64 protein-coding genes, 3 tRNA genes, 1 other RNA gene and 3 pseudogenes (1 of these 71 only partly in view) are annotated in these 82010 nt (G+C 37.8%); 43 read left to right on the plus strand and 28 right to left on the minus strand.

Annotated elements, in window-relative coordinates:
* The 13 genes from murD to ligA form a co-directional block, all read left to right on the plus strand.
* On the plus strand, nt 1-794 hold the 3' portion of the coding sequence (gene murD, locus ACFIKO_RS03665; protein WP_375619641.1) for a UDP-N-acetylmuramoyl-L-alanine--D-glutamate ligase. Its footprint begins 601 nt before the window's first position; 794 of the gene's 1395 nt are visible here — the last part of the coding sequence; its start codon lies off the left edge, out of view; its stop codon occupies nt 792-794.
* Nucleotides 795-938: 144 nt separating this feature from the next.
* Nucleotides 939-2093: an FtsW/RodA/SpoVE family cell cycle protein gene (locus ACFIKO_RS03670; protein WP_375619640.1), complete on the plus strand. Its 1155-nt coding sequence runs from the start codon at nt 939-941 to the stop codon at nt 2091-2093.
* Nucleotides 2086-3222, plus strand: coding sequence for an undecaprenyldiphospho-muramoylpentapeptide beta-N-acetylglucosaminyltransferase (gene murG / locus ACFIKO_RS03675; RefSeq protein ID WP_375673306.1), 1137 nt, complete (start codon nt 2086-2088; stop codon nt 3220-3222). The genes ACFIKO_RS03670 and murG overlap by 8 nt, the downstream gene beginning before the upstream one ends.
* Nucleotides 3206-4633 (plus strand): UDP-N-acetylmuramate--L-alanine ligase, encoded by a 1428-nt coding sequence (murC, locus tag ACFIKO_RS03680; protein ID WP_375619638.1) that lies wholly within the window; start codon nt 3206-3208, stop codon nt 4631-4633. Before murG ends, murC begins: the two co-directional genes overlap by 17 nt.
* Nucleotides 4611-5588: a UDP-N-acetylmuramate dehydrogenase gene (gene murB / locus ACFIKO_RS03685; RefSeq protein WP_375619637.1), complete on the plus strand. Its 978-nt coding sequence runs from the start codon at nt 4611-4613 to the stop codon at nt 5586-5588. Before murC ends, murB begins: the two co-directional genes overlap by 23 nt.
* A 238-nt stretch (nt 5589-5826) precedes the next feature.
* Entirely contained in the window at nt 5827-6747 is a 921-nt protein-coding gene (locus ACFIKO_RS03690; RefSeq protein ID WP_375619636.1) for a D-alanine--D-alanine ligase, read from the plus strand.
* Nucleotides 6735-7646 carry a cell division protein FtsQ/DivIB gene (locus ACFIKO_RS03695; protein ID WP_375619635.1) on the plus strand — a complete coding sequence of 304 codons (912 nt, stop codon included), beginning with the start codon at nt 6735-6737 and terminating at the stop codon, nt 7644-7646. Before ACFIKO_RS03690 ends, ACFIKO_RS03695 begins: the two co-directional genes overlap by 13 nt.
* On the plus strand, nt 7643-8944 hold the full coding sequence (ftsA, locus tag ACFIKO_RS03700) for a cell division protein FtsA (RefSeq protein ID WP_375619634.1): 1302 nt from the start codon (nt 7643-7645) through the stop codon (nt 8942-8944). The genes ACFIKO_RS03695 and ftsA overlap by 4 nt, the downstream gene beginning before the upstream one ends.
* Before the next feature lie 63 nt (nt 8945-9007).
* Entirely contained in the window at nt 9008-10780 is a 1773-nt protein-coding gene (ftsZ, locus tag ACFIKO_RS03705) for a cell division protein FtsZ (protein WP_375619633.1), read from the plus strand.
* 213 nt (nt 10781-10993) lie between these two features.
* A complete protein-coding gene (gene lpxC, locus ACFIKO_RS03710; RefSeq protein WP_375619632.1) occupies nt 10994-11878 on the plus strand; it encodes a UDP-3-O-acyl-N-acetylglucosamine deacetylase in 885 nt (294 codons plus the stop codon).
* 158 nt (nt 11879-12036) lie between these two features.
* Entirely contained in the window at nt 12037-12930 is an 894-nt protein-coding gene (locus ACFIKO_RS03715; protein ID WP_375619631.1) for an outer membrane protein assembly factor BamD, read from the plus strand.
* Nucleotides 12931-12936: 6 nt separating this feature from the next.
* Entirely contained in the window at nt 12937-14598 is a 1662-nt protein-coding gene (recN, locus tag ACFIKO_RS03720; protein ID WP_375619630.1) for a DNA repair protein RecN, read from the plus strand.
* Nucleotides 14599-14707: 109 nt separating this feature from the next.
* Nucleotides 14708-16867 (plus strand): NAD-dependent DNA ligase LigA, encoded by a 2160-nt coding sequence (gene ligA / locus ACFIKO_RS03725; protein ID WP_375619629.1) that lies wholly within the window; start codon nt 14708-14710, stop codon nt 16865-16867.
* A gap of 603 nt (nt 16868-17470) precedes the next feature.
* Here the strand turns inward: ligA and ACFIKO_RS03730 are convergent.
* The 3 genes from ACFIKO_RS03730 to ACFIKO_RS03740 are packed head-to-tail and all read right to left on the minus strand — an operon-like array spanning nt 17471 to nt 20798.
* The gene (locus ACFIKO_RS03730) at nt 17471-19297 is read right to left on the minus strand and encodes an aminopeptidase P family protein (protein ID WP_375673311.1); all 1827 of its coding nucleotides are present in this window, start codon (nt 19295-19297) and stop codon (nt 17471-17473) included.
* Between the two features lie 22 nt (nt 19298-19319).
* Nucleotides 19320-20189, minus strand: coding sequence for a 50S ribosomal protein L11 methyltransferase (locus tag ACFIKO_RS03735; RefSeq protein ID WP_375673313.1), 870 nt, complete (start codon nt 20187-20189; stop codon nt 19320-19322).
* Between the two features lie 27 nt (nt 20190-20216).
* Nucleotides 20217-20798, minus strand: coding sequence for an SCO family protein (locus tag ACFIKO_RS03740; RefSeq protein ID WP_375673315.1), 582 nt, complete (start codon nt 20796-20798; stop codon nt 20217-20219).
* A 136-nt stretch (nt 20799-20934) separates the two neighbouring features.
* On the opposite strand from ACFIKO_RS03740, the gene ACFIKO_RS03745 reads away from it, so the two are divergent.
* Nucleotides 20935-21564 (plus strand): DapH/DapD/GlmU-related protein, encoded by a 630-nt coding sequence (locus ACFIKO_RS03745; RefSeq protein WP_375673317.1) that lies wholly within the window; start codon nt 20935-20937, stop codon nt 21562-21564.
* A gap of 56 nt (nt 21565-21620) precedes the next feature.
* Here the strand turns inward: ACFIKO_RS03745 and ACFIKO_RS03750 are convergent, their stop codons facing one another.
* From ACFIKO_RS03750 to ssrA, 5 genes are all read right to left on the minus strand, one after another.
* The gene (locus ACFIKO_RS03750; protein ID WP_375673319.1) at nt 21621-23960 is read right to left on the minus strand and encodes an ATP-dependent helicase; all 2340 of its coding nucleotides are present in this window, start codon (nt 23958-23960) and stop codon (nt 21621-21623) included.
* Nucleotides 23961-24080: 120 nt separating this feature from the next.
* Nucleotides 24081-24332 (minus strand): ribbon-helix-helix domain-containing protein, encoded by a 252-nt coding sequence (locus tag ACFIKO_RS03755; RefSeq protein ID WP_375673321.1) that lies wholly within the window; start codon nt 24330-24332, stop codon nt 24081-24083.
* A 10-nt stretch (nt 24333-24342) separates the two neighbouring features.
* The gene (locus ACFIKO_RS03760) at nt 24343-24525 is read right to left on the minus strand and encodes a DUF4169 family protein (RefSeq protein ID WP_375647248.1); all 183 of its coding nucleotides are present in this window, start codon (nt 24523-24525) and stop codon (nt 24343-24345) included.
* A gap of 8 nt (nt 24526-24533) precedes the next feature.
* The gene (locus tag ACFIKO_RS03765; protein ID WP_375673323.1) at nt 24534-25079 is read right to left on the minus strand and encodes an SspB family protein; all 546 of its coding nucleotides are present in this window, start codon (nt 25077-25079) and stop codon (nt 24534-24536) included.
* Nucleotides 25080-25259: 180 nt separating this feature from the next.
* Nucleotides 25260-25616: a transfer-messenger RNA gene (gene ssrA, locus ACFIKO_RS03770) on the minus strand.
* Nucleotides 25617-25713: 97 nt separating this feature from the next.
* On the opposite strand from ssrA, the gene ACFIKO_RS03775 reads away from it, so the two are divergent.
* A complete protein-coding gene (locus ACFIKO_RS03775) occupies nt 25714-26019 on the plus strand; it encodes a DUF2853 family protein (protein ID WP_375673325.1) in 306 nt (101 codons plus the stop codon).
* A 75-nt stretch (nt 26020-26094) separates the two neighbouring features.
* Here ACFIKO_RS03775 and ACFIKO_RS03780 read toward each other — a convergent pair whose 3' ends face one another.
* The 3 genes from ACFIKO_RS03780 to ACFIKO_RS03790 all read right to left on the minus strand — a co-directional run bounded on the left by ACFIKO_RS03780 (nt 26095) and on the right by ACFIKO_RS03790 (nt 31296).
* Complete coding sequence (locus tag ACFIKO_RS03780) at nt 26095-27396, minus strand: MFS family transporter (RefSeq protein ID WP_375673327.1); 1302 nt, start codon at nt 27394-27396, stop codon at nt 26095-26097.
* Nucleotides 27397-28072: 676 nt separating this feature from the next.
* A complete protein-coding gene (locus ACFIKO_RS03785; RefSeq protein WP_375619621.1) occupies nt 28073-29383 on the minus strand; it encodes an MFS family transporter in 1311 nt (436 codons plus the stop codon).
* A 605-nt stretch (nt 29384-29988) separates the two neighbouring features.
* Nucleotides 29989-31296, minus strand: coding sequence for an MFS family transporter (locus ACFIKO_RS03790; protein WP_375619620.1), 1308 nt, complete (start codon nt 31294-31296; stop codon nt 29989-29991).
* 194 nt (nt 31297-31490) lie between these two features.
* On the opposite strand from ACFIKO_RS03790, the gene ACFIKO_RS03795 reads away from it, so the two are divergent.
* The 7 genes from ACFIKO_RS03795 (at nt 31491) to ACFIKO_RS03825 (ending at nt 40547) form a co-directional block, all read left to right on the plus strand.
* Nucleotides 31491-32285 (plus strand): thymidylate synthase, encoded by a 795-nt coding sequence (locus ACFIKO_RS03795; protein WP_015856618.1) that lies wholly within the window; start codon nt 31491-31493, stop codon nt 32283-32285.
* Nucleotides 32282-32791 (plus strand): dihydrofolate reductase, encoded by a 510-nt coding sequence (locus ACFIKO_RS03800; RefSeq protein WP_375619619.1) that lies wholly within the window; start codon nt 32282-32284, stop codon nt 32789-32791. The genes ACFIKO_RS03795 and ACFIKO_RS03800 overlap by 4 nt, the downstream gene beginning before the upstream one ends.
* Before the next feature lie 112 nt (nt 32792-32903).
* Entirely contained in the window at nt 32904-34049 is a 1146-nt protein-coding gene (hflK, locus tag ACFIKO_RS03805) for an FtsH protease activity modulator HflK (protein ID WP_375673330.1), read from the plus strand.
* 2 nt (nt 34050-34051) lie between these two features.
* Complete coding sequence (gene hflC / locus ACFIKO_RS03810; RefSeq protein WP_375619617.1) at nt 34052-34987, plus strand: protease modulator HflC; 936 nt, start codon at nt 34052-34054, stop codon at nt 34985-34987.
* Nucleotides 34988-35136: 149 nt separating this feature from the next.
* Nucleotides 35137-36663, plus strand: coding sequence for a Do family serine endopeptidase (locus ACFIKO_RS03815; RefSeq protein WP_375673333.1), 1527 nt, complete (start codon nt 35137-35139; stop codon nt 36661-36663).
* Nucleotides 36664-37603: 940 nt separating this feature from the next.
* On the plus strand, nt 37604-38476 hold the full coding sequence (gene miaA, locus ACFIKO_RS03820) for a tRNA (adenosine(37)-N6)-dimethylallyltransferase MiaA (protein WP_375619615.1): 873 nt from the start codon (nt 37604-37606) through the stop codon (nt 38474-38476).
* Nucleotides 38477-38747: 271 nt separating this feature from the next.
* Nucleotides 38748-40547, plus strand: coding sequence for an acetolactate synthase 3 large subunit (locus tag ACFIKO_RS03825; protein WP_375619614.1), 1800 nt, complete (start codon nt 38748-38750; stop codon nt 40545-40547).
* A gap of 679 nt (nt 40548-41226) precedes the next feature.
* Here the strand turns inward: ACFIKO_RS03825 and ACFIKO_RS03830 are convergent.
* The 3 genes from ACFIKO_RS03830 to ACFIKO_RS03840 form a co-directional block, all read right to left on the minus strand.
* A complete protein-coding gene (locus ACFIKO_RS03830) occupies nt 41227-42054 on the minus strand; it encodes a TauD/TfdA family dioxygenase (protein ID WP_375673335.1) in 828 nt (275 codons plus the stop codon).
* Between the two features lie 203 nt (nt 42055-42257).
* Entirely contained in the window at nt 42258-43466 is a 1209-nt protein-coding gene (locus tag ACFIKO_RS03835; RefSeq protein ID WP_375619612.1) for an MFS transporter, read from the minus strand.
* Between the two features lie 231 nt (nt 43467-43697).
* Entirely contained in the window at nt 43698-44285 is a 588-nt protein-coding gene (locus ACFIKO_RS03840) for an NAD(P)-dependent oxidoreductase (RefSeq protein WP_375619611.1), read from the minus strand.
* Nucleotides 44286-44395: 110 nt separating this feature from the next.
* Between ACFIKO_RS03840 and ACFIKO_RS03845 the strand changes: the two are divergent.
* The 3 genes and pseudogenes from ACFIKO_RS03845 to ssb all read left to right on the plus strand — a co-directional run bounded on the left by ACFIKO_RS03845 (nt 44396) and on the right by ssb (nt 46192).
* Nucleotides 44396-44870: pseudogene (locus ACFIKO_RS03845) on the plus strand (hypothetical protein).
* Nucleotides 44871-45364: 494 nt separating this feature from the next.
* A complete protein-coding gene (locus ACFIKO_RS03850) occupies nt 45365-45583 on the plus strand; it encodes a hypothetical protein (RefSeq protein ID WP_375619610.1) in 219 nt (72 codons plus the stop codon).
* A 162-nt stretch (nt 45584-45745) separates the two neighbouring features.
* Complete coding sequence (ssb, locus tag ACFIKO_RS03855) at nt 45746-46192, plus strand: single-stranded DNA-binding protein (protein WP_375673338.1); 447 nt, start codon at nt 45746-45748, stop codon at nt 46190-46192.
* A gap of 87 nt (nt 46193-46279) precedes the next feature.
* Here ssb and ACFIKO_RS03860 read toward each other — a convergent pair.
* Nucleotides 46280-47399 (minus strand): annotated as a pseudogene (locus ACFIKO_RS03860) (helicase-related protein); the annotation flags it as partial.
* A 456-nt stretch (nt 47400-47855) separates the two neighbouring features.
* Between ACFIKO_RS03860 and ACFIKO_RS03865 the strand changes: the two are divergent.
* The 4 genes from ACFIKO_RS03865 to ACFIKO_RS03880 all read left to right on the plus strand — a co-directional run bounded on the left by ACFIKO_RS03865 (nt 47856) and on the right by ACFIKO_RS03880 (nt 53475).
* A complete protein-coding gene (locus ACFIKO_RS03865) occupies nt 47856-48464 on the plus strand; it encodes a fumarylacetoacetate hydrolase family protein (RefSeq protein ID WP_375673340.1) in 609 nt (202 codons plus the stop codon).
* 247 nt (nt 48465-48711) lie between these two features.
* Nucleotides 48712-49089, plus strand: a complete 378-nt coding sequence (locus ACFIKO_RS03870; protein ID WP_375673342.1) for a LysE family translocator — start codon at nt 48712-48714, stop codon at nt 49087-49089.
* Nucleotides 49090-49674: 585 nt separating this feature from the next.
* Nucleotides 49675-51075 (plus strand): amino acid permease, encoded by a 1401-nt coding sequence (locus ACFIKO_RS03875; protein ID WP_375619607.1) that lies wholly within the window; start codon nt 49675-49677, stop codon nt 51073-51075.
* Nucleotides 51076-52083: 1008 nt separating this feature from the next.
* Nucleotides 52084-53475 carry an amino acid permease gene (locus tag ACFIKO_RS03880; RefSeq protein WP_375673345.1) on the plus strand — a complete coding sequence of 464 codons (1392 nt, stop codon included), beginning with the start codon at nt 52084-52086 and terminating at the stop codon, nt 53473-53475.
* Between the two features lie 114 nt (nt 53476-53589).
* Here the strand turns inward: ACFIKO_RS03880 and ilvC are convergent, their stop codons facing one another.
* The 3 genes from ilvC to ACFIKO_RS03895 form a co-directional block, all read right to left on the minus strand.
* Nucleotides 53590-54609 carry a ketol-acid reductoisomerase gene (gene ilvC, locus ACFIKO_RS03885; RefSeq protein WP_375619605.1) on the minus strand — a complete coding sequence of 340 codons (1020 nt, stop codon included), beginning with the start codon at nt 54607-54609 and terminating at the stop codon, nt 53590-53592.
* A 1155-nt stretch (nt 54610-55764) separates the two neighbouring features.
* The gene (locus ACFIKO_RS03890) at nt 55765-56499 is read right to left on the minus strand and encodes a pyridoxine 5'-phosphate synthase (RefSeq protein WP_375619604.1); all 735 of its coding nucleotides are present in this window, start codon (nt 56497-56499) and stop codon (nt 55765-55767) included.
* 85 nt (nt 56500-56584) lie between these two features.
* On the minus strand, nt 56585-57706 hold the full coding sequence (locus ACFIKO_RS03895) for an ATP-dependent RecD-like DNA helicase (protein WP_375673347.1): 1122 nt from the start codon (nt 57704-57706) through the stop codon (nt 56585-56587).
* Between the two features lie 1042 nt (nt 57707-58748).
* On the opposite strand from ACFIKO_RS03895, the gene ACFIKO_RS03900 reads away from it, so the two are divergent.
* Nucleotides 58749-59000 (plus strand): hypothetical protein, encoded by a 252-nt coding sequence (locus ACFIKO_RS03900; protein ID WP_375619602.1) that lies wholly within the window; start codon nt 58749-58751, stop codon nt 58998-59000.
* Here ACFIKO_RS03900 and ACFIKO_RS03905 read toward each other — a convergent pair.
* The 4 genes and pseudogenes from ACFIKO_RS03905 to ACFIKO_RS03920 all read right to left on the minus strand — a co-directional run bounded on the left by ACFIKO_RS03905 (nt 58991) and on the right by ACFIKO_RS03920 (nt 60852).
* Nucleotides 58991-59339, minus strand: a pseudogene (locus ACFIKO_RS03905) (hypothetical protein). The gene ACFIKO_RS03900 and the pseudogene ACFIKO_RS03905 overlap by 10 nt on opposite strands.
* A 265-nt stretch (nt 59340-59604) precedes the next feature.
* Nucleotides 59605-59946 carry a hypothetical protein gene (locus ACFIKO_RS03910; protein WP_375619601.1) on the minus strand — a complete coding sequence of 114 codons (342 nt, stop codon included), beginning with the start codon at nt 59944-59946 and terminating at the stop codon, nt 59605-59607.
* A gap of 98 nt (nt 59947-60044) precedes the next feature.
* A complete protein-coding gene (locus ACFIKO_RS03915; RefSeq protein ID WP_375619600.1) occupies nt 60045-60323 on the minus strand; it encodes a hypothetical protein in 279 nt (92 codons plus the stop codon).
* Nucleotides 60324-60766: 443 nt separating this feature from the next.
* Nucleotides 60767-60852, minus strand: a tRNA-Leu gene (locus tag ACFIKO_RS03920).
* Between the two features lie 147 nt (nt 60853-60999).
* On the opposite strand from ACFIKO_RS03920, the gene ilvA reads away from it, so the two are divergent.
* The 3 genes from ilvA to ACFIKO_RS03935 all read left to right on the plus strand — a co-directional run bounded on the left by ilvA (nt 61000) and on the right by ACFIKO_RS03935 (nt 64517).
* A complete protein-coding gene (gene ilvA, locus ACFIKO_RS03925) occupies nt 61000-62277 on the plus strand; it encodes a threonine ammonia-lyase IlvA (RefSeq protein WP_375619599.1) in 1278 nt (425 codons plus the stop codon).
* Nucleotides 62278-62312: 35 nt separating this feature from the next.
* Entirely contained in the window at nt 62313-62843 is a 531-nt protein-coding gene (locus ACFIKO_RS03930; RefSeq protein WP_375619598.1) for a hypothetical protein, read from the plus strand.
* Between the two features lie 291 nt (nt 62844-63134).
* A complete protein-coding gene (locus ACFIKO_RS03935; RefSeq protein ID WP_375619597.1) occupies nt 63135-64517 on the plus strand; it encodes a DEAD/DEAH box helicase in 1383 nt (460 codons plus the stop codon).
* A gap of 1395 nt (nt 64518-65912) precedes the next feature.
* Here the strand turns inward: ACFIKO_RS03935 and ACFIKO_RS03940 are convergent.
* Nucleotides 65913-65987: transfer RNA gene (locus ACFIKO_RS03940), tRNA-Asn, on the minus strand.
* Nucleotides 65988-66172: 185 nt separating this feature from the next.
* Between ACFIKO_RS03940 and ACFIKO_RS03945 the strand changes: the two genes are divergently transcribed.
* The 6 genes from ACFIKO_RS03945 (at nt 66173) to ACFIKO_RS03970 (ending at nt 74116) form a co-directional block, all read left to right on the plus strand.
* A tRNA-Cys gene (locus tag ACFIKO_RS03945) sits at nt 66173-66246 on the plus strand.
* Nucleotides 66247-66466: 220 nt separating this feature from the next.
* Entirely contained in the window at nt 66467-67141 is a 675-nt protein-coding gene (locus tag ACFIKO_RS03950) for a protein-L-isoaspartate O-methyltransferase (protein WP_375619596.1), read from the plus strand.
* 33 nt (nt 67142-67174) lie between these two features.
* The gene (locus tag ACFIKO_RS03955; protein WP_375619595.1) at nt 67175-68500 is read left to right on the plus strand and encodes a TolC family outer membrane protein; all 1326 of its coding nucleotides are present in this window, start codon (nt 67175-67177) and stop codon (nt 68498-68500) included.
* 246 nt (nt 68501-68746) lie between these two features.
* Complete coding sequence (locus tag ACFIKO_RS03960; protein ID WP_375619594.1) at nt 68747-69313, plus strand: DUF2497 domain-containing protein; 567 nt, start codon at nt 68747-68749, stop codon at nt 69311-69313.
* A gap of 149 nt (nt 69314-69462) precedes the next feature.
* Complete coding sequence (locus tag ACFIKO_RS03965; protein WP_375619593.1) at nt 69463-72186, plus strand: valine--tRNA ligase; 2724 nt, start codon at nt 69463-69465, stop codon at nt 72184-72186.
* 1138 nt (nt 72187-73324) lie between these two features.
* A complete protein-coding gene (locus ACFIKO_RS03970) occupies nt 73325-74116 on the plus strand; it encodes a tetratricopeptide repeat protein (protein WP_375673352.1) in 792 nt (263 codons plus the stop codon).
* Between the two features lie 102 nt (nt 74117-74218).
* On the opposite strand, the gene ACFIKO_RS03975 is transcribed toward ACFIKO_RS03970, so the two are convergent.
* The 5 genes from ACFIKO_RS03975 to xth all read right to left on the minus strand — a co-directional run bounded on the left by ACFIKO_RS03975 (nt 74219) and on the right by xth (nt 78399).
* Nucleotides 74219-74965: an amino acid ABC transporter ATP-binding protein gene (locus ACFIKO_RS03975; protein WP_375673354.1), complete on the minus strand. Its 747-nt coding sequence runs from the start codon at nt 74963-74965 to the stop codon at nt 74219-74221.
* Nucleotides 74966-74976: 11 nt separating this feature from the next.
* Nucleotides 74977-75693 (minus strand): amino acid ABC transporter permease, encoded by a 717-nt coding sequence (locus ACFIKO_RS03980; protein ID WP_375673356.1) that lies wholly within the window; start codon nt 75691-75693, stop codon nt 74977-74979.
* Nucleotides 75694-75695: 2 nt separating this feature from the next.
* Nucleotides 75696-76448, minus strand: coding sequence for an amino acid ABC transporter permease (locus ACFIKO_RS03985; RefSeq protein WP_273788551.1), 753 nt, complete (start codon nt 76446-76448; stop codon nt 75696-75698).
* A 141-nt stretch (nt 76449-76589) separates the two neighbouring features.
* Entirely contained in the window at nt 76590-77495 is a 906-nt protein-coding gene (locus tag ACFIKO_RS03990; protein ID WP_375619590.1) for a transporter substrate-binding domain-containing protein, read from the minus strand.
* A 121-nt stretch (nt 77496-77616) separates the two neighbouring features.
* Nucleotides 77617-78399: an exodeoxyribonuclease III gene (gene xth, locus ACFIKO_RS03995; RefSeq protein WP_015856590.1), complete on the minus strand. Its 783-nt coding sequence runs from the start codon at nt 78397-78399 to the stop codon at nt 77617-77619.
* Between the two features lie 490 nt (nt 78400-78889).
* Between xth and rpsL the strand changes: the two genes are divergently transcribed.
* The 4 genes from rpsL to ACFIKO_RS04015 form a co-directional block, all read left to right on the plus strand.
* Nucleotides 78890-79261, plus strand: a complete 372-nt coding sequence (gene rpsL / locus ACFIKO_RS04000; protein WP_005773262.1) for a 30S ribosomal protein S12 — start codon at nt 78890-78892, stop codon at nt 79259-79261.
* 18 nt (nt 79262-79279) lie between these two features.
* On the plus strand, nt 79280-79750 hold the full coding sequence (gene rpsG / locus ACFIKO_RS04005) for a 30S ribosomal protein S7 (protein WP_015856589.1): 471 nt from the start codon (nt 79280-79282) through the stop codon (nt 79748-79750).
* Nucleotides 79751-79774: 24 nt separating this feature from the next.
* Complete coding sequence (gene fusA / locus ACFIKO_RS04010) at nt 79775-81859, plus strand: elongation factor G (RefSeq protein WP_015856588.1); 2085 nt, start codon at nt 79775-79777, stop codon at nt 81857-81859.
* 62 nt (nt 81860-81921) lie between these two features.
* A partial coding sequence (locus ACFIKO_RS04015; RefSeq protein ID WP_236860026.1) for a GTP-binding protein occupies nt 81922-82010 on the plus strand: 89 nt, incomplete at its 3' end.

An 82010-nucleotide genomic window follows, 5' to 3' on the forward strand; every position in this document is an offset into this window, starting at 1 on the left:
ATATTGATCGACATGGGAGTTTTGCCTGTTATGTGCAAACCAAAAGGCATCTGATTGCTCAGGCTTCTCATGCTTTTATTTCAGTTGATGATGCAGCTTGTAGGGTTTTATATCAACAGTTACTTCATGAAGGGAAGAAAATTGGGGCAATTTCCAAGGATCATTTTGTTGAAAATGGTTTTTATGCAGATGGGACTAAGCTCTTTTCTGTTTGTCAAGGACAGCGTCATATGCTTGCAGATTTGGCGTCTATGACTGCTTTGCGCGGACGTCATAATGCGCAAAATGCCCTTATGGCATTAGCAACGTTGCAGGCTTTAAAAATAACCGATTCCTCTATAAACAAGCATTTAGCAAGTTATAAAGGGCTGGATCATCGTATGCAGCAGGTGCGTAAAATGGGGGCGGTTTTGTTTATCAATGACAGCAAGGCGACTAATGCAGATGCAACAGCTCCTGCGCTTTCCACCTTTAATGATATTTTTTGGATTGTTGGGGGACAGGCAAAAAAGGGAGGAATAGAGTCTCTTAGAGAATTTTTTCCTAAAATTCGTAAAGCCTATTTGATTGGGAGCGCGGCGGAAGAATTTGCTCGCACTATTGGATCTGCTTTTCCCTTTTCTATGAGCTTAACTTTGAAAAATGCGGTGCGTGAAGCAGCTGTTGACGCAATGGGTTGTAAGGAAAAAGAGGTGACGGTTCTTTTGTCACCTGCTTGTGCAAGTTATGACCAATTTAAAAATTATGAAATGCGAGGCGAAGAATTTGTCTCTTTTGTGATGCAGTTACAATAAAAAAAGCATCAGTTATAAAAAAATATTTTTGCGTTAAGACTCCAGAATCTTTTGTTGTGTAATTTAGTTTTTAAAGTGTTTGTTAAATAGGCTGGGGAACCATATCACTTTGAGATAATTTATAAAATGGATAAGGTGGATACCATGGTTACGCGTGCAGATAGAGATCCAATTGCTAATTGGTGGTGGACGATTGATCGCTCTATCTTTGCAGCTTGTTTAATTTTAATGGGAATTGGCATTATGCTGTCTTTTGCTGCCAGCCCTATTATTGCAAAAAAAATCGGAATTGCTGATAGTTTTTATTTTGTTCGGTGGCATATCATTTTTAGCATTTCAGCATTTTTTACGATGGTTACCATTTCTTTTTTTTCGCTTTCTAATATTCGTCGTTTATGTGCTCTTTTGCTCGTAGTAACGCTTGCTCTTATGGTTGCAACCTTATTTTTTGGTCCAGAATTAAAGGGAGCTCGGAGGTGGATTCTACTATTTGGTTTTTCTGTACAGGCTTCAGAGTTTATGAAGCCAGCTTTTGTGGTTATGTCCGCTTGGCTTTTTTCAGAACAGATACGCAGGAGGGGAATTCTGGGTTATACGTTAGCGATTCTACTTTATGCCATTTGTTGTGTGCTTTTGGTTTTGCAGCCTGATATTGGACAAACAGTTTTAATAAGTGCAACATGGGGGGGGCTGTTTTTTATTGCTGGTGTACCTCTTACCATTATTTTTCTCTTTCTCATTTTAGGCGTTGTAGGAATTATTTTAGCTTATCTTTTTCTGCATCATGTGCGTGAGCGTATCAATGGTTTTTTGACAGGTGAAGGGGATACTTTTCAAGTGGATGTAGGACGTGAGGCTATTTTGAATGGTGGTTGGTTTGGGCAAGGTCCTGGGGAGGGAACAGTAAAACGTATCATTCCTGATAGCCATACAGATTTCGTATTTTCCGTTGCTGCTGAAGAATATGGTATTATTCTTTGTTTGTTAATTATGATGCTTTTTGGCTTTATCGTTATGCGTTCATTGTATATAGCCATGAATACACGTGATTCCTTTATACGTCTTGGTATTACTGGCATAGCAATGATGATTGGCTTTCAATCAGCTATTAATATGGCCGTTAATCTTCACTTAATTCCTCCAAAAGGCATGACATTGCCTTTTATTTCTTATGGTGGTTCTTCAATGGTGGCGATTGCTTTTTCAATGGGCATTTTGCTCAGTTTAACACGTCGTTGGCCAGAAGCACGCCTTTCAGCTTTTTCTTCCTCTTCTGTCTTGGATACCCCTTATGAATGATAAAAAAGTTATTGTTTTAGTGGCTGGTGGTACAGGTGGACATCTTTTTCCTGCTGAAGCAGTTGCTGTTGAATTAAGGCGGCGTGGATATGATGTTCATTTAATAACAGATGAAAGAGCACGACCTTTTGTTCGGTGCTTTGATGAAGAGCATATTCATATCGTTTCATCGGCAACATTTATACGACGCCATCCTTTTGCTCTGATAAAGACGTTTTGGTCTTTGCTAAGGGGTATGGGGCAATCGTTGGCGTTGTTTTATAAATTACGTCCTGTTCTTGTTGGAGGATTTGGGGGGTATCCGAGCTTTCCTCCTCTTTTTATTGCGGCCTTAACGAGGCGTGTAACATTTATTCATGAACAAAATGCTGTTATGGGGCGTGCCAATCGGGTGTTGGCAATTTTTGTGCGTGCAATCGCTGGTGGTTTGTTGTCGCCAAATGGCGCTTATGCTCATAAAATACTTTTGACGGGGAATCCTGTCCGTGAGGCTGTGTTGAAGGCGGCTAAAATTCCTTATCATTCCTCAACTGGTGAAGAGCCATTTCATTTTTTAATTTTTGGAGGTAGCCAAGGGGCTTCTGCTTTTTCACATATTGTTCCAGAAGCTATTGCTTTATTCGATGATAAGAATCGTAAACGTTTACGAATTGTGCAGCAAGTCCGAGGTGAAGCAGAAGGGTTGATCAAAATCTATCGTGATATGGGTGTACAAGCAGAGGTAGCTCCTTTTTTTGATGATATGGCTGAACGTATGGCACATGCCCATTTTATTTTGTCGCGCGCTGGGGCTTCATCTGTTTGTGAGATAGCGGTGATTGGTAGACCTGCTTTGCTTGTTCCCTATCCCCATGCTTTAGATCATGATCAGGCCGCTAATGCAGCTTTGCTTGCTCGTGTAGGTGGTGCACAAATTGTATCAGAAAAAGATTTAAATGCACAAAAGCTTTCTTCTCTTTTAATGCACGCTTGTTGTGCGCCCCATTTATTAGAAAAACAAGCGCTTGCTGCAAAAAAAGTTGGGCAACCTCATGCAACCCTTTGCCTTGCTGATATGGCTGAATCCTTAATTGCAGGGCGATTGTTGTCAGATATAAAAGAGGAGCTTTTTAATGAAAATGCCACTTGATATAGGTGTTATCCATTTTATCGGAATCGGGGGGATCGGTATGAGTGGAATTGCGGAGGTTTTTTATAATCTTGGCTATAAAGTTCAAGGGTCAGATCAAGTTGAGAGTGCAAATGTTGAACGTTTGCGGAGAAAAGGAATTAATGTTTATATAGGTCATTGTGCTGAAAATTTAGGAAATGCAGAGGTTGTTGTTTTTTCTACTGCCGTTAAAAAAACAAATCCTGAGTATATTGCTGCAAAGGAAAGACATTTACCGCTTGTCAGACGTGCAGAAATGCTGGCGGAGCTGATGCGGTTTCGGCGTGCAATTGCGGTGGGTGGTACACATGGTAAAACAACGACCACATCAATGGTCGCAGCTCTTCTTGATGCTGGTCATTTTGATCCAGTGGTGATTAATGGCGGTATTATTAATGCTTATGGTACGAATTCTCGTACAGGAGATGGCGATTGGATGATTGTTGAAGCTGATGAAAGTGATGGTACATTTTTAAAGCTGCCTGCTGATATTGCTGTTATTACTAATATTGACGCTGAGCATTTAGATCATTATGGAAGTTTTGATGCTGTGCGTGAGGCTTTTCGGCAATTCGTAGAAAATGTTCCTTTTTATGGTTTTGCTGTTTTGTGCCTTGATCATCCAGAGGTTCAGTCATTGGCGGGCCGTATTGATGATCGGTGGGTGATCACTTATGGTGCAAATCCACAAGCGGATGTTCGTTTTCTTAATCTTTCGATGCATGGTCAAAAAACGCATTTTGATGTTCTTATTCGCTCACGCAAAACAGGAAGAAAGATTGAGTTGAAAAATTTGCTTTTACCCATGGCAGGACAGCATAATGTTGCTAATGCAACGGCGGCGATTGCTATTGCGCATGAACTAGGCATTTCAAATGAAGCTATAAAAAGGGGTTTAGCAGAATTTGGCGGAGTAAAACGGCGTTTTACGCGAACAGGAAGTTGGCGAGGTATTGAAATATTTGATGATTATGGACATCACCCTGTTGAAATAAAGGCTGTTTTGCGTGCAGCACGTGAGAGTGCAAAAGGGCGTGTTATTGCGATTGCACAACCCCATCGGTATTCACGTTTGTATCATTTATTTGATGATTTTTCTGCTTGTTTTAATGATGCAGATACAGTGTTGATTACGCCCGTTTATGCGGCTGGTGAAGAGCCTATTATTGGATTTGGTTCTCAAGAATTGGTAGAGCATATTAAAATGGCGGGTCATCGTGATGTGCGCTTGATACATAGTCTGGAAGATGTCGTGTCTCTTGTCTCAAAATTTGCTCAGGCAGAGGATTATGTTATTTTTCTTGGTGCTGGTAATATCACACAATGGGCTTGCGCGTTGCCTCATCAGTTAGCGGTATTGGATGGTCATGGTAAATTTTCAGCACATTGATGGTGAGGCGCTATTGGCGCAACTGCAACCGCTGTTGGGCGGCGTGAGAGGCAAGCTTACACCTAATGTTGAAATGCGTAAGGTAACGTGGTTTCGCACGGGCGGGTTGGCAGAGCTTTTTTATCAGCCTGTTGATGAAGAAGATTTGGCTCTCTTTCTTCAAAATTTGCCTGAATTTGTTCCTGTAACAATTGTCGGTATCGGTTCTAATCTTTTGGTGCGTGATGGGGGCGTTCCTGGTGTTGTGATTCGTCTTTCTCCAAAAAATTTTGGGCAAGTGCAGCAAGTTTCTCCAAAAGGCTTTTTAGTTGGTGCTGGTACGGCGGATAAACATTTAGCTGCTGCTGCTTTAAAGGCAGAAATTGCAGGTTTTCATTTTTATCATGGTATTCCTGGTGCTCTTGGAGGAGCTCTCAAAATGAACGCGGGTGCGAATGGTATTGAAACCGCAGCGCGTGTTGTTGAGGTCTATGCGCTGGATCGTAAAGGGCAACGTCATATCTTGAGTTTGAAAGATATGCATTATTCTTATCGCCATTGTGATATTCCTAAAGATTTTATTTTTACAGCTGCTTTATTGGAAGGAAAACTCGGTAATAAAGATGATATTCGTGCTGCTATGGATGAAGTTTCCCTCCACAGAGAAACAGTACAACCTATTCGTGAAAAGACAGGAGGATCAACTTTCAAAAATCCTGAGAATGGATCTGCGTGGCGCGTGATTGATGAAGCAGGGTGTCGTGGTTTACGGATTGGTGGCGCTCAAATGAGTGAAATGCACTGTAATTTTATGATTAATACAGGGAAAGCAACAGGATATGATCTTGAAGCATTGGGAGAAACAGTGCGTGCGCGTGTTTTTGCAAATTCAGCCCACCTTTTACAATGGGAAATAGAGCGTATTGGTCAATTTGAGCGTGGTCGAAGTGTTTCTCCTTTTGATCCATTTCATTGATTTATTGTTCACTAAAAAAGTGCAAATAAAAAATTGAGTCATTTCAAAGAGATAATAAAAAATTTCTATTAAGAATCAATAAATTAACAAAGAATCTCTTGCATCAGGCTTTTGAGTCTGATTCATTATGCAAAATGCTAGGTTATTGATTCGCAAGGATAAACCTTGTTTTTTCTGTATGTGGTGCTGATGTATTTTATATAGACTACATATAGTATGCGAAAGAGGGTGATTTATTATGAGAGATAAACATATAGCTGTGTTAATGGGAGGTTTTTCTTCTGAACGGTCTGTAAGTTTATCTTCAGGGGCGGCTTGTGCTGATGTTCTAGAGCTGCAGGGGTATCGCGTGAGCCGCGTGGATGTTGACGCGCATATTGCTTCTGTTCTTGAACAGTTACAGCCCGATATTGCCTTCAATGCATTGCATGGTCCATTTGGTGAAGATGGCCGGATCCAGGGGATTCTTGAATATTTAAAAATTCCTTACACCCATTCTGGTGTGATGGCATCCGCTTTGGCAATGGATAAGGGACGTGCAAAAATTATCGTTGCAAATGTTGGGGTTTGTGTTGCTCCTTCTCGTATCATGAGCCGCTTTGCTTTGGGACAAACGCATCCCATGGAGCCTCCTTATGTAATTAAACCTGTGTGTGAAGGATCAAGTTTTGGTGTTGTCCTTGTCCAGGAAAATGAAGCAGCACCGCCGCATAGTATTGGGGGAGCTGAGTGGGGGTATGCCGATGAGGTGATGATTGAAAAATATATTCCTGGTCGTGAATTGACTTGTGCTGTTTTGGGGAATGAAGTGCTGGATGTGTGTGAAATTCTTCCCGATAAACACTTTCCATTCTACGATTATGACTCGAAATATAAAATGGGTGGTTCTCTTCACATTTGTCCTGCACAACTTTCACTAAATATTTACCAAAGTGTGCAAAGAATGTCTTTAGCAGCCCATCAGGCGATAGGGTGTCGAGGTGTTAGCCGTTCTGATTTTCGTTTTGATGAGAAAACGGGAGAATTGGTTTGGCTTGAAATTAATACGCAACCCGGTATGACATCGACGTCTCTTCTTCCTGATATTGCAAAAGCGAGCGGCCGTACTTACGGCGATATTGTTCAATGGATGGTGGAGGACGCATCATGTATGCGTTGAATGTTAATAAAACAAATGTTCCGATGGAGGTGCTTTCAGTGCCGGCTTTGCCACGTCTTTATCGTCGTTTCCTCCGGTTTATGTTTGAGTTTGTTTTTGTCAATATTCATATTCCACGCCATTTCGGTTCTTTTGCGGTGGTATGGTTTTTCTTTGTTACGGCTTTTTATGGACTTTCATCAAGTGGTCAGATGGCTGTGATCGTAAACACGATCATATTAGATAGTAGTTTTGTGGTCACTCATGTCGATATAAGCGGCAATAAGCGTTTGACAAAGCAGGATATTTTTAAAATTTTAAAACTTGATGTTGCGCCTTCTATATTCACTTTTGATGTTGAAAGAGCACGTTCTCTTTTGGAAAAACAGGCTTGGGTGCAATCGGCTAATGTTCAGAAAATTTATCCTAATAGAATGCGCATTTCCATCGTGGAGCGTGAACCCTATGCTATTTGGCAACATGATAGCATAGTGGATATTGTTGATAATACAGGTCGTGTCATTGTGCCCTTTAAAGGGGAAATTGTTCGGGATTTACCTCTTGTGGTTGGGCAGGGTGCACAAAATGCTGCTAAAGTGTTTATTCAAGCGCTGTCAGTCTATCCGGAAGTATATGATCGTATTCGTGCTTTTGTGCGGGTAGGTGATCGACGTTGGGATCTTGTTTTGGATAATGGAATGCGCGTTATGTTGCCTGAAAATGGTGCCCTTGAAAGGCTTTCTTCTCTTGTTTCGTCCGGTACAATGCAAGATCTTTTATCTCGCGATATTCTCAGTGTTGATTTACGTCTTGCTGATCGAATTACTGTTTCTTTATCAGATGAAACGTTGGAGCGTTATCATGCTACTGTAGAAGAAGAAGAACGTATTTTAAAGGCACGAAAGGCAGGAAACCCATGATGTTGCTTAGATCACATCATCTGGGAGGGCGTAAAACACGTTTTTTAACGGTTCTTGATGTCGGTTCAAGTAAGATTGTTTGTCTTATTGCCTGTTTGCGTCCTTTGAAGCATGCGCACTATTTACATGGTCGTACACATTCTACGGAAATTCTAGGCTTTGGAGTGCAGCGTTCACGCGGTATTAAATCTGGTGTTGTCATGGATATGTTTGCAGCAGAACAATCAATAAGGTTGGCTGTTGATGCGGCAGAAAAAATGGCTGGTTTGGTGGTGGATTCAGTGATTGTGAATTTTTCCTCAAGTCGATTACAAAGTGCTTTGATTAATGGAAAAGTCCATTTGAATGGCCGTGAAGTCACCAAGCGTGATATGCGTATGGCCTTTTCAGATGTTTCACGTAAAGCTTTTGATGCTGAACGTCATGTTATGCACTCAGTTCCAGTTTCTTATGTATTGGATGGAGATAAAGGAATTTCTGATCCTGTCGGAATGGCAGGGGAAACATTTGGGGTTGACGTGCATGTGGTAACAGCTGAAACAGCGTCTTTGCGTAATTTAGAAACTTGTATTAATCGTGCACATTTGAGTGTTGAAGCAATGGTTGCTACTCCCTTTGCAAGTGGTCTTGCTGTCTTGATGAATGATGAGGCGCATTTAGGGGCTGCATGTATTGATTTTGGTGGTGGAACAACAACATTTTCAGTGTTTTTTGAGGGAAAATTTATTCATGCGGATGCTCTTGCTGTTGGGGGGCATCATGTCACTCTTGATGTTGCGCGCGGATTTTCTATGTCTCTAACAGAGGCGGAACGTTTAAAAGTTATTTATGGTTCAGCACTTTTAACAAGTGCTGATGAGCGGCAAATGATTAATGTAGCAGAAATTGGGAGTGAACAGCGTGAAATTCAATATCCTCGTGCGGTTCTTGGGCGTATCATTCGTGCGCGTGTTGAAGAAATTTTAGAAATGGTTCGTGATTGTTTAAATCGTTCTGGTTTTGGTCATATCATTGGTAAACGTGTTATTTTGACTGGGGGAGCAAGCCAGTTAACAGGATTGCCAGAAATGGCACGTACTATATTGGGAAGAAATGTTCGTATCGGGCGGCCTTTAGGTATTTCGAGGCTTCCTTCTCTTGCAAAAGGGGCGGCGTTTACATCTGCTGTTGGGTTGTTAATTTATCCGCAATTGGTGGGTTTTGAAGAAAAAACAATGCAGGCGGCAGGAAATCATTTATCGATGGGCACGCGTGGGTATTTTCAGCGTGTCGGTCAGTGGTTGCGTGAGAGTTTTTAGTTAAGTCTAGTTGGATAAATTTCATCGCTTTGGCTTGCGGTGTCTTATGAGAAGGAAAAGAAAATGACGATTAATCTGCATCGGCCAGATATCGCGGAATTGAAGCCACGCATTACCGTTTTTGGTGTTGGAGGTGGTGGCGGGAATGCCGTGAATAATATGATAAATGCTGGTCTTCAGGGAGTTGACTTTGTTGTTGCAAATACGGATGCACAGGCTTTGGCTATGTCAAAGGCTGAACGTGTTATCCAACTTGGGGCAGCTGTGACAGAAGGTTTGGGTGCTGGAGCTTTACCGGAAGTTGGACAAGCGGCGGCAGAGGAATGTATTGATGAAATTATCGATCATCTTGCAGACTCTCATATGGTTTTCATTACTGCTGGTATGGGGGGAGGGACTGGAACAGGGGCTGCTCCCGTTGTTGCTCGAGCAGCGCGTGAAAAAGGTATTTTGACTGTTGGTGTTGTGACAAAACCGTTTCAATTTGAAGGCGCACGTCGTATGAAAACGGCAGAGGCTGGTATTGAAGAATTACAAAAATCTGTCGATACATTGATTGTTATTCCCAATCAAAATCTTTTCCGTATTGCAAATGATAAGACAACGTTTGCTGATGCTTTTGCTATGGCTGACCAAGTGCTTTATTCGGGTGTTGCTTCCATTACGGATTTGATGATTAAAGAGGGTTTGATTAACCTTGATTTTGCTGATGTTCGCTCTGTTATGCACGAAATGGGTCGAGCCATGATGGGAACGGGTGAGGCATCTGGTGATGGACGTGCTTTGGCTGCGGCTGAAGCTGCTATTGCAAACCCATTGTTGGATGATACCTCTATGCGTGGGGCGCGTGGTTTACTGATTTCTATTACGGGTGGTCGTGATATGACTCTTTTTGAGGTTGATGAAGCTGCTAATCGTATTCGTGAAGAAGTGGATGCTGATGCGAATGTGATCTTTGGCGCTATTGATGATGAGTCATTGGAAGGTGTTATTCGTGTTTCTGTGGTTGCCACCGGTATTGATCGTGAAGTTAGTGATGTGGTTCAGTCCTCTCATCCTCAGCTTCAAAGGCCTGCTTCTTCAATGCGCAAGAGTGATCCTGGAACGTCACACAGTTCTTTTCATGTTCAGTCATCGCCACTGCGTTCTGAGTCAATGGTAGAAGTAATCGAATCACTTGAAATAGAGAAGGCTAAATCAACCGGAGAACAGTTCCGTCCCAAAAGTCAAATTTTTGCACATCCTACAGAAGCAATGACGACACGAAGTGCGACGAATGCTGTTGCGTATGGTTCAAATGCTGTTCAGGAACAGAGATCAAATGTGCCTCGTATGCAAGTAAGTCGTGGTTCTCAACAGGCTATGACGGCTCCTGTGAGTATGGAGGCAACAGCGCATGTTCTTGATGAGATGACAGAGGTTGTGAAGCAAAAAGAAAAGCTAGTGCAACCAAAACAAATACAACAAATGCAAGCGCGCTCTCCAATGCGTATGCCTGAGTTAAAGGATTTTCCTCCTGTTGCTCATGGACAAAGTCAAAGAACATCTGTGACTGATCAAGGTCCTCGTAATCTTTGGCAGCGTTTGAAACAGAGCTTAACGCATCGTGAAGAAGAAGAGCCAGAAGCGAGGCTGGAGCCTGCTGTTAGATCGTCTCAGCAGCAAGAGTCTTATGTTTACAATAAAAATTCTCAGGCGCTTTCTCAAGATTCTTCTGTTTATGTTCCACGTCGTTCTGGTGAGTTGCACCCTCAGGTACCACAAGATCAGCGTACTTTTATAAGTGAAGAAGATCAGTTGGAAATACCAGCATTTTTACGTCGTCAGGCAAATTAATTGATGAAAAATGAGGCAAAGTAAGAAAAATTATTACCTCTTTGATGATCAGTCAAAAATTATACAGTAAAATATATTGCTATTTTTGGGATAAAATACTTTGTTTTTAAAAAAACCGCTTATAGTAAGCGGTTTTTTTATTATTTACTATGAATACTTTTTATAGTTTTATAACTTTTGTTAAAAGATGTAAAAGCAATTCAATAAAATAATATGATAAATTTGGTGCCAAAATATCAGTCTACTCTTAAAAAAGCAGTAATATTTAAGGGGATTGGCGTTCACAGTGGCTGTTTGTCAGTGGTAAAGGTTTGTCCAGCGGATGTTGGGTGTGGTATTATTTTTAAGCGTTGTGGATTAGATGGAACAGAGAAAATATTTCAAGCCCATGCATCCCAAACAGGAGAAACTGAATTATCAACGGTACTTGGAGATGGAGATGTAAGGGTTGAAACAATTGAACATTTGATGGCAGCAATTACTGCTTATAATTTGGATAATCTTATTATTGAAGTGTCACATAATGAGGTTCCTATTTTGGATGGTTCAGCGTGGCTATATTGCCAAGCTTTTGAAGACGTTGGCATTGTACAGCAAGATGCGTTGCGTTCTTATTTCATTATAAAAAAACCGTTGCGGGTTGAAGGAGCTCATGGTGTTGCAGAGCTTTTGCCATTCGATGGACGTCGTTTTGATATAATGATCTCTTTTCCTTCTCCTGCTATTGGTAAGCAACATTTCAGTTTTGATCTTACCACACGAGGGTTCAGAGATGATTTGTCACGTGCGCGCACTTTTGGTTTTATCAAAGACGTGGAAAAATTAAGGCTTTCTGGAAAGGCGAGAGGCGCTTCTTTGGAAAATTCTCTTGTTATCGATCTTAATGATAAAATTTTAAATCCCGGTGGTCCTTATTGGGAGAATGAATGTGTTCGGCACAAGATGCTTGATGCGATTGGTGATACTGCTTTGCTTGGGGCGCCTTTTATTGGATTATTTCGTTCTTATTGTAGTGGACATAGAATTAATGCGCAATTGGTGAAGGCTGTTTTGGCAGACGAATCACATTACGAAAAAAGCTTTTTAGAGAAAGAGTAAAAAAATTGACAAGATTTTTTTATCGTTTATTTGATTTTTAAGGGGATGATTGACCTAAACTGCTAAATTGGTTATGTGGATTTTAAAGTGATATGGTATAAGACCTTTTATAACTTGTTTTTGCTACAAGGTGATATTCTGTGGAGGCCGGAAAAACTATGAAAAAATCTCATGTGTGCATTGGAAATATGACATATAGAAAATCTAACATTGTACGCAAGATATTGGGGGTGGTGCTTTTGGGAAGCACCTGTATGTTGGCGGGATGCCTCTTTAAAGAGAAAAATACCCTTGATCCATCTGCTTATGTTTTGAAAATAGAGCCACCAGATGTTTTATATAATCAGGCGCTTGCTAGCCTTGAGAGTGGGAAGCTTGGGGATGCATCAAAGAAGTTTTTGAAGATTGAAAAGCAGTATGCTTATACAGACTGGGGGCGTAAATCTTTAGTCATGGGGGCTTTTACTAATTATCGACTCGGAAAGTATGATGATTCAATTAGTATGGCTCAACGCTATATTACTCTTTATCCAGGGTCGACTGACTCGGCTTATGCGTATTATATTATTGGTCTTTCTTCTTTCCGTCGGATTCCTGATGTTACGCGTGATCAACGTGATACGAAACGCGCTATTGCTGCTATGCAGCTCCTTATAGAGCGTTATCCTAATTCTGAATATGTCAAGGATGCTAAAGATAAAATACGTTTTGGGCGCGAACAGCTGGCTGGCAAAGAAATGCAGATTGGCCGTTATTATGAAGAGGGGCGGCGCTACCTTGCGGCAAGTAGACGGTTTCGTACCGTGGTTGAAGAGTATTCCGATACAAATCAAATTGAAGAAGCACTTTTCCGTTTGACTGAGGTTAATCTTGCTCTCGGCTTAACGGCGGAAGCACAGACGGCAGCAGCTATTTTAGGACGTAACTATCCCAAAAGTGAGTGGTATAAATTTTCTTATAATCTCTTGCAGAAGAATAAAATATCGCCACGCGAGCATAAATCTTCTTGGATCTCAAATGCTTTAGGTGGTGATAAGAAGAGGGTACGTTGATTCTCTATGCTGGTACAGCTTTCGATTCATAATATTGTTTTGATCGAAACGCTCGATATTCATTTTACGGCGGGGTTGACGGTTTTAACTGGAGAAACAGGTGCGGGGAAGTCTATTCTCCTTGATGCTTTATCACTTGCTCTAGGGGGGCGGGGTGATGCTTCGCTTGTGCGTCATGGTGCTGACCGCGGGCAGGTCACAGCTGTTTTTGATGTGTCTGTTTCACATCCTGCACGTCAACTTATTCGTGAGAATGGTCTTGATGATGAAGGTGATATTATTTTACGACGTGTGCAATCAAGTGATGGACGTAGCCGTGTTTTTATCAATGATCAGGTGTCTAGTGTTGCATTGATGAGAAGTGTTGGCCGTTTGCTGGTTGAAATCCATGGACAACATGATGATCGTGCACTTGTTGATGTTGCTACACATCGCCAATTATTAGATGCCTTTGGTGGTCTTGAGGATGAAGTGGAAAATTTGCGTCAGTGTTATTACACATGGCGTGAATTTGAGGAGCGTTTGCAACGGCAGCGTCTTAAAGTGGAGAGCGCGGTACGTGAGGTTGATTATCTTCGTGCGTGTGTAGAAGAGCTTGAAAAGCTTGATTTTAAAGTTGGTGAAGAGGATACTCTTTCTCTTCGTCGTGCCGATATGCTTAAATTAGAAAAAATAGCGACGGATATTAAAGAAGCGGATGATCTTTTAACGGGTCAAAAATCACCAATCCCAGTGCTTTCTAATTTGGTGAGGCGTTTGGAGCGGAAAATTCCTGAGGCACAAGAGCTTATTGTACCTGTGGTGAAATCTATTGATGAGGCATTGCATGCACTTGCAACAGCACAAGAAGGTATTGAGACGGCAATACGAGCATTAGATTTTGAACCTGATGAATTGGAACGGATAGAAGAGCGTCTTTTTTCTCTTCGGGGTTTTGCTCGTAAATATCAAGTTTCTGCGGATGAATTGGTTCAGTTACGCGATAAGATGGATGCTGAACTAGCTGAATTTGAAGAGGCTCAGACTATATTGACACGTTTTGAAGATGAGGCAAAACAAGCACAAAAAAATTATGATATGTTAGCACAAGCGTTGTCAATAAAACGTCAAGAGGTTGCAAAGCACTTATCTGAAAGCGTGATGACTGAGTTACCGGCATTGAAATTAGAGAGGGCTGAATTTATTGTTGAAATGCAAAGTGATATCGAAAAGCGGAGTGCAGAGGGATGTGATCGTATTGAATATTGGGTGCGAACAAATCCTGGAACACGTGCTGGACCGATGCTTAGTGTGGCTTCTGGCGGTGAATTGTCTCGTTTTTTGTTGGCATTAAAAGTTGTTTTATCTGATCGGGGATCAGCACCGACGCTGATCTTTGATGAAATTGATACAGGCGTTGGGGGTGCTGTTGCAGCTGCTATTGGGCAAAGGTTGCAACGCTTATCAGAACATGTCCAGGTTTTCGCTATTACGCATGCTCCACAGGTCGCATCGAAAGCGCATGGTCATTTTCTTATTTCAAAAATTGAGAGTCATGATAAAGGACGCTTTTTTACTGCTATTCATAAAATGGAAGAGCATGAGCGTGCAGAAGAAATTGCTCGTATGTTGGCAGGAGAACAGATTACTGAAGAAGCGCGTGCAGCGGCTCAAAAGCTTCTAGCATAAAGGTAATTAGTCAGCGAAAAAATACTGGAAAGCTTGTATTTATTGAGATTCACTTTATGAGGAGGCGTGGAGATCCTTGTGGCAGTGCTCGTAATTTGGAATAGATTTTATGAACAAAGATGCAGATAAAAATCTCACAGCTTTTGAAGCAGAAAGTGAATTAGAGTGGTTGGCAAAAGAGATTGCACGTCATGATGTGCTTTATAATCGTGATGATCAGCCTGAAATTTCTGATGCAGAATATGATGCTTTGCGCCGCCGTAATGCAGAAATTGAAGCCATTTTTCCAGAGCTTATTCGTGTTGATTCTCCTTCACATAAAATTGGGGCACCAATTTCTGAAAAGTTTGAAAAATCTGTTCATGCACAGCCAATGCTTTCACTTGATAATGCGTTTAGCTCTGAAGATGTTACTGAATTTGTTGAGCGTATTCGTCGTTTTTTACGGCTTCCAGAAACACAAGTGTTGGAAATAACAGCGGAGCCAAAAATTGATGGTTTATCTTTGTCTTTGCGCTACGAAAAGGGGCGGCTTGTGGGTGCGGCAACGCGTGGGGATGGAGCTGTCGGTGAAAATGTGACGGCAAATGCCCGAACCATTGCTGATATTCCACAAGTTTTGCAAGGTGATTTTCCTGATATAATTGAGGTGCGTGGTGAAGTTTATATGGGGCGGGAGGATTTCCAAGCACTTAATATCAGCCAACAAGAGAAGGGCAAGTTAACCTTTGCCAATCCTCGAAATGCGGCAGCTGGTTCACTCCGTCAGCTTGATTCACGGATAACCGCTAGCAGAAAGCTTCAATTTTTTGCTTATGCTTGTGGTGAGGTGAGTGAAATATTGGCAGAAAGTCAAATGGAGATGATGAAAAAGCTAAAAGAATATGGCTTTGTTATCAATCCATTAACAAAAGTCTTTAAGACGTTAGAAGAGATTATTTCTTATTATCACGATATCGAAGAATGCCGTTATTCTTTAAGCTATGATATTGATGGTATTGTTTATAAGGTTAATGATTTGATGCTCCAAAAGCGCTTGGGATTTGTTTCTCGTTCGCCGCGTTGGGCAATCGCGCATAAATTTCCAGCAGAAAAAGCGATAGCGCTTTTGAGAGATATTGACATTCAAGTTGGTCGCACGGGAGCTTTGACACCTGTGGCACGTCTTACGCCTATTACTGTTGGTGGAGTGGTGGTGACCAATGCTAGTTTGCATAATGAGGATTATATTAAGGGAATTGGTCATAAAGGAGAGCCTATTCGTGAAGGACGTGATATTCGTATAGGCGATAGCGTTATTGTACAACGTGCTGGTGATGTGATCCCTCAAGTTATTGATGTTATTATTGAAAAACGCCCGAAAGATGCTGCTGTCTTTATTTTTCCTCATTTGTGTCCAGCTTGTGGGAGTCATGCTGTTCGTGAAGTGGGAGAAGCCGTGCGTCGCTGTACAGGGGGGCTTATTTGTCCTGCACAGGCGATTGAGCGTATTCGTCATTTTGTTGCGCGCAATGCTTTTGATATTGAGGGCTTGGGTAAAAAACAGGTAGAGTTTTTTTTCTATGCTCAAGATGAAGCGCTTTGTATTCATACACCAGCCGATATTTTTACTTTAGAACGTCGCCAAGAAAAATCTTTGATACGTTTAGAAAATATAGAAGGTTTTGGTACTGTTTCAGTTCGCAAATTGTATGATGCCATTAATGCACGTCGCGAAATTCCTTTAAGCCGTTTTTTGTTTGCATTGGGGATTCGCCATGTTGGAGAGGTGAATGCACGCCGCCTTGCGCGTACTTATAAAAATTATACAGCTTTTGAAACTGCGGCTATGGGAGCACTTATGCCGTGTGATAAGGAAAATGAAAAAGGCAATGAAGCTTGGATGGAGCTTACCAATATCGAAGGCATTGGGCCACAGGTAGGGAGCGCAATTGTTGATTTTTATCAAGAAGCGCATAATCGTGAGGTTTTGTCTGTTTTACTTGAAGAAGTAACCCCTCTTGATGAGGTGCCTATCACGACAGCTTCTTCTCCAATAGCGGAAAAGACTATTGTTTTTACAGGAACTTTGACGCATATGTCACGCGATGAAGCAAAAGCATTGGCAGAGCGATTAGGAGCCAAAACATCTGGTTCACTTTCTAAAAAAACAGATCTTCTTGTTGCAGGACCTGGAGCAGGCTCTAAATTAGCTAAAGCTGAAGAATTAGGTGTTGAGGTTATCGATGAAGAGACTTGGCTACAGTTGATTGAGAAACATAATGTTTAGAGGGCGTTTTCTAGAAGATGCGTATGCTGGTTGTATGGTTATCTCTCTTACATTTTTGGGGGCTGGAAGCAAAAAGGGAATAATAGGGGTTGTTTTTTTGCAAAAATAGAGCGCCATATATTTTGATATTTATTAAGTGATTAAAAAACGTTGAATTTAAATATTAAACTTAAACTCTTATGATTAAGAATATACAAGGTTATTATTAGTAAAAGATATACGTTATCACTGTGAATCAAGGTAAAATTGTAACTAAATATGCAGAATTTTTGAGTTTAAACGGCGTAATAAGCTGGTTATAATAGGCTTTTTAGAAATGTGACGCGTAGGATTACAAAATATAATGAAAATTTCTATATAGCAGAATAAGGCTACAACTTCATGTGAAGATGGTGGAGGATAGTTTATAAGCATTATCTGTTACAAGTATATCCCGTTCTGTTTCAGTTTGGGAAGAGCTTTTATCCTATCGGCAAAAAAACTTGAAGTATTTTATAGAAGCGTTTTTTGTGATTGCTGATGGTAAATACGCATTTCTCTCTTTAAAAGAGAAGGGTGTGGTGTTTTTATAAGAAGCATTAGAAGATATTTGTGTTGCCTCATTTAAAGGGGCAGTGTTGCCTTTTTTGTCCATTTTTTATCTTCTTCATTTAAGTAAGGTGCATTCATCTGATAAACGCGCGCATGGTAATCATTGAGCCATTGCCGTTCTTCTTGTGTCAAAAGCTCTGGGAGAATGAGTTTTCGATCAATAGGGCAAAGTGTAAGCGTCTCAAACGAAAGCATTTCTATATCCCCGCCATCAATTTTTTGTGCTGGCTTTACAATTATCAAATTTTCAAGACGGATACCAAAAGCACCTTCGCGATAATATCCTGGTTCATTTGAAAGAATCATACCGGAGATGAGTTCTTGGCATCCTTTGCGGGAAATATTTTGTGGTCCTTCATGAACAGAAAGATAAGACCCAACACCATGACCGGTGCCATGAGCATAATCAAAACCAGCTTTCCACAATGCAATGCGCGCTAGAATATCAATGTCTTGTCCGCGGGTTCCTTTTGGAAATCTTGCAGTTGAAAGAGCAATCATACCTTTGAGGACAAGCGTGAAACAGCGTTTTTCTTCTTCTCCAATATTCCCAATTGCTACTGTACGTGTGACATCTGTCGTTCCATCACGATATTGTCCACCTGAATCAACAAGATAAAGTTCACCCGCATTGAGTTGTTTATTTGTTTGTGTCGTTACACGATAATGAATAATGGCGCCATTTTCTCCTGCTGCTGAAATTGTATCAAAAGAAAGATCTTTAAGTTCTTCTCCCATTTCTTTTGCTGTATTTATGCGAAATTCTTCTAATTTTTGAGCGGCAGAAATTTCACTTATTGACCCTGGTATTTGTTTATCTAACCAGGAAAAAAAACGGGTTAGGGCAACACCATCGCGTAGATGCGCTTTGCGTGCGCCATTGAGTTCTGTGTCATTTTTAATGGCACGTGGTAGAGCGGCAGGGTCGGTAAGTGTGATGAAAGAGCTATTTTTTTCTTCAATAACAGTTCGTAATTTTTCGCATGTTAGCTGTGGATCTAAGGCAAACACTATCCCTTTTTGAACATACTCTTTGATCTTTGGAATAAGCTGTTCTGGTTCATATAATTTTGCATAATGTTCCAGATATTGTTTCTGTTCTACACCAAGTTTTTTGTTGTTAATGAATAAGGCTGGTGTTTCTTGGATTGGAATGAGAGCAAAACAAAGGGAAAAAGGTGTGTTGGAAACATCATTGCCACGTATATTGAATGTCCATGCAATGGAGGAGGGGTCTGTAAAAATAAAAGCATTTGCATGAGTTTTCTGTATATCTTTGTAAATCAAAGCGAGTTTTTCATCCGTATTGCACCCAGCATATTTGAGAGGGTGAATTGATAGGGCAGCTTGTGGCAATGATGGCTGATCATGCCAAAGCAGATCAATGGGATTGGAGTGAGTTGCTACAAGTTTTCCACCTACTTTCATTTCTAATGCGTTTTTCAATGCATCGGTGGCAGTGATGGTGTGGAGCCATGGATCAAAGCCAATAGAAAGTTTTTGACCATTTTTTTCAAGCCATTGTGAGGGGGGGTAGGTTATGAGATCTTCATAATCAAAAATATTAGGATCAGTTTGTTGGCGAACTTGGAGTTTATATCGCCCGTCTGTAAATATGATGGCTTTGTTTTTTAAAATCAGTGCAATCCCAGCTGATCCAGTAAAGCCGGTTAGCCAGCTAAGGCGTTGAGCATGAGGAGGGACATACTCTCCTTGATGTTCATCTGCACGTGGAACAAGAAAACCATCGAGTCCAAGGCGGTCTAGTTCTTTACGAAGAGAGGCAATGCGTTCTACTGCATAAGCAGGATTTGTTGTCGCCTCAAAAGATTGATACATAACGACGTCCTTTTCTTTTACTTTATTTCAGATGTATCGTAACCCATCCTTGACGGTGGTATGTTTCAATGTGTTTCAGCCCTTGTTTTACATAAGCCTTTAAAACATCTGCATGTTGTTCTTCAAGAATTCCAGAGAGTATCAGTGATCCACCTTTTTGGAGTGCCTTTACCATTTCTTGTGCAAGTGCGATAAGAGGATTGGCAAGGATATTGGCAACAATGAGATCAAAGGGAGCACGTGAAGCAATTTCATCATGGGCAAAATCTGTTGCTGTGACAGCTTTGATATATTTTTTTACGCCATTGAGTTGGATATTGTGTTGTGTAACTTGAATAGCGATTGGATCAATATCAGATGCAAGTATAGCAATAGGTTTGAGCATTGCGATGCCGATGGCGAGTATCCCACTGCCGGTACCAAGATCAAGTGCATTTTGGGGATTTTCATGTTCCATCACTTTGGCAATCATTTCTAAACAACCAGCTGTTGTTCCATGATGTCCGGTGCCAAAAGCTTGATTTGCTTCAATTTCAATAGGGAGAACATTGGCTGGAATGGCGTTTCGGTTGTGACTTCCATGAAGAAAAAAAGGACCGGCTTGCACAGGTTTTAGTCCTTCTAGGCTTTTCTGTACCCAATCAATGTTGGGTAAAACTTCCATATTAATTTTATCAGGATCTATAGAAAGGATTTGGGCAAAGCGTTTCAAAATATGCTCGTAGTTTCCTTGGTTTACATAGAGTGAAAGTTCATATACAGCATTTTGTTCATCTATCTCTGTAAGAGCAAGAGGATAACCTTCTTCGTCAAAGGCTGTGTCTATAAGGGTATAGAACCGTTCTGCTTCATTTTTAGAAGCAGTATAATAGAGGCGAATTTGTTGCGACATGCTGTTCTTTCTTTTGATCGGCTTTTTTTAGTTTAAGATGAGTTTTTTTAACCGTTCAATGGCGATTTCATCTTTTAATTCGCTATCGCTTTCTTTCGTGTCATAACGGATAACGCCAGCTAATTTTCCACCTTTTTTGAGTAAAAAAATTGCTGCTGTATGGTTATATGTATAGTTTCCATCTGTTCCAGGGACTTTTTCAGCAACGATGTTAAAGGAATTGACCATTTTATGAACTTTATCAGGATCTCCACTGATCCCAATGATTTTATTGTTAAAATTACTGAGATATTCATGGAGCACTTCTGGTGTATCACGTTCAGGGTCAACAGTAACAAACCATATGCCTAATTTATCGGCCTTGGGTCCAAGGGCTGTAAGCCATCGATCAAGATTCATCAATGTCGTAGGACAGATTTCAGGACACATAGTGAATCCGAAAAAAATTATTGAAGGCTTGCTTCGAATATCAGCCTCAGTGATATTTTTTCCATTAGAATCAGTGAGTGTAAAATTATCACCTAAAGGCTTATTTGTCAGCGCATCATAAATAAAAACACCTGCAAGAAATATGATTGTCAGCCCCAAGATGCGTATTACATTTTTCATAGTTTGACTCTCTTAGATAGATCACGAAATTGTAACATCGGCAGGTTTGTTTTGCAATCTCTGTTTCATGGTTGATTTTATTGGCTTGATTGGTATGTCTTTCCATATCTATTGATGAAACATTGGTGAGGGATGCATGAATATTGAGAACGATCTTCGATTTCATGAAAGTGAGCCTCGTGTCCATACGACAGCACGGCTACATGGTTGTAAATTAGGGCGCTATGTGGAAATTAATGAGCGGGTGATTTTACGGGATGTAACCGTTGGAGATTTTTCTTATTTAGAACGTAATAGTGAGGCTATTTATAGCGATATTGGGCGTTTTTGTTCTATTGCATCTCATGTACGGATGAATGCGTTGGAGCATCCTATGGAGCGCGTTTCAACGCATAAAATAACCTATCGTCCAAACGAATATTTTCGTTATATGGCTCTTGATCGTTCTTTTCGCGAAAGGCGTTGTGCAAAACGTGTTATTATTGGGCATGATGTGTGGATTGGATATGGCGCGGTTATTATGCCTGGGGTGACAGTTGGACATGGAGCAATTATTGGTGCTAACGCTGTTATAACGAAAGATGTTATGCCTTATGCGGTTGTCGCTGGTGTTCCTGCTAAACGCTTGCGGATGCGTTTTCCCAATCATGTCATAGAATGCCTTTTGGAGATGGCTTGGTGGGATTGGTCGCTTGATACAATTTACGATGCATTGCCGGATATGCAAAATTTACCCATTGAAGTCTTTGTTCGCAAATGGAAATGATAATCAGAATAAAACAAAACGTTCTCTTGCAAAAACTGATCGTGGTTTGCTTTTAGTTAAGCTTTGTTTACAAAATTATCTAGTACACGCTTTTCACCGGCTTTTTCAAACATTATTGTCAATTTATGATCGTCTATTGCTGTAATATGACCATAACCAAATTTTATGTGAAAAATCCGATCATTAATAGAAAAATCTGATGATTCATGAGAGATTGATTGAGCGATAAATTTCCCTTCAATCGTCTTGTTTTTTTGTGCACGCTTTTGTCTTGCTGTTGCATAGCCAGTATAACAGGAATCGTGATTTTGAAAGGAAGATTTTCCATAACCACCATAAGCTGTTTCCGTTGCTATGACTTCTATATGTTCTGCTGGTAATTCATCTAGAAAGCGGGAGGGAAGAGTAGATTGCCAAAGTCCATGAATTCTACGATTAGATACAAACCATATATGCAGGTGTTTTTTTGCTCTTGTGAGTCCAACATAAGCAAGACGCCGTTCTTCTTCTAATCCTGAACGTCCACCTTCATCTAATGAGCGCTGATGGGGAAAAAGTCCTTCTTCCCAGCCAGGAAGAAAAACTGTTTCAAATTCAAGCCCTTTGGCTGAATGAAGGGTCATGATGTTGACTGCATCGGTATTTTCATTGTTTTCAGCATCCATAACCAGTGCAACATGTTCCAAAAAACTTTGAAGATTTTCAAATTGTTCCATGGAACGGATCATTTCTTTAAGATTTTCTAGTCGTGTAGGAGCTTCTGGTGAGCGATCTTCTAACCACATGGTTGTATAACCAGAATCATCAAGGATAATCTCGGCAAGTTCTTTATGAGGCGTGTCTTGAAGCATATTTTGCCAGCGGCGGAAGTTTTCAATAAGGTTTCGTAACGCACTGCGTGCCTTAGGCTTTAACTCATCTGTTTCAATGATGTCAGTGGCCGCAGAAAAGAGAGGAACAGCACGTGCTCGCGCACTCTCATAAAGAATGCGCAGGGTTGCATCGCCTATGCCGCGTTTCGGTGTATTAATAACACGCTCAAAAGCTAAATCATCAGCAGGTTGGACAACAACGCGTAAATAAGCCATAGCATCACGTATTTCCATTCGTTCATAAAAACGAGGACCACCAATGACGCGATAGTTAAGACCAAGCGTTACAAAGCGATCTTCAAATTCACGCATTTGGAATGATGCACGCACCAATATAGCCATATGATTTAATGCATGACCTGTTTGTTGTGCTTGTTCAATTTCTTCTCCGATGGCACGGGCCTCTTCTTGCGAATCCCATGCTGAATGTATTTTTACTTTTTCTTCCTCACTCTTTATTTGTGCAGAAAAAAGGACTTTTCCCAGTCTTTCTTGATTATGAGCAATGAGATGGGAGGCGGTTTTAAGAATATGGGATGTTGAGCGATAATTGCGTTCTAGACGAATAATTTTGGCAGAAGGAAAATCTTTTTCAAAACGTAATATATTCTCGACTTTTGCACCACGCCATCCATAAATGGATTGATCATCATCGCCAACACAACAAAGATTAATATGTTGACCTTTGGGCTGTTGTGCCAAAAGGCGAAGCCAAAGATATTGTGCTGTATTTGTATCTTGGTATTCATCGACAAGAATATAGCGAAATTGAGAATGATATTCGCGAAGAATATCTGGATTATGTTGGAAGATAGAGATAGAATGAAGTAGAAGGTCGCCAAAATCACAAGCATTGAGGTCTTTTAATCGATTTTGATAACTGTGATAAAGTTCGCGTCCCATGCCGTTGCCAAAGGAATGAGCATCACTTTTTGAGATATGTTCTGGTGAAAGTCCTTGATTTTTCCAAGAATCAATCATCATGGCAAGGTTTCGTGCGGGCCAACGCTTATCGTCTAGTCCCTCAGCTTGAATAAGCTGTTTTAAAAGTCGAAGAACATCATCGCTATCGAGAATTGTAAAGTTTCTTTTTAAACCAACAAGCTCTGCGTGACGGCGTAAAATTTTAGCACCAGTGGAATGAAAAGTTCCAAGCCAAGGCATACCTTCAACAACTTCTCCAATAAGTTCACCAATACGTATTTTCATTTCACGTGCTGCTTTGTTGGTGAAAGTGACAGCAAGTATTTGCTGAGGAGAGGCAAGCCCACAGCGCAAAATGTGAGAAATACGGGTTGTTAAAACGCGCGTTTTTCCTGTACCAGCACCTGCAAGAACTAAAAGAGGTCCCTCAGTATTCATAACAGCTTGTTGCTGTTCTGGATTGAGTTGTTCTAGATAGTCTGTGTTATATGATTTTTGTTCTTTCAGAGTAGGGGAGAAAAAACCAAAGCTCTTCTTATCATGGTCTGGAGGGGAATCTTCTTCAAAGAAAGGTATGTTGTGATCAGAAAAATTACTCATTATATCTTTTTTGTAGTCTTTTTTTCATTGAAGTTCTAGATTAAAAAAACTTCTCTTAAAAGAGTCATAATAGCTTCAGTTGAATAAACAGAAAGAGAACGTAAAAAACAAGCACAAACATTAAAGGCGTTGGCTGAGAACGCTTTGAAGGGCGTAAACGCGTAACGAAGCCGAAAGATTCACTTGTTGTGGTCTTTTGCTATCAATATCAGTGATAATAAAGGCTAAAGATTGTCCTTTTTTGCGGGCTATGTCTTTTAGAATATCTAAAAATGGTGGTTCTAAAGAGACGCTTGTTGCGTGTCCATCAACGCGAACAGATATTTTCCGTGGAATGACTTTTGACCAATCGATAGAATTATTTTCGTGCATTTTTCCACCTTTATTCGTCGTTTCGTAAACGATTTTGATCAAGAAATTTTTGCGTTTTTAAAGATTTTTGTTGCTCAAAAATTTTTTCAGTTTTTGTTCGTCCAAAACGATAACGATTTTGCTCAGCACGAAGAGATTTTTCTGTACGTTTTTTTTGTTTTCGAAATTGGCGAAGATTAATCAATTCAGTCATGAGAAAATTTATTTTTTCCGAAAAGAATCTAAAGAGACAACATCAGCACTTTGTTTTGTATCGTTATTTGAAGATTCTTTATTTGTACTGAAATTTTGTTCTTTTGTAAGCGTATTTTCTTTTTTTTGTGTGTTTGATAAGGTAATGGGTGTCGTTGAGGTATTTTCTGAATTTTCACTTTCTCCAGAGGTAAGATTTGAGGGCAGATCAAATGCTGCTTCAAATGCTGCTACAGGATCGTAAAAGACCTGAATGGAAGCAAAAGGAATCACGAGCTTTTCGGTTATTTCCCTGAAGGAGAGGGTTACTTCGAAAGCTGTTTCTGAAACACTGAGATCTCTAAACTGATGTTGTAAGACGATTGTCATTTGCTCAGGATAGCGATTTTTTAGTCGAGGAGAAATTTTAACGCCCGGGGCATTCGTCAAAAAAGTTATAAAAAAATGATGATTTCCCGGAAGACCTGCTTTGCTAACTTCCGATAAAACTTTACGGATAACTCCACGAAGCGCATCCTGAACGAGAATATCGTAACGGATTTGATCTTTAACCATCGAAGTTTATTCCTTTTATTTCACGTAGCAGAATGGAGCGTATTGATATTGTGTGATAGATATATTTTAAAATTAGCAGTATTTTGTCTACGATGCACCTCAATAAATCGAATAAATACGAAACTCTATGGTAAATAATGTTTGATAATGTCTGAAAGATCAATCAATAACATTTAAAAAAGTGAAGGCTTCTGTTGCCAGGTGCCTCCGAACCCCGCTTAAACCTGCGACGGTTTAAGACTTAAATTGAAACATTCGCACTGCATTAAGCAGCGAGACGTGCTTCCGCATAGTTGTCATTTGCAACTACTCATTTAGTCCGATAACGGTGGTACTATGCCGAGTAAAAGAGCAATCTTTACGCCCTTGTCGATCCTATTTCGCCCCCACCAAAATATAATTTTTGTCTCTTATATTTTGGTGGAGGCGCCGGGTACCGCCCCCGGGTCCAATGAGTTTATTTCATTGTCCATTTATTACCATAGCTGGTAAACCAGCTCCTTAAATATAGATGAAGAACAGTCTTAGGAAAAGGGGGGGTTGTTAATATTTTTAATCCTCTAATTATTTATGGAGCTATATGATGCGGCGGTAAAGTATAGACCGCTCATTTTTGGAGAGGAGATGATGCAAAATGACCAATAATCTAGCAGATATTAAACTATATGATTCAACCCCCGATGAAGCAGCAGTAGAACGACTTAGCCGTCGTTTAGCTTTGGTGATGAAAAAGCAGGATGCAGCGCTTGTTGCTACATCGGATCCAAAAGAGTTAGAACGCGTTGAAAAATGGGTTCAAGATGTATTAGGCGCGGATGAGCAGAGGGCTAAAATGGCTGTGTCAAAAGTTGCAGAAATGATGTCTGGAGATCGCAGAAAAAGTCGTATGACTTTCTATTATTTGGTAGCTAAACAATTAAACGCACTTGATAAAATTTAAACAATTTTAAAATTCAATTTTGCTCAATAAAAAAAGCCCAAAATTCTTTGGGCTTTTTTGTTTAGCATCGAAGGTTTAATCGTTTTCTTGAAGATATCCTCCTTTGCTCATATCCGGTATAAAGAGGGTGGCAATGAATGCAATGATCATTACGCCGATTACGTAAAAATAAAACAGTGATTCATGTCCTATATTTTTTAATCCAAGTGCTACGTATTCGGCAGAACCACCAAATAATGCATTGCCAATAGCATGAGAGAGACCAACTCCCAGTGCTCGTACTGAAGAGGGAAACATTGCTGATTTTACGACACCAGAGATGGATGTATACATGCTCATAATACAGAGTATTCCAATAATAACTGATAGCGCAATCCATGGATTATGCGTGTGACCGATTATGAGAAGTCCAGGAATCGTAAAGAGAGTAGAGAGTGCACTCCAAAGGATAAGTAAATTTCTTGTCCCAATTTTATCAGCTAGGATACCAAATATGGGTTGGAGTAATATGAAAATAAAGAGTGCCGCGGTCATTACAGTTGTAGCGGTATGTTTATCAAAACCCGTGGTTGTGATCAGATATTTCTGCATATAAGTCGTACAGGTGTAAAATGTGAGAGATCCTCCAGAGGCGAAAAGAACAATCACAAAAAATGCTTTTGTATGCTTGCTTAGAAGCTCTTTAAGACTACCAGTATGTTTTTGAGAGCGGCTTTTTTTAGTGGTCGTTTCATGAAGCGAACGACGTAGATAAAGTGCAACTATTGCTGCTAATCCACCAATGGCAAAAGGAATACGCCAGCCCCATGTTCTTAATTGGTCTTCCGTTAGATAAAGTGCCAGAATAAATATAATAAAACTGGCTAAAAGTTGACCAGTAATAAGCGTACCAGATTGGAAAGAAGCGAAGAGACCGCGGTGTTTTTTAAGGGAAACTTCGCTTATATAAGTTGCAGCTGTACCATATTCACCACCTGCTGAAAGTCCCTGCATCATACGGATTAGGAGGAGAAGAATTGCTGCAGTTCTCCCTAAAGTTTCATAAGTGGGAAGTATGGCAATGAGAAAAGAGCCCCCACACATCATAAGAATAGATATGAGCATCGAGTTTTTTCGTCCATAACGATCAGCAATAAAGCCAAAAAGCCAACTTCCAATTGGGCGCATAAGAAAACCAATAAAAAAAATCCCTGCAGTTTTAAAAAATTGGGTAACAACATCGCCATCTGAAGGGAAAAATTGTGGTGCAAAGTAAATAGAGGCAAATGAGTAAACGTAAAAATCATACCACTCTACTAGATTCCCTGATGCGCTAGATATGATAGCGAAGATACGTTTTCTTGTATCATGTTGTATTAAAGTTGTTTCATTTTTCATGAAGTGCTCCCCTTTTAAATTTATAGTTGATATTTTCTAACCATAATTGTTTATGATTTCCAGAAAAATTCAATTGTGTAATGATTATTTTTATGAATAACTATTTAAAATAAAATAATTTTGCAATTTTAAACTATTTATTATATAGTATAAATATTTTTATTAATTAATTTAAATAATAAAAATCGTTTTAATAAATTTATAACTTAAATATAATTGTTTTCTTGATAAGATTTGATTAAGTTTTTCTTATAGTAAGATACATTTAATTTTATGAAAATTTGTTAAATTTAAATTATATCAATAGATTTGTACAATTTTTGGTAATTTAAGTATTTTATAAAAGGCTGTTTTATTCTTTTATTAAATAATTTTATTCATAGCATTAACTCTGTTCCTGATTTGCAAGAGGTATAGTTATGAGGACGTAATATAAAAAGGGTAGAAAAAAATCTTATGGTATTTGGGTTTCTCAATTGAGATAAAAAATGATAAACAATCATTACAAATCAATATGTTATGGAAGTAATATCTATAGGTCATAGAAAGTATTCGATGACTGTCTATTGTTGAGAGTAAGATAATGAAGTGGGTTTCATAAATAAAATTAAGTTTTTGTGTAAATAATTATAAAAAAAAGCCCATTTTCTTGGGCTTTTTTATCCAAAAAATAAGTTTAATGAAGTTTATCGTCTTTATCGAGATATCCTCCTTTATCTATATCGGGCATAAGGAGAATAGAGATGAGTGCAATGACCATCATACCAACTATATAAAAAAAGAAAACAGATTCGTATCCCATATTTTTTAATCCAAGCGCTACATATTCAGCAGAACCGCCAAATAGTGCATTTCCAATGGCAAAAGCAAATCCAACACCAATTGCGCGGATTGAGGCTGGGAACAATTCTGCTTTTATGATACCAGCAATGGACGTATAAAAACTCATAACACAGAGTATTCCAATGATGATTAAGAGTGCTGCCCATGCATTATGGGCATTCCCAATCATTTTAAGTACAGGAATGGTGCAGATAATGGATAAGGTACTCCAACTAATGAGTGAAGCTCTTGCTCCAATTTTATCGGCTATGAAACCTAAAAGGGGTTGGAGTAGCACAAAAATAAAGAGGGCGGCAGTCATTATCGTTGTTGCAGTTTGTTTATCAAAGCCCGTGGTTGTGATCAGATATTTTTGCATATAAGTGGTGTATGTATAAAATGTGAGTGATCCACCAGCTGTAAAGCCAACAACCAAAAAGAAAGCTTTTTTATGATTACGAAAAAGTTCTCTAAGACTACCAGCATGTTTTTCAGAGCGGCTTTTGTGGGTTGTTGTTTCATGGAGCAAACTACGCAGATAAATTGCGACAATTGCTCCAAAGCCACCAATGACAAAAGGAATACGCCATCCCCACGCTTTTAACTGATCTTCAGTAAGGTAAAGAGATAAAATAAATATTATAAAACTTGCAAGAAGTTGACCTGTGATCGTTGTTGCATATTGAAAAGAAGCAAAGAGCCCACGACGATTTTTGGGTGCAACTTCGCTCATATAAGTTGCTGCTGTACCATATTCACCGCCAACGGAAAGTCCTTGGAACATGCGGACTAAAAGGAGGAGAAATGCTGCTGTTATTCCCAAGGTTTTATAGGTAGGAAGTAGGGCAATGAGAAAAGAGCCTCCACACATCATAAAAACAGAAATCAGCATTGAGCGTTTACGTCCATAACGATCCGCAATGAATCCAAAGAGCCATGCTCCAATTGGACGCATAAGAAAGCCAATAAAAAAGATTCCTGCAGTTTTTAACAGTTGTGTAACGATATCTTCATCTTCAGGAAAAAATTGTGATGCAAAATAAACCGATGCAAAGGAGTAAGCATAAAAGTCGTACCATTCTACCAGATTTCCTGATGCACTGGATATGATAGCAAAAATACGTTTCCTTGTATCATGTGGATCTAAAGTTGTTTGATTATTCATGAAGTATTCCCCTTTTAGATTTATAACTTTTCTTCTCTTTAAAGTTGTTTACAGTTTAAGCCATAAAAATTCAATTATATTGCGATTTTTCTTAAAAAAAGGGGGATGGAAGCGGCTTATTTTTATGATGTTTGCAGTTTTTATTTTTGTCATAGAACAAAAACGGTACTCATATTTATAGGAAGGTATGTTTTGATTTTTATTGTATCTTTAACGGTGTCATTGATCATCCAGATCAGAAAGGGGTGTTGAGAGAGGATTGATTGGTGATAATAGATGCGGTTTAATTTCTATTATTAGACAAATAAGGAAACGATATTTTGCTTATTTTTGATAAAGAAAAGAGGATTTTAATTAAAACAGATCTGATGTTTTTAAAGCTAAGTATACTGGATTTATTGGTATCATGAAAAATATACGGTCATGACATGGGATAATTTATTTACCATGGTTCATATCAAAGAAGAGGATATCGCTCCTTTATGATACGAGAGATGTTTATGATATGAAAGGCGTGTCTGTAATAGGTTGTAAATATTGATTTTACAGTACTATCATAATCAAGAAGCCCGAAAAATCGGGATTCTTGATTTAGTTTAGAAAATTTAATGGATACTATCACCTTGAAGATAGCCCTCTTTCCGAGCATCGGGCATTAAGAGAACAGAAATGAATGCAATAATCATCATGCCGGTTATATAAAAATAGAAGACAGATTCATATCCAAGATCTTTTAATCCAAGCGCGACATATTCAGCAGAACCGCCAAACAGTGCGTTGGCAATAGCATAAGAGAGCCCAACTCCTATTGCTCGTACTGAAGCGGGAAACATTTCTGATTTTACAATGCCAGAGATGGACGTGTAAAAGCTCATAATGCAGAGCATTCCAATAATAACTGATAAAGCAATCCATGTACTATCAGTACTACCAATCACATTAAGTCCAGGAATGGTAAAGATAATAGATAAGACACTCCAAATAAGGAGTGAAGTTCTTGTTCCAATTTTATCAGCCATAAAACCAAATGCAGGTTGAAGTAACATGAAAACAAAGAGTGCAGCAGTCATCACAGTTGTGGCTGTATGTTTATCAAAGCCGGTGGTTGTAATCAGATATTTCTGCATGTAAGTCGTATAGGTGTAGAATGTGAGCGATCCTCCAGCGGTAAAGCCGATAACTAGAAAAAAAGCTTTTCGGTGGTTGGTTAGAAGTCCCCTAATACTACCAGCTTGTGCACTAGAACGACTTTCTTTGGTCGTTGTCTCATGGAGCGTGCGGCGTAGATAAATCGCAACAATTGCTCCTAGTCCACCAATGGCAAATGGAATACGCCAACCCCATGCTTTTAGCTGATCTTCGGTGAGGTAAAGCGCTAAAATGAATATAACAAGACTGGCTAGAAGCTGACCACCAATCAGTGTGGTGTATTGGAAAGAGCTAAAAAATCCTCGGCGATTTTTGAGGGCAATTTCGCTCATATAAGTTGCTGTTGTACCATATTCACCACCGACAGAAAGCCCCTGAAGCATTCTGAGTAAAAGTAAAAGAATTCCTGCTGCTACTCCAATGGTTTCATAGGTAGGAAGTAGGGCGATTAAGAACGAACCACCACACATCATAAAAACAGAGATAAGCATTGAGCGTTTACGTCCGTAACGATCGGCAATGAAGCCAAAAAGCCATCCGCCGATTGGGCGCATAAGAAAACCAATAGCAAAGACACCAGCTGCTTTTAAAAGTTGTGTAACGACATTGCCATCTGAGGGAAAGAATTGTGATGCAAAGTAAATGGACGTAAAGGAATAAACATAAAAATCATACCATTCTACTAGATTACCTGATGCACTGGACATGATAGCCCAGATACGTTTTCTTGTATCATGTGGTGCTAAAGCTGGTTCATTCTCCATAAATTTATCCCTTTTATGATCATACCTAACTTGTTTCTTTTAAAATTTATTTACGATTTGATTCATCAAAATGCAATCGTATAATAATAATTTCCTATAAAAGATGTTTGGGAAGAGGATTTTTTTGAATTGTATTTTTATAAATTTTGAAGTTTCTATTTCCTGTAACGTTAAGAATCAACCATAATATTTATATGAAAATCTATCTTGATCTTTTATCGCATGTTTTAAATAACGGCATTGATCGTACAGATCGAACCGGTGTGGGGACGCGATCAATTTTTGGGTATCAAATGCGGTTTGATTTGCAGGCTGGCTTTCCTCTGTTAACAACGAAGAAATTGCATTTGCGCTCGATCATTTATGAGCTTTTGTGGTTTTTGAGAGGTGATACAAATATTGCATGGTTGAAGGAACATGGTGTGTCAATTTGGGATGAATGGGCTGATGAGAAAGGGAACCTTGGTCCTATTTATGGTTATCAGTGGCGCTCTTGGCCTGCTCCCGATGGACGGCATATTGATCAAATCAGTCATCTTTTGACGATGATTAAAGAAACGCCTGATTCTCGTCGCTTAATTGTATCTGCTTGGAATCCCGCACTGATAGAGGAGATGGCTTTGCCTCCTTGTCATTGTTTTTTTCAATTTTATGTTGCTGATGGGAAGCTATCTTGTCAGCTTTATCAGCGTTCAGCAGATATTTTCTTAGGTGTTCCGTTTAATATTGCTTCCTATGCGTTGTTGACGATGATGATTGCCCAAGTAAGCGGACTTAAAGCAGGAGACTTTATTCATACTCTGGGCGACGCTCATCTTTATTCTAACCATTTTGAGCAGGCGAGATACCAGTTGTCTCGTATACCAAATGCTTTGCCGTTGATGCTTATAAATTCAGCGGTAACAGATCTTTTTTCTTTTAAATTTGAGGATTTTGAATTGCTTAATTATGAAGCGCAGCCCCATATTAAGGCACCGGTAGCAGTATGACTTTTCCAGTTTGTTTAATTGCAGCTGTTGCAGAAAATGGTGTTATAGGTCGTGAAGGTGCGATGCCTTGGCATTTATCTACGGATTTGCAACGCTTTAAGGCTTTGACTTTTGGTAGCCCCATTATTATGGGGCGAAAAACTTGGGATTCTCTTGGGCGTCCTTTACCAGGGCGTACAAATATTGTTATTACCCGTAATTGTGCATTCACGGCTGAAGGCGCTGTTATTGTTCATTCTTTGTCGCAAGCCTGTTCTATCGCAAAAAGTGTGGCTTCTCAAAATGGTGCGGATGCAGTTTTTATTATTGGGGGTGGTGAAATTTTTCAACAAGGGTTGCATATGGCTGATAAAATATTCCTTACAGAAGTTTTAGCTTCTATAGAAGGGGATAGTTTTTTTCCTGTTTTTGATAAAGAAAAATGGACTATTGTAGAAACACAAGATATTCCAAAAGGAGAAAAAGATAGTCATCCGACACGTTTTGTGGTTTATGAGCGAAAATAATTATAAGTGAAAAGAACCTGTCAGTTGTATTGTAATGAGATAAGAGAATCCCTATAAGATCCAAGTGGATGGTTGGTATTTGAATGAATGGTAGTCAGTTAAAGAGGTGATAATGCCCTGGACAAATCAAAATGGTGGTGGCCCGTGGAGTGGCGATAAAAACAAGAACAGTGGTGACAAAAAAACATCGGCTAAGAATCTTTTTGGTTCTGGTGGCAATAATGGTGGCGAAAATGGTCCCAATCTTGATGATATTTTGCGTAAAGGGAAGGATCAGTTTAAACAATTTAGTAGAGGAGGAACTGTTGTTTTGTTCCTTCTGATTGCTGTGTGTTTTTTGCTCTATCAATCACTTTATATTGTCCAACAAAATGAGCAAGCAGTAGAATTGCGTTTTGGTGTGCCTAAGGCGGGAATTATCGGTGATGGATTGCATTTTCACTTTTGGCCAATTGAGACTTATATGAAAGTGCCTTTAACTGAAAAAACGATTGCAATTGGTGGGCAGACTGGACAGAGACAACAAAGTGAAGGTTTGATGCTGTCTAGTGATCAAAATATTGTTAATGTCAATTTTTCTGTTTACTATCGCATTTCACATCCAGGACAATTTTTATTCAATGTGAATGATCAAGAAGGGACAGTTCGTCAGGTTGCTGAAAGTGCAATGCGCGAGGTTATTGGTTCCAGACCTGTTGATGATGTTTTACGCGATAAAAAAGAGGAAGTTGCTAACGATGTGCGAAAGATTACCCAGTTGACTGTCGATAAATATCAACTCGGTGTCGAAATAAGCCGTGTATCGATTAGTGAAGCTGCTCCTCCGACAAAGGTTGCTGCTGCTTTTAATTCTGTTCAACAGGCAGAGCAGGAACGTGGACGAATGATTGAAGAAGGAAATCGTGTGCGTTTTACGAAGATTGGTTTAGCAAATGGTGAAGCTTCACGTACACGGGAAATCGCAAAAGGTGAAAAAGCACAAATGGTTGAAGAGGCACGCGGGCGTGCTGAACGTTTTCAGGCCATAGCCCGTGAGGCGGCAATATCACCAGAGGCTGCGCGTTATCGTCTTTATATGGAGACGATGGGGCGTATTTTCTCTTCACCAAATAAATTGGTTCTTGATCAAATGAATTCTCCAGCGGTGCCTTATCTTCCTTTGAACGAATTGCTGCGTAACAATTTATCAGAAAAAGCAAAAGCGAAATCAGCACGTTCGACATCGCTCTTGGATGCTCATATTTCTGGAGGACGCTAATAATGCAGCAGTCTCGTTTTTTGTTTATTTTTAGTACTATAATGTTTCTTTTGATCATTTTATGGATGTCACTTTTTATTGTCTATCCTCGTCAACAAGTGGCAATTAAGCGTTTTGGTCAAATTGTTAAGGTCGAGTCTAATCCTGGAATTTATTCGAAAATGCCCTTTGTGGATAAGATGATTGTGGTGGATAATCGCTTGTTGCGTTACGATGTTCCTACGCAATCGGTACAAGTTCGTGGGGGTGCTTATTACGAAGTGGATGCGTTCTTTATTTATCGTATTACAGATCCTAAGTTGTTTCTACAGCGTATTGCTTCGGGGCGTCCACAAATTGCGGCACGTGAAAACCTTGCACCACGGTTTATTGACGCTTTGCGTGCTGTTTATGGTAAGCGAGAATTTAAAGCAGCCTTATCGGATGAACGAGGCGCAATGATGGCTGAGGTGCAACGGCAATTTTCTATAGATGCAGGTTCGCTGGGTATTACGATTGTTGATGTGCGTATTCGAAAAACCGATTTAACGGATGCTGTTTCAGAAGATGTTTATCGACAAATGGCAGCTGAACGGGAGGCTGCTGCGGAAAATATTCGAGCTCGTGGTCAACAAGAACGAGATCGTATTGTGGCAGAAGCAAATCGTGAATATGAAGAAATAGTGGCAGCCGCAAAGCGTGATGCTGAAATTACTCGCGGTGAAGGACAAGCCGAAAGTATTCGCATTTTATTAAATGCGCGGGAAGCTAATCCATCTTTTTACGATTTTTGGTTAGCGATGGAACAGTATAAGAATTTAGAAAGAGTTCCGATGGTCATTTCACCAAATGAGGATTTCTTTTTTTATTTTCAAAATCCCTTGCAAGTAAAGAAAAAGCTTTCATCAACAATGAGTCCTAGTTTGAGCAAAACTGATTCAAAGTCTGGTGGAGAATAGATGAAACAGTGTATAGAGTATACTATTTCATATGAGAAGTATGCTCTATAGCTGCTTTTTTTATGATGAATGTAAGACAGTATTAAGCCATACTGATTTTGTATAATAAATTGGGTAGGGCTCTTTTCAGCTTTGGTTAAAGGCATATCATGGATAGAAGTATCGTGAGTAGAAATACGTTTTTGAAGTCTTTTATCACAAGAGTTGTTTTGTGTGTGGTTTTGTTTTTATCAGGATCAGTGAATTTGTCTTGGGGCGCAGAGACAAACAAGACATTGCTTTCTGTTCCTGATTTAGCTTCTGAGCTTTTGGAGACGGTTGTGAATATTTCTACGGCACAGACGGTTGAAGGAACCGAACAGGATGAAAATACTTCAGTACCCGTTATTCCCAAAGATTCATTGCTGGAGGAATATTTTAATGATTTTTTTACACCCAAAGATGGTCAAAAAAATAGTCAATTTCAAAAGGTGCGTTCTTTGGGGTCTGGTTTTGTGATTGATGCGCAAAAAGGGATTATTGTTACAAATTATCATGTTATTGTTGATGCTGATGATATTGAAGTTAATTTTACAGATGGTACAAAACTCAAGGCGAAGCTTCTTGGCAAGGATAGCAAAACTGATTTGGCACTACTTCAAGTGGATGCGGGACGTAAAAAATTAAAAGCTGTGCGTTTTGGTGACTCAGAAAAAGCACGTATTGGTGACTGGGTTATGGCTATTGGTAATCCTTATGGTTTTGGTGGAAGTGTAACGGTTGGTATTATTTCTGCACGTAACCGTGATCTTAATGCTGGTCCCTATGATAATTTTATTCAAACAGATGCAGCAATTAATCGGGGCAATTCTGGTGGTCCGTTATTTGATAGAAATGGTGAAGTCATTGGCATTAATACAGCAATTGTTTCACCTTCTGGAGGATCTATCGGTATTGGGTTTGCTATTCCATCGGATATGGCCCTTTCTGTTATTAATCAATTGCGTGATTTTGGAGAAATAAGGCGTGGTTGGTTGGCTATTCGTATTCAGCCGGTAACAGAGGATATTGCAAAAAGTTTAAAATTGGACAATGCTGTAGGAGCATTGGTGGCTGGTAAAATAGAACAGACAGAAGAAAATAATGTAGATAATAGTCAGTTACAAACTGGAGATGTTATTCTTTCCTTTGGTAATTTCAAAATTAAGCATGCACGTGATTTGCCGCGTTTAGTTGCAGAAAGTTCAGAAGGAAAAGTGGTGGATGTTACTGTTTTACGGAATGGGCAAGAAAAAACAGTAAAAGTTAAGCTTGGACGTTTGATTGAAACAGATGCAAATGAAGATATAGAAGAAGAAGTTGATGATAAAAAAGACAATGATCTGTCAAAAAGCGTGACAATGCAATTTATGGGAATGACGCTAGCTGAATTGACAGAGGATTTGCGTCATCGTTATTCAATTTCAGATAAACTTCGAGGATTAGTGGTAACATCTGTTGCACGAAATAGCGCAGCGGATAAAAAGCGTATTCGCGTTGGTGAAGTCATTATTGATATCAATCAGAGTGCTATCACAACAATCGATGAGGCTAAAAAACGTATTCATAAATTACGTGAAGCTGGACGCAAAAATGCTCTATTCATCGTAGCGCGTCCAGATGGAGAGTTACGGTTCGTAGCGCTTCTAATGGATTGATACCCCAATAGATTGAGGCTTAAAAATTAATTTTTTGTTTTTTATCAGCTTTTAGTATATGAGCTACTTTGTAGCTCAGCCATGTGATGTCCAATATTTCTCAAGCTCATTTCATGACAAAGAGCATGAATTGTATAACATAAAATCCGTTGGGCAGCTCTATTTTTGCATTAAATAAAAGTACAAGTTGGTACCATAATAGATTTGCTAGTTCCCAATATTGCAACAGCCTAGGCTTTGAAGTGCTGCATAAGAGATCTATGTCTTGTGTTTAAGTCAATTTTTATCTCTGCTTTTGATGCACAAGTGAATGGTATTGATATGGCACTTTATGAGAAGGATAAAAATGAGAAAATCTTATGATATTGGGAGCTCTTATTCAGATTGCAAAACGCTCAACTATTATAGATAAAGGGTGCAATTATTATTATAAATAATGTTTTTTTATCTAGTGAGACTTTTAGCACTTTATGATTGTACTTTGTGTGCTATAAAGAACATTTTTTTCACTTCAGTTTGAAAAAAGTTATCCTAGAGAAAAATCATATTAGACTAAATTAGTTATATATATTTATACCTTTTTTGGTGACGGATGAAAAAATAGTTATAAATAAAGAGAGCGTGAAGAAGACAATTTCTGAATCTCTTATTATAAATCAGAGTAGCATGCTGTTTTTATAGGAAAAAATAAAGCTTTTTGATTGTATAGGTTAAGCTCAGTATTATTTTCATAAATGATGACAAAGAATATGTTTATTTTTAATGGACTAACGGACAGAATGATTATGGCTGTAGTTTATTATTGAATTATGATAGCAAAAATGCTTCGAAATTCCTTTGGTGTTGTTATTAATTCCATTTTTTCTTTTTTATAAGTTTCATAAGGGGCTTTGGGGGCTGTATGTTGCAATAAGTTACTGATTGGGAGAAATTGCCATTCATGACACAGAGAACAGTTACATTAATAGCGGGACCAACGGCAAGTGGGAAGTCAGAACTTGCCTTGCAAATGGCTCAAGAAAAAAATGCTCTCATTATTAACACTGATTCAATGCAGGTTTATGATGTTTTAAATATTTTAACGGCACGGCCGAGGGAGGCTGATACTGCGATTGTTCCACATTATCTTTATGGTCATGTGAGTCCTACTGTGAATTATTCAGTAGGGCAATGGTTGTGTGATGTCGAGAAGCTATTGGCTACTTTTTCTTTAAGATCAGTTATTTTTGTTGGTGGAACAGGACTTTATTTTCGTGCTCTTTTAGAGGGGATTTCGGAAATCCCCCATGTTCCAGATGTTGTGCGGCAGAAGTGGCGACTTCGGCTTGATAAAGAGGGACCTGAAAGTCTTTATTGCCAGTTGTTGCAGGTTGATGCTGTTGTTGCTGAAAAAATTTCTTCGCATGATAGACAGCGTATTGTCCGTGCTTTGGAAGTTTATGATGCAACCGGTAAGACGCTTAGTTGGTGGCAGAAACAAAAAACAATACCTCTCATTGCGCCGAATTTCACCGAAAAAATTCTTCTTATGCCACCACGTCCTTTGCTTTATGAACGTATTCATAAACGCTTGGATTTTATGATTGAAAGAGGAGCTTTAGAAGAGGTGATGATCATGAAGAATCTTATGCTTTCCCCTTCATTACCAGCAATGAAGGCTATTGGTATACCTGAATTTATGGATTATTTGGATGGATATAGAAGCTTTGAGAATGCTCTTGAAGCGGTGAAAACACAAACGAGGAGATATGCAAAAAGACAAATGACATGGTTTCGTAATCAATTTGATGAAGAATGGATGCTTACTTTTTGATAAAAGAGCTAGAGCTTTGCAAAGAAACTTATCGAAAGATAAAAGATAATTCGTGAAAAAGATTTTTTTTAGAAAATATAATTTTTTATTGACGAATGGTATCAATGGAATTAGAAATCTTTCTACAAGGAAATTTTTATATATTTTATACGTTGGAATAATGGGGGTGATCATACAGTATGTGTTGTGTAATAGGCTCCTTTGGGGTCTTTTTTTATGGGCTCCGTTAGGGGCTTTTTTTATTGTCCTATCAAGTAGGTGAGTGGGAAAAATGAGAAATGATCCAAGAAAGCAAGAGAGTGCAGATGGAAAAATAATGTCGGGGGCTGAAATAGTGATTCAGGCTCTTATAGATCAAGGGGTTAAACATATTTTTGGTTATCCTGGTGGGGCTGTTCTGCCTATTTTTGATGTGCTCTATCACCAAGATACACTCCAGCATATTTTGGTGCGCCATGAACAAGCTGCAGGGCATGCTGCTGAAGGTTATGCACGCAGTACTGGAAAGGTAGGTGTTATGCTTGTGACTTCTGGTCCAGGCGCAACGAATGCTGTTACACCTTTGCAAGATGCTCTTATGGATTCTATACCTCTTGTTTGTTTTTCTGGTCAGGTAGCGACAACGATCATTGGAACAAATGGCTTTCAAGAAGCTGATACGGTTGGAATTACCAAGTCCTGTACGAAGCGTAATTGGCTGGTTAAAAACGTCAATGATCTTGCGGCTATTATTCATGAAGCTTTTTCTCTTGCTCAATCAGGTCGTCCTGGACCGGTTTTGATTGATATTCCTAAGGATGTTCAATTTGCTTCAGGATTTTATAGAGCACCTCAAACGCCGACATTTATGCGTTCTTATTCAAAGTCGAAAGGGAATGCGCAGGCTATTGAAGAGGCTGTTTCTCTCTTAGTAGAAGCAAAGCGTCCTGTTATTTATTCTGGTGGTGGTGTTATTTCATCGGGGATGGAAGCTGTAAAGCTTTTGCGCGATTTAGTTCAACTGGGTGATTTTCCGATTACGTCAACACTCATGGGGCTTGGTGCTTATCCCGCTTCTGACAAAAATTGGCTTGGAATGCTTGGGATGCATGGAACCTATGAAGCTAATATGGCCATGCATGATTGTGATGTTATGTTAGCTGTTGGAGCACGATTTGATGATCGTATCACAGGGCGATTGGATGCATTTGCACCTCATGCGCGTATTATCCATATTGATATTGACCCTTCTTCTATTAATAAGATCGTAAAAGTGAAAGTGCCACTTATTGGTGATGTGGCTTGTGTTTTGGGAGAGATGACGCAACTCTTGAAGATACAGAAACCAGCGTTTAACAGTGAAGTCCGTGAGGCGTGGTGGACGCAAATTAATCGCTGGAGATCACGTAATTCATTGGCATATATGGAAAAAAAAGATGTTATCATGCCACAATATGCTCTTGAACGGCTTTATGCACTGACCAAAGATGCTTGTGCTTATATCACAACAGATGTCGGACAGCATCAGATGTGGGCAGCACAGTATTATCATTTTGATGAACCAAAACATTGGATGACTTCTGGTGGACTTGGAACTATGGGTTATGGTCTTCCTGCGGCTATCGGTGTTCAAATTGCCTATCCTGATGCGCTTGTTGTGTGTATTTCTGGTGATGCCTCTATTCAGATGAATATTCAAGAACTTGCAACAGCTATTCAGCATGACACACCTGTAAAAATTTTCATTTTAAATAATCAGTATATGGGGATGGTTCGCCAGTGGCAGCAATTGCTGCATGGTAATCGTCTTTCTCATTCTTATACGGAATCTATGCCTGACTTTGTGAAATTGGCACAAGCTTATGGAGCCGTGGGAATTTATTGTTCAAAACCCGATGAACTTGATGATAAAATTCAGCAGATGATTGACTGTAATAAGCCTGTTCTTTTTGATTGTCGTGTTTATCATTTAGAAAATTGTTTTCCTATGATTCCATCGGGATGTGCCCATAATGAGATGTTATTACCCGATGAGGCAAGCGAGGAAGCTGTTGCAAATGCTGTTTCTTCCGAGGGAAAGATTCTTGTATAAAATTAATATGTTAACAAAATAGTGAAGGATGGTGATGATGAAGTCTTTGGAGTCTTCATCTCTGGCTCTTCTTTTTTGTGGAGAGTTCCTATTATCCTTAGAGCTCATTTTATGATTTTCATTCTTTGTTTAAAGATATGGGGTGTATTATTATTTGTTCATCTAAAAAATGTTATAAGTCGTATGCCCAATTATGTTTGAATTTATTTGTACGCGATGTTTGTTTTTTTAATTCATATGTTCACATTAATAGCTATTTCGTTGCATTTTTTAGATAATACATTGAATTATCTTTTATAAATTAATTATGTTGTCTCATATATGAAAGATTTCATCGTGCAAGAAAAGAAGCCACCATGCTTGAAGGGTGCAACCATGCAAACCGTCATGTCTATGAAAACAATAGAAAAGTTTGTCACTATGTTTTGGTTTCGCATTATGAAATTACTCCAAATCGCTCTTTCAAGGACTTGATAGGAGAATTCCCCTAGCGGCTTGAAAGGAAGGGCAAAAATAACAAAAATCAAATGCAGCCATAGAAAATTAATAGGTCACCATAGCTTATAATCAGGTAGTAACCTCACCTTATTATGCGGGAGAAATTTATATATATATGAGATGTGTAGTCAATATATATATAAATCAGAATAATACTCACCATTATATCATTATCAGGACATTAGCATTGAAAATCAAATACTCTTTCTTTTATTTGTTCTACATATCTATGATTCCATAAATCTGCAGACACAAACACTCTTTGAATCCACCGCATTGGATTTTCATAACTATCAAATGATCCAGAAAATTTATCTCTAGAGTGTAGAGCCATTCTGTTATCAATGTATAATAATCTTCCTGGTTGTACATCAATTCCAAAAGATACAGCCTTAATAGCTTCATAAAAATGATCTAAAGCTTCCTTGGCTTTTTTTGACTGTGGTTCTAACATGCCTGGATAAAAAACAGCGCTGATATCTGGGAATTCACCGTCCCCTTGAACTAGGGGTACTTTACTTGTAGAGGTTACCCCATTTTTTCTCCATCTATAGGGAACATTAATTATATATAAATTATCCCTTAAGCTCCTCAAATCCTCTTCATTTAAAAGTTTTAAAGCTAGACATGCATCAGATATTCTCGTTAACGGGCCATCAACATCATTGCGAACACCGGTTAAAAGTATCCCTTTAGGAGATAAATTTAAACCTCTTATAAATTTTAGTGCAGCATTTTCTATATGAAAATCTAACTCAACTTCAGATCCTAATCCTGTATAATCTTTTTTATTATCCTCTAAAGGAACTAGGTTATTTACTATATGTTCGCCTTCAAACTTAATTGAAGAAGGCTCTCCGATTAATAAAGAAAACATCATAATTAAATTTTCGCTAATATAGCCACTTTTACAAGACGCATCTAAATTATAAGGATTAGGTGACGTATTAATTTTTCTATCAATAGGAAGGTTTTCAAAGATTAAATATGCTCTAGGGGTAATAGACATCTTTTGATTCATAAGAATTGTCAATATTCTATGGGGTAGCAGCGAAAATGCTATTTTTTTTTAGCTTAACCGAATACTCAATACCACCGTATGGATCATAAATAACATGGTCCAAAGCCTCCCAAAGTTTGTCTCTTTCGCCATTGCTCAACTCAAAAGTATTTTCATTTATCACTATAATTTCCTCCCCAATATATATTTCCCTACTTTTTTATTAAGAAAAGTGAAAAAACAATAATTAAAATTAAAATCAGCCATGTTAGTACATAAGTGTCTGTAAAATCTTGGATTAATCCAAATAATGGTGGAGCAGTAATAATTGCGATTTGATTTACAGACATTGCTAAACCCAGAGAAAATCCAACGCTTTCTTTCGGCGAAGAGTCTACAATATAAGCAACCCAAGGGCCATACCATCCTAATCCAAAAAAACCTAACCAAGCAGATAAAATAGTTAAATAAATTATCGATCCACTAATGCCCAAAATTAATATTAAAAATCCAAAAACGACTGCAATCATGCAAAACAAGACAGGAAAAAATCGTCCTTTTCTACAATGATCACTCCACGCTGCTAAAATAATTCTTCCTAAGGCACCAGAAGCCTGTGAAACAAAAAACAAATAAGCACTTTTATCTAGAGACAGGTGATAGATTCTATAAAAATAAATCGTTATAAAAATGGTTAAAACATATTGAACGATCACAAGTGAAACGCCTGAAAAAATAATATTCTTCATATGCGGCGCAGCTAACATCGCAAGACGTGACCTTACATTTGCATAGAACGAAACTTTTGCCTTGCTTTTTGGAACGATAGCTACAACTTTTGCTGGTGAGTGATAAAAAATAATAAATATACATCCCCCTAAAAAAGAAACGATGGCACCGACCAAAAACGCACCTTGTATGCCATAGATAAATGCACTAGCAGGAAGAACTATCCCAGCTAATGCCCCACCTAATGGTAGCCCCGCCTGCCTTATTCCCATTGCAAATCCGCGCTGCGATTGTGGAAACCATGAAGAAACAGATTTAGCGCCACCGGGTTGAGCAGAACTATAAAATCCCCCTAAAATTAGCAAACAGACCAAAAGAGAAATATAGTTATCTGCGATTGCTCCCAACAAAAGAGCGACAGAAACGCCGACCGCTCCAACTCCAACAATATAGCGCTCGTTAAACTTGTCTAGTAATTCGCCAGCTACAAGTAACCCAATAATAGGTAGGAATTGCGCTGCTGAAGACAGCAAACCTATCTGAGAGTCACTAAGCGAGAAATCCTTCTTAAAAAATTCAGCTAAAGGACCAATCCCTTGAACAAAGAAGCAAGCTGATGCTTGAGCGATAGTGGCAACAAGCAATATAATCCATCTATAATGATTTTTTTCTATAAATTTATTATTGCTCACTATGCCCCCTCCAATTAAAGTGTATTCCAATAAAGTAGCCTTTTTTTAATAATGCTTGCAACAATAAATTAGGTATTTTATGCTGATTACATAAAAATCTGTCAATACGATTGGTATTAATATGAAAGCTAAGGAATATGCTTCATTTAAGGAAATAAGCTATTATGTGTCGTGCAAATTTGATACGCTAGCGATATAAGTTAAATTTTACAAACATTGGCTCAGCCAGCATTAAGCGCTTTTCATAAAAGACGCTATATTTTTGCAAGCTTTTTCAATATAATTCTCAAAGCTTTCTTCAGTCACATAGCCCAGATGCGGTGTGCAAAGAACTCTATCTGATTGCAATAATTTGCTCTTATATACTGGTTCGCTGTCATAAACATCCAGTGCAAAGTAAGTTGAATTTTCCAAACTTAGTATTTTTTCTATCGCTCCTTTTTCAACCAAAGCTGAACGCGCTGTGTTGACAAAAATAGCATGAGGTTTCATGCTCAATAGATCATCTAATTGAATGATTTCTCTGGTTTTATCGCTTAAGCGTAAATGTATGGATATAATGTCAGGACGTGTAAAAAGTTCATCTTTTGAATGCGTAAAATGATAACCTAAATTTTTTGCTTCTTGCGTTGAACGCTCGCTCCCATGAACCAAAATGGACATGCCAAAAGCTTGAGCATATTGAGCAACCATTTTGCCAATACGCACAAATCCGAATATTCCAAGAGTAGCCCCTTTCATTTGGTTGCCAAATGTTGTTTGCCATCGTCCTTTTTTCATATCAGACACAGATTTACAGAGTTTTCTACGCGCAGACATAATTAAGAGCCAGGCAAATTCAGCAGCAGAAGTTGGATCTCCACCGCCGTCTAATATTTCAATTCCTAAGTCTCTACAAGCTTCTATATCAATATGTGAACCTATAGGGCCTGTTTGGTATTATAACTTTTATATTTTTATGTTTTTTAGGAATAAAAATTGACTTTATTCAGAGTATTTTGACATTCGCGTCTGTTTCTTTGGTAATAATCACAACTGTTTTTGCAATTTTATACAATTCTAATATTCCTTCTGAATTGCAGAGCAACCCAAAATACAAACACGGCAATACAATAGGTTGGAAGACATTAACACGTGATTTACAACAGTATATGCACAACCTCTTAAAGCTAATAAATTTAGCGCTTGTCGTTTTAAGTTTCCCAAGTAGTTATAAAGAAACGGTCTCTTTGCCTATCATTTCTAAGTACATGGAGCACAAGTTTTCTTTTCCATTGGATACTGATACTTAGATATTGCTCTTTAGTACTCTTTTTAGTCTGTGTATTGTTTCTTATGTTAAGCACACGCAATTTAATAAACATGTCCATTTACGCACTACAGTGCTCAGTTAAAAAGCCATAGTAAAATTTCCGATTTTATAATTTTTTACAAAGAATTCATTCTTATGACCTTATAGACAGAAAGCTAGAAAAAGCGATTTATATTCAATTCGGTAAGTATAAAAAAGAAAAAATTGCAAAGTCATGCTGTTAAAAAAGTATCAAGTGTGTAGAAATACTTAGAGTTAAGCGGATAGGTTACGAAACAGCCTCTCCCATGTCTTTAAAATACTGACTATCTTTTGTGCTTGTGAGGACATATAATGATTTTGTCGGGTGTAGTTATGTCATACAAAACCCTTTTTAGGGGAAAGTATAGCGACAAACTTAACGCCGTGTTTTCAACGCCCAGTGCCTTTATAAGGTGTCAATTGAAAACTCCATTACGTTAAGGATTACTAGAATGAACGCTATAGTTAAAAATCAAATGACCTCCATTATTGCTACTGTTGCAAATGATACCCCCCTCCTTTCAAAAGCAAGCTCTTGCAAAAAAAATATGAATTAACAAATGAAATGAAAACAGTGAAAGATCTTTTAAGTGATCGAGTTCGAACCATTTATCGCATACGTGCATTAAGAGACTTTGGTAATGTAAAGGCGGATGACTTGGGTGGTTTTATAGAGCATGAAGGCAATTTAAGTCACGAAGGGAATTGCTGGGTTGGTGGTAATGCATGGATTTATGATGATTCCTATATTTTTGATGATGCTCAGGTTTGTGGTCAATGCTAGCATTTGTGACACTATGCTTTTAAACAGTAAAAAGAAAGCCATGTCATTTGCATGATGTGGCTTTATGTTTATCAAAAGATAAAAAACATAATTTTATATGTTGAAAAATAATAATATCATTTTGAAATAATTGAAAAAACTATTAAAAAAGTAAGTGGCAACATGCTAAATAAAGTGATGTTAATTGGCTATTTAGGTGCTAATCCCAAAAGCAAAACAATGAATTCTGGTACAGAAATAGTCAATTTTAGTATAGCGACTTCTGAGAGCTGTATAGATAAAAGGACCAATCAAAAAGTAGAGAAAACAGAATGGTATTCAGTTGTGATTTTTAATCCACATTTGGCAAAAATTGCACTTCAATATCTAAACAAAGGTTCAAAGGTTTATATAGAAGAAAAATTACAAACATGCAAATGGCAAGATAAAAACGGTGGTGAACATCTTGCAACAGAGACTGTCTTACCACAATTCAAAGGTGAATTGTATCTGCTTGATGCTAAGAAAGAACAATCCGCATCCTCCTCACCCATCACTACTCAAAGTTATGCTATCGCTTCAGGTGCTGCTTATCATAGCACGTCTCTTAATGATGCTATCCCATTCTGATTGAAAAAAATATAACAAAAAGAAAAAACGTACAAAACATAGACGTCCTCGGATTAAAGGATGTATCAGAGAACCGAACGGACGCATCTCACGAGCAAAAACACCGGCAGATACCCCAACGGGTAAAATGATATAGCTTCTCTTTTTTCCTTGCACAACGCATGACACGCCACACCACCTGTATCACATCCACATGACTTTTATGGGGATGTAAAAACATAACCGCATCAAAAGCAAGGACATCCCCCCTTCAGACAGACATCTTATATTGGTGAGCACACGGGCAGACTCTCCCCCGCATCTTCCTTAAGCCAATCAAGGGCTTTATTACGTTCTTTGGCACTTTGTGTTCCATCAATATGAGCAAATTTACAGTCAAACGGCGGAGTCTCTTTATGGACCTTATGAAGATCATATAATTCTTTCTGTATTTCTTTAGAATTGAATGTATCACGGATACGTTTAGACCTATTGATATCTTTACAAAAAGCCAAAGCCCGACGCATGAGATTTGGGTTATCACTCAAGTCAACCTTCAGATCTATTTTAGCAAGGGCTTGATAACAGCCTATGATCTTGGTTTTATCGTCAAGAATAAGTCCATAATTCTCATCTGTTATCAGATGTTGAATGGATTGACTTACTTCCTCTTCATCAACACCCAAAATAATAATCTTATAAGGAGATAAAAGTTCATTCTTAACGGCTTTTGAGAGAATGTATAGATATAAAGCTCTTTTCCATAGAGTTCTTCATCATCCATAGAAGCCAGAACGGCATTGATCTCATTGACTTGCTTTTTGGCATTATCCGTAAAGACCTTGGGGATTGCTGTCATGGATAGACGTTTTTTACCCCGAATGATGCTGTTATCGTGAACCTTGATAAATTCAGATTCACGTTTGTCTGTTCCCAACACAACCCCAATCGTAGGGTGTGATTCATCACAAATGATCAGATCAAATTCGGATAAATCACATTCCTTTTGCTCATCCGCAATCACTTGGATTGATTGGTAAGTAGCAAACACCACGGTCATTGCATTTGCTAAGACTTTATTTGCTTTCTCTCAAAGCTTTTGAGCATCAGTTGGTAGAGCTGGTAGAGCGAGATCTGAGACATCGAGTTCGACAGCATCATCTCGTGTTTTACGACGCTTGCCAATTCATGTATCAGAACATACCGCAAAGGAACGCAAGGGGACTTGTGCAGGTGCGAGCGCTCTCGCATTCGTATCCCGGAAGCCTGAAAGTACTGAGTTTGAATCAGCTTTTTTTGCTTTTAGTGCTCATCGCACTTGGACATAGCAAAATCTCCCAGAATTCCGAGACACCCACACAGTGGGCTCATTTTTATAGTCGAACCTTAGGGTTTTCAGACCCTACTGATCGCTGCGTAGAGGACCCAAAAACACCTTTAAAATATTAAAGGAATTTCACGCGATTAGCAACCAAAATGAAAGCAGTGTTTCTTATCTCTCAAAGACTGTAAGATTGGGTACTCTTCAAAAGAGAGACAATGCTAAGGGCTGTCATCATGGTTAGTCATCAACCCACACAATGCCTCTTGTTCAGAAAACGCACAACAAGATATAAGAAAAATATTGTTTGCAAAGTTCTTTCTTGCCTATACAAAGAAAAAATAAAAAATTTGGAGGGCTCCTATGATAAATGATATTTACTGTGTTGGACTCAATTATGTTGAACATGTTCATGAACTAGGCAATACTGTTGAAGAGGAACCTGTTATCTTTAGCAAGCCAAACAGTTCACTCATCTTAGGCAATGAAATTTATCTCCCTGATTTTTCCAAAGAAATCCATTTTGAAACTGAAATTGTGCTCAAAATCTCAAAGGACGCTTTCATGGTCACGGAGGAAGAAGCAGAAAAATGCTATAATGCCGTAGCAATAGGTCTTGATCTCACAGCGCGGGATTTGCAAACAAAACTGAAAGGAAAAAGGCTTCCTTGGCTTTTATCGAAAGGATTTAAAGGCGCTGCATACGTCTCTGACTTCATAAACAAGGAAAAAATAAACAACCCAATAACCTTTGCAATGAAGTTGAATGGCGAAACAAGACAAGTTGGCAATACGAAAAATATGATCTTTAGCTTTGAGAAGATAATCTCATTTTTAAGTCACTACATTCAGCTAAGACGTGGTGATCTCATATACACAGGTACTCCACAGGGTGTAGGAAAACTTTCTCAGTTTGACAGAATAGAATTATATCTCAAAGATCAATTAATTTCAGAGCTAAAGGTAAAATGAATCATCAAATACTGACCTTTTTCATTGTTTCATTTTTTTTAGTCATCTCACCGGGGCCGAATATGGCCCTTATCATCGATAATGCAACAAGATTAGGAAAAAAGAACGCATTTGTAAACGTTTTAGGATTGTGCAAAGCCAACATATGTGCATAGGGCATTTTCCATACTAGGTGTATCAGTGCTCATTCTCAACAACAAACGCTGTTTTTTTATTAAAACTCATGGGTGGCAGCACTTTATTATACATGGGATTTAAATCGATTAAATCCGGAATACACAGCTTAAATTCAAAAGAAAGAATATCAACAAATGAAAAGAGTGCTATTGGTAAAACAAAACTTGTCACCAGCTATATGGACGGTTTTTTGACACAAATACTAAATCCCAAAGTATCAATATTTTACATAGCGGACTTCCCGAAATTTTTATCTTCTGGCGGTGGAATTAAAAAAGGCTTTGAACTTGTCACAATACATTCTTTCAACATCTTTGCATGGTTTACTTTAATGACCATTTTTATATCATTTGCCAGCTCCGCTTTAAAAAAGCAGCGGATAAAAGGTGCGATTAATATAGCGACAGGAACAGTTTTATCTCTGTTTTTTTTCATTTTCTTTGGATAGTTTTATCTTTTGATAACAAATTGCAAAGCTAATAGAGCAATCTTTTTCTGATTCTGTCTCTCACTATGAACAGCTCAACCTCTAACAGAGCTTATACAATCCCCAGTTCTTTTTTCTTTGTATAACTGAATTACGCTACATTTCTTTATCATAGTCTCAAGGATTTTTGTGTAAACGATGTGAATTTCTCGCAACGTTTTATAAAATGTTATCAATATTTAAACAAAATCCTTATTCATCACTTTAGAAGAAATAAGCTATGATATTCCTCTTTTCGTTTATGAAACAAAAAAGTGATTTTAAAAATCATTTTAATTTTCTATCATTAAAAACTGTTTCTTAAACTAAGATGAGAACTCTTAAGCGCTATTTGAGCCAAAATTAAAACTCCCTATTCAAATATCTGTTACGTTATTTAAAAAGAAAACATCCTCTTTTTTCAAAACCATATTCTTGTCTTTATCCACACAAAATCATAAAAAACGTTTTTTTCCTTTACACCTCATTTATATCATGCTTCGATACAGAATGATGCATTTTTTAATGTAATTTAATCTCAAAATAATTAAAGGGAACCCCCAAAAAATGAACTGTAAACAAAATTTAAAAGATGGTCCTCAGATGAAACTACAACGTGGCCTAGATAACCGTCACGTACAACTTATAGCCCTCGGTGGAGCTATTGGAACAGGTCTCTTCATGGGATCAGGAAAAACAATTAGTGTAGCAGGCCCTTCCATCATACTCGTTTATGCTATTATTGGATGTGCCCTATACTTTGTAATGCGTGCTATGGGAGAATTATTGCTTTCTAATTCACAATATCGCTCCCTTATTGATTTTTCAACCGATATGCTAGGACCGGGAATCGCTTTCTTTGTGGGCTGGAACTATTGGTTAAGCTGGGTTGTAACTGGAGCTGCAGATATTATTGCTATCATTAACTATATGCATTTCTGGTGGCCAACACTTAATCCATGGATTGTTGTTTTTGCTTGCATTGGTTTCTTTTTAATCCTTAACCTCCTTGCCGTAAAATTTTTCGGTGAACTTGAATTCTGGTTTGGTCTTATCAAAGTCGTAGCAATTTTGGCATTAGTTATTGTTGGATTTTATATGATCGCTACAGGCTTTACCTCTCCAAATGGTACTGTTGCCTCTCTTAACCATGTATGGAACGATGGAAATATCTTCCCGCGAGGAATTACAGGTTTTTTTGCTGGATTTCAAATTGCCATTTTTTCTTTTGTTGGTATAGAAATTGCTGGAACAACAGCAGCTGAAGTTAAAGAACCTAAAAAAGTTCTCCCTAAAGCAATTAATGCAATACCGGTGCGTATTGTACTCTTTTACATCCTTTCTCTCGCTGTGATTATGTCCGTTACACCTTGGAATCAAATTGTGCCAGAAAAAAGTCCCTTCGTCTCCATGTTTTGGCTTGCAGGCATTCCAATAGCTGCTGGTTTGGTCAATTTTGTTGTTCTCACCTCGGCTGCCTCTTCAGCAAATAGTGGTATTTTTTCGACTAGCCGCATGATATACGGGCTTGCAACTCAAAAAGGTGCTCCTCCAATTTTAGGGAAGCTCTCCAAATACCATGTTCCAGCCAATGCTCTGTTCTTTTCCTGCCTATGTATTTTAGTAGGATACACAATTGCATCATCATCTCCAAGCATCATAAGTGCTTTTACAATTGTGACGAGCATTTCAGCGATTGCATTTTTATTCGTATGGTCTGTCATTTTGATTAGCTATATTGTGTATCGTCGTAATCACCCTCATCTACATGCTGAATCTGTCTACAAAATGCCGGGAGGTGTCATTATGTGCGGGATCGTGTTAGTTTTTTTTGCTTTCATGCTCTATTTGTTGACATTAGAACATGATACCCTAACCGCTTTAAAATACAGTATCTTTTGGTTTATTTTCTTAGGTATAATGTATTTTATATTTATAAGAAAAAAAATCTCTCCAAAGAACAAATAAATCTATACAAAACATTTCAAAAAAGGGTAACTTTAGTTACCCTTTTTCTACTTAATCTCCTCCTCATGCCTCAAAAGACGAGGATTCCTCGCAAGTCTGAGTTCGTAAACAATCCGACTTTGTTAAGAGGGATGCTGCTGACCACTTATATGATTCACCTACATAAGGCTCTATGGGCTAGCCCTACCCTGAATACTCACCATACATTCTAAAAATACTTAATGTGTAAAATTTTATATGCTTTATATCACTACTCTAAACAAAAGTATTTTACTGCATTATAGGATAAGAAACGTGCTATTCTTTAAAGAATTCTCTATAAACTTCACTGATATTGTTTACTAATAAAACATGAGATTTTATCTAAAACCGCCCCCAAAAATTTATATTCAATTTTTTAGCAAATTAACAATACAGCTCTAAACAGAATATATCTTAACAGCTATCTACAATAAAAAAAGATTCTATGAAAATATTTTTCTATTTATAATAAATTTTAAATATAAATATTTAAATGTAAATTTATAATAAATTTTTAATATTTAAATAATATTTTAATAATTTAAATATTATTTTATTTATATACAAACATTTATATTTAATAAATTTATAATTTAATTTATATTTTTCTGCAAAAAAAATCTTTATTAATAAAGAATTTTAAATAAAAACTGATTAATATTATCAGTTATTATAAATTTATTGTAAATAAATATTTAATAAATAATAAATTATTATATTAATACAAACAATATTATATATTATAAATAATACATAATATATTGTGTATATAATATATGTATAAACATAAAAAAATATAGTATAATTTATATTTTATTTATTATGTTTAAAATAATTATTCCATTAAATTATAATGTTTTTTCTTTATTCACATATAGTCATAGAAAAAAATTCCTTTACTCCTTAACCATAGCGTGTTCCGATAGAAGGGATTACCTTTTTTAGGATAATTTTTATTTAAAAATAACTAAGGGGAACTTCCCAAAAATGAACAAACAAAATTTAGAAAAAAAAACTAAGAAGAAATTGCAACGTGGACTACATAACCGACACATACAACTTATAGCCCTTGGTGGAGCGATTGGAACAGGTCTCTTCATGGGATCAGGAAAAACAATCAGTGTAGCAGGCCCCTCAATTCTACTCGTTTATGCAATTATTGGTTGTGCTCTATACTTTGTCATGCGTGCTATGGGAGAGTTATTGCTTTCTAATACACAATATCGATCTTTCATTGACTTCTCAACCGATCTTCTAGGTCCGTGTGCCGGATTCTTTATCGGCTGGACATATTGGTTGTGTTGGATTGTCACCGGAACTGCTGAAATTATCGCTATTGTCACTTATACACACTTTTGGTGGCCTGAACTCAATCCGTGGATTCCCGTTATAATTGGTCTTATGTCCTTTTTAATCCTTAACCTCGTCGCCGTAAAACTATTTGGCGAACTTGAGTTTTGGTTTGGTTTTATCAAAATCGTAGCAATTCTAGTCTTAATTGTTGTAGGGTTTTATATGATCTTTACCGGTTTTGTCTCTCCAAACGGTACGGTTGCTTCTCTTAACCATATATGGAACGGTGGAAATATTTTTCCGCGAGGAATTACAGGCTTTTTTGCTGGATTTCAAATTGTTATTTTTGCTTTTGTTGGCATTGAACTCGCTGGAACAGCTGCTGCTGAAGTACAAGAGCCTCAAAAAGCTTTACCACAGGCTGTTAATTCAATACCAATCCGCATTGTATTCTTTTATATATTCTCTCTTCTTGTGATTATGTCTGTAACGCCGTGGGATCAAATCAGTCCAGAAAAAAGCCCATTTGTAACAATGTATGCACTGATTGGTATTCCAACTGCTGCTGGTTTGATGAACTTTGTTGTCCTCACAGCTGCCGCATCTTCAGCAAATAGTGGAATTTTTTCTACCAGCCGTATGATATATGGGCTAGCAACACAAAAAGGTGCTCCTAAATTTTTAGGAAAACTTTCTCGTAACCACGTTCCAGCCAACGCATTATTCTTTTCATGTTTATGCATCTTATTTGGTTATGCAGTTGTATCGTTATCTCAAACCCTCATAGCTGCTTTTACAATTGTTACGACGATTGCCGCAATTTTATTTATATTTGTATGGTCTATCATTTTGATCAGCTATATCGTCTATCGTCGTAATCGTCCTCTCCAGCATACTGTCTCTCCTTATAAAATGCCAGGAGGTGTTGTTATGTGTTGGGCGCTTCTTGTTTTCTTTGCATTCATTATTTATTTATTATCATTAGAAGCTGATACTGCCATAGCTTTAAAATACACTCCAGCGTGGTTCATATTTTTAGGAATTGTATACTTCCTTTTTGGAAGAAAGAATTATGCAAAAAATTAAAAAATAAAGCTTATGTTGCAAAAAACATATAAAAAAGGGTAACTAAAGTTACCCTTTTTTGATATTTATCTATAAAATTATAAAAGCTATTTACAAAATATCTCTTTAGAAGCTTCAATTACGCTCTTTATCAACCAAAGCGTTAGATTTTATCCAAGGCATCATAGAACGGAGTTTTTTGCCAACTTCTTCGATAGGATGATGATCATTTAAACGCCGCATGCCTTTAAAATGAGCTGCACCGGCTTTATACTCTTGAATCCAATTTGACGTAAATTTACCCGTCTGAATATCCTTTAAAATACGCTTCATTTCTGCTTTTGTTTCATCAGTAATCACGCGTGGACCAGACATATATTCGCCCCATTCAGCCGTATTGGAAATTGAATAATTCATATTTGCAATACCACCTTCATAGATGAGATCAACAATCAATTTAACCTCATGTAAACATTCAAAATAAGCCATTTCCGGCGCATAACCTGCTTCCGTTAGCGTTTCATAACCTGCGCGAATAAGCGCAACAAGACCACCACAGAGAACGGCTTGTTCACCAAAAAGATCAGTTTCGCATTCTTCTTTAAATGTTGTTTCAATCACCCCAGCACGTCCACCACCAAGACCACATGCATAAGACAACGCTACATCATGAGCATGCCCTGAAGCATCTTGTGCAATCGCAATTAAGCAAGGAACACCGCGACCACGTTGGTATTCATTGCGCACTGTATGACCTGGTCCTTTCGGAGCAATCATTACAACATCAACTGTTTTTTTAGGCTCAATTAAACCAAAATGAATACTCAAACCATGCGCAAAAGCAATTACTGCTCCGTCACGTAAATGATCATGAATATGCTCTTTATAAATATCAGCTTGCAATTCATCTGGTGTTGCCATCATGATGAGATCTGCCCATTTTGCAGCTTCCGCAACACTCACCACTTCAAAACCATCGGCCATAGCCTTCTTAACTGTTTCCGACCCTGAACGCAAAGCTATTTGCACATTTTTAACACCGGAATCTTTCAAATTTAAAGCGTGCGCACGCCCTTGAGAACCATAACCAACAATGGCTACTTTTTTTCCTTTAATAAGATTAACATCCGCATCACGATCATAATAAACACGCATAAAAAACTTCCTTCTTTTTCTATTTAAACTGGATTTCAGATTATTTTTATTAAATAAGAAACATTATCTTCAGTGCATCACACACTTATAAAGACAAAAAACACCGCTTATACGAACATAGCAATTGAATAATTTTAAAGTTTACATATTGCATAAAAAAACTGTAGTCCCCAAACATTCCCAAAACATATACGGATCCCCAAATCAACTTCAACTGCTATTCCACAAAAACAATAATTACACAAAACAAGATTTTTAAAGAAAATATATTTGCTAATATTTTACTCTTCTATCGTGCAACAAAACACTATATTCTAAAAATTAAGATACAATATACAATTTTTAACATGAACCAAATCAATACGGATAGCAAGAAAAATTACAAAATAACAAGTATTGTTTTAATACAATTTTTAAAAGCATATACAAAAATATCTTTAGAATAATAGAGAGGACGTTTTTACTTTTTACGTTCTTTAATATCCGCGCTTCTCACGCGAAAAAGAACACCCCCATACTGACATTATGTTATTCATTTATGGCGTCTTATAAAAAACTTTTAATGTGCTCGAGCCCTTTTCAAAAGTCCCCTATAATCGCCTAAAAGATTTATTGCACACCACTCTCTTTACTTCATAAAGCTACAAGTCGATATCATCATTCTATTTGACAGCTCTTATTGCATTAAGCCTATTCATAAAAAGCATTTTCTGATTTTAAATCTGTTCATGATGAAATCATCAAAACCCTTATATGCCAAAAACTGCTACAATATTAAATTAGCCAATAAAATGATGATAGCAATAGACTTCATATCATCCATAGAGATTTTACGTTATACTATTTACAGATAACTCGTAAAATGAGCTCAAACATAAAGAAAATTTGTGTATTGATCCATAAAAATCCTACGCATTCCTTTACAAGGAAAATACTTTCCAACCCCTATTTTTTCTCCCTAATAGATAATACAAATAAAAAACATCTCATACACTCAAAAACAAAAGATAGAAAGCAACCAATAAACAGAGCAACAATAGAATATTTATAATGCACGCTAATAGTGCTATTTATCTAAACATATATTATTTTTTTTAAGATAAAGTGGCAAAGCTTTATAAAAACTTCTCTTTCTATTTCATAGAGAGAAAAAGATTACGATAATAACCGGATAAAACGCTGAACAGTATCACGCATTCCATACTCTAATGCATCGGCAATGAGCCCATGGCCAATAGAAACTTCATCAAGCCAAGGAATGTTTTTGACAAGAGCAGGAAGATTCATAAGCGTCAGATCATGCCCTGCGTTCATACCTAACTGCAACTCTTTTGCTCTTCTTGCTGCTAAAACAAGTTTATTGAGCTCTTGATCCTGTTTTATCTTATCCTGAAATGCCCCCCCATAAGGTCCAGTATAAAATTCCACACGATCAGCCCCTATTGCTTTAGCAATATCAAGACCATCGATCGTAGGATTAGCAAAAAGTGATACACGAATCTTTCTTTTTTTCAAATGCTGAATAATAGGTGTTAAAAATTCTGCATCATGAGCAAAATTCCAACCATGATCAGACGTTGACTGCGCTGGATCATCAGGAACAAGGGTAATCTGATCCGCGTAATTTTCAGCGATATCCAAAAATTGATCACTGGGATAACCTTCAATATTAAACTCAGCTGTAGGAAAATTGTTCTTGATTAAACAGTATATATCTGGCAAATCCGCAAAACGAATATGCCTTTCATCGGGGCGTGGATGAACCGTCAAACCTGCTGCTCCAGCAGCAAGCGCTATATGCCCAATATTCGTGATACTTGGCCACGGAAGATTACGTCGATTACGCAAAACAGCAACAGCATTAAGATTAACCGAAAGTTTTACCGCCATACCCATTTCCATTTTTCTATAATGTGTAACAAGATAGAAAAAAGGCATTTTCCATCTGAAACTTAGATAATATATATATTTTTTTCTATCGAACAATCATTAAACGTTCTGCTGCGCGCGTAATTCCTGTATAAAGCCAGCGCGCATACATATCACGAAATGCAAAACTTTCATCAAACAAAACGACGTTATTCCATTGAGAACCTTGCGCTTTATGAACCGTTAATGCATACCCATAATCAAAATCATCATATCGCTTTTTTAATTGCCATGAAATTTCTTGATCAGGGTTTTCAAACGCTGCTTTTAACAATTTAATCTTTGCTACCCCACGCTCACTTTCTTCTGGTTTCACAAGAAGATTGATACTTGGTTTAACTGTTTCCTTCTGTGAAGTCATCACCTTCCATAAAGAGCCATTCAACAAATCTTTAGTAGGATCATTTCGCAAGCACACAAGCTTGTCTCCTGCTTGTGGATAATCTGCTGTAAATCCTTTTAATACACGCAAACGCTGATTATAAAGGTAGCGCGTACGATTAACCCCTACCAATACCTGATCAGCATCCAAAACCAATTGTTGATTGACCTCTTTACGTGTAACAACGCGAGCTTCTCCATAGTCACCATAAGCAATATCGCGTCCTTCACGCACATCCATAGCAAGACGTATAATCGGATTATCCCGCGCTTGCCGATGAATTTCTGAAAGAAGAAAATCTGGTTCTCCATTAGAAAAAAATCCTCCACCTGATATAGGAGGCAATTGACCTGGATCACCAAGAACAAGAATTGGCGTCCGAAAGCTCATTAAATCACGCGCCAATTTTTCATCTACCATCGAACATTCATCAACAATAATGAGCTTAGCCTGTGCAGCCGCACTCCTCCGATTTAATGCAAATGTCGGCGCAATAGACTTCTTTCCCGTAACTTCATCGGAAACTTCCTCTTCCCCACGAGGACAATAAATCAAGGAATGAATAGTACAAGCATTACTGGCACCTTTAGAGCGCAAAACCTGTGCCGCTTTGCCTGTAAACGCCGCAAACTGAACAGAACCATCAACTGTTTCTGCAAAATAGCGTGCCAGCGTTGTCTTACCCGTCCCCGCATAGCCAAAGAGGCGAAAAAGTGGAGAACGTCCCTCTTTCAACCACGCAGAAACAGCCTTCAATGCACTATCTTGTTCCCGTGAAAACTGCATAGCTTACCAACATAAGATTTGCATAAAAAGAGCAGTATTTTGAAAAAAAACGACTATCAAGAAAAATTTTTTTATTAAGAATTGCTGACACACACCCATCTAACAACTTTCGTAGCACAATTATCAATTATTTACCCATTGCTTTTTCAAGATATTGTAACAATCTAAATTTTATCTATACATCGATCTTCTTGGTAACACCTTATACTTATATCAAATAAAATATCATTTTTTACAACACTAACACCAACAATGGAATATGCATATCTTAAATTAAAATAACACCTATATACACTTTTTCTAACCAAAATTTAGAATAAAAAAGAGCATTGCAATTGCAAAAGCCTCGCTAGAAAAAATGTCCTTAACAAGTTAAGAATAATGTAATTTTATGAATACTATTTTACACAATCACTCAGCTTTCTTGCACATAAAAATAAAGTACATCCACTATTACGAAATAATAATTAAATATATCAAAAATCTTTTGGCAGAAATAGAAATAGCTCTCAACAAAACGACTTAATCCTATGATGATACACCTATAAAGTTCCTATCTCCCTCTTATCATGATTTTAATAAATTTACTCTTCATGTTACAAATAAGTTATATCTCAACGAACAAAGAGAGGCATCACGCTTATATGAAGCACGCTTTATCTCGCACAAATATGTAGCTTTTTCTGTTTCGACAATAAAATCTGATTCGTAAGTATGGCCTTCTTGGTAGTCTATTATAAGAAAACTGGGACATGGGTTTCAGTCCAGCGTAGCACTTCAGGTTTGTCCTCTAGAATATGAGAAAAGCGCAATTCTCCATCTACCGAGTCAAACTTTTTCTTTTCGTCGCAATGTTTTAAAGTTTATAAAAACTAACTGATTAATGCTATTCTTATTGCTAGAAATAACAATGAAATCAAAGGGTATAATTTGTTAATAGGCTTGGCGTTATATCAAAATATCAGCGGTGAGATTGCTTTTTGGTTGTTTTAGAAATGAAATAATGAGCTCGAATATTGATGAATGAAACGAGAGATTTAAATTGAAAATATTAATTCCAGATGACTATCAAAAAGCCACTCTAACATTACAGTCTATTACAAAATTAATGAAATCGCATGAAGTGCTGGTTATAAATAATTTAGCTAAAGAATGTGATTTAGAAGATAAGCTCAAAGAGATAGATATTCTTATCTTAATCAGAGAGCGGACTATAGTTGATAAAAATCTTCTCCTGAAACTGCCAAATTTAAAATTAATCTGCCAAACAAGGCTCTTAGCTTCTTATCTGTAAACATATTGATTTCCTGCAGTTTTCGATAGTTTTTTGATCTCTCTATTGATCTCGTCTATAAGAGGTTCATAATTGAGAACGTTTTTTAGAATAGCACCACCGTAAACCCATGCTTTTACTTGCGCTTTGGTACTAAAATCCGCATTTTCTGGTGTGGTATAATACTGCCCGCCATCAAACTTTTCACATTCTCTTGTGCCGTCTTCATATTTGTAGAGGTTGTAAAAATACTCCTCTGCTCTGTTCCCCCCAAGGAACATAACCAACAGCCGTTGCAATAAACCTCTTTTGCATTGGCTGTTTACGGTTTTTTAAGAATAGATGTTTTATAATGAACATGCTTTAATCCTAATTTTACAAATTTGTCTATTTGCCTCAAATTTGACCGTACAGAGCGTTTTATATTATAAATTTTTTATCATAAAATCTTAAATCGCTTTGTACGGTGCCTTTATGTCGATTTAAACGCATATCTAATCACAAAAAGATCAGCAATTTTCCCTAGTTTACTAACCTGCAATGTTTTTCACTGTTCCTCCAAGACCATTTAAAATCCCTTCAAGATTTTTCTTTTCAATCAACGTGAGTGGTCTTGAATTCTCTCTCATTGCCTTTTTTTCAGCCTTTTTTCACGGATGTTCAAAACAGCCTTGCGTACAAGATTGGCTTTCGCCAAAAGACTGTTTTTCAAGTGATCTTGTAGCGCATGTCCTTTTGCACACACCGCGTTAATCATTTCTTCTTTTGAGGCATTGCCTTTGTCTGTTGTTACCTTCATTTTTGTAAGCCATTGCTGAAAACGCAAATAGCACATACCATCGCCTTCAAAACGATAGGATTCAAAATTGACAGTGCCACTTGTTATATTGCGGTCTACACGAGAAATTGTCCAGCCTGTCTTGGTATCTAGATCAAGGCAGAGAATGGTTTGTGCATTGATGCTCATGTTCCCCCATTAAGGCTGTTGCGTATTTATATGTGCGCTATGACAGAGATGTTGTGATTGCCTGTCTTGAAAAAATGTTTGTGAGAAAATACTTAAAACTACTTTTTGGCCAAATTTTTTACTGCCATTCGAGGAAAAATAATCTTAGAAGCAGTTAATCTTCGCATTGATTCTTCTTGTTTTTGAGTTACATCTTTTTGTGCATGTATTATTTCAGCTTCTTTATCTATTATTTTGTCTTTTTCATCTATCTTTTTTCTGAGCCTTTGCGTCGTTTTACAAGAGTTATAAAGAGTATAAGCCAACCCAAAATTAGCAATAAAATAAATAACAACTGCTATTACTAAACTCAGATCTATCTCTATTCCATAGCTCACTTACTTTTCTTCATATTATCTTACTCCTGTTAAGAGCGTGAATGGTGCTGCTGGTGTTGGATAAATCTTAGGAGTGTTGATGAGACGTTTGTTAGATGCAAATGACCTCGAAGAAGAGTTTAAGCATTACAAATCAGTTACAACAGAAGCTAAGCGATTTTACCAAGTCTTGTTGTGAAAGCTGCTTAACGTTAAAAACATGATTGATTTCCTCATCTTAAGGATGAGGAAATCAAAATTGACTGCCTCTCCACCCTAAAAGACGAAGAGGAGTTCAAAGTGCTAAAAAAGGACTTCAAAAAGCAGCAATGATTCGTATTTTAGCATCATCGCGGTGCCATCTGATAGCGTTATAATGGAGTTGCGAAAGGTGGTTTAGAAGGTGGTTTAATTTTTGTTTATTTTTAATAAATCATTGGGAAATAAGGGGAATTAAGATGTTCTGGTGCGGACGGCGGGACTTGAACCCGCAAGGTCTTTGACCGGCAGATTTTAAGTCTGCTATGTTTACCGTTTTCATCACGTCCGCGATGAGAGTTCTCTCATAAGCTATATCTTTTATTGAATCAAGAATTAATAACAAAAGAAACATTTTTCATTTTTTTAGTGAAATTTTGACTGACAATAGTTTTCTTTATCGCTAGAAAAAGCTTTTATAATATAAATAAAGCATGAAATGATTAGTGTTATGAGTCAATTTATTCAAGACGTCACAAAAGCTATGGTGGGATTGCATCACGTGTTTGCTGAAACACCACTTCAAAGAAATGATTTTCTTAGTCAAAAGTATGATGCAGAAATTTATTTAAAGCGTGAAGATTTAACACCGGTGCGGTCTTATAAGATTCGTGGTGCTTTCAATTTTGTTTCAGAAATGCTTAGCAGTCTATCACCAGATTCTGCATTTGTTTGTGCTTCAGCGGGGAATCATGCGCAAGGGGTTTCTTTTGTTTGTCGTTATTTTAAACGTAAAGGCGTGATTTTTATGCCGATGACAACGCCACAACAAAAAATTGAGAAAACACGTATTTTTGGTAAAGAATTCATTGATATTCGTTTGATTGGTGAAACATTTGATCAATGTTATGAAGCTGCGCAAGCCTTTGTCGTGGAGAGCGGTGGTGTAATGGCTCCACCTTTCGATGATATTCGCATTATTACGGGGCAGGCAACAGTGCTCTGTGAAGCTGCTTTACAATGGAAAAAACTCAATGGAGAAAGTGAGCCAGATTTAATGATTGTGCCAGTAGGGGGGGGGGGATTGGCAAGTGGGGTGAGCAAGTTTTTACATGAATATGGTTGGAAAACAAAGCTTCGTTTTGTTGAGCCGCAAAGAGCTGCAAGTTTGCTTGCTTGTTTGGAGAGTGGAAAACGCGTCAAGCTTGAAAGTATTGACACTTTTGTAGATGGTGCTGCTGTGGCTGAAATTGGTGCGCTAAACTATACAATTCTAAAGCAATTTTCCCCTGATTCTGTCATTACGGTTCCTGAAAATCGCGTTTGTTCTACGATGGTCGAAATGCTTAATGTTGAAGGTGTGGTCCTTGAACCGGCTGGTGCTTTATCGATTGACGCGCTTAACAGTATTCCTCCTCAAGAGTTAAAGGGAAAAAAAATTCTTCTCGTTATTTCAGGAGGTAATTTTGATTTTGAGCGTTTGCCAGAAATTAAAGAGCGTTCTTTACGTTTCCAAGGGTTGAGAAAATATTTTATTTTTAGTTTTCCGCAACATCCTGGTGCATTGCGTCATTTTCTTTCCACATTATCACCAGATGATGATATCGTACGTTTTGAATATCTTAAAAAATCAGCGAGAAACTTTGGTTCTGTATTGGTTGCGATTGAAACAAAAAAACACGGTAATTTTTGTCTTTTAGAGGAAAAATTTCAAGCGTTAGGTTGGCGTTATCGTGATATTACTGATGATCAAACGTTATTTGATTTCGTTATTTGAGAAACTGAAATTTTACTAAAACAAGAAGTATAATGATGAGACCTATTTTTTATTTGGTGCTGAGTCTATTTTTCTTTTTGATTGTTAATCAACAGAGTTTAGCATCTCAGCCCACAATAATACAAAAAGCTGAACTTTCAAGAGTTGTTATTGATGTCAATCACGCTATAAAAAATAGGGATTTTACACCTATTTCTCGTTATATGCCTGAGCGACTTTATAAAGAGATGGCACATCGATTGAATACAACAGAGAGTGCTTTACGTAGTGATTTTCTTCAACAGTTGCATAGGAAATTTGAGGATTTGCCTTCTGATGCTTATTATTTAGATAAAGAAAATATAGAGTATTTACAAACTGATAACGGTACTTTGTATGCTTTAATTCCAACAGTTCTTGAGATGAAGGATCGCATCATTCGATATAAAACTTTGGCGATTTTTGATAAAACCCAATGGTATTTAATTTATGGCGGTCAAAAAACTTTACAAAATCCAGTTTTTCTCGAGATTTATCCTGATTTTATCAAGATACATTTACCGATGGACACAATCATCAAAAAGTAAACGATCTAAATATTGTTTTTTATTCATGATAAATGTATTTCGTAAAGTTCTTGCTTTTTTATCATAATCCAAGGATAATGGGGATGAAGGCATTTAGGCTGGTTTGTTGGCTTTTTATAAAGTGAAGTTTATACGCCTTTATCTTGATTTCAAGGTGCTCATGAGCTGCGCAAGCCGTTTTTTAAGCGTTGCTTCATTTAAAATGTCAGGGATTTCTCTTGCGCGGATTCTTGAGTGGAGAGTTCAGTTGGTTACTTGTTTTGAGTTCTTCAGCTGAGGAAAGATTGTATTTTGCCTATAAAAGAAGAAAATGTTTTTACAAAGTTAGGTTTGCCTACTCTTTTGATTAAAAATTTACTCATTGCTGGGATGAGTAAACCTAAACCTATACAAGAACAAGCTATTCCAGTAATGTTGAAAGGACACGATATTTTAGGTGTTGCTCAGACAGGTTCTGGAAAAACCTTGGCATTTGGTTTACCTATTTTAAGTCAGATTTTGGCTTTGGGTGATAAACGCTGTCCTAAAACTGCACGCGCTTTGATTTTAGCTCCAACGCGTGAACTTGCTGTCCAGATTGATGAAACAATTCGTACCGCGGCGAAGGGAGCTCATCTTTCAACATGTCTTATTTTTGGGGGCGTATCACGTTTAAAACAAATTAAACGTATGGAAGCAGGTGTGGATGTTTTGATAGCGACTCCAGGGCGTTTGAGAGATCTTGTTCGTGAAAAGTGTGTTGATCTTTCCCAATCTCGTTTTTTGATTTTGGATGAAGCAGATCGTATGTTGGATATGGGGTTTATTCATGATGTCAAGCAAATTGCAAAGCTTTTGCATCAAGAGCGTCAGACAGCACTCTTTTCTGCAACAATGCCGAGGGAAATTGCTGTGCTTGCAAAATGTTTACTCAATGATCCTGTTAAAATTGAAGTTGTTCCTCAAGGTACTACGGCTGTAGGGATTTGCCAAAAATTATATTGTGTTCCGACGAATGAAAAAAAGAATGTTTTAAGTAAACTTTTGACAAATCCAGCTTTTAATTCAGTTATTGTTTTTACCCGAACTAAACATGGGGCTGATTCTGTTACACGTAGTTTGGCAAAGATAGGATATTCAGTCGCAACAATTCATGGGAATAAATCACAAGGTGCTCGCCAGTCTGCTTTAAAAGCTTTTCGTGAAAGATCTGTGCAGATCCTTGTGGCAACAGATATTGCTGCACGCGGTATTGATATACCAGGGATAAGCCACGTTATTAATTATGACTTACCAGATGAAGCTGAAAGTTATGTACATCGTATTGGTCGTACAGGACGTAATGGTGCATCTGGTGAAGCACTTACACTTTTTGATGAGAAGATAGAAAGAGAACGGTTGCGTGCTATAGAGCGCTTGATTCGTATGAAATTGGTGGCTGAGTCTGTTCCAGAACAATTTGCAGCGTTTCCAGAAAAGCCAATTGTGCTAGAAAGTAGAGAAAAAGAAAATGATAAGGAACGCCGTTTTAAAAAATCTAAACGTCAAAAACAGTTTTTAGGTCGAAAAGATGATGCCGCACAGTTGCAGCGGAAGAGTTCTTCATCTCCAAATGAGAGGCATAAAAAAGCAAAAGCGGTGGCAAAGCGGGCAAAGCCTTTTCGTTTTCGAAAATCAGTTAAAAAAGCTGCCTAGATAAAGTCTTGAAAAAAGATTATGTACTGGAGATTTTTTACTTTTGTTGATTTGTTCTCAATAATTGAAAAGAGGTATAAAATACTCTTACCAAAATAAGAAGGTCTTTTAGAGGTTTTCATTTTTAAAAAATGAAAACCTCTAAGTATTTGGATTATTTAAAAATCTTTTAAAAAGAAGTTATTATTGTAGAGGTGATTATTTATTTTCTTCATTCCCATTTTTTAAAATGGGAATGAAAATAGATTTTATTTATATAAAATCTATTTTTTAAAAGATGTGTTTTATCTTTAATGGTAACTTTTAATTTTAAAAATTGATGTCTAATAATAACTCATTGTTTTATATATTGAATAATTCATTATATCGTAATTTTTTTTTATTTTGAAGCTATTTATGTGGATCAATCAAAAGTATTAATTTGCACGTTAGATGTGAAATTATTGTATAGATAAACATTTGAGAAATAAATAAAATGATTCTTATAAACTCTTTCAAAGGCAAGGGGTATTGCTAAGATTGAGAGTTGGAAAATAGTATGATGGTATGGCTTTTATTATAAATAAAGATGGGATGATTAACCGATTTCATTTTATACCATTTACGGGAGTCATTGTGAAATGGGCTTGGGGGGAATTTAAGAGATATCTCTTTAAAAAAGCATGTGACTGCATAATACAATAGCAAGAATGTCATGATTTCTGAAGGCTTTCTCAGGATTCTTAACAATTTAGCTTGTTATCTTGGTTTTTACTGTAAAACACTATTATTTTTGGGGGGTATAAAGCCTATAAGACTTTATATATTAAATGTTTTATGACAGTGTGAGGAATATCCAAGGCAAGGTTGTTTGTAAAGCGTTGAAGTGGTTAGCAGGAGGAACAACCTGTTAGATAAGACGTCGGAGTGTTTACAGACTTGTTTTATATTTTTTGCTTTTAGGATGGGAAGGAGGTTATGTGGGGTGTATGGAGATAATATATGACCTTGATTGTTGTTTCTTCCATTTTTCAAGATGATTGATTCATGAGCAGGTTTTAAAGTTTAATTGCTTTATTGAGTACAAATTATTCTTTCTTTGGAAAAAAATATATGAGACCGTTTCATTGCTGATGGAACTTAATAATTCATCTCTGATGAAAGAAATCGTAATTTATAATGTGCAAATAATTGTAGAGCCCTCTTATAGAGGCGCGGTGGTTTGAAAAAAGTAATCTTATTTGTGCTATTTTAAAATGAATCAAACGTTTTTTGCGTTTATTGCAAAAAACACATCCCGTAGGATATTGCGTTTCTATTTTATTGCAAAAATCCTATTCCCTCACTTTTATTAACGAATCCCTCATGTCTAAAAGCTTTAGAAAAAACAATAAACTACATGGAATAAAAGAAGAGTGGCTCCCCGGGCCGGATTCGAACCAGCGACCAACCGGTTAACAGCCGGTTGCTCTACCGCTGAGCTACCGGGGAACGGTGCCCAATCATTTAGCTGAGAAGGCTATAGCAAAGCAATACTGATTTGCAAAGGATAAAATTACTTTTTTTTTAAAAAATATGATAAATTGTGTAATAAGAGGAAAAAAGGCGAGAGAAGATTTCTACACCTTGACGGATGCGTTGCCTTCCCTTATTGAAACCTTTATGTTTGTTGACGAGGCCTCGTGGCGGAATGGTTACGCAGAGGACTGCAAATCCTTGTATCCCGGTTCGATTCCGGGCGAGGCCTCCAGCCGATTTTAAACGAAACGGCTTTTAGGGGAGATGAGGTATAGGAAAATAGATTATTTCCCTCTATAGTTGTGAAGACACTTTTTTATGAGAGATCATACAGTTAAAATCTAACGGTTGAGTGTGGCATCCTTTTTCGTAACGCTCATAGTTTAAGAGGTCTTCGTCCATCATTGTCGCTGTTTTGTTTGTTTTTTGTAGGTTAGGAGAAAATATTCGTTATGGTTGCAGATTTTGCTGAACTTCGTCGCAAAATGGTTGACAATCAAATTCGTACAGTCGATGTAACGGATTTATCAGTTCTTGAAGCATTTTTAACGGTATCTCGTGAAGATTTTGTAGCGGAAGATATGAAAGTATTAAGTTATCTTGATACCGATATTGTTCTATGTCCAGTACAAGATGGGGGTCCTGCACGCTATTTGATGAAACCTGCATCTTTAGCAAAATTATTACAGCTTGCTGCTGTAAAATCATCAGATATTGTTTTAGATATTGGTGCAAATAGTGGTTATTGTGCAGCGTTGCTTGCAAAACTTGCAGGGTCTGTGATTGCGTTGGAAAGTAATAAATCTCTTTTTGAACGTGCTCTTGAAGCTTTAGAACGTAATCAATGTGATAATGTGGTTGCTGTTCATGGTCCATTAGAGCAAGGATATGCCGTTGAGGGACCTTATGATGTGATTTTCTTTGAGGGATCTGTTGATTTTATTCCACAAGGTATCTTTGATCAAATGAAAGACTGTGGACGTCTTGTTGTGGTTGAAGGGTATGGAAATGCTGCTGTTGCACAAATCTATATAAAAGAAGATGGGATCATTTCGGCACGTCGTGCTTTTAACCTCGCTGTAAAGCCTCTTCCTTGTTTTTTTAAAACACCTGGTTTTGTGTTTTAGTGCTTGTTTGTTTTGTGAATAAAAGATAATTTTGTGATTTATTTGGGGTTTGTTATTGTGTGTATTGTGTTTAGAATAAACAAGAAGTTTCAGGTGTGTTTATTACTGGTGTTGAGTATTTTACTATCAGATATTGTTTGTGCTGAAACATTGATGGATGCCTTTTCTAAGGCTTATAAGCATAATGCTAAGTTGAATAGTGAACGTGCAGCTGTGCGTATATCCGGTGATGATGTTGTCATTGCGCGATCAGGGTTATTGCCACAAGTTGAGGGGGTTGGGAACTATGGTCGGAATAAGTCTTTTACAGGTCCTTATGTCACTTCTGGATCTATAGGCGTGAGATTAAATCAAAGATTATTTGATGGTTTTATCACGCAAAATATCTTTTCTTCAGCTCAAGTTAAGTTGCAGGCTCAGCGTGAATATCTTCGTAATGTTGAACAAAATACGTTTTTGGAGACAGTGACCGCTTATGCTAATGTCTATCACGCACGTCGTGTTGCCGATCTTCGAAGAGAAAATTTGGCAGCTCTTGAAGAACAAGTTCGTTCCAATAAAGCAAAATTTGATGTGGGTGAAGGAGGGCATGTTGATCTTGCTCAAGCTCAAGCTGCACGTTCCGTGGCTGTTTCAGAGTTGAGTCTTGCTCGTGCTGATGTAAAAGCAGCAGAGGCAGTGTATCGACAAGTTATTGGTTCTGATCCTGAAAAGTTAAAACGCCCCCCCGTAGCCAAAGATTTTCCCGTCAACCTTGATATGGCTTACCAAATGAGCGTTGTGATGCATCCAGCAATTCTTTATGCTAAATATTTAGTCAATGCGAGTGTTTACAATGTAAAGGCGAAAGAAGGGGCGCTGCTCCCTAAAGTTGATTTTTCTGCAACAGCATCTTATAATCGAATCTACAGCGGTGCTGGAGAGGATGGAGTTTCTAAATCAATAGGATTGTCAGTAAGTGTCCCAATCTTTGAAGGAGGGCGTACGTCTGCGCAAATTCGTCAATCAAGGGAACAGCTTGGACAGGCGCAGCTTCAACTCGATTTGGCGCATAGTAATACTAGGCAAGTACTTACTTCTGCTTGGTTTCAGTTGGAGGGTGCACGCTCATCTGTTATTGCTTACCGTGAAAGTGTTCGTGCTGCTGAAATTGCTCTGAAAGGCCGTGTTCAAGAAAATCGCGTAGGGCAAGCAACGACGCTGGATGTTTTAAATTCTCGTACTCAATTGATTAATGCTCAGATTGCGCTTGCAATGGCGGAGCGTAATGCTGTTGTGGCAAGCTATAGTGTTCAATCTTCTATTGGTAGACTGACTGCAAATTATTTAGGTTTAAAAACAATTAAATATATCCGATAATGCGTAAAAGTATCTCTTTAATCTTAAATTATTTTAGTTTTTAAAAGATTAGTAAATCAATAGTTGAATATGTTCAAAAATAGAACGGTGAGATGTTATTTATAAGTGTAGAAAATTGCGTGTAGCGCCCTCTTTATGACAAGCATATTTGAAAATATCGCGGGAGGCATGTTGATCTTATGATTCTTTTGCATACACTGAAAATATGATTCTATTTATTGTTGCGTCTTTGAAAGGTTGTAAAGTATGGTACAGAGTTCAAGCGTGTTACGTGAGCCAAGTATGGATGAAATTTTAACATCTATTCGTGAAATAATCGAAGAAAATGCGGTTCAATCTGATCACTTTTTAAATGAAGATGTTGCAGTGAATGCTTCGGAAGGTCGTTCAGAAGCTGCATCAGAGGGTATTTATGATACAACCTTATCGGTTGATGATGCTATGAAAGCTTTAGCTGATCGTATTGGTCTTTCTTCTGAAAATCAAGGGGGGAAGATAACGCAAGAGAAAGAGGATATAGAGGCAGAAAATAATACAGTTGGTATGGATATGCAAAAGATGAAGCTTTCTTCTGAAGAACGGAATTCTGTTTATAAAGCAAAAGAATATGAAGATGAGATAAGGAAATCACAGTCAGAAGCTAGAGGGGATGGTCATGTGGAATTGTCAGCATATTGTATTTCTTCTGCAGAAAAGATTGCAAAGGATGTGTTGCGTCCGGCTATAGCAGAATGGTTACAGTCTAAATTGCCTATTTTGCTGGAAGATATTTTGCGTGAAGAGATTGTGAAAGCGATTAAAAAATCATCTTAACTATTTTTTACATTATTTTTATGTTTTTCATTTTATGAGAATTTTGTTTGCAATTTTGCGAGCTCTCTAGTGAATGGCTGAAAATCACGGGTTTTTGATCGGGATTTGATCATATATTGTGTTTTTCAGCGGCGTTATGGATGGATAGAATGTTAGAAAAAAACTATGATGCTGCCTCTATAGAGCAACGGGTTGCAAAGAGATGGGAGACACGTGGGGCCTTTAAAGTGGGAGCTGGTTCTAAAAGCGGTGCAGAACCTTTTTGCGTTATGCTTCCACCTCCTAATGTTACGGGCTCACTTCATATGGGGCACGCGCTCAATACGACAATTCAAGATATAATAGTTAGATTTCAGCGGATGCGTGGCAGAAATGTTTTGTGGCAGCCTGGTATGGATCATGCTGGGATTGCTACACAAATGGTTGTAGAGCGTCAACTTGCAGAACGCCAAGAGCCAACGCGTCAAGAAATGGGGAGAGAAAAGTTTATTGAGCGTATTTGGGAGTGGCGTTATGAAACTGGAGGCGTTATTGCAAATCAGTTGCGTCGCCTTGGGATTTCATGTGATTGGTCGCGTGAGCGGTTTACAATGGATGAGGGGTTGTCGCAGGCAGTTCGTGAAGTCTTTGTCACGCTTTATAAGCAAGGGTTGATATATAGGGATAAGCGCCTCGTTAATTGGGATCCTAAATTGTTGACAGCTATTTCAGATCTTGAAGTTGAGCAAAAAGAAGTTCAAGGACATTTGTGGCACTTTAGATATCCACTTGAGGGTAAAATTTTTGATCCAAATGATGCGACAACTTTTATAACAGTGGCGACAACACGACCAGAAACAATGCTTGGTGATACAGGAATTGCCGTTAATCCTGAAGATGAACGTTATAAAAATCTTATCGGTAAAAATGCTCTTTTGCCACTTGTTGGTCGTAGGTTATTAATTGTTGGTGATACGCATGCTGATCCTGAAGCTGGAAGTGGTGCTGTAAAAATCACGCCAGCTCATGACTTTAATGACTTTGAAGTAGGACAGCGTAATCATTTACGCTTGATCAATATTTTTACCCAAAAAGCCGAGATTTTTCTCCGTGAAAATGAAGCTTTTTTTGATGGTTTGATTTTATCAGATGAATTAAAAATGTTAGTAGAAAATCTCGATAAATCTGATCGTTTTGTTGCGCGCCAGAAGATTGTTTCTTTGATGGAAGAACAGGGATATTTAGCCTCTGTTGATGATCATACCCATATGGTTCCTCATGGAGATCGCAGTGGTGTCCCTATCGAGCCGTTTTTGACAGATCAATGGTATGTTCATGCTGCTGAATTAGCAAAGCCAGCGATAGAGGCTGTTCAACAAGGCAAAATGCAGTTCGTTCCCGATAGCTGGAAAAAGACTTACTTCAATTGGATGGAAAATATTCAACCTTGGTGCATTTCTCGCCAATTGTGGTGGGGACATCAGATTCCTGCTTGGTATGGTCCTGATGGAACGGTTTTTGTTGAAAAAAGTGAAAAAGAGGCTTTAGATTCAGCCTTTGCTCATTATGGTGAGGTTGTTGAGTTAATCCGTGATCCAGATGTTTTAGATACTTGGTTTTCATCAGCTCTTTGGCCTTTTTCAACATTAGGATGGCCAAATAAAACGACTGAATTATCTACTTTTTACCCAACATCTTTATCCGTGACAGGATTTGATATTATTTTTTTCTGGGTTGCTCGTATGATGATGATGGGACTTCACTTTATGGGTGACGTTCCTTTCCCAACGGTCTATGTGCACGCTCTTGTTCGGGATCAAAAGGGTGCAAAGATGTCAAAATCAAAGGGAAATATTATTGATCCCTTAGAGCTTATTGATCAATATAGTGCTGATGCACTTCGGTTTACTTTAGCTATTATGGCAGCGCAAGGTCGTGATGTAAAACTTGACGCTTCCCGTATTGCTGGTTATCGTAATTTTGCTACGAAATTGTGGAATGCCACTCGATTTGCACAGATGAATGGTGTAAAGCATGATCCAACTTTTAAGCCAGAACAAGCAAAACTGGCGCTTAATCGTTGGATTTTAACAGAATTATCCAAAACGATTTCAGCAGTGACGACTGGTATTGAACACTATAAATTTAATGAGTCAGCTGCCACACTTTACCGTTTCATTTGGAATACATTATGTGATTGGTATTTGGAGCTTCTCAAGCCTATTTTTCAGGGGGAAAATGAAGATGCTAAAAATGAGGCTCAAGCTTGTACTGCTTGGGTTTTAGATGAAGTTTATAAACTTCTTCATCCTTTTATGCCTCATATGACGGAAGAGTTGTGGTCTCTTACAGAAACGCAAGCCATCAAGCGTGAGGATATGCTCGCATTGACAAAATGGCCAGAGGAAACATTGATAGATGAAGAAGCTGCTGATGATATTAATTGGCTTATTGATGTCGTTACAGGGATTCGGTCTGTACGTTTTGAAATGAATATTCCAGTGGCTACCCAAGCACCTCTTGTTGTTGTTGAAGGAGGGGAAGTAACGCGAGAGCGTGTGAAGCGTTATGATGCACTTCTTAAAAAATTAGCGCGTATTGAAGTTATTGATTTTTCTGATAAAGTTCCGGAAGTATCGGCACAAATGATTTTGGGAGAGGCTGTTTTTTGTTTACCATTAGGGCAGTTGATTGATTTGGAGGCTGAACGTGTTCGTTTGAGGAAGGATGTCAGTAAAATTGAACAAGATATTGAAAAAATATCGCTTAAGTTAAACAACCCCAAATTTATAGAAAATGCAAAAGCAGAAATTGTTGAGCGTGAACGGAACAGGGTTGTAGAACTGCGTGCAGCGCAGAAGAAAATATTTGTTGCTTTAGAGCGATTGGATTAATTTCAACTTTTAATTTTTTTGATGGATGATTTCATATCATTAGGGCTGGTATAGATCTTCTTTAAAGCAGCATTCTCTTTTGTTAGTTTTTCATGAACGATCATAAAATCTCTACTGAAATCCATTGTTTTATGTTTATCATTAAAGAGACATCTTTTAAGGCATCCAAGCCTATTTCACGATGTAGATCATGATGGTATAATGGTAAATCTATTGAGCTTCCCTTCTTTATTCTCGTGAAGTAACAAGCGTCCGGCACCATCCTGTTCAATTCGGACAGCCCTTAGCACAGACCGTTCGTAAGAGGCATTTTTAGTTCTTTCTTACACAGAGTTTTTATCCACATAGCTCTCTCTGCTTGTAATGTACAAGCGGATGGTTTTGATTGATTTAACATGGAACAGGTTTAGAATGAGAGAATCTTAGGATATTCGAGGGTCTCATTCAACATGCAAAAAAATGTAAACTATCATTATAAATCAATACGTTATTTTATTTATGTAAAATATCATCATTTAGAATAGCAATATAAGGCATGTAAAATTATACATGTGGTATTTTTGTTTTATGTAGTGGTGAGTATTCTGAGGTAGGGCTTGTGTGTAAAGTATGAAGTAACCTCATGTGAAATGATGTCAGGTGGAATCTGTTAAACAAAAAGCTGTATTGTTTATAGATTGACGGTGGCAAGAAACTTCATCTTTAAGGTGGTAAGGCAGTCGTGAAGTTATAAGTTAACGATCATCATTATACTTATCTATCTTTTGTATTGTTTTTATACTTAAACGCTTACCATTCATCATGTATTCTCTTCGTTCTCAAGTTGCTGTTTAATGCACGTTATTTTATTGAGTGATTTTTACTCATGTGTATAAAATTTTAAAATCAATAAATCCTAGAATGTTAAAGGAGGTGTTACAAAATATAGAATGAGGATTTATATTTAAAAATCAATTTGTTGTATATAAAAATGGATACTTAATTTTATCGAACATTTTGGATGGTTTTTATTTATTTTTCTTTTCTTTTAAAATTTTTACTTTAAAATTGCGTGTGTTTCTTACTAAGAAAAAGGGTTTAAATATCTATAAAGAAATTTGTAACAGACATAATCATTAAAATTGAGATAGGGGGAGGAATGGTTAGTAGGCTTCAGATATGGAAAAAAGTCACGATTGTTGTGATTTTAGGGGGATTCTTTTCGACTGTTTATGTAATAGATGTCAATAGCTTGCAAGAAGCGAATGATGGTTCGTTTTATTTTTTAAAACGTGGCATGTCTGCTTATAAAAATGGGCATATAAATCAGGCTATTGCAGCATTACGTTGTGCAGCTAAGAGAGGCCATATTGGTGCAAATTGGAAACTTGGCTCTATCTATGCAAACGGTGATGGTGTCCCTAAAAATGATTATAAGGCATATAATTTTTTTGCATATATTGTTGAAAAAGGTGCTGATCTTGGTTCAGAGGATGAAAGTTATGTTTCTGATGCATTGGTTAAACTTGCGGGATATATAAAAAAAGGTATTCCTCAATCACCAGTGAAACCTGATCCTTCTTATGCTGCTCATCTTTATATGCAGGCTGCGGTAAACTATGGAAACCCTAAAGCTCAGTATCATTTAGGAAAAATATTTTTAATGGGAGAGGGAAGGGAGAAGAATCTTATACAAGCAGCAAGATGGTTTCAACTTTCAGCAAAAAAAGGAAGTCCTTCTGCCCAAGCAATGCTTGGAAATATACTGCTTCAAGAAGGAAAAATTGTCCGTGGGGCAGCAATGTTAACTGCTGCCTATGAAAAAGCTAACGTAAAAGACAAAAATTGGATTCACCCTTTGCAAGAACAGGCTTTTGCTCTTTGTAATGAATCTGAGAGACGTACAGCAATTTCACTGGTTGCTGAGATTTTAAAGAATAACAGTTTTTAAACATCTGATTGTAATATTTTTACATTCTCTCATCTTATATTAAACTCTGTTTTCTTGTATACAAGTTCATAGTAAAGATAGCTTTTTTTGATAATCTAACGGCTAATGACTTAGGATTTTAGACAAAAATTCTTGCGTTCTCGGTGTTCTCGCTTGCGGATCAGAAAAAAACTCTTTAGATGAACAGTCTTCAAGAATTGTTCCTTGATCTATGAAAATAACACGCTCAGAGACTTTTTGTGCAAATCCCATTTCATGAGTTACACAAATCATCGTCATACCTTCTTCTGCTAAGCTAATCATGACATCGAGCACTTCACCTACCATTTCAGGATCTAGAGCAGATGTTGGTTCATCAAAAAGCATGACAAGTGGATCCATAGTTAAGGCACGTGCAATAGCAACACGTTGTTGTTGCCCTCCAGAAAGTTGACCAGGATATTTATCTTTGTGTTCAATCAGCCCAACGCGTTCAAGATACAACAATCCACGTTCAAGGGCTTCTTTTTTGCTTCGTTTTAGGACTTTGATTTGTGCAATTGTTAAATTTTCTGTGACAGATAAATGGGGGAAAAGCTCGAAGTGTTGAAATACCATTCCCACCTGACTTCGCAATTTAGGCAGATTCGTTTTTTTTGAATGAACTGGTACTCCGTTAATCCAAATTTCACCTTTTTGAAAAGGAACGAGAGCGTTAATAGTTTTAATGAGTGTTGACTTTCCTGATCCTGATGGACCACAAACGACAACAACCTCTCCTTTATTAATGTTGGTTGTACAGTTTTTAAGGACTTTAATTTCGCCATACCAATTAGAAACATTTCTTATTTCGATCATATGAGTAGACATTTTTTTTCCTATTAGCGAATAATGGATACTTTTTTTTGTAAATACAAAACTATTTGTGACAGTGTAAAACAGATAATAAAATAGAAAACAGCTGCTAAGATATAAGCTTCTTGCTTTACACCAAAATTATTAGCAGCAATATCAAAACCATTTAAAAGACTGTTGCCACTGATTGCATAAACAAGGGTTGTATCCTGAAAAAGGATAATAACTTGTGTTAAAAAAACTGGTAGCATGTCTCTAAAGGCTTGAGGAAGAATGACAATGTACATACTTTGCCAATATGTCATTCCGAGAGCTTGTCCCGCATATTTTTGTCCTTGCGAAACTGAGTTTATGCCAGCACGCATAATTTCTGCAAAATAAGCCGTTTCAAATGCGGTAAAGGTAATGAGTGCTGATTTATTTGCACCGATGGATGTACCGGTTAAAAAAGGCAAAAGCACGAAAAACCATAAGATAACCATCACAAGTGGTATTGAACGCATAGCTGTTATGTAAACGATTGCAAACCAAGAAAGAAGTTTTATGGAAGAAAGACGCATCATTGCTAAAAGGGTGCCGAAAACAAACCCCAATACCGTTGCAAAAAGAGTTAGAAAAACGCTAAAGAGCAAACCTGATAAAATGTAAGAACGAAATACATCAAAGGTAAAAAAGGAAAAATCAAAGTCGGAAAAATTGAAAGGAAAATAAAGTCCAAACTGAGAGCTTATGAAATTCATCATTTTCAATTTCCCTTTGTTTGAAAATTAGGAATTTTGAGTATTTGTTCAATGACTGTCATCACAATGAATACGAATAAGGCTATTAGAATATAAAGAATCGTAACAAGCAAATAGTTTTCGTAAACATGGCTTACCTCTTCAATTGCTTGGTATTGAAATTGCATGAGCTCATTTATTGAAACGGCGAATGCTATAGACGAATTTTTCACAATGCCCATTGCTTCTGAAGTAAGCGGCGGCATAATTGTACGTATAGCACGTGGTAGTATAATATAGCGATAACTTTGATAAGTTGTAAACCCCATTGCCATAGCAGCATAACGTTGTCCAGAAGGAATCGCTTCAATGCCTGAACGAACCTGTTCTGCAATGCGTGCAGATGTAAAGAATCCCAATGCGCATGTTATTAAGAGAATAGGGGAAAATTTCATCGCTGGTGGATAAATCTTAGGAACAACAAAATACCACAAAAATACTTGTACAAGGAGGGGAATATTACGCATAATCTCTACCCAAATAGCACCGATAGTGCGAAATATATAATTGATTATCGATGTTTTGGGTAAAGTGCGCATTGTTCCTATAATAACACCACACAATACAGCTAAGATAAGTGAAGTGATAGACAATATAACCGTATTTTTTAAGCCATCGAGAAGTGTATCTAAATAGGTATGACTCACGCCGGGAGTTCCCAGACATCCTGTTACCAGTGTTTGGGTAAGGTCATCTCTACAAAGGAAAGAAAAGTCCATTAATTGATATTCCCTCAAATTAGTCATTCACAAATAGGACAATAAACTAAGCGCATCTACATAGGCCAAATTTATTAAAAAGTGAATTAAAATATAAACCACACTCAACTTTTAAAGAGTGTGGTTCTTCTTTATTAAATTTTATAAATCTTTTTCTGTGTAGCTTTCTCGAGGCTTATTATTTGGGTGATCCCAAGCATATCTTGTTTGTTTTGACAAGGGAAGGTTCATAACAGTGTTAGAAGGTGGGATCGGTTTCATAAACCACTTATTATAAAGCTTTTCAAGTGATTCATCTTTAATCTGACGTACGATACTATCGTTGATTGTTTGTTCAAATTTTTTGTCATTTAATCTGAGCATACAGGCGATAGGTTCGACTGAAAGTACAGTATCAAGAATGACATAATCAGATGGATTCTTTGATTTAGCAATATGTCCAGCAAGAATTGAAGCATCCATAACAAAAGCATCTGCCTTGCCAGATTCTAATAATAAAAAACTATCTCCGTGATCTTTCCCCTTTAAAACTTTAAACTGAATGTTTTTTGCACGTTTGTTTTTACGAATAAGTTGAACAGATGTTGTACCGGTGGTCGTTGCAACTGTTTTTCCATTTAAATCGTCAAGAGATTTAATGTTAGAGTTTTTCTTTACAGCAATCCGAACCTCTTCAATGTATGTCGTATAAGCAAATGCTGCTTCTTTACTGCGGGCAATATCATTTGTTGTTGAGCCGCACTCAAAATCATAGGTTTTATTTTTTAAGAGAGGAATTCTATTTTGAGAAGTGATCGGAAGATAATGAATTTTAATTGGTTTACCAATTTTTTTTGATATATCATCAATGATACGTTCTGCCATTTCTGTATGAAAACCTACATATTTATTATTACCAAGGGCGTAGGCTAAACCAGATGATTCACGGACACCTAAAGTAATTTCCCCTGTTCGTTTTATTTTTTCAAGAGTCTCATGTTCAGCATGCGCGACACTTGTGAATCCAATGGCCATTGCTGCAATAAACATTAACAATGATTTCTTCATTTATGTCCTCCATTCATTTATCTTTACTTTAGCTGTTTAAGATATACTGTTTACATGGTGTAGCATAGTTATTATTTTTGAGTGGAATTTTTTGTTGTTTCATAATGGCGGCTGTACTTTCTTAATTGATATTAAGGTGAATCCAAACAGGAACGTGGTCGGATGGTTTTTGATATCCCCTTACTTCTGTTTGACTATGAGCGCAAATAAGTTGATCAACAGCTTCTGGTGATAATAATAAATGATCAATGCGAATCCCATTATTCTTAGGCCAAGCACCCGCCTGAAAATCCCAAAAACTGAAGGAGGGAGTATCGGTGACATTCCGGATAGCATCGTAAAGACCTAAATTAAGAATACGTTGAAATACTTTTCTTGTTTCTTGAAGAAATAAGGCATCTTGATACCATTCTTGAGGTTTTTTTGCATCTAATGGAGCGGGGATGACATTATAATCACCCGCTAGAATAAGGGGTTCTTCATACGCAAGCAATGATTTTGCATGTGTATATAGTCTTTCCATCCATTCTATTTTATAGGAATATTTTTCGCTCTCAATAGGATTCCCATTTGGTAAATAAAGAGATGCAACACGAACAACACCTTTGTTTGTTGAATAAACAGCTTCAATGTAACGTGTTTGCTCATCATTATCATTGCCTGGTAATCGACGGATCACTTCATCTGGTGTTTTTTTAGAGAGAATCGCAACACCATTAAAACTTTTTTGTCCGTGTGTTTCTATATGGTAACCTAAATTTTCAATTGCATCGCGTGGAAAATTTTCATCAATACTTTTAATTTCCTGTAAACAGACTATGTCCGGCTGGCTTTGCTGCAGCCACTGACATAATGTTTCATGTCGTGCTTTTATTCCAGCAATATTCCACGTTGCTATTTTCATGGCGCTCATCATTAGATATCAAGTATGCAATTCAATTTACTGCATTCATGTTTTATTACAGTCACATTGCTGCTTTTTTATTTATAGGGATATTACTATGGTAAATTGATTTATCAAGAGTAGCGGTAAAAGCAAATTTAAAGTTTTAAAATTTAATTTATTTTCATTTTTAAAAACTTTCTGCTGTTTAGTTCTTGACGAATGTAAGTGTTCTCGCTATTAGAGGTGGACATAACCGATGTGGATGTGATCAGGTGTTTTGGATATGAACCGAAAGATTATTCACAGGTGTTAAGAAGATTAAAAGCAAATGCTAGTGCAAAAGGCTATTGCCTTCTCTGCTTGTGGTCGGGTGAACTGTTTTTTTGCAGGTATGCCCGATTTTGTGTGTAGACTTAGATATCTGTTCCGATTCTGTTGGAGTGGATAGAAATGAAATAGAAAAGCCCGATTGGGTGAGACGAATGTAGATCGAAAAGAGGAAGGTTGCATGCCTACCGTAAACCAGTTGATTCGCAAACCGCGTGTAGCGCCAGTTAAACGTAATAAGGTTCCTGCTTTGCAGTCGAATCCGCAGAAACGTGGTGTTTGTACGCGTGTTTATACAACAACACCGAAGAAACCTAATTCTGCTCTTCGTAAAGTTGCTAAGATTCGCTTGACGAATGGATTTGAGGTGATTGGTTATATTCCTGGAGAGGGACATAATCTTCAAGAGCACTCTGTTGTGATGATTCGCGGTGGTCGTGTGAAAGATTTGCCAGGAGTTCGTTATCACATTATTCGTGGTTTGCTTGATACGCAGGGTGTCAAGAATCGTAAACAGCGTCGTTCAAAGTATGGCGCAAAGCGTCCAAAATAATATTGAGAGACAAAGCCAATGTCCCGTCGTCATAGAGCAGAAAAGCGTGAAATTAATCCAGATCCTAAGTTTGGTGATTTGGTTATTATGAAATTTATGAATGCCATTATGTTTGATGGTAAAAAATCAGTTGCAGAGCGTATTGTTTATGGTGCGCTTGATTCTGTAGAAAAAAGAGTAAAAACAGATCCTGTGGCTCTATTTCATCGGGCCTTGGAGAATGTTGCTCCTCATATTGAAGTTCGCTCACGCCGTGTTGGTGGTGCTACTTATCAAGTTCCGATTGATGTTCGTCCTGATCGTCGTCAGGCTCTTGCTATTCGTTGGTTGATTGCTGCGGCACGTGGTCGGAATGAAACGACGATGATTGAGCGTTTATCTGGTGAACTGATGGATGCGGCTAATAATCGCGGTTCTGCCGTGAAAAAGCGTGAAGATGTTCATCGTATGGCTGAGGCTAATCGTGCTTTTTCTCACTATCGCTGGTAGAAGTTTTAAACTAAGGCAAATATAATGGCTCGCGAATATAAAATTGAAGATTATCGTAATTTTGGTATTATGGCGCATATTGATGCTGGTAAGACTACGATGACTGAACGTATTCTGTTCTATACCGGCAAGAATCATAAAATTGGCGAGACCCACGATGGTGCTTCTACGATGGATTGGATGGAGCAGGAGCAGGAGCGCGGTATTACGATTACGTCTGCTGCGACAACGACGTTTTGGGAAGGGCGTGACGGTCGGAAGCGTCGCTTTAATATTATTGATACGCCAGGGCACGTTGATTTTACGATTGAGGTTGAGCGCTCTTTGCGTGTTCTTGATGGTGCAATAGCTTTGTTGGATGCAAATGCTGGTGTGGAGCCTCAGACGGAAACTGTTTGGCGGCAAGCTGAGAAATATCGTGTGCCTCGTATGGTTTTTGTTAATAAAATGGACAAAATAGGAGCTGACTTCTATCGTAGTGTGGAGATGGTTGGTTCTCGGTTGGGTGCTAAAGCGCTTGTTTTGCAGTTGCCGATTGGTGCTGAAAATGACTTTGAAGGTGTTGTTGATCTTGTAGAAATGAAGGCTTTAAAGTGGGATGGTTCTATTGGTGCCTCGGCGGTGATAAGTGAAATTCCCTCTGATTTAAGAGAGAAAGCTGAAGAATATCGCGAGAAATTGATTGAGATGGCTGTGGAGGTTGATGAAGCTGCGACAGAGGCTTATTTAGAAGGTGTTATGCCAACCAATGAACAGCTTGTTTCTCTCATTCGTAGGGGGACAGTAGAAGTTCAGTTTCATCCGGTTCTTTGTGGTACAGCTTTTAAAAACAAGGGAATTCAGCCGCTTTTGGATGCTGTTGTTTCTTATCTTCCTTCTCCAGTTGATGTTCCGGCAATTAGTGGTATTGATGTGAAGACTGAGACTGAGACGACACGCGAATCTTCAGATGATGCTCCACTATCTATGCTTGCTTTTAAAATTATGAATGATCCTTTTGTTGGTTCGTTGACGTTCTGTCGTATTTACTCAGGTAAAGTTCAGAAAGGTATTTCTCTTGAGAATACTGTGAAAAAGAAGAAAGAGCGTTTGGGGCGTATGCTTCAAATGCATTCAAATTCTCGTGAGGATATTGAAGAAGCATTTGCTGGTGATATTGTTGCTCTTGCAGGACTTAAAGAGACGACAACAGGTGATACTCTTTGTGATCCTTTGAAGCCTGTTATTTTGGAGAGGATGGAATTTCCAGAGCCTGTTATTGAGATTGCGATTGAACCGAAAACAAAAGCAGATCAAGAAAAAATGGGTATTGCTCTTAATCGTCTGGCAGCCGAAGATCCTTCATTTCGTGTTAAATCGGATGAGGAATCTGGTCAGACTATTATAGCTGGAATGGGTGAGCTTCATCTTGATATTATTGTTGACCGTATGCGGCGTGAATTTAAGGTTGAAGCAAATGTTGGGCAGCCTCAAGTTGCTTATCGTGAGTCAATTACTAAAATGGCGGAAATTGATTATACGCACAAGAAACAATCGGGTGGTGCCGGTCAGTTTGCTCGTGTGAAAATTGTTTTTGAGCCTCATGATGGTGATGACTTTATTTTTGAGTCGAAGATTGTGGGTGGTGCTGTTCCTAAAGAATATATTCCCGGCGTCCAAAAAGGGATTGAAAGTGTTATGGGGTCAGGTCCTCTTGCAGGCTTTCCTATGCTTGGTGTAAAAGCAACGCTTATTGATGGTGGCTATCACGATGTTGATTCTTCGGTTTTGGCTTTTGAGATTGCTGCTCGTGCAGCTTTTCGTGATGGAGCAAAGAAGGCTGGTGCACAGCTTCTTGAACCGATCATGAAGGTGGAAGTTGTTACACCAGATGATTATGTTGGTGATGTTATTGGTGATCTCAATTCTCGTCGGGGACAGATTTCGGGAACTGAAGCGCGCGGTATTGCAACGGTTGTGAATGCGATGGTTCCTTTGGCAAATATGTTTGGTTATGTGAATACCCTTCGCTCTATGAGTCAGGGGCGTGCACAGTACACAATGCAGTTTGATCATTACGAGCCTGTACCTTCGGCTGTTGCTTTGGAGATTCAAAAGAAATACGCGTAATTTCAGGTTGGTAATTAATTTTTAACTTAGTCCTTGGCTTGGACGGAAAATGGAGAGCTCAGATGGCGAAGAGCAAGTTTGAACGAACAAAACCGCATGTTAATATTGGTACGATTGGTCACGTTGATCATGGGAAGACCTCGTTGACAGC

Origin of the sequence: Bartonella sp. TS82HLJMH (assembly GCF_042193495.1) — a bacterium.
Taxonomy (GTDB): Bacteria; Pseudomonadota; Alphaproteobacteria; order Rhizobiales; family Rhizobiaceae; genus Bartonella; species Bartonella grahamii.

Coding starts and splice junctions, on each gene's coding strand:
- ACFIKO_RS03670 (WP_375619640.1), top strand. CDS start 939: ATGGTTACGCGTGCAGATAGAGATCCAATTGCTAATTGGTGGTGGACG.
- murG (WP_375673306.1), top strand. CDS start 2,086: ATGAATGATAAAAAAGTTATTGTTTTAGTGGCTGGTGGTACAGGTGGA.
- murC (WP_375619638.1), top strand. CDS start 3,206: ATGAAAATGCCACTTGATATAGGTGTTATCCATTTTATCGGAATCGGG.
- murB (WP_375619637.1), top strand. CDS start 4,611: ATGGTAAATTTTCAGCACATTGATGGTGAGGCGCTATTGGCGCAACTG.
- ACFIKO_RS03690 (WP_375619636.1), top strand. CDS start 5,827: ATGAGAGATAAACATATAGCTGTGTTAATGGGAGGTTTTTCTTCTGAA.
- ACFIKO_RS03695 (WP_375619635.1), top strand. CDS start 6,735: ATGTATGCGTTGAATGTTAATAAAACAAATGTTCCGATGGAGGTGCTT.
- ftsA (WP_375619634.1), top strand. CDS start 7,643: ATGATGTTGCTTAGATCACATCATCTGGGAGGGCGTAAAACACGTTTT.
- ftsZ (WP_375619633.1), top strand. CDS start 9,008: ATGACGATTAATCTGCATCGGCCAGATATCGCGGAATTGAAGCCACGC.
- lpxC (WP_375619632.1), top strand. CDS start 10,994: ATGATAAATTTGGTGCCAAAATATCAGTCTACTCTTAAAAAAGCAGTA.
- ACFIKO_RS03715 (WP_375619631.1), top strand. CDS start 12,037: ATGAAAAAATCTCATGTGTGCATTGGAAATATGACATATAGAAAATCT.
- recN (WP_375619630.1), top strand. CDS start 12,937: ATGCTGGTACAGCTTTCGATTCATAATATTGTTTTGATCGAAACGCTC.
- ligA (WP_375619629.1), top strand. CDS start 14,708: ATGAACAAAGATGCAGATAAAAATCTCACAGCTTTTGAAGCAGAAAGT.
- ACFIKO_RS03730 (WP_375673311.1), bottom strand. CDS start 19,297: ATGTATCAATCTTTTGAGGCGACAACAAATCCTGCTTATGCAGTAGAA.
- ACFIKO_RS03735 (WP_375673313.1), bottom strand. CDS start 20,189: ATGTCGCAACAAATTCGCCTCTATTATACTGCTTCTAAAAATGAAGCA.
- ACFIKO_RS03740 (WP_375673315.1), bottom strand. CDS start 20,798: ATGAAAAATGTAATACGCATCTTGGGGCTGACAATCATATTTCTTGCA.
- ACFIKO_RS03745 (WP_375673317.1), top strand. CDS start 20,935: ATGAATATTGAGAACGATCTTCGATTTCATGAAAGTGAGCCTCGTGTC.
- ACFIKO_RS03750 (WP_375673319.1), bottom strand. CDS start 23,960: ATGAGTAATTTTTCTGATCACAACATACCTTTCTTTGAAGAAGATTCC.
- ACFIKO_RS03755 (WP_375673321.1), bottom strand. CDS start 24,332: ATGCACGAAAATAATTCTATCGATTGGTCAAAAGTCATTCCACGGAAA.
- ACFIKO_RS03760 (WP_375647248.1), bottom strand. CDS start 24,525: ATGACTGAATTGATTAATCTTCGCCAATTTCGAAAACAAAAAAAACGT.
- ACFIKO_RS03765 (WP_375673323.1), bottom strand. CDS start 25,079: ATGGTTAAAGATCAAATCCGTTACGATATTCTCGTTCAGGATGCGCTT.
- ACFIKO_RS03775 (WP_375673325.1), top strand. CDS start 25,714: ATGACCAATAATCTAGCAGATATTAAACTATATGATTCAACCCCCGAT.
- ACFIKO_RS03780 (WP_375673327.1), bottom strand. CDS start 27,396: ATGAAAAATGAAACAACTTTAATACAACATGATACAAGAAAACGTATC.
- ACFIKO_RS03785 (WP_375619621.1), bottom strand. CDS start 29,383: ATGAATAATCAAACAACTTTAGATCCACATGATACAAGGAAACGTATT.
- ACFIKO_RS03790 (WP_375619620.1), bottom strand. CDS start 31,296: ATGGAGAATGAACCAGCTTTAGCACCACATGATACAAGAAAACGTATC.
- ACFIKO_RS03795 (WP_015856618.1), top strand. CDS start 31,491: ATGAAAATCTATCTTGATCTTTTATCGCATGTTTTAAATAACGGCATT.
- ACFIKO_RS03800 (WP_375619619.1), top strand. CDS start 32,282: ATGACTTTTCCAGTTTGTTTAATTGCAGCTGTTGCAGAAAATGGTGTT.
- hflK (WP_375673330.1), top strand. CDS start 32,904: ATGCCCTGGACAAATCAAAATGGTGGTGGCCCGTGGAGTGGCGATAAA.
- hflC (WP_375619617.1), top strand. CDS start 34,052: ATGCAGCAGTCTCGTTTTTTGTTTATTTTTAGTACTATAATGTTTCTT.
- ACFIKO_RS03815 (WP_375673333.1), top strand. CDS start 35,137: ATGGATAGAAGTATCGTGAGTAGAAATACGTTTTTGAAGTCTTTTATC.
- miaA (WP_375619615.1), top strand. CDS start 37,604: ATGACACAGAGAACAGTTACATTAATAGCGGGACCAACGGCAAGTGGG.
- ACFIKO_RS03825 (WP_375619614.1), top strand. CDS start 38,748: ATGAGAAATGATCCAAGAAAGCAAGAGAGTGCAGATGGAAAAATAATG.
- ACFIKO_RS03830 (WP_375673335.1), bottom strand. CDS start 42,054: ATGTCTATTACCCCTAGAGCATATTTAATCTTTGAAAACCTTCCTATT.
- ACFIKO_RS03840 (WP_375619611.1), bottom strand. CDS start 44,285: ATGTCTGCGCGTAGAAAACTCTGTAAATCTGTGTCTGATATGAAAAAA.
- ACFIKO_RS03850 (WP_375619610.1), top strand. CDS start 45,365: ATGAAAACAGTGAAAGATCTTTTAAGTGATCGAGTTCGAACCATTTAT.
- ssb (WP_375673338.1), top strand. CDS start 45,746: ATGCTAAATAAAGTGATGTTAATTGGCTATTTAGGTGCTAATCCCAAA.
- ACFIKO_RS03865 (WP_375673340.1), top strand. CDS start 47,856: ATGATAAATGATATTTACTGTGTTGGACTCAATTATGTTGAACATGTT.
- ACFIKO_RS03870 (WP_375673342.1), top strand. CDS start 48,712: ATGGGATTTAAATCGATTAAATCCGGAATACACAGCTTAAATTCAAAA.
- ACFIKO_RS03875 (WP_375619607.1), top strand. CDS start 49,675: ATGAACTGTAAACAAAATTTAAAAGATGGTCCTCAGATGAAACTACAA.
- ACFIKO_RS03880 (WP_375673345.1), top strand. CDS start 52,084: ATGAACAAACAAAATTTAGAAAAAAAAACTAAGAAGAAATTGCAACGT.
- ilvC (WP_375619605.1), bottom strand. CDS start 54,609: ATGCGTGTTTATTATGATCGTGATGCGGATGTTAATCTTATTAAAGGA.
- ACFIKO_RS03890 (WP_375619604.1), bottom strand. CDS start 56,499: ATGGCGGTAAAACTTTCGGTTAATCTTAATGCTGTTGCTGTTTTGCGT.
- ACFIKO_RS03895 (WP_375673347.1), bottom strand. CDS start 57,706: ATGCAGTTTTCACGGGAACAAGATAGTGCATTGAAGGCTGTTTCTGCG.
- ACFIKO_RS03910 (WP_375619601.1), bottom strand. CDS start 59,946: ATGAGCATCAATGCACAAACCATTCTCTGCCTTGATCTAGATACCAAG.
- ilvA (WP_375619599.1), top strand. CDS start 61,000: ATGATTAGTGTTATGAGTCAATTTATTCAAGACGTCACAAAAGCTATG.
- ACFIKO_RS03930 (WP_375619598.1), top strand. CDS start 62,313: ATGAGACCTATTTTTTATTTGGTGCTGAGTCTATTTTTCTTTTTGATT.
- ACFIKO_RS03950 (WP_375619596.1), top strand. CDS start 66,467: ATGGTTGCAGATTTTGCTGAACTTCGTCGCAAAATGGTTGACAATCAA.
- ACFIKO_RS03960 (WP_375619594.1), top strand. CDS start 68,747: ATGGTACAGAGTTCAAGCGTGTTACGTGAGCCAAGTATGGATGAAATT.
- ACFIKO_RS03965 (WP_375619593.1), top strand. CDS start 69,463: ATGTTAGAAAAAAACTATGATGCTGCCTCTATAGAGCAACGGGTTGCA.
- ACFIKO_RS03970 (WP_375673352.1), top strand. CDS start 73,325: ATGGTTAGTAGGCTTCAGATATGGAAAAAAGTCACGATTGTTGTGATT.
- ACFIKO_RS03975 (WP_375673354.1), bottom strand. CDS start 74,965: ATGTCTACTCATATGATCGAAATAAGAAATGTTTCTAATTGGTATGGC.
- ACFIKO_RS03980 (WP_375673356.1), bottom strand. CDS start 75,693: ATGATGAATTTCATAAGCTCTCAGTTTGGACTTTATTTTCCTTTCAAT.
- ACFIKO_RS03985 (WP_273788551.1), bottom strand. CDS start 76,448: ATGGACTTTTCTTTCCTTTGTAGAGATGACCTTACCCAAACACTGGTA.
- ACFIKO_RS03990 (WP_375619590.1), bottom strand. CDS start 77,495: ATGAAGAAATCATTGTTAATGTTTATTGCAGCAATGGCCATTGGATTC.
- xth (WP_015856590.1), bottom strand. CDS start 78,399: ATGAAAATAGCAACGTGGAATATTGCTGGAATAAAAGCACGACATGAA.
- rpsL (WP_005773262.1), top strand. CDS start 78,890: ATGCCTACCGTAAACCAGTTGATTCGCAAACCGCGTGTAGCGCCAGTT.
- rpsG (WP_015856589.1), top strand. CDS start 79,280: ATGTCCCGTCGTCATAGAGCAGAAAAGCGTGAAATTAATCCAGATCCT.
- fusA (WP_015856588.1), top strand. CDS start 79,775: ATGGCTCGCGAATATAAAATTGAAGATTATCGTAATTTTGGTATTATG.